We start from the raw sequence: 90981 nt of genomic DNA, 5'->3' as shown, positions 1-90981 counted from the left end.
GAAAGAGCTAAACCAGCGTCCCCGGCAGACCCTCGACTTCCAGACCCCTGCCGAGGTACTCAACCAAGCCGTTGCATCGATCGGTTGAGATCGCCGGACGTCTCGTAGAAAAGCCCCGCCCGGCTGCCGGTTCGCGCCCGTAGGGCAATAGGTACATTTGCCCCGGAGGGGCACTCCCTTTCGAACGACGAGGACCTGTCTGAGCAGCGAGGGTGGGCACCAAGGGCTCTTTCCAGAGACGTCAGAGCGCTAGACGCGATGGCGAAGCCGAGCCCCCGTGAAGCCGAAGGCGAGCCCGATCGTCAGTGGCACACAGCCGACTGGCCGTTCGCCACGGAGCGGCTGGCGGCGGCGATCTGGTCGGCGAGTTGAGCGAGGGCGCGCTGGTGCGCATCGACCAGTGAGTCGTAGCTGCCGCCGGCCGGTTCCACCACGCGCGACGCACAGTTCGCCGACTGGTCGTCGGTACGCACCGACCACGCCGCCTCCAGCGTCGCGCTCCCGCCCAGTTCCGAATCGAAGCGACGCACATCCACCTGCACCCGCACCACCTTCGCATCCTTCGCCCGGGGCAGCCCATGGATATCGTGGGTGCCCAGGCGGCTGGAAAGATCCGCCGCCAGCGCGCTGCGGATCTCATCGCCCAGCGGCGACGCCCAGCGCTCGCCATCGAGCACGCTCACCGACGAACTGCCGGAGCGCAGCACCATCGAAGGCTGGTCCACCTGCGGGGGCACGCCCACCGCCTGCACATCGATCGCGAACGGCGCCACTGTCGCCGACGCCGCCGCGGCCGGCGGCACCAGGGTGTGGAAATGCACCGGCGCCGAGGAGCACGCGGCGAGGGCCACGACGAGCAGGGCCGAAGCGGCGTTGCGGGTGTACTTCATCATGGCTGACCTTCCTTGCCCTGCTTCGGGGACGACGGCGTGGTGGCCGGCGGCGGTGCGTCGGCACCGCGGCCGCGCAGCAGCGCCTCCGGGTGGCGACCCAGGTAATCGGTGAATGCACGCACGGAACGCACCGTGCGCTGCAGTTCTTCCAGCGTATTGCCGATGTTCTGCTGCAACGGCGAGTTCTCGCTCAGCGCATCGTTGGCGGTACCCACCGTGCGGTTCACGCCCTGCAGCGTCTTCTTCGCTTCCGGCAGCAGGTCGGTGTTCACCGTATGCAGCGTGCCGTGCAGTTCCTTCAGGCTGCCGTCGATGTTCTTGCCGATCGAATCGAACGGGATCTTCGAGATCTTGTCCACGATGGACGACAGCTGCTCCTGCAGGTGATCGAAATCACCCGGCACGGTCGGCACCTCGAGCGGCTTGCCATCCGGGTTGAAGTCGACCTTCTTCGCCTTCGGATCCACGTCCATCGCGATGTACAGCTGGCCGGTTAGCAGGTTGCCGGTGCGCGCCTGCGCACGCAGGCCATGGTCCACCAGGCCCTTCATGATCCGCGGGAACAGGGTTTCCGGGTCGCCGCCGAGCACCTGCGCCAGCTTCTCGTGCGCCTTGCCCAGGCGCTGCGGATAGACGAGCACGCCCACGACCACCGGGAAGCTGTGCTTCTCCGGGTCGTAATCCAGGTTCACCGACACGACCTTGCCGACCTTGACGCCGAGCAGCTCCACGGGCGCATCGACGTTGAGGCCGCGCAGCGAGTGCTCGAAGCGCATGCGGATGTAACGCGGCTTGCCATCCGGCGGCGCCAGCGCGGTGGCCTGGTCGCCGAACAGCGTGTATTCGCTCATCTCGGGCGCGGGGGTCTCATCGCGGGGGCCCAGCGGATCGGAGAAGGCGACGCCGCCGGCGACGACCGTGGCGAGCGACTGGGTGTTGAGCTTCAGGCCGTCGGCACCCAGCGAGACATCCACGCCACTGGCATTCCAGAAGCGCGAGTCCTTGGTGACGAAGCGGTCGTTCGGCCCGTCCACGAACAGCTGGAGCGACACGCCCTTCCCGTCCTTGTCGAGCTCGTACGAGACGATGCGGCCGACCTGGATGCGGCGGAAGTACACCGGCGAACCGATGTCGAGCGAGCCGAGGTCGGCGGTATGCAGCTGGAAGCGGCGGCCCGGCGCGCCATGCGTCACGGCCGGCGGGGTTTCCAGGCCGGTGAAATCGCTCTGGTCCTCATCGGACGTGCCGGTATCGGCGCCGATGAATGCGCCCGACAGCAACGTATCGAAGCCGGAGACACCGCCGGCGCCGATGCGCGGACGCACCACCCAGTAGCGGGTGCCCTTGGTCGCGAACTCGGAGGCGTTCTTCTCCAGGTCGATCACCACCCGCACATGGGTGCGATCCTTGGACAGGCGCATGGTGGTCACCTTGCCGATCACCACGTTCTTGTACTTGACCTGGGTCTTGCCGGTCTCGATGCCCTCGCCCGTGAGGAAGGTCACCGTGATCTGCGGCCCGGCCGAGATGTAGTGGTTGACCAGCAGCGAGATGCCCACCAGGGCGGCGATGATCGGCACCAGCCAGATCAGCGAGACGCCCATCTTCGAACGGCGCACCTCCGGTTGGGGCAGGTCATCGCCTTCCGGCCGGTTTTCTTCCTGGATGTCGCTCATCGTGCCTTCCTTTTGTCCCAGATCAGGCGGGGATCGAAACTCATCGCCGCCAGCATCGTCAGCACCACGACGATGCCGAAATAAATCACCCCCGGCAGCGGCTCCACGCGCGAGAGCACCTTGAAGTGCACCAGCGCGGAAAGGATCGCCACCACGAACACATCCAGCATGGACCAGTAGCCCACCAGCTCCACGAAGCGGTACAGCTTGGCGCGCTGCCGCGGCCCGTAGTCGCTGGCCCGCTGCACCGAGAGCAGCAGGTAGCCCATGATGCAGAACTTCAGCACGGGCACCACGATGGATGCCGTGAAGACGATGATGGCCAGGTCGGGCGACCCGTTGCGCCATAGCTCGAACACGCCGCTGAGGATCGTGTTGTCGTCCTTCGAAAACAGGCTCTGTGTCCGCATGATCGGGAACAGGTTGGCCGGGATGTAGAAGATGGCGGCCGCGATCAGGAACGCCCAGGCGCGCGCGATGCTGCCCACTTTCCGCGCATGCAGCGGGTTATGGCAGCGCGGGCAGCGGGCGTGCGGGTTACTGGTGTAGGCGGTGACCAGGCGGCACACGTGGCAGCCCATCATCCCCAGCTCCTGGGCGCGTGGCAGTTCGCTCACCGGCGCACCTCGCGGGTCATGTCCCAAAGGTTGCGCGGGTCGTGGCTGGCGAACACGGTGATGAGCACGGTAAGGAAGCCGAAGGCCCAGACGCCGATGCCGGGGATCACGTCGAAATACGTATGCGCCTTCACCACCGCCACCAGCACGCCGAGCATGAACACCTCGATCATGCTCCATGGCTTGATCTTCACCAGCGTGGACATGGCCAGGCCGAAACCGGGCGCCCGCTCGCCGTGCCGGGCGTACATCAGCACCCAGCCGAACAGCGTGATCTGCACCAGGGGGAAGAAGAACAGGGTCAGCGCGGTGAGCGCGGCGACGATCTGCGCCCCGTCGTTCCACATGGCGATGGCCGCGCCCCACAGGGTCGTGTCGGCCATCATGCCGGAGAAGCCGAGGGTCACGATGGGCGAGACGTTTGCGATGACGAAGACGATGAACGCCGTGAGCACCAACGCGAACTGCGCATCGATGCCCAGCCACTGGTGGCGCTCGAGGACCGCCCCGCAATTGGCGCACTGGGCCACCTCGCCCCGGGCAAGGTGGCGCCGCCTGTAAACGGTGTCACAGTGCTCGCAGATGATGAGGTCAGGGGCTTTTCGCATGCACGCCGGCGGTGGAAGGCCGGTATGGCCCATGGCGCTATGATCGCAAATCCGGGTAAACGGCGCATGACGAAGGCCAGGGAGGCTGCAAAACGGCCATCCCGGCTTGATATGCTGCCGAACTTCCCCGATCTAGGGGGGATCTTCCCTTGTCCCAGGAGCCTTTCGTGAGCAGCGCCCAGACCCCTAGTGCCCATGTCTTCGACGCGACCACGGCAGGATTCGAGCAGGATGTCATCCAGGCCTCACTGCAGACCCCGATCCTGGTGGACCTGTGGGCCGAGTGGTGCGGCCCCTGCAAGACGCTCGGCCCGATGCTGGAAAAGCTGGCCGCCGAGTACAACGGGGCGTTCCGCCTGGCCAAGATCGACGTGGATGCCGAGCAGCAGCTCGCGGCCATGTTCGGCGTGCGCAGCATCCCCACCGTCATCCTGATCAAGGATGGCCAGATGGCCGACGGCTTCGCCGGCGCCCTGCCCGAAGGGCAGCTGCGCGAGTTCCTGACCCGCAACGGCATCCAGCCGGGCGATGGCTCGGCGAATGACGCCGAGGCGATCGAAGCGGAACCCGAAAGCCCCGAGGAGGCCATCAACCGTCTCCAGCAGGCGATCGCCGCCGCGCCGGACCAGGCTGAGCTGAAGCTGGACCTCGCGCTGGCCCTGCTGCGCGCCGGCCAGGTCGAACCGGCCCAGGCCGAACTGGATGCCCTGCCCGCCAACCTCGCCACCGACGCCCGTGCGGTGCGCCTGCGCAGCCAGCTCGACCTGGCCCGCGCCCTGGCCGGTGCACCTTCGCTGGCCGATCTGCGCCAGCGCGTCGCCGCCAATGGCGATGACTGGGAGGCCCGCGACCTGCTGGGTGTGCGCCTGCTGATCGAAGGCGACGCCCCGGCCGGCCTCGACCAGTTCCTCGACATCCTCAAGCGCCAGCGCGACTGGAACGACGGCCAGGCGAAGAAGCGCCTGCTTGCCGCGTTCGCCACGCTGGATGATGCGGAAGTCGTGGGTACCTACCGGCGCAAGATGGCCTCGTTGGTCTTCTGAGGCCGCAAAGCCGCGTTTCGTAGTTTTACGGGGTGGTGCCCGGCGTAGTTTCGGTTACGCCGCACCGCCCCGCTTTGCATGCTGGCATCCCGTCCTCCCGGGGTGCCCCCATGCCCAGGCCAACACGCTTCCTGTTCGCATCGACGTTTTCCGTCGCCTCCGGCCTCGCTCTCGCGCAGTCGGCCGACGACATGAACAAGGCCAACAACCCGCTCGCCCCGACGATCGGCGTCAATCTCCAGGACCAGTACGTCGGGAGCTACTACGGCCTCGACGACGTCGATTCGAATGCCTTTCTCCTGCGCGGCACGCTGCCGCACAAGGCCTTTGGCCTGCCGCAGATCTTTCGCTACACGCTGCCCTTCGCCACCTCGCCCAACATCGCGCCAGACGGCCGCACCACGAACGTCGGTGACCTCAACGTCTTCGATGTCGCCGTGTTCAAGGCCGGCGGCGTGGAGATCGGCATCGGGCCGCAGCTCACCGTGCCGAGCGCGGGCAGCGACCGCACCGGCACGGGCAAGTGGCAGGCCGGCGTTGCGACACTCGTGATCTCGCCAAAGCCATGGGGCCTCATCGGAGGCCTGGTCACCTGGCAGCGCTCGTTCGCCGGTTCCGGCCACCGCACCACGCAGGACAACCTGCAGGCCCAGCCGCTCGTGATCTACAACCTGCCGCGGGGCTGGTACCTGCGCACCACGGCCACGTGGGCGTGGGATCTCGAGGGCGGCACGCACTATGTCCCCGTCGGCTTCGGCACCGGCAAGGTCTGGCGTAGCAAGGGCGGCGTCACCTACAACCTGTTTGCGGAGCCGCAGTTCACCGTGGCGAGGCATGGTGACGGCGTGCCGCAGTTCCAGCTTTTCTTCGGCCTGAACATGCAGTTCCCCATGGCGCGGTAGGTAGTTTTGCGGAAAGCGGTTACGCACATCTGCGCTTCCGGCTGCGCCACCGCGGGCCGGATGCTGCATGCGACATTCGCCGTGGAGAGCTCCCGTGGAAACTCGCCGGTTCGGAGCCCTGCTCCGCCACGCCGCCGCGCTGCTGCTCACGCTGGCTGCCGCATCGCTCGCGGCCCAGGGGGCGCCGCCCACGGGGAAGACGTTCACGAAGGAACAGATCGACCAGTTCATGGCGCCCGTGGCGCTGTATCCCGATGCCCTGCTTTCGCAGATCCTCATGGCCGCGACGTATCCGGCCGACGTCGCTGACGCCGCCACGTGGTCGAAGCAAAACCCGAAGGCGACGGGTGATGCAGCGGTGAAGCAGGTCGCATCCATGCCGTGGGACCCCAGCGTGCAATCGCTCGTGGCGTTCCCGCAGGTCCTCGTGCAGATGGGTGCCCATCCGGATTGGGTGCGCAACATCGGCGATGCGTTCCTCGCCGAGCCCGACGAGGTGATGGCATCCGTGCAGCGCCTGCGCGCGCAAGCGCAGAAGGCAGGCAACCTCAAGTCCAACACGCAGCAGAAAGTCGTGGTGCAACAGGCCGCGCCGCAGACCACGGTGATCCAGATCGAGCCCGCGGATCCGCAGGTGGTCTACGTCCCGAGCTACAACCCGACCGTCGCTTACGGCACGTGGGCCTACCCCGCCTACCCGCCGCCTTACTGGCCGCCACCGCCGGGCTACCAGTACCCGGTCGCCACGGGACTCGCCGCGGGGCTTGCCTTCGGTACCGGCGTGGCCATCGCCAATTCCCTGTGGGGCGGCTTCGACTGGGGCCACAACGACGTCAACATCAACGTCAACCGGTACAACAACATCAACGTCAACAACCGCATCAGCGGCAACGGCAACATCAACTGGAACCACGATCCGGCCAACCGCCGTGGCACGCCTTATCGCGATCCCACGACGCAGGCACGCTTCAACCAGGGCCTGGGCGGCGCGCAGCAACGCCAGGCATTCCGCGGCCAGGATCCAGCGCGCGAGGCAAGCCGGCAGCAGGCGCTGCAGAGTTTCAACCGCTCCACCGGCGGTGGCGCCTCACCCTCGCTGGAACGCGGCAACGCCGGGAACCGCGGAGCGAATGCGGGCAACTTCCAGGAGCGGGCGGGGTCACGCGGCGGCAACCTCGCCAACCGACCGGGCGCCAACGGCGGCGGCGTGCAGCGCCAGCCCATCGGCAACGATGCGCGCGCCAACGCTTTCTCCGGCGTGCGCTCCCCGGGCGACGCCGGCGCAGCCCGGCAGCGCGGCGAATCGAGCCTGCGCGACATGGGCGGTGCGCGCCCGAACATGGGCGCCGCGCACCCCGTCAACCGTCCGGTGCCGGCGCGTGCCGGCGGATTCCACCGTCGCTAGGAGCATGCGATGACCTTCCCGACCGCCAGGCGCCTCGTGCGCACGCTCCTCGCCGCCTCCCTGCTGGCCAGCTTCACCGCATGGCCGGCTGCCGGCATCTATCCCAGCGCGGAAGCCGCGGCGGACGCGCTCGTCGCCGCGCTGAAAGTCCATGACGATGGCGCCCTCGGCAAGGTGCTTGGCCCCGACTGGCGAACCTATATACCGACCGAGGGCGTGCAGCGCGACGACGTCGATGCATTCGTCGATGATTACGCTGCCAGCCACCGCATCGTCACCGACGGAAGCGGCACCCACCTCACCGTCGGACGTGCGGGCTGGCAGTTACCCATTCCGCTCGTGAAGGATGCGCACGGCTGGCGCTTCGATGTGGCCGCGGGCCATGACGAAATCATCGCGCGCCAGATCGGCCACAACGAGATGGATGTGGTGCAGGTGCTGCTGGCGTACTACGACGCGCAACGCGAATACGCAGCCAGCGTGCACGACAAGGACACGGCCCCGCACTACGCGGCGAAGCTGCGCAGCACGCCGGGCCAGCACGACGGCCTGTACTGGGCACCCCAGCAGGGCGAACCAGAGAGCCCGCTGGGCCCGCGCCTCGCGGCGGACAAGGTCCACGGCGATACCTACTTCGGCTACCACTACCGGATCCTGACCGCACAGGGGCCTTCGGCACCTGGCGGCGCCTATACGTACATGGCGGGCGGTGTCATGGCCAATGGCTTCGCGCTTATCGCGTGGCCGGCGCGCTACGGCGAGAGCGGCGTGATGACGTTCGAGGTCAGCCACGACGGCCTCGTCTTCCAGAAAGACCTGGGCAAGGACACCCCCACCGCGGTCACCCACATCGAGCGTTTCGACCCGGACTCGAGCTGGACTGAAGTCCCGGTTTCCCCGTGAACCCGAGAAGGAGCACACCCATGACCCTGCGTCCGCTTGCCCTGACCGTGCTGCTCGCTACGCTGTGCGCGCCGGCTCCCAGCGATGCCGCGACACCGTTCGACTGCACCATGCGCTTCGATCTTTCCTCCTGGGCCGTGCTGTACAAGCACTCGTCGGGCAACGGGACGGTGACCTGCAACGACGGTTCGACGTTGAAGGTGAAACTCACGGCGAATGGGGGTGGCCTGGCCCTGAGCAAGTCCGCGATCAAGGGCGGCAAGGCCGACTTCTCCGGCTTGCGCCGCATCGACGATGTGCTTGGCACGTACGTCGCCGCGGATGCCGATACAGGCATCGTGAAGCACGGCGATGCGCAGGTACTCACCAAGGGCGAGGTAAACATGAGCCTTGCCGGTGCCGGCAAGGGCATGGGCCTGGGCGTGACGGTCGGCGGCTTCACGATCGCCCGTGAGCCGTAAGGGCGGGCGCGCCATGCATGCCCGGCCGCTCGACTACTCCTTCGAGATCACCACCATCCGCCACGTCGGCGATAACGATGCCACCTGCTTCACCGCCGATGCGGTGGTCCGCGATGCGGCAGGCACCGAGGTCGCCCGCCTGCCCGGCAAGCGCATGCATAGCTACGTCGAAGCGGCGGAAGACGATGCCGTGGACGCCGCGCGCCAGGCGATCCGCCGGCTGCGCAAGGGCGGTACAGCAGCGACATGAATCCCACCAGGAGCGCGCGTCCCAGCGCGCTCCTGCCATGCCGGGCGTCAATCGGCCCGCGTGGTCTCGCTCAGCATCTTCAGCGCATCATCAATCGTGAAACTGTTCGGGTGCTGCACGGGCGGGAAATCCTTAAAGGTGGCGGCCCATGCATCCATGATGCGCCACGCCCCGAAGATGATGTACGCGTGGTAGCAGAACCATTCCCAGTACGAGTTGGAGGTGATCTCCGCGAACTCGTAAGGGTCCGTCCGCAGGTTGTAGAGCTTGGGCAGCCGGAGGCGGACGAATGGTTCGCCCCATACCGCCATGGTGCCCTTGCAGCGCTGCTCCATGAACGAGATTTTCCAGTTGTCGAAGCGCAGGCCCAGGATGTCGCCGTCGTCGCTGAGGTACACGAAGATCTTGCGCGGGCTGAGCGACTCCGCGTCGGTCAGGTGTTTCAGCAGGCTGCCGCCATCGATGTGGTTGCGATAGGTACGGCCGAGCGCCTTGTAGCCTTTTTTAAGCTCCTCCACCGCATCGGGCGCACCCGCCATCTCGGCGAAGGTCGGTAGCCAGTCATGGTGTTGCACGATTTCGTTGGACACCCTGCCCGCCTTCACGTGTCCCGGCCAGCGGACCACGAGGGGAACACGGAAGGCACCCTCCCAGTTGGTGTTCTTCTCACTCCGGAACGGGGTGGTGCCGGCATCGGGCCAGCTGTTCCGGTGGGGACCGTTGTCGGTCGAGTACATCACGAAGGTATCGTCTGCGATGCCGAGCTTGTCCAGGTAATCGAGGACCTCGCCGACGTTGCGGTCGTGGTCGATCATGGTGTCGTGGTACGGCGACTGCCAGCGGCCCGCCTGGCCCATGCTCTCCGGCTTGGTATGCGTGAACAGGTGCATGTGGGTGAAGTTGAGCCACACGAAGAACGGCGTATCGTCGTCCACCTGGCGCTTGATGAAGTCCTTGGTCGCCGCGACGAATTCGTCATCGCAGGTCTCCATGCGCTTGCGGTTGAGCGGCCCGGTATCCTTGATCTTCTGCTTGCCCACGCGCCCGAAGCGGGCATCCGTCGTGGCGTCGTCCTTGTCGGTCGCCCAGCTATGCAGTACGCCACGCGGCTTCACTGCCTTGACGAAGGTCGGGAAATCCTTCTCGGGCCAGTAGTCGTACATCTCCGGCTCTTCCTCGGCGTTCAGGTGGTAAAGGTTGCCGAAGAACTCGTCGAAGCCGTGGTTGGTGGGCAGGTGTTCGTTGCGGTCCCCAAGGTGGTTCTTCCCGAACTGCCCCGTCGCGTAGCCCTGGTTCTTGAGCACCGCCGCGATGGTGATGAGCTTTTCGGACATGCCGACCGGCGCGGCCGGGACGCCCACCTTCGACAGTCCGGTGCGGTAGACGCTTTGCCCGGTGATGAACGACGAGCGCCCGGCCGTGCACGACTGCTCACCGTACGAATCGGTGAACAGCATGCCCTCGTTCGCCAGCCGATCGATGTTGGGCGTCTGGTAACCCATCAGGCCCCGCGTGTAACAACTCAGGTTCGAAATCCCGATGTCGTCGCCCCAGATCACCAGGATGTTGGGTCGCTTGCCCGCCCTGGCTGCTTTATCCGGCGCGGGTTTCTTTGCCTTCTTGTCAGTTGCCATGTCATCTCCAGGCGCATCGCGCGCGTCGTCAGGGAGTCGGTGGACGCGCGTTCACCGACGGATCGAACACGGATTTCCAGTCGCCACGCATGCTGGCGACGCGGAAGTGATAACGGCTGGCCGCAGCGAGCGATTCGCCGCCTTTCTCGGCATACGCGAACTCGCGGACGGCATCGTCGTGGTTCACGAGCAGCGCGAACGAGGGGCCGCCACGATCCATGGCATAGCGCATCATCGAGACGTCACCGAAGCCGCCCACGTTGCCCCCGACGAACACCGGGCGTCGGCCGATGGCCCGCCATATCGCCGGCGGCTTGCCCTCGCGATCGACCACCTGCTCGACCTTGCCGGTGTAAGCGAGGACCACGCGGCCGCCACGTTCCTCGACGTGCGTGGCGAGGGAGCTGCCGATCACCCTGTCCGGCGGGATGCCGAAAGCATCCCAGGCGATAGCGCGTGTATAGGCGATCGGGGAACCGCTGCAGATCCAGGTCTTGAAGCCGTTCGCCTCGAGGTAGCGCAGCAGCTCCAGCATGGGCCGGTACGCAAGGCGCACGTAGGGAACGCCAAAGCGCGGGTTCTGTGCCGTGCGCGCCTCGCGTGCCATGCCCGCGGCCACCTCGTCGGTATCGCGACCGTCGATCGCCGCGGCCGTGACCTGCGCAAGGCCTGCTTCACCCTGCGCCTGCAGTGCCGCGATATCCCCCTTGAGGAACGCCGCGACACCCGGCTCCTGCGCAAGGGAGGGCCGCTTCCCCACCGCGGCCTTCACATCCCCGGCAAGCGGAAGCACCGCCCCGGGCAAAGGCTTCTCGGGCATCAGCGTGCCGTCCATGTCGAACACCGCAAGCCGGTCGGATGGGGCCACGTACCGGTCGCCGCCTTCGGTGGCGGCGTCTGAGACGAACGCCACGATCGCCGCTTTGGTCGGCCCCTCGTTCCACGATGGCAGCGGATCGCTCGCCGGCCCGACGTGCGCGCGCCCCGCACTGGCCAGCATCACCAGCGCGACGAAGGCTGCGATCGTATGCCGCGGTTCCCAACGATACGTGAGCACGTCCCGATCCTTCAGCGAAGGCGCATGAGACGATCTTGTGCAGTGGATGCCGCGCGCCCAAGCGTAGTCCCGCGCACGCCCGGCTAGGTAAATCTACGACGTGAACCCAGGAGGCACCGCTACCTAGGTAGATCTACCCAGCGCGCGTGGCGGCATTTGCGCTGTGCCATCCGCGCTGCTCCCACGAGGATGGGGTTCCGGAGGTGCCCATGAGCAGTGAACGTTTACAGAAATACACCTACGTGCCTGCCGCACTCGAGGGCGGGCGACCGGATACGGCGGTGGAACTCTCCGCACGCCGTACGGGCATGTCGTTCCAGCGTACGCGCATGAGCACGGACCGCACGCTGATGTCGGTCATGCGTACCTCGATCTCGCTGATCAGCTTCGGCTTCACGATCGCGCAGTTCTTCGAGCGGTTGCGCAGCACGAAGATGCTCCCGGAAGGCAGCGGTGCGCCCCGGCAGTTCGGCGTCGCCCTGGTGATGCTGGGGGTGGTGATGCTGATCCTTGGGATCATCTACCACCTGCATTACATGCGCACGTTGCGCAACGAGCGGCAGGCGATGACGCACGAGGGCCTGATCCATGGGGAGACACCCTATCCGGTATCGCTCACCCTGCTGGTCTCGGTGATCCTGCTGGCGATAGGCATCCTTGCCATCGTCAGCCTCGTCGGGCACGTGGGGCCGTTCGGCTAGCGCAGGACCCCATCGGCCTTGAGCTTCGGGATCAACGTCTTCGCGAGGGCTTCCGTCGCCTTCGGGATGTCGCTGTTTGCCACGCTGCGCGTCGTGACCGTCCAGACCAGGCGATCGCTTCGCGCATCCCACACGCTGGTTTCCAGGGTGACCAGCGTGGTCTCGGTAACCTCGGGCGTCGAGGCCCATGCGCCGCCATACCAGCCGTAGAAGCCGCCCACGTACGGACCCGGGCTCACGTTGATCCGGTCTTCGACGCGCTGCACGCGCGTCGCGAGCACCGCCTGGCTCCCCGTGGACTTCACCAGCTCGCCCAGCTGCGCCTGGCCGCCCTGCCCCGGCGGGATGCTGCTGTAGCTGGGCGTCGCGCGAATGCCAGCGGCGCCCAGTTCACGCGAGAAGGTGTCCTCGAACAGGCGGCGCATGGTGTCGCTGCGTGCCACGCCGATCACAAGCACGGATGATGCAGGCTGGCCGTGCCAGGTCGGGTCCTTCCATTCGTTGGTGACATCGACGGTGGCGCAGGCGGCCAGCAGGGTGATGCACGTGAGTGCGAAAGCGTGGCGTTTCATCAGCGTTCTCCTAAGTAGTCGTGGGGTCAGGGCCGGCTTCCATGGTCACGGATGAGGCCCATCCGGATGGCCTCGCGCACGAGGGCGACGCCGCTATGCACGTGGAAGAGATCGAGCAGGGCCTGGCGGTGGCTCTCCACCGTGCGCACGGAAATGCCAAGCTCCAGGGCGATCTCGGTGGCACGCAGGCCCCGCGCCATGCGCTCGAGGACTTCGCGCTGGCGGCGCGTAAGCCGGTGCATCGGTGGTGGCGCGTTCACCAGCGCGGCCATCAGGCCGGGGCTCACGTAACGGCGGCCCTCCACCACATCGCGCAACGCATCCAGCAGCTCGCCGCGGGGGGAATGCTTCAGCACGTATGCCCAGGCACCCGCCTGCATCGCTTCCTGTACCACCAGCGGTTCATCGTGCCCGGAGAGCACGATGAAGCGGATGTCGTCGCGACGCGCGGCAAGGCGGCGAAGCGGATCCAGCCCGGGCATGTCGGGCAGGTCGATGTCGCCGACGACGAGCATGCCCGCCTCTGCCCGTTCAAACAGGACGGCGGCGGAATGCACTAGCGTGGTCGAACGCACGCACGGTGCCAGCAAGGCAGCGACGCCTTCCGCGACGACACGGTGGTGGTCGACCACCACCACATCGACGGGTAAGACCGCGTCGTCCGCCGCGTGCATGGCCCGCTACAACGCGAACGAGACGTTGAGCACGAGCGGCTCACCCTTCAGCCGGTTCGATACATGGAACTCCTTCACCCAGCGCAGCGTGAAGTCGATGCTGCTGTCCTTGCTGAAGGTCTTCTTGAAATCGATCGCCGGACCCGCACCCAGCGCATGGCCCTTGAAGCCGCCGAGCCGATCCGCGGTGGCGCCCTTGTCGTCCGAGATCTGCTGGATCCAGCCCACCACCGCGCCGAAGCCCCAGCCGCCCGGCGTCCGTTTCATCGCCAGCAGGTCAAGATGGAACACCGGGGCGTTCCTGTAATCGGTCGCATCATTCCGCGTGTAGAAATCCACACCGGCAAGGCCGCTGAACTCGAACGAGCCGCGGTCGAAGAGGTGGGTGTAACCCACCGCAGGCGTGAAGGTCCAGTTGTTGAGGCCCAGGTTGGCCAGGCGCCCCTTCTCATAGCGCGCGGTAGGCGCATACACGTACACGCCCATCGACCAGTGCTCCACCTCGCTCACGTGGTAGCTCGCGATCACCGGCGCGAAATAGAGATCGAACAGGCCGGATGCCTGGTCACTAAGCTCACCCCTGCGCTGTCCGAACGTGATCGCGGCGCTCACGTCCGGCCGGATGTACGGCACGGTGAACATGCTCGCGAAGTTCCAGCGGCCTTTCCCCGTATCCCAGATGTACGCGAACGTGCCCGCGAACAGGTCAACGTTGGCTCGCACGTCCAACGCGGCAAGGCCGCCGATGGGCACTTCGCGGCTGCCGCCGATGTCGCCGGAGTAGTTGATGAAGCTCACGGATACGTGCATCCCCGGGTCGGGTGGCACGATGGCCGCGTACGGCGTGATCTGGGCGCCCGTGATCGAGCGCCCCATCGCGCCTTCGGTCGCCATGCCGGCGGTGGGGAGGCAGGCGGCTAGCAGGGTGCAGGCGAGGCGACGTTTCATGCTGGCATCCGCTGTGCTGAGGGGCCCTGCCTAGAGTGCGTGCGGCACGGCGGCGGCTTAAGCGAAAGACCACTCACGCGGGGTAGGTAAATCTACCGGCTACAACCCGGGCCGCAGCAACGAACCGAAGGTGAGGTAGACGGCGGTGTGCCCCCCGGCCGCATGCCCCACGCCGAGGAACACCGGACCGAGCGGCGACTGTACGCCGGCGAAGATGCTGCCTGCGTAGATCAACGAATCCAGCCGCACGTCGTTCTTGTTGCGCCAGGTATTGCCGGCTTCCAGGCTCATGCCGATGAAGACCGGCGTGGAGAACAGCGCGTCGAGGTTGCCGGTGCGTCGGTACAGGACCGCGCGACCCAGCGCGGATTGCGTGCCATACAACGAGCGTTCCCCGTAGCCGGACAGGTTGAGGAAGCCGCCCAGGAAGGTCTGCGATTCAAAGAAGTTCGTATTGTCGAGCGCACTGGATGCGCGCATGCCAAGCAACAGGTGATAGCGGCCCGTGCTCAGCCCCCAGTCCGGGACCCAGTCGGCGACCAGCCTTGCGACGTCGCCACTGACCTTGCCGCCGAGGAAGGTGCGGAAGCGGAGGTAGTCGAAGTTCACGTGGCTTCCCCGCGTGGGGAACTGGGCGTTATCGAGGCTATCCCAGTCAAGGCCCAGGCCGAGCGATGCGAATTCCGAGGTGCCATTCGGGAAGGTCGACGGCGACCCGACGCGCAGGTCGCCCGAGTCCCTGCCGCGCACCAGCGAGGTCGAAATGCGCCAGTACGATGCGGGCGTCCAGCCGATCTCGACGCCCGCGTTCCGCCGCCGGATCCGGTACTCGGCGAGTTCCTGCTCCCCCTTGCCATCGAAGACCGGCACATCCTCGTTGCGCACCACCACCGCGGGCATGACATACACCGTCGAGCCCTCGCCGAACGGCTGGTAGAACTCCGAGCGGATGCCGCCGATGCGGCCGCTCCATAGCGTATTGCGCCATTCCCCGCCGCTCTGGTTGAGGTTGGTGGCGGTGACCTCGGCGGAGATCAGGTACTCGCTGCGGCCGTTGAAATCGTCGTCCAGCTGGAAACCCATTTTCCCGTAGACCGGTCCCCAGCTCTTGTCGACAGGGGTCAGGCGGATACCGCGATCGCCATCCCGTTCCACCAGGTGATAGTCCACCTGCTGGTAGCTGCCCTGCCCATAAATCGTGCCGATCCGCGCTTCCACGTCCTTCGCATCGAAGGGCTTGCCCACCTCCGGCTGCAGCTGGCGGCCCGCGAAGGCCGCCGTATGCGTTTGCCTTGCGTCGACATCGATGAAGGCGACCAGCTTCGGATCGAAATCGCGCTGCCGGTGGCCGGCGACCCAGGCCTGCCACGCCTCCGGTGTCGCTGTAAGCGCGCGCAGGCGTGGCACCGCGGCTTCCGCCGCTGCGCGGCCGATGGCAATGGCTTCGTTGGCGCGGTTGAACTCGCCCGCACCCAGCTTGCCGAGCGCGGGCTTGATCAGGATGTCCTGGTCGGAAAGCGCCTTGAGCTGCCGGTCGGTCTTCTCCGCCATCAGCGCGCTGACCATCTGGTTTAGCAGGGCCACGGGATTGCTGAGCTGTGCTTCGTCGGCGAGCGGCGAGCCCACGTCGACCACGATCAGCCGGTCCGCGCCCATCTCGCGCACGACATCGATCGGCACGTTATCCATCAAGCCGCCATCGACCAGCAGCTTGCCATCCACGTTGGTGGGTGCGAAAGCGCCGGGCACCGACATGCTGGAGCGGATGGCCAATGGCAGGTCGCCGCTCGCGAACACCACGGGCTTGCCTACGACAATATCCGTGGCCACGGCGCGGAACGGGACAGGGAGTTGGTTGAAGTCATGCACGTCCCAGGTGGACACGAGCAGCCGACGCAACAGCAGCAAGAGTTTCTGGCCTTGCACCACGCCGGCCGGCGTGACGATGTGACCGTTCCTGTAGCCCACCTCGAAGTTGAGCAGGTAGCGATAGTCGGCATCCTTTCTCCGCATGGGCTCTTCCGCGCGGTCGGGATCATCGGAAAAGAGATCCTTCCAGTCGAGTGCCCCGATCACGTTCGCCATTTCGTCGGCGGTGTAGCCCGATGCGTAGAGTCCACCGACGATCGAGCCCATGCTGGTGCCCGCCACTTTGCAGATGGGTATGTGCTCGCGCTCCAGCACCTGGATGACGCCGATGTGCGCGGCGCCGCGCGCGCCGCCACCGCCCAGCACCAGGCCGACGCATGGCGATGGTTGCGTGGGTGCGGCGTTGGCCATCACGGACGTGAAGGCGATCAGCGCTACGACAGCTTTCCAGCCCTTGCGCATGCGCGTGGCCTCTCCACCGGTCTTCACCGGAGTGTCCGCCGACTCATCGCCCGGCGGCAGCGAAGAACGGACCACGCGAACTACGCATATTTACTTAGAGAAAACTGAGAGATAGAGCGGTATTGTCCGTATTCGTCCAGGGTGCGAAACCCGTAAGATCGAGCACGCAGCGCAGGGGCGCGAGCCAGACATCCACCGATGGTTGCACGCCATGCCGGCGTGCCGGGAGCAGCGGTGATCGGAGCTCAGCCAACAAGGGACCACCGGACCGCGACCTGGTGTGCAGCGACCTGCGCCGGGGTGGTCGCCGCGCAACTGGTGTCCAGCAGTTTGTGGAACCACCAGAACGGCTCCCACGTCATCTGGTTCCCTGGCGCCGTCCTGCTCGGCGTTTTACTGGCCAACCCACGCAGGACATGGTTCGCCCTGCTCGCATGTGGGTATGCAGGCCTCGTCGGCATCCTCGTGGCATTGGGTCTCCCCGTCGCCGACATCGCACTGCTCGCGTTACCGACGGTGCTGCTCGTGCCGTGCGCGGCCTGGTGTATCCGGCGCATGCCTCGCCGTGCACATGCGTTGCAGGACTTCCGCGTGCTCGTGGTGTTCGTCCTGTTCGGCGTCATCGCGCTTCCACTGGTCTCCGTCGCGATCACGGCCGCGGCCAGCCTCGCGACGAGCCTGCGTGGCGAACTGCTGACGTGGTGGCTCAATCTCGCGATGGCGAACGCCCTGGGCCACGCCCTGTTCCTTCCCGCGTGGAGCAGCCTGCGCGCCCGCGACTCCGCGCTGCGCAACGCCGGTGGGGTCGACGCCGGCTTCGTCATCCTCATGGTGCTGGCGCTCGTGATGCTCACGATCGTCTGGTACGCCTATGGCGACCGCCCTGAATTCCGTCCGCTGCTTTGCCTGGCCCCGACGCCCATCGCGATCGCCGCGGTGCTTACGGCGCAGATGACCGGCAGTTCGGTGACGATGTTCGTTATCGCGGTGATCGCCGCACACCTCACGTCGAAAGGCTATGGGCCGTTCACGGCGGCCACCGCCCAGGACACCACGCTCGCCCTGCAGGTGTGGACCCTGCTTGCCGCCATCTCCGCGCTGGTCGTCGCCGTGGTCGTGGAGCAACGCGCCGCAGGCCGGCGCCAGCTGGTGGCGGCACACGGCGAGCTGCGCGAGCTTGCCGGCCGCCTCATCGCCACGCAGGAGCAGGAGCGTGGCCGGCTCGCACGTGATCTCCACGACGACATCAACCAGCGGCTGGCTGCGGCGTCCATCGATCTTTCGACGCTGCGCAAGCGCCTTTCAGCCGAGTTCCGCGACGATGTCGCCGGGCTGCAGGACCGTATCGTCGCGCTCTCCGACGACGTGCGCCAGTTGTCACACCAGCTGCATCCGAGCTGCCTCCAGCATGCCGGGCTGCGTAGCGCGCTGGAGAGCCTGTGCCGGCACCCGCAAGGGCATGCGTGGCCGCGCGTCCGGTTGGTCGCCGGGCGCGAGATCGATGCGTTATGCCCCGAAGTGGCGCTCTGCTTTTACCGCGTCGCCCAGGAGGCCCTGGCCAACGCGGTCCGCCACGCCGGGGCGCGGGAGGTCACGCTCAACGCCGAGTTCGAGGACGGCGTGGCGACGTTGAGCATCATCGATGACGGCAAGGGCATCGACCTGCCCGCGTGCCCCGCCGCGCGCTGCGGCATTGGCATCGGCATTACCAGCATGCATGAACGGGCGAAGCTGCTGGGGGGCAGCTTCACCATCCGTAGTAGCCCAGGCAAGGGAGTGGATGTATGTATCCGGATACCGACGACACCGACGTGATGTGCGCCACGCGTCCCCGCGTGGTTTTCGCCGACGACCACCGCATGGTCGCGGAAGGCATCACCCGCCTGCTTGATGGGCGCTTCGAACTGGCCGCACTGGCCCAGGATGGCCACGCCCTGCTCGCACTGGTGCGCAGGCACGCGCCGGACCTCGTGCTGTCCGACATCAACATGCCGGGCTGCAATGGCCTGGACGTGTTGAAGATCCTGCGTGCGGAGGGCAACCGCGTACCCTTTGTCTTCCTCACCATGCATGCGGAGCCCGCCCTTGCCGCCACGGCCATGCGCTCCGGCGCCAACGGCTATGTGCTCAAGCTCTCCGCTGGCGAGGAGTTGCTTGTCGCGCTGGAGCATGTGCTGGAGGGAAGGAGCTACGTCACGCCATCGCTGGGCGCGCGGTATCTGCGAGGACATCTCGGCGACCTGCACGAGCTGACGCCGAAGCAGCGCGAAGTGCTGCGCCTGGTCGGAACCGGCTTGCGCTCGAAGCAGATCGCCGCGCAGCTGGGCCTGTCGGTGCGCACCGTCGAAGCGCACAAGTACACGATCATGCAGATCCTCGACGTCCATAGCACGCTCGAGCTCGTCCGCCGGTCGGAGGAACTCGGCCTGTTCTTCTGATGCCGATATGGAAGCGGGAGGCGAACGTAGATATACGCACGCCCCGTCACGTGCCTTTACGCTGTTGCACCACCCGCCCCAGCGCGAGAGTTCCTCCATGGACGCCTCGTTGCCCACCGCACGCCGGCCGTCGCTGGTACTGGCCGAAGACCATCCGCAGATGGCGCGGGAGATCGCGCGCCTGCTCAACGCGGATTTCGACGTCGTGGCGGCGGTCACGGACGGCGAGTCCCTGGTCACCTACGCCGTGCGCCTGCGCCCCGACATCGTGGTCACCGATATCGGCATGCCCGGCATGGACGGCATCGACGCCGCCGAGCGGCTGGCGCGCGCGCTGCCCGGCCTGCCCGTGGTGTTCGTCAGCATCCACGACGATCCGGAGATCATCCGCCGCGCGCTCACCGTAGGTCGCGGCTACGTCGTGAAAACCGCGGCCGGCGACGAACTTGTCGATGCGGTGCACGCCGCGCTCCGCGGCGAAGCGTTCATCTCGCCCCATCCCAGCCGGTAGAACTACGGCCCGCAGGCCAGTAAATGCCCCGAAGCCCCGGCGCGGCCGGCAGGCGACGATGCCCGTGCAGAAGCCCACCCCAACCCCAGCCACTCGGCCCGAGAACCCGCGATGCAACCGGAAGACACGGTGCTGGCATGGATCCGCTACGCCGCCCTCGGCATCGAAGCCCTGGCGACCCTGCTGATCCTCGTCGCGATCATAGGCGCTACCGCCAGGTACCTCATCGGCGTGGCCACGGCCCTGCGTGAGCAACCGGTGCATTACCTGCGCTACAAGCGCAGCCTCGGCCGGGCGCTCCTGCTTTGCCTCGAGATCCTCGTCGCTGCAGACATCGTCCGCACGATCGCGCTCGATACCACGCTGGCCAGCGTCATCGCGCTCGGCCTGCTCGTGGTCATCCGTACGTTCCTGAGCTGGTCGCTCGTCCTTGAAGTCGAGGGCCGCTGGCCCTGGCGCGCGGAACGACCCGCCGACAACGCCGCCCCGCCCCCTGGCTGAGACGCACCCGATGGCCTGCATCGATCCCCCTGTTGCCACGCATTCCGGCATGGTTCGCCTGGCCGGCGGCGTATTCCGCATGGGTTGCGAACACTTCTACCCCGAGGAAAAGCCCGTGCACCGCGTGCGCGTGGACGCCTTCTGGATCGACCGGGCGCCGGTCACGAATGCCGAATTCGCGCGATTCGTCGCGGCGACTGGCCACGTGACAGCCGCCGAGCTCGCCCCGCGCGCAGAGGATTACCCGGGTGCATTGCCCGGGATGCTGCGGCCCGGCTCGCTGGTTTTCATCCAGCCCGATCGGCCCGTACCCATGGAAATCGGCTATTGGTGGAACTTCGTCTTCGGTGCGGACTGGCGCCACCCCACGGGGCCCGGGAGCGATCTCGAAGGCCTCGACCAGCACCCCGTCGTCCACGTGGCGGCCGCGGATGCCGAGGCGTACGCGACGTGGGCCGGCAAGCGCCTGCCGACCGAAGCCGAGTGGGAATACGCCGCGCGCGGCGGCCTGGATGGTGCGGATTACGCGTGGGGCGAATTCCTTGCACCCATGGGACACCATCTCGCGAACTACTGGCAGGGCCGCTTTCCCTACGAGAACACGCTCGAGGACGGCTTCGCGCGGACATCACCCGTGGGGCATTTCGCGGCCAACGGCTATGGCCTCGTCGACATGATCGGCAATACCTGGGAATGGACCTCCGACTGGTACCGCGCGGCACATACCGCCGACGCGGTGAAAACCTGCTGCGTGCCGGGCAACCCGCGCGGCGGCGATCGCGACGCCAGCGCGGACATCCACGACCTGGCCCGCGTGCCTCGCCGCGTGCTCAAGGGCGGCTCGCACCTGTGCGCGCGGAACTACTGCCAGCGCTACCGCCCCGCCGCACGTTATCCCCACCCCGTCGATACCTCGACCAGCCACATCGGCTTCCGCTGCGTGATGTCAGACCCCGCCTGAGCAAGGCTAGACAACGCGCGCCACCCCCGCCTCCTGCAACACCCCCACCATGATCTGCAACGCCAACGCCACCTGCAGTATCCCCAGCACGGCCCCAAGCACCTGCAACGGCAACGGCGTCACCCAGCGCATGATCGCGTGCGCAAACAGCATCGTAAGCAGGTTCAGCACCATCACCAGGATGACCATCGCGAGGATGCCCACCGTCCGCGATCCGTCGGCACTCACCGCCATCAGCGTGATCACGGTGGCCACGCCATAGGGCGTGACCACGACCGGGAAGACCAGGCGCATCAGCGGCGTGGCGGCGACGGGCGCAGGCGACGCCGCCAGCGGCTCGGCGTACTGCGCCAGCACCATCCGCAGCGCCACCAGGAAAAACACGATGGCGCCGGCGAACTCCATTACCCCGGGCGTGATCGCCCAGTTATGCATCAACCGCGCGCCCACGAATCCACCGACAAGGACGGCAAGGGTTGCGATCCCCGCCACCTTCCACGGGATGCCCCTCCGCTCCGCCTCGGGGATGGCATGGGTGATCGCCACGTAGGGGCCGAGCACTTTCAAGGGCCCAAGCATGATGAAGAAGAACAGGAAGACCTTCGCCAGGCCGAGCGTGTAGGTGTGTTCGACAGGCATGGCAGGCTCCGCTTCGGCTGCATACACCGGGAGCATGGCCGGCCGACAGGAGCGGGACCACCGAAGGAAGGAGCAGGAGCGGGGCAGTACTTATGCTTAGACGGCTGGCATGGCCTCACTGGCTTCCGGGTACGGGCACCTGACAGAATTGGGTATCCAAGGTACCGTACCAGCCAGGTCAGAAACGAGCGCTCGACTATGCCGGATCGGGTGCACTGGACATCGTCACGCTGAAAGGGATTTGAAGAACGCTATGGCGATTGAAATACCGAGCGTCATTGCGGAGTGCGACGAGTACCAGTCGCTTGACGCCGAGGAACGGGGAGCACTTCTTCAACGAATGAGGGACGCCGCGCAATTGGGTGAATCTCTCTTCGAGGGAAGCAGAAGCGGCGGATACCCTGATTTCTTCCAGTTTGTGGAAGACCTCGAACTCGACGTCAGCCACATGCAGGAATATGGTTCCCGCCCCGGTAGCGCGCTAACCCGGTGGCAGGTTCATTATTCGTGGACTTTCTATGCATCTCCGCAGCAGATGCGAAGCACCCTTCCTTCGCTCGTCCTTGATCTCATCGATGCAAACGAGCCGCCGAGCTCCGCTCCATTTCCCGCTACAGAACAGTGGTTGAAGGATCTGGGACGGGGATTGACGCTCTCAGTAAGCGGAATTGCGAACGCTCAGGAATACCCGTCCGCTGTCGCAAACATGATCGCGGTCGACATCCTGCTAGGCCGCGTCCTTTCCGCGTGCTACAGGCTTCGATTAAACCCACTCGTTCCCCGATGAAAAGCGCAGTGGGCGCCTCCGCGGATGTACGGCTCCGGATCACGAGCTGTGGGAGCGCGCTTGCGCGCGATGGGGTCTGCGACTAGCACCCATCGCGTGCAAGCACGCTCCCACATGTCAGGATAGCGGCGGGAAGGCGGTGATACGCAGCTTGGCGCCGGCGTACGGGACGAGCTTCAAGGTCGTTTCGGACTCGTTGGTTGCTGCGACCTTTTCCGGCACGGGGTCGGCTGCGCCCTCTTCCGCTTTCCATGCGACCGGCCGGCCACGAACGGTCAGCGTCACCGCGGGCGATGCGCCGGCGAACGGGCGCGCACCGATCGGATGTTCTTCCGCTTTCGCCTCCAGCCCCACGCCGTAGTTCCACGGCGTGGTCGGATACACCTGCCAGTCGTTGGTGAGGCCACGCGGGCGCCACTTCACCCACGCCTCGCCGATGGGCAGCGAGAACACGAGCGGACCTCGCAGGAAGGTCACGGCGTTGTTGTAGCCACGTTCGGTGACGACTTCGGCGGGGAATGACAATGCGATGCGATCGCCGGGGTTCCAGGTGCGTTCGATCGTGTGGAAGCCGGCTTCGGCTTTCACGGCGACCGCCGCGCCATTCACCGTCAGCACCGGCTTCCTGCACCAGGCCGGGATACGCACGCGCAACGGGAAGGCCACCGCGTGCGCGGGCTTAACCGTGATGGCGATATCGCCGCGGAACGGGTAGTCGGTGACCTGCTCGATCGCGACCGGCACGTCGCGCACCACGGTCGAGACGTTGCACGGCGCGTACACCGTGGCGGCCAGGCCGCGATCGCTCGTCGCCATCCACAGCGAAGCGGTGAGCTTGGGCCAGCCCTGGTGGAAGTTGGCCGTGCAGCAGCCGAAGTGCGGATCGAGGCCAAAGATGTTGGCTTCCGGCCCGTTCGTGGTCCACGGCCGGCGGTGCAGGCTCACCTCTACCTGGTTCGGCTGCTGGTCGTACTGGTGCGCCCACATGTCGTCGGTGAACGTGCCTGGCAATGCGTTGTAAGCGATACGTTCGATGCGATCGCCGAGCGCCGCATCGCCCGTGATGGCGAGCGACATTTCCAGCGAGTACATCGCCTCGACCACCGTGCAGAGTTCGACGCCCTGCGACGGGCTGCGCCCGGCCAGGTGCTCGTCGCAGGAGAACATGCCGTTTGGCAGGCCGTGGTACGTATCGAGCATGTCGAGCTGGTGATGGATCGCCGCGCGATCATCGGCGTTGCGCGATACCAGCGACCACACGGGCGACGCCTTGAGTGCCTGGCCGTTGTTCACGCCGTGCACCTGCAGGCCGTCGTCGACCATGAACACGTCGCCGCCGTTGCGCATCTTCGCTTCCAGCGCTTTGACGTCCACCTTCTCCTTGAACGAGAAGTTGGCGAACATGCCCTGCCAGTCGTAACCCTGCTTCTTCAACAGGTGCGCCAGCTCGATCAGCTTCGGATCCTGGGTGCGCGTATACAGCCACAGCACCACCGCCACCTCGTCCTGCCAGCGCATGCGGCCCCAGTCGCGCAGCGGGCGCTCGGGCATGGCCTGGAGCTGGTAATGGAAATAGTTGGTCATGAACGGGACGACCCGCGCATCGCCGGTGAGCTCCTGGTACTGCGCGAGCACCTTCAGCATCACCATGCGCGGCCACCAGTCGTCGTTGCTGCGCGGCCCGAACATACCGTCGGGCTGCGCGCTGCCGAGTGTCCAGTCGATGAAACGCTGCGCCTTGGCTTTCAGCGGCGCCGAATCCAGCTGCCATGCAAGCGGAAGCAGGCCGTCGAGGAAATACGGGCCACGCTCCCACGATTCACCCTTGCCACCGAGCCAGCCGCTCTCGGGGCCGAGGTCGGGCCAGGTCTCGTCGACATGGCCACCGAGGCCATCGGCCTGGATCTGCAGCTGGCGAAGGAGCCAGCCGGAAGGGGTGATGGAGCCCGCGGGCAAGAGCTGCAATGGCTGGGGTGCCAGCGGCGCGGGCGGGAACAGGGGTGCGGCGGGGGCCGCCTTGCCTGCGCCCGAGGCGGCTGACCCGGCGGCGGCGCCAGTAGCGGCAGCGGCACCAGCGGCCGCCAGCGGCACGAAGCCCGCGAGCGTGCCCATGGCGGAAGCGCGCAGGAATGCGCGGCGGCTCGTAACGGTGTCACCCATCGATCGACGTCCCCGTGGTGGTCCGGTCATCGATACTGGCAGGCTACGCGGCCTGCGTCACCCCTTGGGCTTCTTCTTCCTCACATACAGCTGCTTGCGTACGGTGGCGATGAGCTCGCCGGAGGCCGTGCGGATATCGGTATCGAACCAGCGCAGGTGCTTCTGGCCATCCGCGCATTCCGCGCGGATCTCGTCGAGCATGGCCTCCTCCACGCGGAATTCCGCATAGACGTCTTCACGGCCAGGCGCGACGAAGCGGATCTCTCCGGCCTGGTCCCATACGATGTAGTCGTTGCCGAGGCTCTTCAGCACCATGATCATCCAGAACGGATCGGTCATGGAAAACAGGTTGCCGCCGAACTGGGTGCGCACGTAATTGCGGTTGTACCAGGCGAGGTTGAGCTTCACCTTCGCATAGCGGTAATCGTCGAACCGCACGACGCGGATGCCGGCGAACAGGAAGGGCGGCCAGGCGTTGAGGATGCGCCGGAGGGTGGGTGCTTTCATGCCGCCATCGTAACGGTGGGCCGCAAGGTGACCTAGACCCCCGTTTCAAACACCCGTGACCTCTGGCCTATACGAGACCGGGCCGCGAGGTTCCACCATCGGGCCTTCATCCGCCGCCTGGAACCGTCCCATGCGCCACACCCTCCGCCGTGCCTCGCTTGCCACCGCCATCGCGCTGGCCACCACCGCTCCCGCCGCCTTCGCACAGGACCTCCCCGCCCCCGTCGACCAGCCCTACAAGGGCAACCTCGCGGTCACGGTGGACCTGACCGACCAGGCCCGGCACCTGCTGCACGTGCGCGAGAGCATCCCGGTCTCGCCGGGGCACACGATCCTCTACTACCCGAAGTGGATCCCGGGCGAGCACAGCCCTAGCGGCCCGCTTTCGAATGTCGCCGGCCTGATCATTACCGCGAACGGCAAGAAGATCCCGTGGCGTCGCGACCTGAAGGAGATGTTCGCGTTCCACGTGGATGTTCCGGAGGGCGTGGACAAGCTCGACCTGAGCTTCGATTACCTCGATTCGGCGACGCCGCACTACATCCCGCTCGAGTTCAACGAAGTGTCGTTCTACCCGGCGGGCTACTACACCAGCCGCATCATGATCGAACCGACGGTGAAGCTGCCGGCGGGCTGGAAGTTCGCCACCGCGCTGGAGACGGCATCGCAAGCCGGCGATACGGTGACCTTCAAGCCGGTGAGCTACGAGAACTTCGTGGATTCACCGCTGATCGCCGGCCAGTACTTCACCCGCGTCGATCTTGCCCCGAACCAGTCGGTGCCGGTGCACCTCGATATCGTCGGCGAGACGGCCGAGAGCGTGAAGATCAGCGACAAGCAGATCGCCCCGCAGCGCAACCTCGTGGTCCAGGCCAACAAGCTGTTCGGTGCGCACCATTACAGCCATTACGACTTCCTGCTGGTGGTCTCCGACCACACCGGCCACTTCGGCCTTGAGCACCACCAGTCGAGCGACGATCGCCTGTTCGCCAACTTCCTCACGGACCCGAAGGTGCACGCCGCCGCCGGCACGTTGCTGCCGCACGAATACATCCACTCGTGGAACGGCAAGTTCCGCCGCCCCGCCGACCTGTGGACGCCGACGTTCACCGAGCCGATGCAGGATGACCTGCTCTGGGTCTATGAAGGCCTGACCGACTACTTCGCGGGCGTGCTCACCGCGCGCTCGGGCATCTGGACCACCGACCAGTGGCGCGACAACCTGGCCTCGATCGCCGCCGACATGGGCGCGCGCACGGGCCGCCAGTGGCGCTCCCTGCAGGACACGGCCGATGGCATCCCGCTTTCCTCGCGTGGTTCCAGTGGCTGGGTGAACCTGCGCCGCAGCTCGGATTACTACCCGGAAGGCCAGATGCTCTGGCTCGATGTGGACACGAAGATCCGCGACCTCTCCGGCGGCAAGCACACGCTGGATGAGTTCGCGAAGGCGTTCTACGGCATGGATAGCGGCAGCTATGTGCCGAAGACCTATACGTTCGAGGACGTGGTGAAGACGCTGAACGACGTGCAGCCGTACGACTGGGCGAAGTTCCTGCGCGAACGCCTGGACTACACCGGCGACACCATGCCCGAGAAGGGTATCGAGGGTGGCGGCTGGAAGCTCGCGTTCGACGACAAGCCGACCGATTTCCAGAAGACCGGGGAAACGCTGCGGAAGACCATCAACCTGGCGTATTCGCTGGGCGTGACGGTATCCGACAAGGGCGAGATCCGCGACTCGCAGTGGGAAGGCGCCGCGGCGAAGGCCGGGCTCATCCCGGGCGTGACGATCGTCGCCGTGAACGGCAAGGACTTCTCGGCGCAGGTGCTGAAGGATGCGGTGGCCGATGCGAAGAACACCACGACGCCGATCGAGTTCCTGGTGAAGAACGTCGACGACTACCAGACGGTGAAGGTCGACTACCACGGCGGCCTGAAGTACCCGCACCTGGTGCGTGGCGAGGGCAAGGACCTGATCGGGGCGATTGCTACGCCGAAGAAATAAGAACATCGCGCGCAAGCACGCTCCCACAAAGGCATCGCAACCTTGTGGGAGCGCGCTCGCAAGGGCATTGCAACCTTGTGGGAGCGCGCTTGCGCGCGATAGCTCTTAGTGCTCCCGCGCAGTCTCGAACAGGAACCACGCGCGGCGCTCGGCCTGGTCGATCCAGTTCTCGATCAGGCTGGCCGTGGCGACATCGCCGTATTCATCGCACACGCCATGCGTTTCGCGGAGAAACGCGATGTAGCGCATGTTGTCTTCGCGCAGTTCCGCCAGCATGTCCTGCGGGGTCACGAAATCCGCATCGTTGTCGGCGAGGCGCTGCAGGCGGCTGATATGGCCGATGGAATGCAGCGTGGTGCCGCCGATCTTGCGGACGCGCTCGGCGATGTCGTCGGTGATCGCGAAAACCTCGCTGGCCTGCTCATCGAGCAACAGGTGCAGGTCGCGGAAGCGCGGGCCGGACATGTGCCAGTGGAAGTTCTTGGTCTTCAGGTACAGCGCGAAGGTGTCCGCCAGCAACGCGTTGAGCTCGGCCGAGATGTCGCGGGTCGCATCGGCACCGAGACCGGTGGGGGTATTCAGGTCGGCCTTGCGGCGGGTCTTGGCGGCTTCGGTGTTTTTCATCACAAGCGCTCCTCGGGATAGGCTCCCGAGGATGCGCCAGCGCGCATGACAAAAGCTTGCATGTTCGCGCCGATGGCCGTGCGCTAGAGCGGCAGGGTCACCACGACACGGAGGCCATGGCCGCCAGCGCGATCCAGCAGCTCCACGGAGGCACCGTGGAGTTCCGCGGCGCGTTGCACGATGGAAAGGCCGAGGCCGTAGCCATCGCCGTGGGAATCGACCCCACGCTGGAATCGCCCGAACATGCCGGCGCGGCGCTCGGCCGGAATGCCCGGGCCGTCATCCACCACTTCGAGCACCGCATGGGCATCGCGCCGCTCGATGGATAGCGCGACGTGGCCACCCGAGGGGACGTGGCGGAACGCGTTATCCAGCAGGTTGCGCAGCAACACGCCCAGCGCAACCGGATAGCCCTCGATGATCACATCCCCATCGGGACGGTCGATCTCGAGCTCCACGTTGCCACGGGCGATGACCGGCGCCAGTTCCTCCACGACATCGAGCGCCAGCGACGCCAGGTCTACCCGGGCGCGCGGCCCGGAAGCCGCACCGGCCTCCAGCCGCGCCAGCGCCAGCAACTGCTCGGTGCGCCGGGCGAGTGAGACCAGGCAGTCACGCGCCGCGTTGAGGGCAGCCTGCGCCTCATCGGGCCGCGCCGAAGCGAGGGCGTTCTCCAGGTTGATCATGGTCGAGGCCAGCGGCGTACGCAGCTCGTGGGCCACGTCGGCACTGAAGCGGCGCTCGCGTTCCAGTGCGCTCTCGAGGCGGAGGATCTGGTCGTTCAGCGCCGCCATCACCGGCTTCAGTTCTTCCGGCGCATCGCCGCTCAGGTGCACCGGCGCCCGGCTACCGGGCTCGCGATGCGCAAGGGCGCCTGCCAGATCCTCGAGGGGACCGAGGCCACGCCGGACCGCCCACCCCACCAGCACGGCCAGCAGCGGCAGGCCGAGCAGCGTGGGCAGGCCGTGCTCGATCCAGAGCGCATGGGTGATCTCGTGCCGGCTGTCATAGCGCTCACCCGCGCGGATGGTGATGCCCTGCTCTTCCATGATCAGCGTGAACACGCGCCACGTATAACGGCCCTGGGTCACGTCTTCGTAGCGGCCATCCGGCACGTGCAGGCGCGGTACCGAGGCCAGGTTCTCCGTGGCCATGAGCAGGGTTCCGTCGCGGTCGAACACCTGGAAGCCCACCTCGGATTCATAGGTGCGCCCCTGCACGGTGAGTTCGGCCGGGTGGTTCGTGGAGCTCGGCACGAGCAGGCGCGCCGTGCGTTGCTCGCGCAGCTGTTCCACGCCGATGCGGTTTACCAGCACTTCCAGCGTGCGCGCGGCCTGGGCGAGACGGCCGTCGGAAAGCTCGTCCACCTCTTCCAGCGTGCGTTGTGCGCTCAGGATGCCGAGCGGCAGCAGCACCGCGGCCAGCACGCCGATGATGAGGAGCAACAGGCGCGAGCGGAGGCTGAGTGGCCTCACACCGGCTCCCGCGGCACCATGTAACCGAACCCGCGCACCGTCTGGATGGCTTCAGGGCTGAGCTTGCGACGAAGGCCGTGCACGAGCACCTCAAGCGCGCTGGTGCTCACTGCGTTCTCCGGGCCGTACAGCGTGCTCTCCAGCGTTTCGCGGCGGACGATGCGGCCGGCACGCTCCATCAGGGTCTGCAGCAGCGCGAATTCACGGCGGGTGAGGTCCACCTTGTTCCCACGCCACGCCACGTCGAAGGTGCCCAGGTCCATGCTGAGCGCCCCTGCCTCCAGGCGGTTGACCGCTTCGCCCCGCGCGCGGCGCGAGAGCGAACGGATGCGCGCCGCCAGTTCATCCAGGTGGAAGGGCTTGACCAGGTAATCGTCCGCGCCGGCGTCCAGCACCTGGATGCGGCCATCGAGCTGGTCACGGGCCGACATCACGATGACCGGCGTGGTGACGCGCTGGCGGCGGGCTTCCTGCAACACCTCAAGACCATCCCGCCCCGGCAGGCCGAGGTCGAGCAGCACCAGGTCAGCCTCGTGCTCACGCAGCGCCACCAGCGCCTCGTCCCCATCGCGCAGCCACGTGATGGTATGGGCGAGCCGCTCCAGTGCCCTGCGGATGGCATCGCCGAGCTGGGCGTCGTCTTCGATAAGGAGGATGTGCAAGCGAGCCGGGCCGATGGAGAGTCAGGGTGGATTATCGGGAGGCCCAGCTTAGCCCGTCCTTACGCCGGGCCGCTCCCTGTGAACCGCGCGATCTCGTCCAGCCGTGCCTGGGCCAGGTGCACGGTGCGGCCTTCGGGCCGCTCCACGAGCCGCGAGACGGCCACGTACGCGCCGAGGCAGACGCAGGCGACCAGCAGGTTCAGGGCTACGAACCAGGGGCGGGCCGTCACGAGATCGACGCCCAGCAGCCCGAATGCCCAGACGATCATGGGCACCCACATGAAACAGCCCACTACGCCGAACCAGCGGCCCTCGCGAATCCGCCAGGCGCGCAGGGCTGCCACGCGCTGCTGTAGCGCCAGCACCGGCTGCGCCGCGGAGGCCCGGGCCACGAGCACGAGATTGCGTGCGGCGGCAAGGATCATGGCGATGCCGTAACCGTGCAGTAGCAGGCCGGCCGCGAGCAGTCCCGGCGCGTCGCGGTGATCGACCCAGAACGAACCCGCTCCCCACGCGACCAAGGCGCCGAACACGATCTGGATGGCCTGCCCCCAGGCCAGCGGCCGCAGCTCGGCGCGCACGCCTGCCGCCGCGCTGCGCGAGGTGACGGCCACCTCAAGCGCCGCCACGCGACGATCCAGTTCCGCCCAGCCAGCCTTCAGCTCATCGAGTTCCATGCCTTGCCTCCTCGTCAGGTGCCGCGGCGGTCATCTGCCGGCGCAGGCGTTGCTTCAGGCGCGCGATGCGCGTGCCCACATTGGTTTCGGAGAGCCCAAGCACGCCGGCGATCTCCGCGTAAGGCAGCTCCTCCAGGTACAGCAGCGCCAGTGCCCGCTCCAGCGGTTCCAGCGCCTCGATCGCGCGGGTGAGCTGGGCCAGCCGCTCGTCCGGCTCGGCGATCGGCGTGCCACCGGCCAGCCCGTCGAGTGCCTCGGGCCCCACCATCGCGGGCTTTTCGCGCTCGCGCCGGGCATGTGACAGCCCGACATTCAGCGCCACCCGGTACAGCCAGGTGGGGAACGGCCGCGCCTCGTCGTAACTGCCGAACGATCGCCACACCTGCAGCGCGATGTCCTGCGCCAGATCGCTGCGATCCTCGGCGTGACGCGCGTAGACGGCCGCCACCTTGAACACGATGCGGCGGTGTTCGTGCAGCAGCGCGTCACAACGACGCCGGCGTTCCTCGTGGGCCATGCTCCCTCCTCTTTCCCCCATGATTCGCCGCGCGCGAAAAAAAATCACACAATGGCCGGATTCGCCACACCGGAAGTCCCCATGCGCGCCACCCGTCCGTCTGTCGCCCTGCTCGCCGTTGCCCTGCTCGCCGCCGCCCCGTTCGCTGCCCAGGCGAACGATGCCTGGACCACCCCGGCCGAGGCGGCCGGCTTCCGCACCACGCCTTCCTACGCGGACACGCTGGCCTACCTCAACAAGGTGGCGGCTGCCTCGCACGGCCAGGTCAGCGTGCAGACGTTCGGCACCACGCCGGAAGGCCGGCCCATGACGGTGGTGGTCGCGGCTAAGGATGGCGACATGACGCCAGAGAAGGCCCGGGCCGCCGGCAAGCCGGTCGTGTTGCTCCAGGCGGGCATCCACCCAGGCGAGATCGAGGGCAAGGACGCCGGCCTGATGCTGCTGCGGGATTTTGCCGTCACCGGCAAGCTGGCCCACCTGCTCGACCATGCCGTGCTCGTCTTCATCCCGGTGTACAGCGTGGATGGCCACGAGAACTCCGGCCCGTACTTCCGCATCAACCAGAACGGCCCGGAAAAGATGGGTTTCCGCGGGCAGTCGCAGTACCTCAACCTCAACCGCGACTACGTGAAGGCCGATGCGCCGGAAACGCGCGCGTGGCTGGGCCTGTGGAACCAGTGGTCGCCCGACCTGCTGATCGATATCCACACCACCGACGGCGCGGACTACCAGTACGACCTGACGTACTACACCGAAGACGCGCACAAGCTACCACCTTCGATTGCCGCCTGGCAGAAGACGACGATCGAAGGCGAATCCATCCCCGCCTACGAAAAGATGGGCCACCTCGCTTCGCCCTACCTTGAGTTCAAGGATGGCCGCGATCCGACGAAGGGCATTGAGAATTTCGGTTCGGGTCCGCGTTTCTCCACGGGTTACGCGGCGATCCGCAACCGCGCCGGCCTGTTGATCGAGACGCACATGCTGAAGCCGTACAAGGTGCGCGTGCAGGGCACCTATGACGTGGTGCGCGCGGTGCTGGGCGATATCAACAAAAATCCTTCCGCATTGCTGAAGGCGTCGAAGGATGCCGACACCTGGGCCGCCGCCCTGTCAGCTTCGTCGAACGCTGCGGTGGCCATCACCTTCAAGGCCGATCCCACGCCAAAGCCCTTCACGCTGAAGGGCTATGCGTTCACCCAGACGAAGAGCGACATCTCCGGCGATACCTGGATCCAGTACGACCCGACGAAGAAGAAGACCTACGCAATCCAGAGCTGGCTCGACCTGCAGCCCGATGCGAGCGCCCCGCTGCCTGCCGCCTGGGCGATCCCGCCGCAGTGGACCGTGGTGATCGACCGGCTGAAGGCACACCACATCCCGTATACGACGCTCACGCAGGCGGCGACGGTGCAGGCAACGCGGGACATGTTGACCGAACCGAAGTGGGCCGAAAAACCGTTCGAAGGCCACCACCTCCTGCGCAGCGTGATCATCACGCCCACGACCGTGACCGCGTCCTTGCCTGCCGGCACCGTCATCGTCCGCGGCGACGACGCCGACGCCGTGCTCGCGGCGAACCTGCTGGACGCGCACGCACCCGATGCGCTGCTGACCTGGGGTTACCTCGATGCGATCTTCGAGCCGAAGGAATACGGCGAACCGCGGGTCATGGAGGCGCTGGCCCGGAAGATGATCGCGGAGAATCCGGCGCTCAAGGCCGAGTTCGACGCGAAGGTGGCGGCGGACAAGGCCTTTGCCGATAGCCCGCGCGCCCGCCTGTCGTTCTTCTTCGAGAAGAGCCCGTGGTACACGGCGCAGAAGGTGGGTGCGTACCCGGTGGTTCGACTGGACAACGCCGCGCTCCAGCAACTGCACTAACCACCGATCCGTGGGAGCGCGCTTGCGCGCGATGGATGCTCGCGGCACGGCCCATCGCGCGCAAGCGCGCTCCCACAACGGCCGGTTTGCTCAGGCCACCACTTCGAACGGCCGCATCATTTCATTGGCCTCGTGCTCGGCGAGGTGGCAGTGCCATGCATAGCGGCCTTCGAAGCCGTCGAACGTGGCCACGATGCGCGTGACCATGCCCGGGTACACCTGCACCACGTCCTTCCAGCCCTGTTCGTGCGCCGGCGGTTTTTGCGCGGGGCCGACGTAGCGGATGGTTTTCTTTTCGAGGTACTCGTCGACGTCGTATGGGCGGCGGTCGAGGATCTGGAAGCGCACCAGGTGCAGGTGGATCGGGTGGGTATCCTCGGTGAGGTTCACCAGGTTCCACATCTCGGTACTGCCGAGCTTCACCGTCTCGGTCACCGGCTCGTGCCAGCGCTTGCCATTGAGCAGCATGAGCATCGGCGTGGCGACGCAGTCGCTGTACTCGTCCATCGTCATGTCGCGCGTCTTCGAGGCGCTCGTCTCCGTGAAACGGGTGATCTCACGCAACGCATCGGGCACGCGGCTGTCGTCCTTCGCTTCGCCCTGGCCCACGGCGAAGCGCATCAGCGGCACGGCATCGTTCATCAGGTCGGCGGTGCCCCCGCGCAGCGATGCGAAGTCCACGACGATATCGGCGCGTTCGCCCGGGGCAAGGAAGATCGCCTTCATCGTCGCCGGTGCGGCGAGCAGGCCCTGGTCGGAGCCGATGACCTGGAACGGCCGGCCATCCTTGAAACGCAGGTGGTAGAAGCGGCCGTTCGCGGCGTTCAGCACGCGCAGGCGGTAGCGCCGCGCCTGCACGTCGGCACGCGGCAGGATGGCGCCGTTCACCAGCGTCAGGTTGCCGAACACTTCAGGCACCCATGGCGCTTTCGCGTCGCCGGAATCGGGGTAGTAAAGGCGCCCGTCCTCGCGCAGCCAGCGATCGGCGATGACCAGCGGCAGTTCGAACTCGCCCGACGGCAGCCCGAGCGAGAGCTCATGCTCGTCGCGCAGCAGGTACAGGCCCATGAGCCCGGCGTACATGTTCAACCGGTTAATGCCCATGGCATGGTCGTGGTACCACAGCGTGGCCGCGTCCTGCACGTTCGGGTAATGGTGGCGGCGCGACTTGCCCGGGACGTACCAGTCCTCCGGGTAGCCATCGTCCTTGCGCGGCACCTTGGCACCGTGGAGGTGCGTGATGGCGCGCACGATGGGCTTGTCTTCTTCGGCGCCGCAGATGTTGTGGTCCACGGGCAGGAAATGCTTCGTCGGCAGCCCGTTCGCCCAGGTGATATCGATCGCCTGGCCCGTGCGCGCCTCGATGGTCGGCCCCGGGTAGCTGCCGTTGTACGTCCACAGTTCGGTGGGCGGCAGGTCGCGGTGTAGCTTGTGGCTGCTGGCGGCCATGCGCACGGTCACCGGCTTGCCCGGCTCGGGGCGAAGCACCGGCGGGATCGGTAGCGCATCGACGAACGGCGTGAGCTTGTTCGGATCGACGAGGCCCGGCATGCGGGTGGTGTCGCCCATGGCATGCATGCAGAGGTTGTTGCCGACCTGCCCGGCGGGGGCGGCCTGCATGTGCTTCATGTCATGCGCGAAAAGCCGCGACGGGATCCATCCCGCCGCGGCCATGCAACCCACCGTCTTCAGGAAACGACGGCGATCACCCATGCGGATTACCGAACGGCCAGTGCGGCGCGTTCTTCGGCTGTCCGGTGTTCTCGTCCAGGATGAGCTGGCGATCGAACAGGCGCGGGAAGAAGAAATCGAACATGGAGTCGATGCGGCCGGCCGTCGCGTCGGTGGAACCGCCGCCGATGCGCTTGCCTTCGAGCCAGTTGTCTTCGATGAAGCGGGTGATCGAACTCTGGTCGGTCACGCCGTGGTCCACGAAGTTATCGCGTGCCCAGGGCGAAACGACGAGCAGCGGCAGGCGCGGGCCAAAGCCGCAGCGGCCCATCGCCGGCGTCTTGCCGTCGATACCCGGAAGCACGGTGCGGCCCTTGCACGTACCGTCACCGTCAAGCGCGTCGGTGGTACCGGTCGAGGCATGCACGTGCGGCGGATCCTGGTGGTCGTACCAGCCGTCGGAGTCGTCGTACGCTATGACCACCGCGATGTCGTTCCACTCGCCGCTCTGCTGCAGCGCGTTGATCACCTTCACGACGAAGGCCTGCTCGTCGATCGGATCGGAGTAGCCCGCGTGGCCATCCTGGTAGGACGAGGCCTTCAGGAAGCTCACCGCCGGCAGGTTGCCCGCATCCAGCGCATCGTAGAAATCCTCGATGTCGTACTGGTGGTTGGCCTGGTCGGTCTTGCCGATCATGCCCACCGAGGTCGGGCGCGCATGCGTCGGGTTGGCCGTGCTCGGGTAGTACTGGAACGGCTCGTGGTGCGGGCTGTAATCGTTGGAGGTGGCGTTGGTCACCTTCGACAGCGTGCGGCGCGCGCAGCCGGTGCTGCCATCCGGGTTGGTGCGGCTCACGTCAAAGCCACCCTGGAACCAGCCCCAGGTCACGTTGCGGTCGTTCAGCAGGTCGCCGATGTTCTTGCCACCCATCGTCACCTGGTTCGCCGTCGGCGAAGCGCACACGTCGCCGATCGGGTCCGGGTCACCGATCATCGTAAGGCCGCCGTGGCCGTCATCGGTTTCGGCGCCCGTGCCGTTCAGCGTATCGATCACGCCGGCGGTCTGGCCCGAGATGAGGTTGATGGCGCCCGGCGTCGAGGGGCCGAACACCGTGCCGTAGCTGTTGTCGCTCATCGCGAAATGCTGGGCATAGTTCCAGAAGGCCGTGACGGTGTTGCCGTCGTAGTAGCCCATGACCTGGCCCTGGCCCTCTTCCTGCGCATCACCGCCCGGCAAGGCTTCGCCATGGCCGGTGTACTTCGGGAACAGATCCATCTTGCCGCCGTGGAAGGCGCGCTGCTCGGACGTGTAGCCGTGGTCCTGGTCGGCCGTGGCCGCCTGGGCGCGGGTGAGGCGGAACGGGTTGATCGCCGCGTCGCCGTTATCGGCGTTCTTCGCGTTCGGGTTTTTGGTGAGCAGGCGGCGGTCGTAGCCGTTCACGTTCGGCGTGAACGGGCGTGCATAGAACGACGGCTCGCCGCGGTCGTTGGCTGCGACCGGGTAGGTGCCGAAGTAGTGATCGAAGGAGACGTTCTCCTGGAAGATCACCACGACGTGCTTGATGGGGGTGGCAGTGCGGGGGCCGTTGCCGTGCCCGCCGTGGCCCCAGCCGAAGCCGAGGGCACTGGTGGCCGTTTCCGCCGGGGCGGTCTGCTGGGCAACCACCAGGGTCGCGGCCGAAAGGGAAAGCACGCAGGCGATGCCCGCGGCCAGGATCTTGCGCATGACAGATGCTCCTCGGTGGTGGCTATGGCTGCGCCGGGTGCTGTGGGCCGCATCCCCTGTCATGCGGTAACGAGGAGCGTAGGAACCTGTTGTGACACCGAAGGGACAAACGGCGCAGGAAATTGCGAAATTTCGTAGATCGTGCAGTGCATCACGACCCGCCCCAAACCATGACTTCCGTCACGGTCCCCCCTGAGCGGGGCCCGCAGCGGCTATCCTCGGGCGGGGGCGGCGCCGGGGAGTGCCGACTTGATGACCATTCCACAGAGGGATATCCATGACCAAGCAGTATCTGAAGCCGCTCGCACTGGCATTGAGCGTTGCGCTCGTCGGCACCGCGTGCAGCAAGCACGAGGACGCAGCCGCACCGGCCGCCAACTCGCCTGCCCCTGCCAGCACCGCGCCGGCCGCGGCCGCCGCCCCCGCGAAGCCCAGCTTCGACGTGGCTGAGCTCGATTCCGGCATCAACGCCTGCGACGACTTCAACGGCTTCGTCAACAGCAAGTGGGTCGCCGCGAACCCGATTCCCGACGACCGCACCCGTTGGGGCGCCTTCGACCAGCTGGCTGAGAACAGCCTCAACACCCAGCACGACATCGTCGATGCCGCCGACAAGGGCGCCGATAATGCCAAGGCGGGCTCGATCGAGCAGAAGATCGGCCTGATCTACCGCTCGGGCATGAACGAAGACGCGATCGAGAAGGCCGGCATCGACCCGCTCAAGCCGGAACTGGCGAAGATCGATGCGCTGAAAACCCCGCAGGACATCGCCGACTTCCTCGACACCAGCTTCAACGACGGCAACGGCTACGTGTTCGGCTTCGGCTCGGGCGCGGATTTCCAAAACGCCAAGGTCCAGATCGGCTACGCGCAGCAGGATGGCCTGGGCCTACCGACCAAGGATTACTACACCGATCCGAAGCAGGCCGATAACCGCAAGGCCTACGTCGACTACATCACCAAGACCCTGACCCTCGCGGGCGTGCCGGAAGGCGACGCGAAGACCCAGGCCGACGACATCATGAAGTTCGAAACCCAGCTGGCCGCGGCCTCGCTGGCGCCGGTCGAACTGCGCGCGCCGGAAAACCAGTACCACTTCGTCTCGGTGAAGGAAGCGGACAAGATCACCCCGCACTTCAACTGGGAGAAGTTCTTCGCCGCCCAGGGCGTGACGATCGACAAGGGCTTCTCGCTCTCGCAGCCCAAGTTCTTCGCACAGTTCGACAAGATGCTGGCCAGCACCCCGGTCACCACGTGGCAGGCCTACCTGCGCTTCCACGCGATCGACAGCGCCTCGCCGTACCTGTCGAAGAATTTCCAGGACAACAAGTTCGACTTCTACGGCAAGACCCTCGCCGGCCAGCCGCAGCAGAAGCCGCGCTGGAAGCGCGTGCTCGGCACGGTGAACTCGTCGATGGGCGAAGCCCTGGGCCAGCTGTACGTCGCCAAGGTGTTCAAGCCGGAAGCGAAGCAGCGCGCCAACGAGCTGGTCGACAACGTGCGCAACGCCCTCAAGGCGCGTATCGAGAAGCTCGACTGGATGAGCGATGCGACCAAGGAAAAGGCGATCGCCAAGTGGAACACCTTCCTGCCGAAGATCGGTTACCCGGACAAGTGGCGTGACTGGTCGGGCCTGGACGTCTCGGGCACCAACTACTTCGGCAATGTCGAAGCCGCCAGCAAGTTCAACTACCACTACGACATCGCGAAGATCGGCAAGCCGACCGACCGCCTCGACTGGGGCATGACCCCGCAGACGGTGAACGCGTACTACAACCCGACGGACAACACGATCAACTTCCCGGCCGCGATCCTGCAGCCGCCGTTCTTCGATGCCAACGGTGACGACGCGATCAACTACGGCGGTATCGGCGCGGTGATCGGCCACGAAGCCAGCCATGGCTTCGATGACGAAGGCAGCCAGTTCGACGGCGACGGCAACAACAAGAACTGGTGGTCGAAGGAAGACCGCACCAAGTTCGACGAGCGCACCGGCAAGCTGGTGGCGCAGTTCGACGAGTACGCGCCGATCAAGGCGGAGCCGGACCTGCACGTCAACGGCAAGCTGACCCTGGGCGAGAACATCGCCGACCTGGGTGGCCTGAACGTGGCGTACGACGCCCTGCAGGAAGCGCTGAAGAAGAACCCGAAGGAAGCCGGCGAGAAGATCGACGGTTACACCCAGGACCAGCGCTTCTTCCTGAACTGGGCGCGCGTGTGGCGTGGCAGCGTCCGCGACAAGCAGGCGAAGCTGTACCTCAACGTCGACCCGCACGCTCCGGCATCGCTGCGCGCCATCGGCGCTCCGTCGAACATGGAGTCGTTCGCCACGGCGTTCCAGTGCAAGCCGGGCGCGAAGATGATCCGCGAAGGCGACAAGCAGGTGAAGATCTGGTAACTCGCGTTACCTGATCATTCCTGTGACGAAAGGCGCCGCACGATTGTGCGGCGCTTTTTTTATGCCTCGACTGCCGCTCGCCTGTAGGGTTTTTCCGTAGTCGCTGCCAGACCATCCCTACACGGGATGACGGCATTCGCTGCTCGGCGTGTACGTCGCAGAGCCGATAACCTGACTTCGTCGGCGCTCATCCACGCCGGCATTTCCCACCAACGAAAGGAGTCGTGCCATGGGTTCTTATATGTGCTACTGCCACCACCTGCCGGAAGACGAAACCCTCGAGGGTCTCGACGCATCCACTACCGTGCAGCTCAGCAACGTCGAACTCGCCGAGCTCGACGACGAGTGACCCCCGACGGGGCCCCACGGGGGGCCCCGTTTTTCATTGGACGAAAACGATGATTCCCTTCGAACGCGAGTTCCCCCTCGCGCAGGCGCGGCTGCGCGTCGAAAGCGAGCTAGCCCACCTGGGCCTCACGTGGTGCGCCGAGCAACACGGCGCCTCGCTGAACACCACGATCGTTGAACTCCAGGACCCCGCGCGCGTTACGCGTTACACCGGTACCGGCAAGGGACGGAGCGACTTCTCGCTCACGGGCGCCCTGTATGAGGCCTGCGAACACTACCTGAGCCTTTACCACGCCTGCTCGCTCGACCACGCGTTGATCCCCGCGGCGCAGGTACCCGCGGGGATGGGTGCGCCCGTCGATGCCTTCCTGGCCGCCCAGTCCGGCAAGCACCTCGCGTGCCGGGTCTACACCGGCTACCTGGATGGCGCGTGCAAGGCGTATCCGCTGGCCCTTTCGCGCCCCACCTACCTCGATGCGCCCGATGGCGACGACACCTTCGACTACACCGGGCTGGCCCGCTATGCGAGCAACAGCGGCACCGCGATCGGCGCGACGTTCGCCGAAGCCGCCCTGCACGCGCTGAACGAGTGCATCGAACGCGACGATGTATCGCGCTTCCTGCGTCGCCATTTTCACGACGACACCGACGAGCCGTTGCGCGTGCTCGATGCACGCGGCAGCGGATCGGTGCTGCGCCGCGACTGGACCGAAGCGGAGGCCGAGATCGGCGCCAGCATCACCCTGCTCGATATCTCCACGCATGCCGCCGCACATACCTACCTGGCCTTCGGTGCGCGGCCGGGGCGGCCACAGCATCTGTACGGCGCCGGCGCCTCCGGCGATGCCGTGCATGCCGCGTCGCGTGCGCTGGCGGAGCTTGTGCAGGTGCATGCCGTGGCCGACCATGTGCCGGCCGTCGGGAACGACCTTGCCCGCGAGGAGCGGCGCCTGCGGCCGTGGAAGCGGTTGCACCGTAGCTGCATCGCCGATCTTCCGGCGCTATGTGGAAGGCGCCGGCTCGAAAGGGTCACCCTGCCCAGGCCAGCGCGCTCGCTTGCGGTAGCCCGGGAACTGGAACGCGGCATGGTTGCGCTCGCCGCCGAGGGTTACCGGCCCCTGGTCCACGTGCTGTACAGCCGGCCGGAAACACTCACGCTCTGCCAGGTGCTCGTGCCTGGGTTCGATCGTTATTACCTGGTCTCACGCGGCGGCATCGTCGTGCCGGGCTTCGAACGGGGAGCACCGCATGGGCATGCCTGATGCGCGCGACTGGCTTGCATCGGAACGGGCAGTCCTTGACCAGATCGCCCTCGCGCGCGCGCAGGCAGGACACCCCTGGCTGCTGCGCGAGACCTGTCCATCGGCGCGCCAGCAATATTTCATCCTGCAATGCGGCGGCCAGCGCTGGGTAGGCCGGCGTTTTCGCGGCCGCGCCAGCGGCGCACCCTCCCATGCGATCCGCTCGGAGGATCTCCTGGGCGACCCGTTCCGCTTTGGGTTTGGCGGTAACGAGACACACCTCGACGTGACCTTACGCGATGGCCGGCAGGCCGCCGCGTTCCTGGCGATGGCCGCAGCCGACGCATCGGCGGAGCTGATCTTCCCGTTCCCGGCGCTGGACGCCCACGGCCGCGAATGGGTATGCCCGCCGCAGTACTGGCAGGTGGCTTCGCGCCATGCAACGAGGTTCGCGGAAGACGAACACCACCTTCGCGAGCTGTGCGCGCGCACGCTGACGAACGCCCTGCCCCCGGGTGCGCTTGTCCACGACCCCGCCTGTTCCACCGGCGATTTCGTCGCAGCCATGGCGCGCGCTTGCCCCGGCCTGCGTTTCACGGGGAGCGACCTGTGCCCCGCCATGGTCGACACCGCCCGGCGCCACCACGGACACGTCGTCCCCGATTTCGCCTGCGCCGACGCGGCCGCGCTCCCTGCGGGCAGCGTCGACGGGCTGCTGCTCCGCTTCCTCAATGTCGAAGTGGTCACGCGCAAGCAGGCGCTCACGCTTTTCAGGCGGCTCGCAACCACCATCCGCCCGGGCGGCGTCGCCGTGCTGTTTGGTCATAGCGGCGTACTCGTACCCGTACACGCCGAGGCGGCCCGGCTCGGCTGGCAGGTTCTCACCTGTACGGCACCCACCGCTGACGGGCGTGGCCTGTTCCAGTGGTACGTGCTGCGGGCGAGCGCGTGGCGGACGCAACCGGATCTGGCTTAGATGACACTTACAAGGTAATTGCAACTCGTTCTCATTATCTTTACGATGTGCAATCTGTAGGTGTCGCACCCTGCGTTTTCTAGGGACACAACCCAACTTCCCCACCGCTGGCCCCCGGCCGGCGCGGGTCGGCTTGTGCCTGCGGCAGCCCAGCTCTCTCAAAAAAAGCCCCGCAAAGGAAAGTCCATGGCCCACATCAAGAGCCGCAAGCATGCCGTTCCGGCCGCGCGCACCGTCGGTGCCGCCGCCCTCCTCGTCTTCGCCCATGGCGCCATCGCCGCCGACGCGCCGCCCCAGCAGGCCAAGGTAAACGACGCCCAGGCCCTCCCCGGCATGCAGGTCGATGCGGACCGTTCCTCCGACTACCGCACGGATAAGGTCTCCTCGCCCAAGTTCACCCAGTCGCTGCTCGATACGACGCAGACGATCCAGGTCATCGGCAAGGAACTGATCCAGCAGCAGGGCGCCACCACGCTGACCGAGGCGCTGCGCAACAGCCCGGGCGTCGGCACCTTCTACGTCGGCGAAAACGGCGCCACCAACACCGGCGACGCCATCTACATGCGCGGCTTCGATACCTCGGGCAGCATCTTCGTCGATGGCGTGCGCGATCTCGGCACCGTGTCGCGCGACGTGTTCAACATCGAACAGGTCGAAGTGACCAAGGGTCCGGATGGTACCGAGTACGGCCGCACCGCGCCGACCGGCGCCGTGAACCTCGTCAGCAAGCAGCCGGTGCTCGGCAACGGCGTCAGCGGCAGCGTGCAGGGCGGCAGCGGTTCGCGCGAGCGCGCCACCGCCGACCTCAACCGGCAGATGGGCGATACCGGTGCGTTCCGCCTGAACGTGATGAAGCAGAACAGCGGCGTCGCGGGCCGTGACCAGGTCGAGCAGAACCGCTGGGGCGTCGCGCCCTCGCTCGCTTTTGGCCTCGGCACGCCGACCCGCGTGTACCTCGACTACCTGCACGTGAAGCAGCGCAACACGCCGGATGGCGGTATCCCCACCATCGGCCTGCCGGGTTACGCCTCGCCGGATAACCGCGCCTTCCTCGGCACCGCGCCGAAGGTCGATACGGATAACTTCTACGGCACGAACCAGGACCACGACCGCAACACGCAGGACCTGTTCACGATCCTCGTCGAGCACGACTTCAACGACCAGGTCGCCCTGCACAACACCACGCGCTGGGGCCGTACGCAGCAGGATTACCTGCTCACCTCGTTCCTGGCCAGCGGCGCGAACATCATCACGCCGAACCCGAACGATCCGTCGACCTGGACGCTCGCGCGCAGCACGCCGACGTTCAAGCACCAGTCCAATCGCATCGCGACCAACCAGACCAACGTCACGGTGTCGATCGATTCGGGTGCGGTGAAGCAGGACATCAGCGCCGGTGTCGAGCTGACGCAGGAAAAGGCCCGCGCCATCGGCATGGGCGCGCTGGGTGGCAGCACGTGGCCGGCGGCGAACCTGTACAAGCCGTACTCCGACGTGGGTGGCCTCCGCTACGGTGAAACCGGCGCACGCAGCGATGGCAAGACCAACACCGCGGCCGCCTACATCTTCGATACCGTGAAGTTCGGCGAGTCCTGGCAGGTGAACGCCGGCGTCCGCTTCGATCATTACAAGACCGACTTCAGCAGCCTCGTCGCCTGCGGCGGCCGCGGCGCACCGGTGTGCGGCCGCCTGCCCACCGGCAGCATCGTGCCGGGCGTGGATGCATCGAAGAGCGATAACCTGAAGAACTACAAGCTCGGCATCCTGTACAAGCCGGCCGCGAATGGCAGCATCTACGCCAACTTCGCCCAGTCGCAGGAGCCGCCGGGCGGCAATACGCTGACGCTCTCATCGGCCACCAACAGCGCCGACAACCCGAACTTCGATCCGCAGAAGGCGAAGACCGCCGAAGTCGGCACGAAGTGGGACCTGCTCGGCGAGAAGCTGCTGCTTACCGCCGCCCTGTACCGCACCACCGTCACCAACGAGCTGGTGCAGGATCCGACCGACCTGCTCTATTACCAGATCGGCAAGAAGCGCGTGAGCGGCGTCGAGATCTCGGCGGTGGGCAAGTTCACCGACGACTGGGCCGTGAGCGCGGGCTTCACCACCATGAATGCGAAGGTGGAGACGGGCACCAACGTGTCGCAGGATGGCAGCTCCGACCTCGCGTACAACCCCAAGCGGGCCTTCACCGCATGGACGACGTACCACTTCCCGTTCAACCTCACGATCGGCGGCGGCGCGCGTTACAGCGGCGAAATGAAGCGCGGTACCGATGGTGCCATCGGCACGCCGGACCACACCGAGAGCTACTGGGTGTTCGATGCGATGGCCAGCTACCCGGTCAGCCGCAATTTCGACGTCCAGCTCAACGTCTACAACCTGTTCGACAAGAACTACGTCGCGGCGATCAACAAGAGCGGTTACCGCTATAGTCCGGGTACCCCGCGTTCGGCCATGCTGAGCGCCAACTTCCGCTTCTGATCGCCCCGAGGGTCATCCATCATGCTCCTGCACATTCCCGACGTGCTCACCTCGGATGAGGTCGCTGGGATGCGAAAGCAGATGGACGGTGCCGAGTGGACCGATGGCAGGGAAACCGTCGGTCCACAGGGCGCCAGGGTCAAGCGGAACCTCCAGCTTCCGCAGGCGTCGCCGGTGCGCAAGGCACTCGGCGACCAGGTGGTGGCGGCACTGGGCCGCCACCCCCTCTACCACGCAGCGGTGTTGCCGTTGCGCACGCTCTCGCCGCGCTTCAACCGTTACGAAGGCGGTGGCGAATACGGGTTCCATATCGATGGTGCGGTGATGCAGGTCGACGGCGACGCGCATGTGCGCAGCGACGTGTCGTGCACTCTGTTCCTTTCCGACCCGGATGAATACGACGGTGGCGAGCTGATCGTCAGCGACTTGTACGGCGAGCACGAAGTGAAGCTGGCGGCCGGTGATGCCGTGGTCTATCCCTCATCCAGCCTGCACCGGGTCACGCCGGTGACCCGCGGGGCACGTATCGCCTCGTTTTTCTGGGTGCAGAGCCTGGTGCGCGACGACAGCGCGCGCCGGCTTTTGCTGGAAATGGATACGGCGATCCGCAAGCTCACCGCCGATGGCGCCGACCAGGGCTCGATCCTGCAATTGACCGGCGTCTATCACAATCTGTTGCGGCGCTGGGCGGAAACCTGATCCATCGGCCTGTTTTTTGCACAGGCTTAACGAAAAGGTAGGCATGCAGGCCCCGGGGCGGGATAATCATCCACCCCCAAGGCCGTACCCCCACAAAGCATGTTCGAACTTGGTCAACGCTGGATCTCCACCGCCGAACCTGAACTCGGCCTCGGCACCATCCTCCGCATCGAAGGGCGCGGCGTGCAGGTGCTGTTCGCCAAGGCGGGCGTCCTGCGCCCCTACGCCATCGACAGCGCCCCACTGGTGCGCGCCGAATTCCGCGCTGGCCAGCGCGTATCCGGCAAAGGCATCGCCTTCCTGGTCGAGCGCGTGGAAACCCGCGAAGGCCTGCTGGTATACCGCGGCGAAGGCCGTGAACTGGAAGAAGGCCAGCTCGATGATGAGCAGGCCATGTCCCAGGCCGACGACCGCCTGATCGGCGGACGTACCGATACCAACGACAAGTTCGACCTGCGCGCCGAAGGCCTGCGCCGCCGTGCGGAAGCGCGCCGCGCTGCCTCGTGGGGCCTGGAATCGGCCCGCATCGGCCTGGTGCCGCACCAGTTGCGCGTGGCCGGCATTGCCGCCGCACGCCGTCCGCCACGCGTGCTGCTCGCCGATGAAGTGGGCCTTGGCAAGACCATCGAAGCCGGCATGATCCTCGCCCGCCAGCTCGCCGCCGGCCGCGCCGAGCGCGTTTTGCTGTTGCTGCCCGAAACGCTGGTCTACCAGTGGTTCGTCGAACTGCTGCGCCGCTTCAACCTCTCGTTCTCTATCTTTGACGAGGAGCGCTGCGAGGCGATCGAACAGGGCAACGACGGCCGCAACCCGTTCGAGGACGAGCAGCTCGTCATCGCCGATTTCGCCTTCCTGGAAAGCGCCCCGAAGCGCGCCGCCCAGCTGGCCGAAGCCGGTTGGGACCTGATCGTCGTCGACGAGGCCCACCACCTCGAGTGGACGCCCGAGGGCGCCAGCCCGCGTTACCGCCTGGTCGAGGAACTCGCCGTGGCCACGCCGGGCGTGATCCTGCTCACCGCGACGCCCGAGCAGCTTGGCCGCGCGGGCCACTTCGCCCGCCTGCGCCTGCTTGACCCGCAGCGTTACAGCGACCTCGATGCGTACCTGGCCGAATCGGCCAATCTCGCGCCGCTCTCGGAGCTGGCCAACACGCTGGCCGATGGCAAACCGCTGGACGATGCGCAGCGTGCGCTGGTCGCCGAGCGCTTCAAGGGCGATCGCGAGATGTCCGCCCTGCTCGACCGGCCGAATGGCAGCGCCGCCGTGCTCGCCGCGCTGATCGACCGCCACGGCACCGGCCGCGCAATGTTCCGCAACCGCCGCGCCGGCATCGGCGGCTTCCCGCACCGCGTGCCTGAGGTGATCGAGATCGATCCCGCCACGCTGTTGCCGGGCAAACGGGAAACCCTGCTCGCTGAATTCCGTTCCGACATCCAGCAGCCGCCCGCGCCACTGGAATTCGATTACGCCGATGATCCGCGCATCACCGAGCTGGTCGGCCTGCTCGATGCCCACCCGAACGACAAGTTCCTCCTGCTCTGCCGTAGCCAGGGCAAGGTCATGGCGATCGAAGACGCCCTGCGCACGCGCAGCGGCGTTGGCGTGGCGCGTTTCCACGAAGGCCTTGGCATCGTCCAGCGCGACCGCAACGCCGCGTTCTTCGCGCAGCCCGATGGCGCGCGGCTGCTGATCTGTTCCGAGATCGGCTCCGAAGGCCGCAACTTCCAGTTCGCCCACCGGTTGGTCATGTGGGATCTGCCGCTGGATCCGGACCTGCTCGAGCAGCGCATCGGCCGCCTCGACCGCATCGGCCAGAAGCACGACATCGTGATCCACGTGCCGGTGGTGTCGGACAGCGCCCAGCACATCCTGGCGCGCTGGTATGACGAAGGCCTGGACGCGTTCCGCACCAGCCCTGCCGACGGCCGCGAGCTGCTCCGCCGCTTCGGCAGCCTGCTCTCGACGCTGGCCGACGAACATGCGCGCGAAGACGATAACCGCGACCAGGAACTGGACGCGCTGATCGCTGAAACCCGCGGTGCGCACGAAGAGCTGTCCGCACTGATCCATGCCGGCCGCGACCACCTGCTCGAACTGGCGGCCAGCCGCGATCCGCATGCCGACGACCTCGCCGGCAGCTTCGCGCGCGACGACCACGATCCGTCACGCGATGCCTTCATCCAGCGCCTGTTCGAGATGTATGGCGTGCATGCGGAAGAGCTGGCGAAGGACATCACCCTGCTCGATCCGCAGTACCTCTCGACCGATGGCCTGCCGGGCTTCGCCGAAGGCCCGCTCTCGGTGACGTTCTCGCGCGATACCGCGCTGGCCCGCGAAGACCTGCCGCTGCTCCGCCTCGATCACCCGATGGTGCTGGCGGCCGTGGACCTGCTGGTATCGGGCGAGACCGGCAACGCGGCGTTCCTGGTCGATGACAACCTGCCGGTACGCACCGCCCTGCTCCAGTCCGTCTATGTGCTGGAAGTGGTCGCCGACCGCCAGCTCGACGCCGGCCGCTTCCTGCCGACGATGCCGCTGATGATCACGGTGGACACCAAGCTCACCGAGCGGCCGAATTTCCGCCCGAGCGATGTCGCCCTGCGCCGCGCCGCCGACCGGAATATCGACGTGGCCCGCTATCGCAAGTTCCTGTCGAAGCTGGTGCCGCCGATGCTCGAGCATGCGAAGGACCTGGCAGAAGGCCGCGCCGAGGTGCTGAAGATCGAGGCCGTGGAGATGGCGAAGGCCGAACTCGATGCCGAGTTCAGCCGCCTGCTCGCCCTGCGCCAGGTGAACCCGTCGATTACCGAAGCCGAGATCCAGGCCGTGGCCGCCGAGCGCGGCGCCCTGCTCGATGCCCTGCCCGAAGCGCGCCTGCGCCTCGACGCGGTGCGCTTCGTGGTGAGCCCGGACTTCCTCGCCCTACGCTGAGTGAACTTAGTACTGCGGGCGTGGTGGCGGCCGTACGCCCCACGCCCAGAGCAGTGCCAGGCCAGCGACAAGGCCGCCCAGATGGGCGAAATGGGCCACGCCTGACAGCGTACCGGTGACGCCGAAGATCAGCTCGGCGGCACCGTACAGCGTGACGAAAAGCCAGGCAGGGATCCCCACCGGGATCGGGATGAGCATGAGCTTTTCGCGCGGGAACAGCATTGCGAACGCGGCGAGCAGCCCGAAGATCGCGCCTGACGCACCTACGGTGGGATACATCTTGTCGGGCTCGAAGAAGTACAGCACCGCCAGCTGCGCGACACCCGCCGCCAACAGGCAGGTGAAGTAGTAGATGAGGAAGCGGCGCGCTCCCATCACCCGCTCCAGCAACCCGCCGAACATGTACAGCGCGTACATGTTCAGCACGATGTGCATGACCCCGCCGTGCAGGAAGGCGTAGGTCACCAGCTGCCAGGGCCGGAAGCCGAGCCCCGCGATATCCCCGCCCCCGAGGTTCACCGCGATGTAGTGGCCGAGCGGCCACAACCCCAGCCAGCGGGTCACCGCGATCGTGTTGTCGTCATCGAGCAGCAGCTGCAGACCGAACAGCACCACGTTGGCGATGAGCAGGTTTCGGGTGACCGGGGGCAAGCGTGGTGTCATGGGGAATCCGGGGTCCAGCGAGGATCAGGCCAGCGGCGTCGGCTGCAGGATTTCGATCCAGTATTCGTCCGGATCGCGGATAAACGCAATGTGGCTCATCCGGCCGTCGGCAAGGCGCTTCTGGAAGGGGACTTTCAGCGCATCGAAGCGGGCGCACGCCACGTTGACGTCCGGTACGCTCACGCAGAGGTGACCGAAACCACGCGGCTCGGTGTTGCCGTTGTGGTACGGCGTCTTCGCTTCCTTCTCCGTGCCGTGGTTGTGCGTGAGTTCCAGCACGCCCGGCTGGCTCAGCACCCAGCGCTTGCGCGCATCGTCGTCATCGGGGATCACCGAGGTATCGCCGACGAGCACCAGGTACACGATGGTGAACTTCGCTTCGTCGAACACATGCTGGTACACCGGCGTGAAGCCAAGCACGCGCGTGTAGAAGTCCAGCGACACTTCGAGATCACGCACGCGGATCATGGTGTGGTTGAACACGTAGCGGCGGGTGGCGATATCCGGTGACGCGGTGACACCCGGCAGCTTGGTCAGGTCGGAAAGGGACATGGGGAGGAGGACTCTTGGGGAACAGGCTCCAAGGGTGGCTGCGGTGCCCGCGCAATTCAAGCTTGGCAGGGCACCGCTACATAAAATAGGCAAATACCTACACGGTTTTGCGGGCGCCGCCTTCACGGATGGAAAGAAGCAACAGCACCACGGCGAGTGCGCCGTAGGCACCGACGAATTGCCACACCAGCGTGCGCGATGCCGTATCAAGCAGCCACGGCAGGTAAACGGCACCGATGGGCTGTACCGAGTGAATCACACCGAAAGCCGTAAGCACGGCACCCAATGCGACGATGGCCGCCGCCTTGCGGACGTGCCCGTCGATCATCGCGACGACGAAACTGGCCCAGACCATCGACGTGATGATGAAGCCGTTGCCGAGGATGATGATCACCGCGAGTTCCGAGATGCCGTGGCTGGCGTCGGCATACAACGCACCGAACCGTGCCGGATCGACGATCGAAGGATCGCCAAGCTTGATCGCGAGCATGCGTGCAATGGCCGGGAAGAAGCTGAAAACAACGGCCGCGGCATAGCGCAGCGGGACGGCTTCAAACGCCTGCACGGTGATGCCGATCGCGACGAAGACAAGAATCGGCGCCAGCACCGCAACAGGCAACAGTTCCACCAGGTTCGAGAGGTAGCCGAAGATGCCGCCGAGGCCGATGACCAGGCCGGTGACCAACGTATAGCCCGTCCGTGCCCCCATGGCCTTGTAGGCGGGCTGCCCGATGTAGGGCGTGGTCTGCGCCACGCCACCACAGACACCGGCCACGAGCGTGGCAAGCGCCTCGACCAGCAGGATGTCCCGTGTCGAATAGTCATCGCCTGCGGCGCGGGCGCTCTCGGTCACGTTGATGCCACCGACCACCATGAGCAGGCCGAACGGCAGGATCAAAGCGAGGTACGGCACGGTGGCCGGCAGGCCGGCGATGAAGCCCAGCGAAGGCCAGGGGAAGCCAAGGCGCCATTCCCACGCGGCCGGTGCGTGGTAGCCCGTGCCGAGCAGGCCGAGCGGCCCCAGGCCGTAGTACAGCGCCACGGCGACCGCACCAGCGGCCAGGACACCCGGCGTACCGAACGGCAGGCGCCGCTTCGCGACCAGCGCGTAGAGCACGATGCCGAGGCCGGCGAAACCGACCACTGGGACACGCATGATCTCGACCAGCGGGAGGAAGCCCATGAGCACCAGCGCGATACCGGCGATGGAACCCAGTAAGCCGGCGCGTGGCACCGAGCGCTGCACCCACGCCCCGAAGAACGACAGGACGAACTTCAGCACGCCCATGACCACGAGCGAGGCCATGCCCAGTCGCCAGGTGGCCTCGCCGGCCGCGACGGGATCCATGCCCGAGGCCTTGTAGCCTGCGAACGCGGGACCCAGGACCAGTAGGGCCATGGCGATGCTGGTGGGCGCATCGAGGCCGAGCGGCATGGCCGTCACATCCGCCCTGCCCGTCTTCGCGGCAAGGCGGCGCGCCATCCAGGTGTATGCCAGGTTGCCCAGCAGCACGCCCAGTGCCGTCCCCGGGAACATGCGCCGGTAGACGATATCCGCCGGCATCCCGAAGATGCCGATCAGCGCGGTGGCAAGGAAAGCCAGGATCGACAGGTTGTCGACGACGAGGCCAAGGACGCCGTTGAGGTCACCACCGCCGAAGGCGCGGCGACGGGCCGGGTTGCCAGGCGCGGCCATCAGAACGACACGTCCGCGGGCTGGGTCACGCGCAGCACCGACTGGTCACCGGTCTTGGCCTTCCACGCGGTGCGGATGGCCTCGACGTCCGCCCGGTGGGCGGGCGTATCCGGGTAGAGCAGGAGTAGCAGCTTCGAACGGAGCCGCTCTGGCTGCGCCTGGCCCTTGCCTTGCCACTGGCCATAGACGTCGACGACGGAGAGGCCATCGGGGAAGCGCGTGGTCACCTCGCGATCCAGGAAGGTGCGCCAGCCCGCTTCGTCCACGCCGCTGCTGGTGCCTTCGAGGCCCAGCCCGAAATAGAGCTCCGTACGGACCCAGCCCGCCGTGCTGGCCGGGTGGGCCGTATCGCCCGCCAGGGTCGCGGAAACCGGGGCGGTCGGCGGCGCATGCGACGGCGAGGCAACGCAGCCCGCGAGGAGTAGCGATGCAGAGAAGAGAAGGCCTGCGGTGATCTTCATGCGGATTCCGGCGGATGGTTCGTTATGGACGTCCATACGGCCAGACGTCTTTCCTATTGACACAGCGTACACTGCGGTGCAACAAATGTCGCACATTCCGCACTTTCCTGCGGCGCCAGGGCATCCATGACACGCCTCCCTCCCACGCAGCATGCCATGCCGGGCCGCGTCGCGGCTTGCGGGCGATGTTGCCCGGGCACGCTGGACTGATACAGCCCCTTCGCGGCTCCGACGCCTTTCTCCTACGACCGCCGCACGGCGGAAGCTCCCGTGCGCGTCAATCCAGGATCCATCATGCGCCACTCCCGCCTCCCGATCGCCATCGCCGTCGTCCTCGCCACGGCGGCGACCGCGCCCCGCGCCCAGCAAGCCGACAAACCGGCCACGACGACGCTCGATCAGGTCATCGTGACAGGCACCCACGTACGTGACCGCACCGTGCTCGACTCACCCGTGCCCATCGATGTGCTGACCCCGGAAGACCTGCGCTCCGCCGGAGCGGTCAATGGCGAACTGGGCCAGGCGCTCGCCACCCTGCTGCCGTCGTTCAATTTCCCCCGCCAATCGAACTCGGGCGGCTCCGACCATGTCCGCGCCGCCCAGCTGCGTGGCATGAGCCCCGACCAGGTGCTTGTCCTGGTCAACGGCAAGCGCTTCCACACGTCGGCGCTGGTCAATACCGATACGAAGATCGGCCGCGGCACGACGCCCGTGGACTTCAACGCGATCCCCATCTCCGCGATCAAGCGCATCGAGGTGCTGCGCGACGGTGCGGGCGCGCAATATGGCTCGGATGCCATCGCCGGCGTGGTCAACATCATCCTTGACGATGCTCCGGAAGGTGGCGAGGTAGACGCTACCTATGGCGCCTATCACACGCACTTCCGGCCAGGCGATCGGCACATCACCGATGGACAGAGCGGCTACGTCAGCGCGAAGGCCGGCACGAAACTGGGTGCCGATGGTTTCCTCCGCGCGGGTATCGAAGGTAACAACCGCGAGCCGACGAACCGTGCCGGGCGCGATGAGATCCCTTCCTGGGAAAACCCCTCCCCCGCCAATCTCGCCCTGCAGGGCAAGCGGAACTACGCCGCAGGCGATCCCCGCAATGAAAACTACAGCGGCTGGTTCAACGGTGAGCTGGGGCTGGGGGATGGCGTGCGCGGCTATGCGTTCGGGACCTACACCCGCCGGCGCACGGTAGGCGACAACTACTTCCGGTACCCGGACAGCGACGCCAACGTGCCCTCGATCTACCCGGATGGCTATCGCCCCGAATCCCTCGGCTACAACACCGACGTGAACCTCACCGCGGGTGCGCGCACCCGGGCGGGCGAGTGGGACATCGATAGCAGCCTGACCTGGGGCCGCAACACCTTCGATTACGATCTGCGCGATTCGGTGAATGTATCGCTGGGTGAGGCCAGCCCAACCCATTTCGATGTCGGCAAGTACGAGAACTCGCAGGGCACCGCAAACCTCGACCTCTCGCGCACCGTCGGCCTGGGCACCCAGCTGTTTACCCTGGCGACTGGCGCCGAGTTCCGCCACGAAGGCTTTCGGACCTTCGCCGGCGACCCGGCGTCCTATGCCGTGGGTCCCGTCGTCGGCGCGCCGACGGGAGCGCAGGCCGGCGGCGGCCTGACCCCACAGGACACGGCGGATCTTCATCGAAACGTCGCGGCGGCCTACGTCGACTTCGCCGGCGACGTCACCGAGCGCTTCTTCGCCGACGCCGCGGCGCGCTACGAGCACTACAACGATTTCGGCGGCGCGTGGACCGGCAAGCTCAGCGGCCGCTACGCATTCAACGACGCCATCGCCCTGCGCGGCGCCGTGTCGAACAACCTGCGCGCACCGTCACTCAGCCAGATCGGGTTCGAGTCCACGTCTACCGGCTACGGCGCCAATGGCGAACTCGTGCAAGGACGGGTGCTTTCCGTCAACAACCCGATCGCCCGCGGCCTCGGCGCCACGGACCTCAAGGCGGAAAAGTCGCGCAACCTCAGCCTTGGCCTCACGGCGCGCATCGGGGAACGATTCGATGCCTCGCTCGACATCTACCGGATCGACGTCGATCACCGCGTGACCCTCTCGGAAACCATTGCACCGGATGGCCTGGAAGACCTCATCGCCGCGCGCTTCGGGGTACAAGGCGTGCAAAGCGTCGCCTTCTTCACCAACGCGGTGGACACGCGCACGCGCGGCGCGGAACTCGTCACCAACTATCGCCAGCCCGCGTATGGCGGCAACCTCACGCTGACCGCGACGTACAGCTACAACCGCACGTCGATCCGGAAGGTGCGCGACACGCCCGCCGCATTGGCTGAACTCGGCGCGGATGCGGTGCTGTTCGGCGTCGAGGAGCGCAACACCCTGACCGACGCCGCACCACGCCAGCGCGGGTCGTTCACCGCGCGCTGGGATCACCCGAGCTGGTCGTTGCTGGGTCGGCTGACGCGGCAAGGTGCGACCACGCGCGTGTTCGACTTCGGCGACGGCTTCGTCCCGCGGCAGACCTATGGCGCGCGCTGGCAGCTGGACGCCGAGGCCGAGTGGCATGCCACGGATCGCTTCTCGCTCGCCCTTGGCGGACAGAACATCACCGACCAGTACCCGAAGCGCTCGATCCCGGACATCGCCTACGCGGGCAACTTCCCGTACGACGTCATTTCGCCGATCGGTACGAATGGCGCGTATTGGTATGCGCGGGCGCGTTATGCGTGGTGAAATCTTGCCGCCATCGCGCGCAAGCGCGCTCCCACAAGGGGGACCTTGATCCCAGGCACAAAAAAAGAGCCCGGCTTTCGCCGGGCTCCTTTTTGCTGCTACCGATAGGGAAGCTGCTTGTCCAGGTATTACTGCTGGACCTGCAGTTCCGTGCGACGGTTGCGAGCGCGGCCTTCGGCCGTGTCGTTCGTGTCGATCGGGTTGTTCTCGCCGTGGCCGATCGGGCCTTCCAGGCGGTCGGCACCGATGCCGTGCGAGGTCAGGTAATCGAACACGATCTTGGCGCGACGCTCGGAGAGCGACTGGTTGTACGCATCCTTACCGACGCTATCCGTGTAACCGGCAACCGTGACCTTGACCTGCGGGTAACGCTGCAGGGTGTCGACAGCCTGGTCGAGGACGCCCAGCGACTCGCTGGTCGGCTCCTGCAGGGTCGGGCCGATGTTCGTCTCGCCCTTCTTCGGACGGTCGAACTTGAAGTTGACGCCGCGCAGGTCGATGACGACCTTCTGCGGGCAACCGTCCGGACCGACGATGGTGCCAGCCGGGGTGGCCGGGCACTTGTCGTCGCAATCGTTCACACCGTCGCCATCGCTGTCGAGGGTGGAGCAATCCGGGGCAGCCGGGGGCGGAGCAGCAGCCGGGGCCGGAGCGGCCGGCGGCTCGCCGAAGCGCGAAACGATCGAGAAGCCGAGGAACCAGTCGCCGTAGCCGTTCTCGCTGTCGTTGGTCTTGTCGTCCCAATCGTAGCGGTAGCCGGCTTCAACGCGGAAATCCGAGCTGTCGGTGATGGTCTTGGACACGCCAACGCCGAGTTCGGCGGCCGGCGACCAGCCGTTGTCCGACGGGTTGTGGTGGTACGAACCCATCACACCGGCCAGCAGGTACGGACGCCAGCTGTCCCACGCACCAGCGTAGAAGCGGGCGGCAACGCCGTAGCTGTTGTTCGACCAGTGACCGGTACCGTCGTTGTCGCGCTTGGTGCGGTCAGCGAAGATGTCGATCGACGCGTTGCTGGAGATGAACTTGCCGACGCCGAGGCCGTAGTAAACCTGGCGGCTGTTGGTGTTGCGGTCGGTGTCGTTGTAGTAACCGCCAACCGTCGGGGCGATGTACCAGCGGCCGTCATAGCCGTTACCCGCGTCAGCGGATTCCTGCGCATGGACGGCACCCACGCCGCCCAGGGCCAAGCCGATCAGCAAAAACAAGCCCTTACGTTTCATCGGTGTCTCCTCATTATTGGTATTCGCGTCCGCGCTCCACCCCAGACGGAAATCGCGCGTCAGAAAAACTCTTTGTCGAATCCGGGGACTTTGGCGTCCCTCGCTTTTGTTACCCCTTCAACGGGCGGCGGCAGTTTAGCAAAAATCCAACAATTGAGCGCATGCCGCCGCCAGCCGTTCATACTTGAGTCACGGCCATTATCAAGCCGTGAAGAGCGTCATGAACTCGTGAATGGGCATGGCATCGAGCTTTTCCGGCACGAAAGTGATGCTCAGAACCTTCTCAACGCGGTCCGCCGGCATCTCTGCGCGGAGGGCGGCCTCGAATTTCTTGAGCAAAACCGGAATACCTTCGGCCCGGCGATTACGGTGGCCAATCGGGAAATCGATCGAGATTTTTTGCGTGCTGGTGCCGTCCTTGAAGAAAACCTGCACCGAATTACCGATGTAACGCTTTTCAGGGTCGAAATAATCCTTGGTGAACTGCGGATTCTCGACCACGGTCATTTTGTCTCGCAGCGCGTCGATACGCGGATCGGCAGCCACGCTGTCGTTGTAATCGTCGGCGGTGAGGCGGCCGAAGATGAGCGGGACGGCCACCATGTACTGGATGCAGTGGTCACGGTCGGCGTAGTTCGCCAGGGGGCCAGTCTTGTCGATGATGCGGACGCCGGCTTCCTGGGTCTGGATCTCCACGCGCTCGACTTCGTCCAGGCGGTGGCCGACCTCGGCGTGCAGCTTCATGGCGCACTCCACGGCCGTCTGGGCGTGGAACTCGGCCGGGAAGCTGATCTTGAAGAGCACGTTCTCCATGACGTAGCTGCCGAACGGACGCTCGAACTCGAACGCGTTGCCCTTGAAGGCCACGTCGTAATAGCCCCAGGTCTTGGCCGACAGGGCCGACGGGTAGCCGACCACGTTGCGGTAGACCGCATTGATGGCGTGGGTGACGGCGCGGCGGCAGGCGTCGCCGGCGGCCCAGCTCTTGCGCGGGCCGGTGTTCGGGGCGTGGCGGTAGGTACGCAGGGCGCCGTTGTCGATCCAGCTGTGCGAGACGGCCGTGGTGATCTGCTCCTTGCCGCCGCCCAGCATGGCCGTGGTGACCGCCGTGGAGGCCAGGCGGACCAGGATCACGTGGTCCTGCCCGACGCGGTTGTAGCTGTTCTTGAGGGCGTAGCAGCCCTGGATCTCGTGGGCCTTGATGGCGTAGCCCAGCACGTCGCGGACGGTCAGGGCCTTGCCGCCCTCCTTCACCGCCTTGCGCGAGAGGTAATCGGCGACCGACAGGATGGCACCGAGGTTATCCGACGGGTGGCCCCACTCGGCCGCCAGCCAGGTGTCGTTGAAGTCGAGGTAGCGGACCTGGGTGCCGATGGCGAACGCGGCCTGGACCGGGTCGAGGACATGCGAGGTGAACGGCACGCGCACGCCGTCTTCCATGGTGGCGCCCGGCACGATGGGGCCGAGGTGCTTCACGCAGTCCGGGAACTTCATGGCCAGGGCCGAGCAGGCCAGCGAGTCGAGCAGCATGTAGCGCGCGGTGTCGTAGGCCTCCTTCGACTCGATCGTGTAATCGGCGACGTAGTTGGCGATGTCCACCATCGGCTGGTCCGGGTCGGGACGCGTGGCGGAACGGATATCGTGTGCGCTCATGGGCTTCACTCGCGAAGGTGTGGGTGGGAAAGCCGCACATTTTAGCCGGTCACCCCCCGGGGGTGTCTTGCCGCGCCGCAACCGAACCGGGAGAATGGCGCCCACTACAACCCAAAGGGGAGTAGTTCCGCGGGGCATCCGGCCCCGTGCGCGATGATCGTCAGTACGGACGCCACAGCGTCCCGGGCATCGCGGCGGCACCACGCCGGGAACGAGACTTTTGCGGTGGAGACGGGCGCGCGTACCCGTCGCCGCCGCATTGGTCCGACCACAGCGCGCGAAGGTGGCCCCATGGATTTCCTCACTCCCGAATTCTTCTCCGGCCTCGCGGCCATCATCCTGCTGGACCTGGTCCTGGCGGGCGATAACGCGATCGTCATTGCCCTCGCCGCCCGCAACCTCCCCCGCGACCTGCAGAAGAAGGCCGTGTTCTGGGGGACGTTCGGCGCCGTCGCCATCCGCATCCTGCTGACCTTCGCGGTGATCTGGCTGCTCAAGCTGCCGGGGCTCATGCTGGCGGGCGGCCTGCTGCTGATCCCCATCGCGTGGAAGCTCCTTAAGCACGAGGACCACGACCCCGACATCGCGCCAGCCAAGGGCTTCTGGGCCGCCATCCGCACCATCGTCGTCGCCGACGCGCTGATGGGCCTGGACAACGTCCTGGCGATTGCCGGCGCGGCCAAGGGCCACATGGGCCTGGTCGTGCTCGGGCTGGCCATCAGCGTGCCGCTGGTCGTGTGGGGCTCCACGCTCATCCTGCGCCTCATCGAGCGCTTCCCCATCGTGATCTACGTGGGCGCGGCGGCGATCGCCTGGACGGCCGCCCGCATGATCGCCCACGACCAGCTGCTCGCCCCGTGGTTCGATGCGCGCCCGTGGGCGCCTTGGACGCTGGATGCGCTGCTCGTCGCCGGCATCGTGGGCCTGGGCTGGCTGGCCCAGCGCAAGCGGCCGGAAGCTGCATAAGTCAGTCTGTGGGAGCCCGCTTGCGCGCGATGGGGCTTGCCGCTGGCCCCATCGCGCGCAAGCGCGCTCCCACAAGGCCCCACCAAAAAAAGGCCGCCCTTGGGCGGCCTTGGATTCCCCCCGGCAAGGCACCGGGCACAATGCCCGGTGCCAACCGGCTGGTCAGAACCGGAAGCGCACGTAGGCGGCCGGTCCGTTGAGCTTCATATCCAGGTCCAGATCGTAGCGGCTCTTGTCCTGGTGCAGCTTGATCCGGGTGTAGGCGTATTCGGCACCGAAACCCACGTTCTGCCACGGGAACCACTCCAGGCCGATGGCCGTGTCGTAGATGTGGCCATTGAGCCTGCCGCCGTTCTTCTTCACGCCCGACGCGTTGACGTACATGCGCCACTGGTCGTTGAACGCGTGGCGCCAGCCGAGCTGGAGGTTGGGCGCCCACGCATCGATATCGGTGGACGAACTGGCCGACTGGGTCTGGCCCAGTGCGGTCACCGATGCATCGATGCTGCCACGGACCTTGTAGTACGCCGCACCCAGGCCAACGCCGAACACGTCATCGCCCGTGCCGAACCACCACTTGTAAGCCGCACTGCCGAAGCTGAACTTCAGGTCACCCTTGGCAAACGCCGATGCGGTGATGGGCTGGCCGAGCACATTGACCGACTCGTTGAACGTCTTCGAATGCGAGCGATCGACCTCGTACCAGTCGAACGCGAAGCCCTGGTGTTCGCCGATCAGGAAGTCCAGGCGTACGCGCGGCACCGTCTTGTGCTTCTTGAAGTCGAGGTCGTCCTCAAGATTGACATCGCCATTGCTGTTGAGGAGGCGGGTCTGGCCGCCGAGCGTGGTGTCGTTGGATGTGTAGTAACCGCCGACCCATACGCTGACATTGTCGAGCGCGGGGGACTGGGATTTCTTCTGGCTATCCTGCGCATGCGCGGCAGCGCCGAAGAATGCGAGCGAAGCAAGGGCAAGACCCGAGGCGACCTTGCCGAAGTGGTTGTGGCGAATGCGCATGTAAAAAATCCCTGCAATTTTTAGAAAGTGATCGAACCCCCGGCCGAAAGCTTAACGATCCGTTATGTATGCACCGCGTGCATAGGTCACGGGAACGCGCACACACGTGCCTCGCGTTCATGCGCGAGCCAGTGAATGCATCGTGAAAAGAGCATCGCCGACAGGGCCGCACCCACCAGTCAAAAAGGCCAGGATGCGAGGATCCTGGCCTTCCGTGCTCTCCCCTGGTGGGAGCGACCCTGTCGGCGATGCTCTGCCTACAAGGTGATCGGTACGCGCACCGTCACCGTGGTGTCAGGCGTATCGCGTGTCACACCAACGCCTAGCGTGATGTTCAGCGTTTCCTTTTCGTTGAAGCGGTACGAGCCGCCGATGAGCAGCGAGCCGAGTGTGGCGCGCGCGGAGCCCGGCAACGGATGGCCGTCCTGCTGTGTACGGCCGACGAATGCCTGGTCGTAGCCAATGCTGATCGATGCCTTTTCATTGAGCGACAGGCCCATGCCCACGCTGATGTCCGCGATGTCACCTGCCTTGATATCCCCAAGGAATTGCTTGCCGGCGCCGAGCACATTGCGGCTGACATCCTTGCGCTCGAAGTTGTGCAGGTAGCTGAAGTTGCCGAAGAACACGACTGGATCGGACGGATACAACCAGGTGAGACCCAGTTGTGCTGAGTAGAAGCCGGTGCCGGTCGGATTCTTCAGCGGCAGGCCAGTGCCGGTGTAGTTGGCCACGCAACGCGTGACGCAATCGCTCGTGACCTCGAAGGGGTCCTCGCCAGTGCGCGATTTCGCGCGGAACCAGCCGATGTAATACGGCTTGTCGGCGCCACCGTCATTCAATTGGTAGCGGAGCGTCGCCTCGACATCGCCGATGCCCTTGCCACTGGTGGTGAACAACCGATCCTGCGCCGTGCCCGTGAAGATCTCGCGGCTGATGGTATCGGTGTGCGAATCCACGTACGGAACGCGCACTTCGAGTTCCATGCGGTTGGTCAGGCCGTAGCGGAACGCGACCGCGCCCGTCTGCGTGGTCTGCTTCACCTGGCGCACATCCACCAGGCCGATAAGAATGGCCGGGATGACCGTGTAACCCACCAGCGCGACGCGATCGCTCGAGGAGTAACCGTACTGGTACGACGGCTCAAGGATAAGCTTGCCGCGCGGCGTCAGCACACCCGGCTGGTCGAAGATCGGCGCGACCTCGGGCGGGCGCTCATCCTGTTCCGGTCGCTTGCCGACCGGTTGGGTGGTTGCCACGGGCTGGGCAACCGGCGCCGCTGGGGCGCCCGGAGCTGGCGTGCCGGGCGGTACCTGCTCTTGCGGCGCCGGGGCGCTCTGCGCACCTGCGACGCCGGGCGCACCTGTGGCGCGCGCCTCTTCCAGCGCTGTCATGCCCACCGCCTTGCGCAGGTCGTTGTACGCGACCTCCTGCGAGGCGAGCTCGCGCTTCATCTGCTCGAGCTCGGCGAGCTGTTCCGCCATGCGGCTGCGCATCGCATCGATCTTGCGGCCCTGCGCTTCGATCTTCTCGCGCAAGGCCGGGTCGACCGTCGTTGCGGATTCCTGCGCCAGGCACGCGCCGATCCACATGGGTAGTACGGCGAGCGACAACGCGCCCACACATGTCTTTGCCTGCATCACCCTGCCATTGCGATACATGCGTTAGTTCCCCCGGAACTGGATCACTGCATCCTTGATCGATTCGTCGATACGTATGTTCTGCAACATATGCGACGTGTTGACGGAAGCGTCGATCGTCGTGGTGGCCGTGATGGCCTGGTTATCCAGGGAGTTCTGCACCACCAGCCCGTTGGCTGCGCCCGATGGAAGGGTCACCGTCCCGAGGGTGGAGGGCAGCCCGATCGCCTGGGTGCTCTGTGCTGCGTTGGTCGAAGCGTTGTCGGTTGCCGCGGCGGTGCCCGCCGGCTGCGAGGTGGTGGTGACCCCGCCAATGCCATTGGTGACCACCGTCGTCCCCAGCACGTTGCGTAGTGCGGCGGCCTGGTCGGCTGTCATCTGGGCGATGTTCGGGATGTTGACCGATTGCCGGACGACCTCCGCGCCATTGATCAGGACGGTGCGCTCGAGGCCCAGCGATGCACGGAGCCCGCCCGCATCGAACCCGCCGCGGATGACGTCCAGCTGGTGATCGGGCAATGCATAGTTCACGGGGAAGTCGGCCGCGTGGACTCCCCCGCATGCACCAAGGGTAATCGCCGCTGCGATGAGGAATCGTTGGGTGTTCATATATCCCCCGGTCCGCGTTTCGGCATCACGATGGGTCCGAGGCCATTGCGCTCTATGCCTTCGGAAATCGGTGCCGCGGGCGCGACGGCCCAGTCGCGCGGACTGTTGAAGATGGCGCGGTCGCGTTCGTTATGGATCACGAAAACGATGTGGTTTTTCCACATGTCATCGAAGCGCCGCCTGGACATGGATCGGGTGCCGCGGGCGGGGTCGCCGATCAGAACCCGGTCGTTCTTGTAGCCCTTAACGACCACGAAGTGGTGATAGCCGCGCTCGTCGATCAGCACGATGGCCGGCACGCCTTCTTCGTCGAGCTTCTCGAGCGGCACCTGGAATCCATCCGCCTCGAAACCGCGCGATGCGAGGAACCGCTTGATGTCGAGAAGCGAAAAGCCCTCGCGGTTGATCTTTCGCCGGTCACCATTCGCGTACATCATGTCGAACGCCGACTGCTCGTCGATCGGGTACGCGTACTGGTAGGTGAGCAACGTAGCCACCGCGGCGGAGCCACAGCTGAAGTCGTACTTCTGCCGTATGGTATTGCGGAAGCGCGCTTCTTTCAGGCTCGTTATCTTCACCGGGTACGACGTGCCCGGGCTTGTCTGCACCTCCGCCTTGTTCGCCATGGCGGACGGAGCCGCCAGGGCCAGTGACAACGCAAGGGCGCAGGCAAGCTTCATCAGTTCATCTTCACTATGACAGCCGTGCTGCTCTGGATGAGGACGTTGTTACCGGAGTTCTGGATCGCGGTGTTGAGGCCAGCGGCGGTACCGAACGCACCACCATCGATACTGTTCGCGCCATTCCCGATACTGACGTTCGTATTGTTGTCGACGGTGCCGTTCGTCGTCTGGTTAACGATGTTGTTGGTGTGCGTATCGGTACCGCCCGTCATGTCACCCAGTTGCTCCACCGGGGTGGCGGTGCCGAATGATGGCGGTGGCTGATCTCCCGGCGGCGATGCATGTACGGCACCGGCGGCGAACGCGAGGGCGAGCAACGCCAGCGCGAGCGTGGAAGTGTGGGGTCGGAACATCGGCATGGGTCTGCTCCTGAGGCTGGGGATCCCCTTCGGGTACCACGGGGCGCCGCCAGGACGCCCCGTGGTTCCGTCGCTACCTTTCGCTCGCCGGTTACGGCGTGGCGGCCGGCATGTTGATGCTGGCCTGCACGCTGACGCCCTGCTGGATGAACCCGTTCGCACCGGAGTTCTGGCCGATCAGGGTCACGCCCGCGGCGTTGGCGGCCGCGCTGTCCATGCTGTTCGTCATGGCATAGGAGCCTGCATTGACGTTGTTGGTGCCGCCCATGCCGCCCGCGCCACCAGCACCGGCGGTGTTGCTGCCACCGCCGCCGCTGCCGCCTGCGCCGCCCGCGCCGCCGGTGCCCGATGTCGCCGTGGCGTCGCCGCCATTGCCACCGGTCGCCGCGCCACCCGTCGTCGTCGGGGACGAGACGCCCGCGGTCGTATCGCCACCAGCGCTCGCGGATGAGCCACCGGTGCTCGACGTTGAGCCGCCCGTGGACGTATCAGCGCCACGGCCGTTCGCACGCGAACTGGCGTTGCCACGTCCGGCGTTCCCGCCATCGCCATTGGTGTTGCCGCCTTCGGCGTAGCTCTCGCCTTCGGCATCGCCGGCCCAGCTGCCGGCGTCACCGCCGACCGCGCCGTGAGCCGATGCGCGTCCGGCCTTACCGCCGTCGCCACCCGATGCGCCGCGACCATTGGCGCCCCAGGCGTCGCCGCCCGATCCGCCACGTGCGCCGTTCGCGTTGCCGGTGTTCGCGGCGATATTGCCGAAGTTGTACGTGGAGTTATCGGTGACCGCACCGTTCAACGTGGTCGTTGCTACCGCGTTGGTGGTGTTGAACGAGTTCGTGTTGGTGGTGGTATTGGTGCTGGTGTTGGTTGAGTTGTCATTGGCACTATCGACCCAGGTCTTTGCGGTCGAATGACGCTGTGCCGTAGAGCCTGCAGCTCCGGTCTGGGTGTCATCGGCCATGGCCGGCAGTGCAAATCCGATAGCGAGGCAGATCGCCGAAGCGATGAGGGTCTTACGCATGGGAGAGTCTCCTGTGAGCGAGCGACGTGAACCCCTGTTTTTTTCCCGGGATATCCGGACGTCCTGCCAACGTGCCGGGTCACAGGAGGGAGCAAATAGCGTGCCTTCCGTCGCGCCTGCCGCGAGACCGCGCCGCAGCGGGGTTTGCGCGGTTTTCGCAAACTGAATGGATCGAGGCCGTTGTAAACGGCCTGATACAGCCCGTAACGCCCGTGCGGCGGCCAGTCTTGCCCCTGTCGCGACAGCCTTTGCTGCGCGTGCCCTTGCCCTGCGGGCCCGCAACGCGGATGATTCGAACGATCGTTTGAACCGGAGCCGCCGCCCGTGTCCTACCCGCACCTCCTCGCCCCGCTCGACCTGGGCTTTACGACCCTGCGCAACCGCGTGCTCATGGGTTCGATGCATACCGGGCTGGAGGACAAGGCCGCCGACTTCGACAAGCTGGCCGCCTATTTCGGTGAACGCGCCGCCGGCGGCGTCGGCCTGATCGTCACAGGGGGCATGGCGCCCAACCTGCGCGGCTGGCTGAAGCCGATGTCCGGCACCATGTCGATGCCGTGGCACGTGGCGCGGCACCGCAAGGTGACGCAGGCGGTCCACGCGGAAGGCGGCAAGATCTGCATGCAGATCCTCCATGCCGGCCGCTACAGCTACCACCCGTTCTCCGTGGCGCCCTCCGCGATCAAGTCGCCGATCACGCCCTTCAGCCCCCGCGCCCTGAGCGCTGGCGGGGTCGAACGCACCATCAACGCCTTCGTCCGCAGCGCGAAGCTCGCGCGCGACGCCGGCTACGACGGCGTGGAGGTGATGGGTTCCGAGGGTTACCTGATCAACCAGTTCCTCACCACGCGCACCAACGCGCGGACGGACCGCTGGGGCGGCAGCGCCGAGAACCGCATGCGCTTCCCCGTCGAGATCGTGCGCCGCATGCGCGAGGCCGTCGGTCCGGACTTCATCATCATCTACCGGCTCTCGATGCTCGACCTGGTAGACAACGCCCAGCCGTGGGACGACATCGTGACCCTCGGCCGGAAGATCGAGGCGGCCGGCGCGACGATCATCAACACCGGCATCGGCTGGCACGAGGCGCGCGTCCCGACCATCGTGACCAGCGTCCCGCGCGGCGCGTTCACGTGGGTCACGAAGCGGATGAAGGGCAACCTCGGCATCCCGCTGGTGACGACCAACCGGATCAACATGCCGGACATCGCTGAACGCATCCTCGCGCAGGGCGACGCGGACATGGTCTCCATGGCCCGCCCGCTGCTCGCCGACCCGCAGTGGGTGAACAAGGCGAAGGCGAACCAGGCCGGATCGATCAACACCTGCATCGCGTGCAACCAGGCCTGCCTGGATCACGTGTTCAAGAACCGGGTCGCTTCGTGCCTGGTGAATCCGCGTGCGTGCCACGAGACCGAGCTGAAGATCCTCCTCACCGCGGCGAAGAAACGTGTCGCCGTGGTCGGTGCCGGCCCGGCCGGGCTTGCCGCGGCCACGACCCTGGCCGAACGCGGCCACGCGGTGACCCTGTTCGATCGCGCTGGCGAGATCGGCGGCCAGTTCAACATGGCGAAGCGGATCCCCGGCAAGGAAGAATTCCACGAGGCGCTGCGTTACTTCGCGCACCGCCTCGATGCGACGGGCGTGGAACAGCGCCTCGGTACCGAAGCCTCGATCGATACGCTTGCCACCGGCGGCTTCGATACGGTGCTGCTCGCCACCGGCGTCGTGCCGCGCGCGCTTGCCATCGAGGGTTCGGCGCATCCGAAGGTGCTGTCGTACATCGATGTGCTGCAAGGTAATCGCCCGGTCGGTTCAAAGGTCGCGATCATCGGCGCCGGTGGCATCGGCTTCGACGTCGCCGAGTTCCTCACCGAAGCCGCGCCCTCCCCGACCACGGATGTCGCGCGCTGGTCGAAGGAATGGGGCGTTGACATGACGATGGCGACACCGGGCGGCCTGATGAAGGCTTCCCCGGAGGCGCCGGAACGTCAGGTCTGGCTGCTGCAGCGCTCCGAAGGCCGCCCCGGTGGCCGCCTGAACAAGACCTCGGGTTGGGTGCATCGCGCGACGCTGAAGAACAAGAAGGTGCAGATGTTCGGTGGCGTGTCGTACGAGCGCATCGACGATGAAGGACTGCATGTGACGATGGACGGGCAGAAGCATGTGCTGCCGGTGGATAACGTCATCGTCTGCGCGGGCCAGGAGCCGAACCGCGAACTGCACGAGGGGCTGGTGGCGCGTGGTGTCGATGTGCGGTTGATTGGCGGCGCGGATGTGGCTGCCGAACTGGACGCGAAGCGCGCGATTGATAAGGCTACGCGGCTGGCGGCTGCGCTTTGAGCGCGTGACCGAAGCGATTCGCTCCGTCGCGCCTCGCTAATCGGTTCATTCGCTCGACGCGAATGCATGTGCTGAGCGGCTTGCGCCGCCTTAGGCTGGATGGTTGCTGGGGTCGGGAGCGGTCAGGCCCTGGCGGCCGCCAGGCGCGGACCTGCGGACCGGGCCGTGGCTCCCTTGTCGCGAAAATCGATACGCCACGCAGCCCTCCGCTCATGTCGGCCGCCAGGGCCTGACCGCTCCCGAGTCGACACATTCCGTTTCGTGCGGCACAAGCCGGCACATCGAAGCGCAGCCCCCTGTAGGAGCGCGCTTGCGCGCGACATCTTTCGCCCCACCGCTACAGGCCCTGTTGCCATGAGGCGAACGGCGTCGCGCGCAGGGCGCGCTCCTACAGGCGAGCGGCTGCACTTAGCGCGCTCTCCCATCGTGAACCTCGTCGCTTGATGCGCGGGTGGGCAGGCCCTTGGTGCCGACATGAGCGGAGGGCCGCATGGCGTAGCGGTTTTCGCGAAAGCGGCGCTACGGCCCGGTCCGAAGGTCCGCGCCTGGCGGCCCCAAGGGCCTGCCCACCCGCAGCTTCCTCAACACACAAGAGCGAGGCGGCGTAAGCCGCTCAACACATGCATTCGCGCCAGCGAATGAACCGCTTAGGTAGGCGGCCGGGTCGCGAACCCTTCGCGCGCAAGCGCGCTCCCACAACGTCCGTGGCAACAAAAAAGGCCGCGATTGCTCGCGGCCTTTTTGTTACTGCGCCATCCCGATCAGCGCTTTTCGATCGGGGTGTAGGTCTGGTCTTCCGGACCCGTGTAGTTCGCGCTCGGGCGGATGATCTTGCCATCCTGGCGCTGCTCGATCACGTGTGCGCTCCAGCCGGAGGTACGCGCGATCACGAACAGCGGCGTGAACATCGCCGTCGGCACGCCCATCATGTGGTACGCCGATGCCGAGTACCAATCCAGGTTCGGGAACATCTTCTTCAGGTCCCACATCAGCTTCTCGATCTTCTCGGAGACCTCGAACAGGCGCGGGTTGCCGCCATCCGTGCACAGCTTGCGCGCGATCTCCTTGATGATCTCGTTGCGCGGATCGGACACCGTGTACACCGGATGGCCGAAGCCGATGATGATCTCCTTGCGCTCGACGCGGGCGCGGATGTCCGCCTCCGCCTCGGCCGCATCGCGGTAGCGCGCGATGATCTCCATCGCCACTTCGTTCGCGCCGCCATGCTTCGGGCCGCGCAGCGCGCCGATCGCACCGGTGATGCACGAGTACATGTCCGAGCCGGTGCCGGCGATGACGCGCGCCGTGAACGTGCTGGCGTTGAACTCATGTTCGGCATACAGGACGAGCGAACGATCCAGCGCGTGCGCGTGCAGGTCGCTGGGCTTGCGGCCGTGCAGCAGGTGCAGGAAGTGTGCCGCGATCGAGTCGTCTTCCGTCTCGGTCTCGATGCGCTTGCCGTTGTGGCTGAAGTGGTACCAGTACAGCAGGATCGAACCGAAGCACGCCATCAGGCGGTCGGCGATGTCGCGCGCGCCGGTGACGTTGTGGTCGTCCTTCTCCGGCAGCACGGTGCCGAGCACCGAGGCGCCGGTGCGCATCACGTCCATCGGGTGCGTGGCGGCGGGCAGCAGCTCGAGCGCGCCCTTCACCGGGGCTGGCAGGCCGCGCAGGCGCTTGAGCTTGGCACGGTAGGCGTTGAGCTCCATCCAGTTCGGCAGCACGCCGTGGACGAGCAGGTAGGCGACTTCCTCGAACGAGCCCTTCGCGGCCAGGTCGTGGATGTCGTAGCCGCGGTAATGCAGGTCGTTGCCGCTGCGGCCGACCGTGCACAGCGCGGTGTTGCCCGCGGTGACGCCCGACAGGGCAACGGACTTCTTCGGCTTCGGGCCCGTGGTGGTTGCGGTGTCGCTCATGCGTGACTCTCCTTAACCCTTCTGCGAGAACAATGCGTCGAGGCGACGCTCGTATTCGTGGTAGCCGATGCGGTCGTAGAGCTCTTCGCGCGTCTGCATCGTATCGATGACGTTGCGCTGGTGACCGTCGCGGCGGATGGCGGTGTAGACGTTCTCGGCGGCCTTGTTCATGGCGCGGAACGCGGAAAGCGGATACAGGACGATGCCGACGCCGACGCTGCCGAGCTCTTCGGTGCTGAACAGTGGGGTCTGGCCGAACTCGGTGATGTTGGCGAGCACCGGCACCTTCAGCGCATCGGTGAAGCGCTTGTAGGTCGGCAGGTCATAGGCGGCTTCCGCGAAGATCGCGTCGGCACCGGCCTCGGCGCAGGCGATGGCGCGCTCGATGGCGGCATCGACACCGTCGACGGCGATGGCGTCGGTGCGGGCGATCAGGAAGAAGTCCGGGTCGGTCTTCGCATCGGCCGCGGCCTTGACGCGGTCGACCATCTCGCTCGCCGTGACGATTTCCTTGCCCGGGCGATGGCCGCAGCGCTTCGCGCCGACCTGGTCTTCGATATGGCAGGCGGCTGCGCCGAACTTGATGAGGCTCTTGACCGTGCGGGCGATGTTGAACGCGCTCGGGCCGAAGCCGGTGTCGATATCGACCATCAGCGGCAAGTCGCACACGTCGGTGATGCGGCGGACGTCGGTCAGCACATCGTCGAGGGTGTTGATGCCCAGGTCCGGCAGGCCCAGGGAGCCCGCGGCCACGCCGCCGCCCGAGAGGTAGATGGCGCGGAAGCCGGCGCGCTTGGCCAGCAGGGCGTGGTTGGCGTTGATCGCGCCGATGACCTGCAGGGGCTTTTCAGCCGCGAGGGCGGCCCGGAAGCGGCTGCCGGCCGAGGGGGGCAAGGGCATGGAAAGTCTCCGCGTAAAGACCGGCATTTTAGCGCGGGGCGCGTGTAAAGGATTGTTGCGGTGCGGGGTGTGGGCCGGGCCTGGTGGCCCGGATCGCGCGCAAGCGCGCTCCCACAAGAGCACGGCGGTGCGGGGTGTGGGCCGCCCGGCCCTGTGGGAGCGCGCTTGCGCGCGATTACCCCAGCCGGTGGCCGCAGTCCGGCCCGCGGGCGATGGCCTTGCGAATCTCTTCCAGCGCGTTGGGATCATCCAGGGTCGAAAGATCCCCGGGATCGGTCCCCTGCATCAGCGCCTGCAACGACCGGCGCAACAGCTTCCCCGAGCGCGTCTTCGGCAGCGCGCTCACGACATAGACGCAGCCAGGCCTGGCGAGGGCACCCAGCAGTTCGACCACGCGACGCTCCATCGCGTGCGCGACATCCGCGGGGTCATCCGTGACGCCCTGCTTCAACGTGGCGAACACGGCGGGCAGCTGCCCCTTGAGCTCATCCGCGACGCCGACGACCGCCACCTCGGCGACCGCCCCCAGGGTCGCGACCGATTCCTCGATCTCGCGCGTCCCCAGCCGGTGCCCGGCGACATTGATCACATCATCGGTGCGGCCGAGAATGAAGGTGTAACCATCCGCATCACGCACGGCCCAGTCCAGCGAGCTGTACAGCAACTCCCTGAAGTGGCCGAAGTAGCTCCGCTTGTAACGCTCATCGTCGCGCCAGATGGTGGTGAGGCAACCCGGCGGCAGCGGCGGCTCGATCACGAGCACGCCCTTCTCCCCCGCGGGCTTGTCCTCGCCCGTGGCATCGTCGATCACCCGCATGCGATAGCCGAACGTGGGGAAACCGGGGGAGCCCGGCTTCACCGGCTTCATATCGAGGCCGGGCATGAGCGACAGCGCCGGCCAGCCGGTCTCGGTCTGCCAGTAGTTGTCGATCACCGGTTTGCCCGTGCCGCCGCTGAGCCAGTCGTAGGTCGGCTGGTCGAGCGGCTCGCCCGCAAGGAAAATCCACTTCAACGCGGACAGGTCGTACTTCTTCAGCCAGCCCGCATCCTGCTTTTTCAGCATGCGGATACCCGTCGGCGACGAGAACAGCGTGCGCACGCCATATTGCTCGCACAGCTTCCACCAGATGCCCGGGTCGGGATTCACCGGCGTGCCTTCGTAAAGGATCGCCGTGCAGCCACCAAGCAGCGGCCCGTAGACGTTGTACGAGTGGCCCACGGCCCAACCCACGTCCGACGTGCACAGGATGGTCTGGCCCGGCTGCAGGTCGAAAATCGCGGTCATCGACAGTGCCAGCGCGACTGCGTAGCCGCCGACATCACGTTGCACGCCCTTGGGCTTGCCGGTGGTGCCCGACGTGTACAGCAGGTAGCTCGGTTCGTTGGATTCGAGCCAGGTGACCGGCACCACCTCGTCGAGATGCGCTTCGCGATGCGCCGCGTAGTCGATGTCGCGCCCAGGCACCCACTGCATGCCCTTATCCAATCCACGATCCACGACAAGTACGTGCGCCGGTGGCGACACCGCCTCACGCAGCGCGGCGTCGACCAGTGGTTTGTACGGAATGACCTTGCCGCCGCGCATGCCCGCATCGGCGCAGATGAGCAGCTTCGGCTCGGCATCATCGATGCGTAGCGCGAGGTTGTGCGCGGCAAACCCGCCGAAAACGACGGAGTGGATGGCGCCGACCCGCGCGCACGCCAGCATCGCGAACACGGCTTCGGCGATATTGGGCAGGTAGATGACGACGCGATCGCCGCGGCCGACACCGAGTGCCTGGAGTATCGCGGCAAACGCGTTGACCTCGCGGTAGAGCTCGGCGTACGTGATCTCACGCGTAATGCCCGTTTCCGTCGAGACCGCGATGATCGCGGCCTGGTCGGCGCGCGCATCCAGGTGACGGTCGATAGCGTTGTGGCAGAGGTTGGTCATGCCACCGACGAACCAGCGGCGGAATGGCGGGTTGGACTGGTCGAGGATGTACTGCGGCGGCACCTGCCAGTCGATCAGGTGCGCCTGCGCGCCCCAGAACCCCTCGGGGTCGTCGACCGACTGCTGCCAGCTTTCCTCGTAGCCCATGGGCATGCCTCCTGTGGAGGCCTTCGAGGGTAGCCGAGCCGGGGATCGGGTGCCTTGCTACGTTGGTCGAGGGTCGCTATCGCGCGCAAGCGCGCTCCCACGAGGAGCCTGGAATACTGCATGTGGGAGTGAGCTTGCGAACGAGGCTCTTCCGCGGAACCGTCGCTCGCAAGCTCACTCCCACAGTTAGGTCGGTGGGCTGCTACTTCTTGCCCTGGCCGGGGCGGGCTACTTCGTACATCTCCCAGGAGATCTTCTTCAGCAGGGCCTGGCGGTCGTCGCCTTCGGTGTAGAGATCGAAGTGGGTCTTGCCGGGCAGGAAGCGGATGTCGTTCTTCGCGTGGAGGCCGTCGAGGGTGTCCTTGAGCAGCTTGGCCGAGCCTTCGAGATAGAACGTATCCGCGGTGCCGACGATGAGGTGGATCTTGCCGTCGAGGTCCGGCTTCAGCGCCGGCCACTGCGTGCGCAGGCGCTGGGCGATGTCGAAGTGATCGCGCCAGTAGGCGACGACATTGGCGTCGACGGCGCCCGTATCGCGGTTGAACATCGGCATCGGCCGGCCGTCCTGGCCGCGCGGCGAGAACACCCACTCGAACGACGCAAGCTGGCCGCCATAGGCTCCGAGCACGCGCTCGAGGCGGGCGAAGGTCTCGAACGTGGCGATGACCTTGCCGTCATCGCGAACCAGCGGGATCGCGCTGCCATCGGCATGCTTGTACGCATTGGCGTTGTTCGCGTACAGGTCGATGCCGGTGAAATCGTGGAAGTCGCTCGGGTCGGGCGAGGTGGACCACGTGCCGCCAAAGATCTTCGGATAGCGCGTCTGCAGCCACAGCGTCGCCCAGCCGCCCGACGAATGCCCGTTGAGGAAGCGCCCGCTGGTCTTGCCATCCATGCGGTAGCGCGTCTCAAGCCACGGGATGTATTCGGTGGTGAGCGCCTGGCCCCACGGCCCGTTGTTCACGGAATCGGCGAACTCGTGCGTGCCGGTCGGGCCAGATTCGTCGAGGAACACCCAGATCATCGCCGGCATCTGGTTCTTCGCCATCGCATCCCACACGTTGGCGATGGAGCCGGCATAGCGATCGAACCCACCGCCGAAGCCGTGGGTCACGTACACCACCGGATACTTCGCGGTGCCCTGCTCGTAGCCCGGTGGGGTCACCACCCAGGCGCGGATGGAAAGCGGGCGGCCGGCGAACGCCGTGAGCGCCTTGCTTTCGAGGACTTCCGCATGGGCATGCTTGCGCGCCTCGGGCAGCGCATCGCGCGTGGCCGGCGGTGCGGAAGGCGGCAGCTGCCAGGGGTCACGCTCGGGTACGGTCTTGCTCAGCTTGAGCACGGGAATGCTCCCACCCGCCGTGATCTTCACCGGGGTGACTTCGCTGATGAGGTCGCCCGCGCGACGGCCGCCGTAGTTGTAGTCATGGCCGACATCGAGCACGGCCTGGAACAGGTAATCGCCCGGCGGCAGGCTGGAGAAGCCCGAGGGGAACGCCTCGCCATCCGCGTCGAGGTCAACCGATTGACCCGGTGCGATCCAGCTGACATCGCGACCCGCGACGGCGACCGCCTGGGGCTGGAACGGATTGGTGTCGATCTCGGCGACCTTGCCACCCTTCCCTGCGCTTTTGGCCTTGTCGGCGGGCTCGGCGAACACCAGCAGGCGTCCCGAACTGCCCTTGTCGGTCGCGCCATCCAGCGAAACGCGGATGATTCGATGGGCCAGGGGCGCGCTATCGGCGTGCGCGGCGGCACCGCAGGCAAGGAGCGCAACGGCAAGGGCCGCGCGGGCGGGCGTGTGCTTCATCAGGATCTCCCTTCGTCCGGCCGCGGCGCGGCAACGCGTTCGATCCTGCCATGGCACCGGGGGGTGGGGAAATGCCGGATGGCATGGCCGCGAAAGGCTGGCGTGGCACCATGCTCCCCTGCTCAGCCAACCGGAGAATCCCGAACGATGGATGCCGAATGGATCAGCCGCCACGCCCTGAGCCTGTGGGGCGTGCTGCTCGTCGTGGCCCTGTTGGGCGCGGATGCCGCGTGGCGCCGCGCCGTGCGCCGCCGCGAGGGGCAGGATCCCGCCGCGCTGCGTCTGTTGCGCCCCACCACCGCCTTCGCGGTGGTAGTCGCGACGCTGGTGGTGGCCTCGGTCATCGCGGTCGAGGTCCGCGAGCAGGCCGGCCTGACGGTGTTCGATGCGCAGCTGGCCACCGACCTGAGGGCGAACATGCCACGTCCCCTGCTCCACGCCATCGCGTGGCTTACCCAGCTGGGCAATCCCATCGCGCTCGCGATCATCACGGCGCTGATGACTCTCGCCTTGCTCGTCCGCCGGCACCTGAGGCTTGCGGGCATCTGGCTGCTCGCCCTAGCGGGTACCGCCCTGATCAACTCCGGCCTGAAGGCCTGGTTCCAGCGCGAACGCCCGCTGCATGACCATGGCTTCGTCGTCGAGCACAGCTACAGCTTCCCCAGCGGCCACGCCTCGGGCTCCATGGTGTTCTACGGCATGCTCGCGTACCTGTTGCTCGTGCTTTGCCCGCCGCGCTTCCACCGGGGCATCGTGGTTGCCGCAGTCACGGTCATCACCCTCGTCGGTATCAGCCGCATCCTGCTCCAGGTGCACTACTTCAGCGACGTGCTCGCGGGCTATTGCACGGGCCTTGCCTGGCTGACGCTTTGCGTGGGCAGCGCTGAGTATTTTCGTATGCGAGAGGGCCGCGCGGCGGTCCAGTGATTTCATGCGGCCAACACGCCGCCGATGGTCTCGTTGGCGCATGGCCAACGACCTGCCCCTCTCCATCGTCATGAATGCCGGCTCCGGCCACGGGGACACCGAGGCCGCGCGCGACACGATCCGCACGACCCTGGAGGCGGCCGGGCGCCCGCACCGGTTCTTCCTGATCGATGAGTCGCATCCGATCCTCGAGGTCGTCGCCGAGGCGGCCGCCCACGCGAAGCAGGAGGGCGGCGCGCTGGTGGCTTCCGGTGGAGACGGCACGATCAACTGCGTGGCGGGTGCCGCATGGCGCGAACAGCTGCCGATGGGCGTGCTGCCGCAGGGGACGTTCAACTTCTTCGGGCGGACCCACAACATATCCGCGGACGCGCGCGAGGCCACCGAGGGCCTGCTACGCGGCACGCTGCGAAACGTGCAGGTCGGCATGGTGAATGACCGCCTGTTCCTGGTGAACGGCAGCCTGGGCCTGTATCCGCAGGTGCTCGAGGATCGCGAAGCGTGGAAGCAACGCTTCGGCCGGCACCGGCTCGTGGCGTTGTGGTCGGGCCTGGCGACGATGATGCGCGGCTACCGGCCGCTGCGTATCGAGGTCAGCGATGGCACGCGCACGCGCCAGCTCAGGACGCCCACGTTGTTCGTCGGGAACAACGCGCTGCAGCTCGAAATCATCGGCCTGCCCGAAGCAAGCGATGTGTTCCGCAACGATGGCACGCTGGCCGGGCTCGTGTTGAAGCCGATCGGCCGGCTGACCATGCTCGGGCTGATCCTGCGCGGCGCCCTGGGCAGGCTCGGCGATGCGGAGAACGCGGTGAGCTTTCCGTTCCGCGAGATCACGGTGCGGCCGAAGCACCACCGCCAGCGATTCAAAGTCGCCGTGGACGGCGAAATCGCATGGATGGATCCGCCCATCGTCTTCCGCGCGGCACCACGGCCGCTCGTGCTGATCACCGACGGCGAGCGCCAGCCCGGGGAGGACCCGGGTTGAGCCTTTTCATGCAGATTTCCGATCCGCATTTCGGCACGGAGCGGCCCGAGGTCGTGGAGGCCCTGCGCCGGCTGATCACGACGATGGCACCCGAGCTGGTCATCCTTTCCGGCGACGTGACCCAGCGCGCGCGTTCGGAACAGTTCGCCGCCGCACGCCGTTTCGTCGATAGCTATGCGCGCCCCACCCTGGTGATCCCGGGGAACCATGACGTGCCCCTGTTCAATGTGTTGGCCCGGGTATTCGATCCGTTCGGTGGCTACCGCAAAGCGTTCGGGAAGGATCTCGAACCGGTCCACGCCAGCGCCGATGCACTGGTGATCGGCGTGAACACCGTGCGCGCCCGTCGACACAAGGACGGCGAGGTGTCCGATGCGCAGATCGCCCGGGTCAGCGCGCGACTGCGTGCGGCGGATGACGCGCAGTTGCGCATCGTCGTCACGCACCAGCCGGTGCACGTCATCCGTGAGAAGGACAAGGCGAACCTGCTGATCAACCACGAGGCCGCGATCCACGCATGGGCCGCGGCGGGTGCCGACCTCGTGCTCGGCGGCCACATCCACCTGCCTTACGTACGGCCGTTGAATACGGAGCAGCGCGCACTGGCGAGCGAGCTATGGTCGGTGCAGGCAGGCACCGCCACCTCGACGCGCATCCGCGAAGGCATCAGCAATTCGGTGCACGTGATCCGCCACGATCCCGCATCGGATCGCTCGGTATGCCTGGTCGAACAATGGGACTTCGACGAAGGCCGGCAGGATTTCAAGGCCGGGCCGATGACGACGATTCCGCTGGAGCGCTATTCGCGCTGACCCGCCGATCGGCACCGTGCCTGTGGGAGCGCGCTTGCGCGCGATAGGGCTTGCGGCAGGACCATCGCGCGCAAGCGCGCTCCCACAAGAGGCTCCTACACATACTGCATCTTGCGGGCCATGCCGCCGTCGACGGTGATGTTCTCGCCGGTGATGAAGCCGGCCTGCGAGGAAAGCAGGAACACCGCGAGCGCGCCGATGTCCGGCGGAATGCCCGCGCGGCCCACCGCGTGCTGCGCATGGTCGGCCGTCGATAGCTTCGGCTTCTTCCGCGCCGAAGGTTTCTTCCAGTCGTCCACCACGATCCACCCCGGGTTGATCGCATTCACCCGCACCGGCCCGGCGCTGATCGCCAGCGCGTGGGTAAACGCGAGCATGCCGCCCTTGCTTGCCGCATACGCCTCGCTGTGCGGCTCGGACTGATGGGCGCGGGTCGAGGCGATGTTGACGATGGCGCCGTTGGCCTTTTTCAACGCGGGCAACGCGTGCTTGCAGCACAGGAACACGCCGCCGAGGTTCGTCTCCAGACGATGTTTCCAGTCCGCCCAGTCCATGTCCTCGATGGGCTTGTTGTGCGGATCGGCGATGCCGGCATTGTTCACCAGCCCATCGATGCGGCTGTAGCGGCGCAGTGCGCCCTCGACGAAGCGCTTGACGCTCGCCTCCTTCGCGACATCCAGCACGAAGAACGCGGCGCGATCGCCTGCCTGCCATTCGTCGAGGCAGGCCTTGCCCGCTTCGGCATCGAGATCGCCGATGACGACCGTGCCGCCGGCTTCCAGCACGGCCTGGGCGATGCCCTTGCCGACGCCCTGCGCGCCACCGGTGACCAGCACGACCCTGCCGGGCCATTCGCCCGTGGCGGCCTGGGGGACAGGCGATGCGTGTTTCGGTGTCACCATGGTGCGCTCCGGCAGTAAGGGCGGTGTGCACTCTATACCGTGCGCGCCATGCAGGTTACGTGGAGCGGTAGTAGTCCACGCTGCGATAGCTCCGCGCGTACAGGCCGAAGGCCAGGGCGGCCAGGCCAGCGAACGCCGCGAAGAAGAACATCTGGAATGCGGTGGCGCCGATGCCGGTATGGGCAATGCCAGCGAGCACCGCATCGTTGCGCACGCCCGCGTTCGCCAGCAGGACCCAGAGGTTGCCCACGGTGACGCTGAGCGTCCAGAAGCTCATCAGCGTTCCCTTCATCGCTGGCGGTGCCTGGCTGTAGGCGAATTCCAGGCCGGTCGCGGATACCAGCACCTCGCCCATCGTCAGGAAGACATACGGCAGGATCTGCCACGCGATGTGCACGGGGTTGCCGCCATCGAGCGCCAGCTGCAGCATGCCCACCACCACCCATGCGACCGCCGAGAGCGCGATACCCGCGGTCATCCGGCGCAGCGCCGTGGGCTCGATGCCGCGGCGGCGCAGCAGCGGGTAAAGCACCAGGTTGTTCAACGGGATCAACAGCAGGACCAGTGCGGGGTTCACCGCCTGCATCTGCGCGGGATGCAGCCACGCGGGGGCCTGCATGGCAGTAGCCTGGAGTACCCAGGTCGAAGCCTTCTGGTCGAACAGCGACCAGAACGGCGTGACCAGGGCGAACACCACGAGCACGCGCAGGACGACACCGACGCCTTCGATCGCTTCCGCGGGATGCAGGCCGCGTACGCGCTCCAGCTGGAGACGCGTACCAACCACCATGCCCGCGAGCAGCAGCACGAGCGCGACGCACAGCGTGGCGACGATGCCGAGCGTCGGCATGAGCGCCAGCGCACCGAGCGCGAGCACCAGCGATGCGACCGCCACGACGAGCCCCGGCCTGCCCTGCCCCGGCGCATGCGCCAGCAGCGCACTCTTCACGATCGGCCCGAAGCCGTGCGGATCGTGCCGCGTGGGCGGCACCATGACGTAATGCCTGCGCCCCATCCAGAAGACGATGGTGGCGATGAACATCAGCGCGCCTGGCAGGCCGAACGCCACCTTGGCGCCGTACTCGCGCAGGAAAAATGGCATGAGCAACGAGGCCAGGAACGAGCCCACGTTGATGATCCAGTAGAACGCATCGAACACGACCTTCGCGAGTTGCCGGTTGCTCTCGTCGAACTGGTCGCCGACGAAGGCGGCCACGCATGGCTTGATGCCTCCCGCGCCGAGCGCGATGAGGGCGAGGCCGGTGTAGAAGCCCGGCACGCTGTGCTCGAACAGGGCGAGGCAGAGGTGGCCCACGCAATACACCAGGCTCAGCCAGAGCACGGTGCGGTATTTGCCGAGGAAGCGGTCCGCCAGCCAGCCACCCAGCAGGGGGAAGAAATAGACGCCGATCACGAAGGCGTGGAACACGTCCTTCGCCTCCGCCGCCCGCGCTTCGGCGGGCAGGTAAGTCAGCAGGGACATGACCAGGAACGGGGTCAGGATGTTGCGCATCCCGTAGAAGCTGAAACGCTCGCAGCCCTCGTTGCCGATGATGAAGGGGATCTGGCGGGGTAGCCGGGCGCTCGGGGTGGCGTCGATTTCTAGGGCACTCATGGACTTACCGGGTGGCATGCAACAAAGGGCACGATCCTAAACGAAACGCTGAGGCCGGCCGCGCTACGCTTGGGGCCTGTCCACCCCCGGAGCCCCCATGCAACCCATCCCCGCTGGACTCATTGGCTACGGCACGGCAGGCGCTTTCTTCCATGCGCCACTGATCGCGGCGGCCGAAGGGCTGCGCCTGGCGGCGATCGGCAGCCGCCGCGTCGAGGAGATCTCGCGCGACTTCCCGGAGGCACGGGCGTACGAAAATCCTCAAGACCTGATCGGCGACCCGGCTATCGAGCTGGTCGTCATCGCCTCGCCGAACGATACCCACGCCGCCCTCGCCCGTGCGGCGCTGGAGGCCGGCAAGCACGTCGTGGTCGACAAGCCATTCACGCTGAATGCGGCCGAGGCGGAGGCCCTGATCGCCCTGGCGGCGGACCGGCGCCGGCTCATCTCCGTGTTCCAGAACCGCCGCTGGGATAACGACTTCCTGACCGTACGCCGCCTCATCGAGGATGGCCGGCTGGGCGAGGTCGTGTATTTCGAAGCCCATTTCGATCGCTTCCGTCCTGAGATCAAGCAAGGCTGGCGCGAGACCGAGGTGCCAGGATCGGGCCTGTTGTATGACCTGGGCGCGCACCTGATCGACCAGGCGCTCGTGTTGTTTGGCGTGCCACGCGCGGTCACCGCCGATGTCATGAAGCAGCGCGCCGCGGCGAAGGTCGACGATTACTTCCACGTGGTGCTCGACTACGGCCACCGCCGCGCGGTGCTGCACGCCTCCGTGCTCGTGCGCGATCCCGGCCCGCGGTATCTCGTGCATGGCGACGGCGGCAGCTTCGTGAAGTACGGCATCGATGGCCAGGAAGCGGCGCTGCGCGAAGGCAAGCGCCCGGGTGGCGCGGGCTGGGGCGAGGATGACCCGGCGATGTTCGGCCGCTTCACCGATGCCGACGGCAGCGCCACCACGATCGACACCCTGCCCGGGCGTTACACCGAGTATTACGAGGGCGTGGCAACGGCGATCCGTGGCGAAGGCGACCTGCCGGTGCTTGCGCAGGAAGCGCGCGACGTTATCCGTGTGATTGAAGCCGCGCAGATTTCAGCACGCGAGCGGCGGACGGTGCCGCTCTAGGAAGCGGAGACGCGGGGATCAATGATCCCCGGTAGCCACCGCCCGGCTACGATCGGAAACCCACCCGGACCACGACGGCGCATACAGCCGCGACCCGCACAGCCCGGCGTATTCCATCGCCAGCAGGTTGTGGCACGCGGTGACGCCCGAGCCGCACATGTGCACGACCTCCTCGGCGGCATGCGGCCCGATGATCGCTTCGAACGCCTTGCGCAGCTCCTCGGGGCGACGGAAGAAACCTTTCTCGTCGAGGTTGTCGGCGAACGGGCGGTTACGCGCGCCCGGCACATGCCCAGCGACCGGATCGAGCGGCTCGACATCGCCGCGATAGCGCGGCGCGGCACGGGCGTCGAGCAGTACAAACCGACCATTCGCCAGCCCGGCGGTCAGCTCTTCGGCCGACACGGTGCCTGCTTCATCGAAACAGGCCTCGACGCTGGTGGGCTCGCGCACGGGAACCCGGTTGTCGACGGGCAGCTTCGCTGCCAGCCATGCGGGCCAGCCGCCATCGAGCACGGCGACGTTGTCGAGGCCCGCCAGACGCGCCAGCCACCAGAAACGGGCCGCGGCGAGCGAACCGCCCGCGCTGTCATAAGCGATCACCTGGATATCGGGCCGCCAGCCGATGCGCGAGAGGAAGGCCTCGAAGGCGGCGCGCTCCGGCAACGGATGGCGACCGCGGCCATTCGCCGGCGTCTGCATATCGGCAAGGTCGCGGTCGAGATCCGCGCGTACCGCACCAGCGATGTGCGACTCGGTGTAGTTGCGCTCGCCCATCGTCCGGTCGGCAAGATCCACGCGGCAATCCACGAAGAGCACTTCATCGGCCGGCAGGTTCGCGGCGGCTGCCGCGTCGATCAGGGTGCGCGAAATCAGCATGGCTGGTGGCCCATCCGCTTCAACAGGTTGAACAACATGGACGCCGTGGCGCCCCAGATGCGATAGCCCGCGTGCAGGAACTCGACCATCTCGCGGTTATGCCCGCGGAAATCCATGCGGTAGCGACGCAGGTTCGCCGGATCGGTAAAGAACGCGAACGGCACTTCGAACACTTCGGCCACTTCACCCGGATCCGGCTTGAGCGGCGCATCGGCAGCGATCCGCGCCACCACCGGGGTGACGCTGAAGCCGCTGATGGTTTCCATGGCTTCGAGGTAACCGAGCGGCGTGACGTAGCGTTCGTCGAGGCCGATTTCTTCGCGGCTCTCGCGCAGGGCGGTCGCGACGACGTCGGCGTCGTCAGCCTCCACGCGGCCGCCGGGGAAAGCCACCTGCCCCGCGTGCTGCTGCAAGGTGTCGGTGCGCAGGGTGAACAGCACGTTCTGCTCGCGGTCGTCGCGGATGCCGATCAGCACCGCAGCGCGCCGGCGTGGCGTGTCGCCGATGAGGCGGACCATGTCATCGTGGTTCCAGCCGTGCGGACCGGGGGGCGCCTCAAGGGGCAGCAACGCACCGTGCAGCCGGGCCAGCAACTCGTCCATCAGCCAGCCTGCCGGTGTGGGAGCACTTCGTCCATGATCCAGAGCTTTTCCTGGTCACTGAGCGTGCGCCATGCAGCGATCTCGCCACCGGTGCGCAGGCAACCCATGCACAGGCCGCGCGCATCGAGCCGGCACACACCGGTACAGGGCGTCAGGGGAAGGCTGGCGGTGGGCGGCGGCGGGAGGGTGGCCATGTCACCGGCCATTCTAGCGCGGCCGGCTTACTGGCGGATGTCCACCAGTTCGATCTCGAACACCAGCGCCTCGTTGGGGCCGATGCGCGGCAGCTCGCCCCGCTCGCCATAGGCCAGCTGCGGCGGGATCACCACTTTCCACTTGTCGCCCACGTGCATGCGCGGGATCACGTCCTGCCAGCCGGGGATCACGCGGTTGACCGTGAAGGTGACGGGCTTGCCATGCGCATACGAGCTGTCGAACTCGGTGCCATCGATCAGCGCGCCACGGTAGTTCACGACCACGGTGCTGGTGACCTGGGCCTGCGGGCCGTGCCCGCGCGCCAGCACGTTGTACTGGATCCCCGACGGCAGCGTGACCACGCCGGGCTTCGAGCGGTTCTTCGCCAGGAAATCCGCACTGCGCTGGGCGTTGGCCGTGGCGACGCGACGGAACTCCACGACGGAATCGCGCTGGACCTTCGCATCGAAGTTGACCAGTTGCTGCTGCATCACATCGATGGGCACGCCTGGCGCACGCTTTGCGTAACCATCCTGCAGGGCCTTCACCAGGATGCCGATATCCACGTCGGGCTGGGCGCTGTTCGCGAACTGCGTGCCGATCTGGTAGCCGATGGCGTACGAGAGCTTGGTCTTGTCGATGGCCGGCGCACCCGGGGCCGGCGCCGGGGGCGCGGACTGGGCGATGGCCGTGCCGCAGCACAACCCCATGGCGATGACTAACAGACGCGAGGGTGACATCCCGTTCTCCGTGGACCCGGATTCCCGGGCACGCGTGGAGGATAGTCCATCGACGCCGGCCCGTGCCCGTATGAGCTAAGACGCCGTTCGGGGGCCAAGAGTTCCCCTGTTACCATCCGTGGTCTTTCCCCCACGCCGGAATCACCATGACCTTCCGCACCCTGAGCACCGCCGACCGCGGCGCTGTCCGCACGATCACCGTCAACCGCCCCGACAAGCTCAACGCGCTCAACCGCGAGACCATCGGCGAGCTGACCCTGGCGTTCAACCAGGCCCGCCAGGATGATGCCGTGCGCGTGGTGGTGTTGGCGGGCGCGGGTGAGAAGGCCTTCGTGGCCGGTGCGGACATCGCCGAGATGACCTCGCTGACGCCGGTGAAGGCGCAGGAGTTCTCGCATGCCGGCCAGGCCCTGATGCGCGGCATCGAGCGCCTCGGCAAGCCGGTGGTGGCGAAGATCCAGGGTTATGCGCTGGGCGGCGGCATGGAACTGGCCATGGCCTGCCACCTGCGCGTCGCCAGCGAGAAGGCGAAGTTCGGCCAGCCTGAGATCGGCCTCGGTCTCATCCCCGGTTTCGGCGGCACGCAGCGCCTGACCCGTCTCACGGGCCGCGGCGTCGCGCTCGAACTCTGCCTGCTCGGCCAGCAGATCGATGCCGCCCGAGCCGAACGACTGGGCATCGTCACGCGCGTCGTGCCTGCCGATGAACTGGATGCCAGCGTCGACGCCATGGCCGACCAGCTCGCCGCCGCGGCACCGCTGGCGCTCAGGGGCATCCTGGAAACGATCATCGAAGGCGGCGAATGCGCGCTCGACCAGGGGCTGGCGTTTGAAACGCAGGGCTTTGCCATCGCGTTTTCGACGGAGGATATGCGTGAGGGTACGGCGGCGTTCCTTGAGCGCAGGAAGCCAGCGTTCCACGGGAAGTAACCGCGTAGCGGTGGCATCGCGCGCAAGCGCGCTCCCACAAGAGCCTGCGCAGGGTCATCTCCTGCTGTCACCGGTGGCCGCTTGCGCGGCATCGCGCGCAAGCGCGCTCCCACAAGAGCCTGCGCAGGTTTTTTGTGGGAGCGCGCTTGCGCGCGATCAGCCTGCCGCAGACTGCATCACGGGTGCCCGCGGTAATTCTTCTCGCCCGCTGTGATTCGCACATCCAGGCGGTTTTCCGGCGGGGCCAGCGGGCACGTTGCGTAGGGCGTGAACGCGCAGGGCGGGTTGCGGGCTTCGTTGAAATCGAGCACCAGCTTGCCGTCCTTCGCCAGCGGCGTATCCAGGAAGCGCGCGGCGCCGTACGTTTCCTTGCCGCTCGTCCGGTCACCGAACACGAAGAACAGCGAGTCCGGTTCTTCCTGGATCGGATACAGCTCAAAGGTCTGGCCGTCCCGCGTGAACACCGCCTTGCCGGGCACCTTTTCCTTGTCGATGGTGCCGAGCACCGAACCGATCTCCAGTTCGTGCGGCGGATCGAACGGCACCCAGTCGGCGACGACGCGCCACGACGGATCGATCGGAAAATAGTCCAGGCCGAGGAAGTGCGTGCGGGTCTCGGCGTTCTCGTCCTTCACGCGCAGCGCCTTGCGCCCATCGCGCGCGATCACGAAGAACTGCGCTGAGCCGAAGCGCACTTCGGTGGGCTTGTGCCCGGGCGCATCGTCCACGAGCGTAGCGCGCTCGACCTCGCGGCCATCGACCAGCGCGCCGCTGTTTTTCGCCAGTTCGATCGTCGCCGTACCGCTGTCATCCAGGGTGATCGTGCCCAGGTGCGCAGGACCCGCCTTGAGGACGATGTCGTTATCGGCGGCACTGCCAATGCGGTTCGCCCCAGGCTGCAACCACTCGAGACCGATGAGGCTGAGCCAGCCATCCGGCGCGGTGAGCGTGGCGAGGCGTTCGGCGCGGGCCTTCTCGACCGAGGCCTTGAGGTCGTCGGCGGCGAAGGCGTGGCCGCTGACCACGGCGACGGCGGAAGCGAGGGCGAGCGTGCGGATCATGGTTAACCTCATGGACGTTGTCTCCTTGTGGGAGCGCGCGTGGGCGCGATCGCGCGCAAGCGCGCTCCCACAGGGGTGGCGGCTTATCGGCCGCGCAGGAAGAGTTTGTCGAGTTCGGCGAGCGAGAGTTGCACCCAGGTCGGGCGGCCGTGGTTGCACTGGCCGCTGCGTTCGGTGGCTTCCATCTCACGCAGCAAGGCGTTCATTTCCGGCAAGCCCAGCCGGCGGCCGGCGCGCACGGAACCGTGGCAGGCCATCGTCGAGAGCAGCTCGTTTTCGAGTTCCTCAAGGCGGCGCGAGCTACCGTGCGCGGCGAGTTCGGCGAGCACATCACGGGTGAGCTGCGCGACATCCGCACCTTCCAGCAGGGAGGGAATACGCCGCACCACCACACCGGACGGCCCGCTGCGCGACAGCTCGAGGCCCCAGTCGGCCAGGGCTTCGGCGTGCTCCTCCGCAGCGGCGGCTTCCTTCGCGCTCACGGCGATCGACAGCGGCACCAGCATCATCTGCGAACGCAGGTTCGCGGTGACACGGCCGTTCTTGAGCTTCTCGTAGGTGATGCGTTCGTGCGCGGCATGCATGTCGACCAGGACGAGGCCGTGCGCATTCTCCGCAAGCACGTAGATGTTTTTCAGCTGCGCGATGGCATAGCCCAGCGGCGGGATGTCATCGCCCTGCTCCGGGTCCTGCGCCAGCGTTGGCGACCACGCGGCGGACGGGCGCGGCGCGAAACTCGCGGGCGCGCTATTCGCACTGCCCATCAGCGTGGCGTAACCGGCGAGCGGCTCCTCGCGCACGCCCAGGTTCAGGCGCGACTGGCTGGCGGACTGCGGCCATGCGGGCATCGATGCCGCGGATGGCATGGGCTGCGACGCGCGGCTCTCATAGCCACCGCTGGCAAACGCGGCAACAGGCGCCGGCGCCTCCTGCGGCGCGGCGCCGGCACGGGTCTGGGCGAGCGCTTCGTGCAGCGTGCGGAACAGGAAATCGTGGATCAGGCGCTGCTCGCGGAAACGCACCTCGCTCTTCGCCGGGTGCACGTTGACATCGACGCCGGCGGGGTCAACGTCGAGGAACAACACGAAGACCGGATGGCGGCCGTGGAACAACACATCGGCATACGCCTGGCGCACCGCGTGGGCGACGATGCGATCGCGCACCAGCCGGCCGTTGACGTAGAAATACTGCTGGTCCGCGGCCGAACGCGATGCGGTCGGCAGGCCGACCCAACCGGCGAGACGCATGCCGGCGGCCTCGTGTTCGACGCGCAAGGCCTGGCCCGGGAAGTCCGGCCCCAGCACTTCGGCCACGCGCGCGAGCGCCGCGTGTTCATCGCGCGCCGGCTTGAGCATGCGCACGGGTTTGCCGTTGTGGCTGAGGCGGATCTCGACGCCTTCGCGCGCCAGCGCCAGCGACTTCAGCAGATCGTCGATGTGCGCGAATTCCGTGCGCTCCGCGCGGAGGAACTTGCGCCGTGCGGGCACGATGTAGAACAGGTCGCGCACTTCGATCGTCGTGCCAGGCGGATGCTGCGCGGGCCGTGCATCGGTGTATTTGCCGCCATCCACTTCGATCCGCCACGCCGCATCCTGGCCGGCATGGCGCGACGTCAGCGAGAACCGCGCGACCGACGACACGGACGCCAGCGCTTCGCCGCGGAAACCCATGCTGGCGACGCGCTCCAGGTCGTCGAAGCTGGCGATCTTGCTGGTGGCATGCGAGGCCACCGCGAGGGACAGTTCATCGCGCGGAATGCCGCCGCCATCGTCGCGCACGCGGATCAGCCGCACGCCACCCTGCTCGATATCCACCTCGATGCGGCGGGCGCCGGCATCGATGCTGTTTTCGACGAGTTCCTTCACCACCGAGGCGGGACGCTCGATGACTTCACCCGCCGCGATCTGGTTGATCAGCTCGGGCGGAAGGGGACGGATGGGCATGGGACTGGCCTGACTGCACTTTCAGGCCAAGAGGATATCAGCCGGAAGGGATGACCATCACGGTGCCGACCCGCACGGTGTTGTCGTTCATCTTGTTGGCCATTTTCAGCGCGCCCACGGAAATACCGTACTGCTGGGCGATGCCGGTAAGGGTTTCGCCACGGCCCACGCGGTGCAGGTCGCGGATGTTGTCGTCGGCGCGACCGCTGGATCCCTTCTTCGCGGGCGGATCGGCCTTTGCGATGGTCTTCGGCGTCTTCACCGGCGCAGCCGGCGCTTTCGCGCTGGCCTTGCTTGCCGGCTTCGTGTCGGCGCTGTCATCGCCACCATCGACCGGCTCAACCGGCGCAGGCGCCGAGGCGACGTAGGTGCCGTTGCGGCGCGCGGCCTGGGCGGCGAACCACGTACCCGGCGGGGGCATGGATTCGAAGTAGTTACGCACGCCGCCGAGCACCGCGTTGGCCAGTTCCTCGCGGTGGCCCTGGTCGCGCAGGCGCCGCTCTTCCGAGGGATTGGTGATGAAGGCGGTTTCGACAAGGATCGACGGCACGTCCGGCGAGCGCAGCACCACGAAGTTGGCGCGCTCCACGTAGCCGCGATGGGTCGGGCCCAGGTGGCCGAGCGCCTTCAGCACGTTACCGGCGATCTGTTCGGAGGCCTGCATGGCATAGCCCTGCTGCAGGTCGAGTAGGACGGCGGCGAGCGAATCGTCCTTGTCGTCCAGCGACACGCCGCCGACCAGGTCGGCGCGGTTTTCGCGGTCGGCCAGCCAGCGCGCGGCTTCCGAGGTCTTGCCGCGCGGGGAAAGCACCCACACGGACGAGCCCTTGGCGTCGCTGTTCTTGAACGCATCCGCGTGGATCGAGACGAACATATCCGCGTTGTGCTCGCGGGCGATCTGGTAGCGCCGCTTCAGCGGGATGAAGTAATCGCCATTGCGGGTGAGCACGGCCTGCATGCCGGGCTGGCGGTTGATCTGGTCGGCGAGCTCACGGGCCACCATGAGGGTGACATCCTTCTCGCGCAGGCCGGTGGCGCCCTTCGCGCCCGGGTCTTCACCGCCGTGGCCGGCATCGATGGCGACCACGACCTTGCGCGCGCCAGCCATGGGCGGCGTGCCGGCGGGCACGGTCTTGCCGCGGCCCTTCGGGCTCGCCGTGGCGATCGGGGCATCGGCCGGTGCGTAGGCCACGGCCTTCGCCACGGAGGGCGTGTCGTCGTCAGACGGGGTGTTGTCGCCAGGGTCGGACTGGCCGCCGGGGTACAGGTCCAGCACCAGCCGGTAGCCGTAGTCGCCGGCCGGCTTCAGCAGGAAGCTCTTGGGCTTGGCCTTCGGGTCCACCATGGCGGTCATGCGGGCGGCGGCGCCCTGCTTGCCCGTGCTCATGGACTTGAACAGGCCCTGCCCGCCCGGCGCGGAAAAATCCGACGCGACGGAGGTGCCGGCAATATCCAGCACCACGCTGCCCGGGGTATCGCCCTGGGACATCTTGTAGGTGGCCGGACCGGAAAGATCGAAGACGACGCGCGTGTACTCGGGGCCAGCCCAGACGCGCGCGGCCTTCACGTCAGCCGCCTGCGAGGCGGCAGGCGCCAGCGTCGCGACGGCGGTCACGCACGCAAGAAGCCCTAGTTTGCTAGTGATTCCCCTCATATGGCCCGGATTGAACTCCATGCGCCCGCGGATTGCAAGATTTTTTCCCTTGCTAATCCATAACCTGCGAACACTTCGTCAACGTCCATACAGGAATGCGCGGCAACCGGTGAGATTTCTCGTGGGATCTTGCGGCTCACAGGCACTACAGGGCGGCGACGATTCTCTGGCCCATCGCTGTATGGGGATGGAAGGTCACGGCGCGGCCGGTGCCTTCGTGGCGGAAGCTGAGTTCGAGGTCCACCGGCGGCAGCGCGCCTGCCCCGCGTTCGGGCCATTCCACCAGCACGATGGCGCCCGGCTCGGCCAGGCTGTCGAGGCCGAGCCATTCCAGCTCGCCCGGATCGGCAATGCGGTACAGGTCTAGGTGGAACGCGCGGCGCTCGCCGAGCTCGTAGCCCTCGACGAGGCTGTAGGTCGGGCTCTTGACCCGTTCGCCCACGCCCAGCGCCTGCAGGAACGCGCGGGCGAAGGTGGTCTTGCCGGCGCCGAGGTCGCCGTGGAGGAAGGCCACGAGGCCATCCGGCAGGGCCTTGGCCAGTTGCTGGCCCAGGGCGATCGTCGCGGCCTCATCAGGCAGGATCAGTTCCATCAGGCCTCCAGGCCGTTGACGAGCCGGCGCAGCGGCTCGAGCAGGTCGCCGGCGAGCAGGCCACGCTCGCCATGGCGCGCGGCGACATCGGCGGCCCGCGCATGCAGCCCGACGCCCAGGCAGGCCGCTTCGAACGGCGAGCAGCCCTGGCCGAGCAGGCCCGCGATGATGCCGGTGAGGGTATCGCCCATGCCACCGCTGGCCATGCCGGGGTTGCCCCAGGGGCACACCGCCACGTCGCCCTCGGGCGAAGCGATGAGGCTGCCGTTGCCCTTCAGCACCACGACGGCTTCGTAACGGCGGGCCAGGGTGCGAACCGCGCTGAAGCGGTCGGCCTGCACTTCGGCGGTGCTCGTGCCGAGCAGGCGCGCCGCCTCGCCCGGATGGGGCGTCAGCACGATGCGCGCGGGAAGCACCCGCGGCTCGGCATGCAGGAGGTTCAGGCCATCGGCGTCGAGCACGGTGGGCTTGCCCGCGTCGAGCGCGGTGGTCCACAGGGCATGGCCCCACGCCGCCTGCCCGAGGCCAGGGCCCAGGGCCACGACCGAGGCCTTGTCGAGCATCGGCTGGAGCGTCTGCGGGCCATCCACCGCGTGCGCCATGAGTTCGGGCCGGGCGGCATTCATCGCCAGGACGTTCTGCTCACGGGTCGCCACGCTGACGAGGCCCGCGCCGGTACGCGCCGCGGCTTCCGCCGCCATGCGTACGGCGCCGCCGGTGCCGTGGTCGCCGCCGATCGCCAGCACATGGCCGTTGCTGCCCTTGTGTGAATCGCGCGGCCGCGCAGGCAGCCCCTTTGGGGTCAGCAGGGTGGCGTCGGCCGGCTCGAGGATCGATGCCGGCAAGCCCAGCGGGTGCAGCACGACTTCCCCGGCGAGCTCAGAAAGGTGGGTATGCATGCCGCGCTTGTGGACGATGAAGGTGGCCGTCGCTGCAGCGCGCACGGCGACGCCCGGGCAGGCGCCCGTATCGGCCGACAACCCGGACGGGATATCCAGCGCGAACACGGGGACATCCGCCGCGTTGATCGCCTCGATGGCGCGCTTCGCTTCGCCCTCCGGGGCCCGATTGAGACCGGTGCCGTAGATGGCATCGACCAGCACATCGGGCACCGCCAGCGACTCGTCGTCGTCGGCGACCGTGAGCGTGCCGCCCGCTTCAAGGAAAGCCTGGCGCGCCTCGAAGGCATCGCCGCCGTCTTTCGGCTCGCCCAATGCCACGAGGTCGACCTGCAGACCCGCTACCAGGGCGTCGCGGCCGACCAGGTATCCATCGCCGCCGTTATTGCCGCTGCCGCAGACGATCCGCAGCCGACGGGCCTCTGGCCAGCGCCGACGGAGTTGGGCGAACGCGGCCGCCGCGGCGCGCGACATCAGCTCGAAGCCCGGGATGCCCAGCTCATCGATCGCGCGGCGGTCGATCGCGCGGGCCTGCGCGGAGGTGAACAGGGCGGTATCGCGGTGTGGGGCGCTCATCCTGAGGATTATAGGTGGGCCAAGTAGAATGGATGCATGCCCGTTTCCACCGACATCGACTACCCGGCCCTCGCCAGCGACATCAAGCGCTGGGCGCGCGAGCTCGGCTTTGCAGACGCGGGGATCGCGGGCACCGAGCTCGGCCACGATGAGGCCTACCTGGAGCGCTGGCTGGACGACGGCCACCACGGCGAAATGGACTACATGGCCCGTCACGGCACCCGGCGCAGCCGGCCCGCGGAGCTGGAGCCCGGCACCTTGCGCGTCATCTCGGTGCGCATGGATTACATCCCGCCCGGTACCGCGAATGCCTGGGATGTCATCAACGATGGCGAGAAGGCGTACATCGCCCGCTACGCACTCGGCCGCGACTACCACAAGGTCATGCGCAATCGCCTGCAGAAGCTGGCGTCGCGCATCACCGAACGCATCGGCGAGTTTTCCTACCGCGCCTATGTCGACTCCGCGCCCGTCCTCGAAAAAGCCCTCGCCCGCAACGCAGGCCTCGGCTGGATCGGCAAGCACACGGTGGTCATCAACAAGCGCGCCGGGTCGTACTTTTTCCTCGGCGAGCTCTACACCGACCTGCCGCTGCCCGTGGATGAGCCCGCGACGGCGCACTGCGGCAGCTGCCGCAAATGCATCGACATCTGCCCGACCCAGGCGATCGTCGCACCGTACCGGCTCGATGCGCGCCGCTGCATTTCGTATCTCACGATCGAACTGAAGGGCAGCATCCCGGAGGAGTTCCGCGCGCCGATGGGCAACCGCGTGTTTGGCTGCGATGACTGCCAGCTGATCTGTCCGTGGAACAAGTTCGCGCAGGATGCGACCGAGCCTGACTTTGCGCCGCGGCATAGCCTGGATGGGCCCAAACTCGTTGAGCTGTTCGCGTGGAGCGAAGCGGAATTCCTCGCACGCACCGAGGGCATGGCGATTCGCCGGACCGGGTATGAGGGCTGGCTACGCAACCTGGCGGTGGGCCTGGGGAATGCGCCCACCACGGATGAGGTGGTGGACGCCCTGCGCGCGCGAGCCGATAACGACTCGGCGGTGGTGCGTGAGCACGTGGCATGGGCGCTGGCCCGCCACGGCCACTGACGCAAGTTCGAGAGTCGCCGCCGCTCGTCAGGGGCCAGGCATCGAATGCGACTGGGGCGCCACTGGTTGCTGTTGCACGGCCTGTTGCTGCGACGCGGCCTGCTGTTGGGCCGTGTGCTGGTGGTTAGCCTGCTGCGCGCGCTCCGCGACGGCTTGCCATGCGGCGCTGCTTTGCTCGATCGGCATGTTGACGGCCTGTTGCGTGGACGCCTCCGCGATGCGCTTGTGCGGCGAATCCAGCGGGCCTTCCACGGCATACGCTTTCGACGCATCCGCGTTGAGCACGACGTGATCGACGGACTTCAGGCCCTGCTCGCGTGCCGCCACGGTCAACGCGCCCGCAAGGTTGTCGCTCTGCCGGTCGGGCGCCCTGCCATGCTGCGCATCGAGCCGATGCACGGCGCCCTGCGTTTGCCTGAACAGCGCATGGTCCGGGTGGTCCGCGTGATCCAGCGTGACCGGTGCCGAACCCGGCGTCATGGGCTGATAGACGTGCGAGGTGGCCGAATCGCGGAAGTTACGTTGCGTCGGCGGCTGCGTGCTGGTGTCGAGATAAGGCATGGCATTTTTGTTCGCGCCAAGGTCAATACCGTTCTGCGCCATGACATCCGGGTTCAGGTGGAGTCCCTTCAGGTCGAGGGCCATGGGCGCCTGCCCATTCCCGTAATGGCGCTCGTACTGCACGGCCACGCCCGTCGCCCAGGCGCCGTAGTAATTCGCGTACGACGAATTACCGTTATGCCCCAGGGTCGATGACCGGTCGAAGTAGTTCTTGCCCATGCCTTCGATATTGGCCGGCGTGGACGGCATGCTGAGATCGGCGTTCACCGTGAGGTTCGAACGCATGCTGTAGGTCGCGGGCAACTGGCTGCGATCGACATGGATGAAATCATCCATGCGCCCCGGGTTGCGCTTGTAGATGTCTTCGAGCGTGGGCGCGGGCGCGTGGTTCTTCTGTGCCTCGAGCCGCGCGGCGCTGACCGTCGCGTTCCATCCGGAGATCTCGGCGCCAGCCTCGTCGCGGCGGCTTGCGGCGATCACATCGCCCACCGGCTTCGTGTAATCGTGCGGCGTCGTCTTCGATTGCGCGACGGCTTGCAGGTCGTGGGTGAACTGCGTATTCGCCTTCGCGATGTCCGCTGCATTGAAGCCGTGCTGCAGCTCATGGCCGAGCACGAACGTGGCTTCCGATGCATCGTACTTACCGCCCGCCGGGGTCGAGAGACTGGTGAGCGGCAAACGCATTTCATGTGCACCGGCGTTGTATTCGCCGCCGGCATGCGGATTGTTCAGGGCGACGATGCGCTGCAAATGGCCCGCATCGACCGCACGGTTCACTTCATCGACCAGCGCAGGCGAGGCGTTGATCGTATCGGTGAGGTTCTTCAGCTGGTCGGGGGTGACTCCAGGCTCTTTCCCGAACGCCTGGAGGACTGCTTCGGCTTTCGCGTTGAGTGGCATGGGCCCGCCCCCTTTCAGCGCACCAGGACCATGTGCACGCAGGCGCCCGCGGCGTCCGCGCCTTCGGCGACCAGGGGATAGACCTCGACATGCTGTCCCGGCCGATCGAACGCATCGTAGGTCCAGCGGCCGTGCTCGCCGTGTGCGCTCTGGCGTT

79 protein-coding genes (1 of these 79 running past the window's edge) are annotated in these 90981 nt (G+C 66.6%); 30 read left to right on the top strand and 49 right to left on the bottom strand.

Annotated elements, in window-relative coordinates:
- Positions 1-302 precede the first annotated feature (302 nt).
- From ACZ6YI_RS07915 to ACZ6YI_RS07900, 4 genes are read right to left on the bottom strand one after another with little or no spacing between them, the layout of a single operon-like run.
- On the bottom strand, positions 303-893 hold the full coding sequence (locus tag ACZ6YI_RS07915) for a PqiC family protein (RefSeq protein WP_465778137.1): 591 nt from the start codon (positions 891-893) through the stop codon (positions 303-305).
- Positions 890-2569, bottom strand: coding sequence for a PqiB family protein (locus ACZ6YI_RS07910; RefSeq protein ID WP_465778136.1), 1680 nt, complete (start codon positions 2567-2569; stop codon positions 890-892). Before ACZ6YI_RS07910 ends, ACZ6YI_RS07915 begins: the two co-directional genes overlap by 4 nt.
- The gene (locus ACZ6YI_RS07905) at positions 2566-3186 is read right to left on the bottom strand and encodes a paraquat-inducible protein A (RefSeq protein WP_440328563.1); all 621 of its coding nucleotides are present in this window, start codon (positions 3184-3186) and stop codon (positions 2566-2568) included. The genes ACZ6YI_RS07910 and ACZ6YI_RS07905 overlap by 4 nt, the downstream gene beginning before the upstream one ends.
- A complete protein-coding gene (locus ACZ6YI_RS07900) occupies positions 3183-3794 on the bottom strand; it encodes a paraquat-inducible protein A (RefSeq protein WP_465778135.1) in 612 nt (203 codons plus the stop codon). Before ACZ6YI_RS07900 ends, ACZ6YI_RS07905 begins: the two co-directional genes overlap by 4 nt.
- 167 nt (positions 3795-3961) lie before the next feature.
- Between ACZ6YI_RS07900 and trxA the strand changes: the two genes are divergently transcribed.
- The 6 genes from trxA (at position 3962) to ACZ6YI_RS07870 (ending at position 8758) form a co-directional block, all read left to right on the top strand.
- The gene (gene trxA / locus ACZ6YI_RS07895; protein WP_465778134.1) at positions 3962-4837 is read left to right on the top strand and encodes a thioredoxin; all 876 of its coding nucleotides are present in this window, start codon (positions 3962-3964) and stop codon (positions 4835-4837) included.
- A 110-nt stretch (positions 4838-4947) separates the two neighbouring features.
- Positions 4948-5739: a hypothetical protein gene (locus ACZ6YI_RS07890; RefSeq protein ID WP_465778133.1), complete on the top strand. Its 792-nt coding sequence runs from the start codon at positions 4948-4950 to the stop codon at positions 5737-5739.
- A gap of 94 nt (positions 5740-5833) precedes the next feature.
- Positions 5834-7144, top strand: coding sequence for a DUF3300 domain-containing protein (locus ACZ6YI_RS07885; RefSeq protein WP_465778132.1), 1311 nt, complete (start codon positions 5834-5836; stop codon positions 7142-7144).
- 9 nt (positions 7145-7153) lie between these two features.
- On the top strand, positions 7154-8047 hold the full coding sequence (locus ACZ6YI_RS07880) for a DUF2950 domain-containing protein (protein ID WP_465778131.1): 894 nt from the start codon (positions 7154-7156) through the stop codon (positions 8045-8047).
- 20 nt (positions 8048-8067) lie between these two features.
- Positions 8068-8508, top strand: a complete 441-nt coding sequence (locus ACZ6YI_RS07875; protein ID WP_465778130.1) for a hypothetical protein — start codon at positions 8068-8070, stop codon at positions 8506-8508.
- On the top strand, positions 8498-8758 hold the full coding sequence (locus ACZ6YI_RS07870) for a hypothetical protein (RefSeq protein ID WP_465778129.1): 261 nt from the start codon (positions 8498-8500) through the stop codon (positions 8756-8758). The genes ACZ6YI_RS07875 and ACZ6YI_RS07870 overlap by 11 nt, the downstream gene beginning before the upstream one ends.
- Positions 8759-8805: 47 nt before the next feature.
- On the opposite strand, the gene ACZ6YI_RS07865 is transcribed toward ACZ6YI_RS07870, so the two are convergent.
- Both ACZ6YI_RS07865 and ACZ6YI_RS07860 read right to left on the bottom strand, forming a co-directional pair.
- The gene (locus ACZ6YI_RS07865; protein WP_465778128.1) at positions 8806-10392 is read right to left on the bottom strand and encodes an arylsulfatase; all 1587 of its coding nucleotides are present in this window, start codon (positions 10390-10392) and stop codon (positions 8806-8808) included.
- A 28-nt stretch (positions 10393-10420) separates the two neighbouring features.
- The gene (locus ACZ6YI_RS07860; RefSeq protein WP_465778127.1) at positions 10421-11449 is read right to left on the bottom strand and encodes an HAD family hydrolase; all 1029 of its coding nucleotides are present in this window, start codon (positions 11447-11449) and stop codon (positions 10421-10423) included.
- 209 nt (positions 11450-11658) lie between these two features.
- Between ACZ6YI_RS07860 and ACZ6YI_RS07855 the strand changes: the two genes are divergently transcribed.
- The gene (locus ACZ6YI_RS07855) at positions 11659-12150 is read left to right on the top strand and encodes a YidH family protein (RefSeq protein WP_465778126.1); all 492 of its coding nucleotides are present in this window, start codon (positions 11659-11661) and stop codon (positions 12148-12150) included.
- On the opposite strand, the gene ACZ6YI_RS07850 is transcribed toward ACZ6YI_RS07855, so the two are convergent.
- The 4 genes from ACZ6YI_RS07850 to ACZ6YI_RS07835 all read right to left on the bottom strand — a co-directional run bounded on the left by ACZ6YI_RS07850 (position 12147) and on the right by ACZ6YI_RS07835 (position 16750).
- Positions 12147-12722, bottom strand: coding sequence for a DUF4136 domain-containing protein (locus ACZ6YI_RS07850; protein ID WP_465778125.1), 576 nt, complete (start codon positions 12720-12722; stop codon positions 12147-12149). The genes ACZ6YI_RS07855 and ACZ6YI_RS07850 overlap by 4 nt on opposite strands.
- Positions 12723-12748: 26 nt before the next feature.
- Entirely contained in the window at positions 12749-13396 is a 648-nt protein-coding gene (locus tag ACZ6YI_RS07845; protein WP_465778124.1) for a response regulator, read from the bottom strand.
- A 6-nt stretch (positions 13397-13402) separates the two neighbouring features.
- Positions 13403-14344, bottom strand: coding sequence for a SphA family protein (locus ACZ6YI_RS07840; RefSeq protein WP_465778123.1), 942 nt, complete (start codon positions 14342-14344; stop codon positions 13403-13405).
- A gap of 99 nt (positions 14345-14443) precedes the next feature.
- The gene (locus ACZ6YI_RS07835; RefSeq protein WP_465778122.1) at positions 14444-16750 is read right to left on the bottom strand and encodes a patatin-like phospholipase family protein; all 2307 of its coding nucleotides are present in this window, start codon (positions 16748-16750) and stop codon (positions 14444-14446) included.
- 123 nt (positions 16751-16873) lie between these two features.
- On the opposite strand from ACZ6YI_RS07835, the gene ACZ6YI_RS07830 reads away from it, so the two are divergent.
- The 5 genes from ACZ6YI_RS07830 (at position 16874) to ACZ6YI_RS07810 (ending at position 21086) form a co-directional block, all read left to right on the top strand.
- Entirely contained in the window at positions 16874-18490 is a 1617-nt protein-coding gene (locus ACZ6YI_RS07830) for a sensor histidine kinase (RefSeq protein ID WP_465778121.1), read from the top strand.
- Positions 18460-19113, top strand: a complete 654-nt coding sequence (locus tag ACZ6YI_RS07825) for a response regulator (RefSeq protein WP_465778120.1) — start codon at positions 18460-18462, stop codon at positions 19111-19113. Before ACZ6YI_RS07830 ends, ACZ6YI_RS07825 begins: the two co-directional genes overlap by 31 nt.
- A gap of 97 nt (positions 19114-19210) precedes the next feature.
- Positions 19211-19624, top strand: coding sequence for a response regulator (locus tag ACZ6YI_RS07820; protein ID WP_465778119.1), 414 nt, complete (start codon positions 19211-19213; stop codon positions 19622-19624).
- A 111-nt stretch (positions 19625-19735) separates the two neighbouring features.
- Complete coding sequence (locus tag ACZ6YI_RS07815) at positions 19736-20125, top strand: DUF1622 domain-containing protein (RefSeq protein WP_465778118.1); 390 nt, start codon at positions 19736-19738, stop codon at positions 20123-20125.
- 49 nt (positions 20126-20174) lie between these two features.
- The gene (locus tag ACZ6YI_RS07810; protein ID WP_465778117.1) at positions 20175-21086 is read left to right on the top strand and encodes a formylglycine-generating enzyme family protein; all 912 of its coding nucleotides are present in this window, start codon (positions 20175-20177) and stop codon (positions 21084-21086) included.
- A 6-nt stretch (positions 21087-21092) separates the two neighbouring features.
- Here ACZ6YI_RS07810 and ACZ6YI_RS07805 read toward each other — a convergent pair whose 3' ends face one another.
- Entirely contained in the window at positions 21093-21725 is a 633-nt protein-coding gene (locus ACZ6YI_RS07805) for a MarC family protein (RefSeq protein ID WP_465778116.1), read from the bottom strand.
- A gap of 241 nt (positions 21726-21966) precedes the next feature.
- On the opposite strand from ACZ6YI_RS07805, the gene ACZ6YI_RS07800 reads away from it, so the two are divergent.
- Positions 21967-22512, top strand: coding sequence for a hypothetical protein (locus ACZ6YI_RS07800; RefSeq protein ID WP_465778115.1), 546 nt, complete (start codon positions 21967-21969; stop codon positions 22510-22512).
- 117 nt (positions 22513-22629) lie between these two features.
- Here the strand turns inward: ACZ6YI_RS07800 and ACZ6YI_RS07795 are convergent, their stop codons facing one another.
- Both ACZ6YI_RS07795 and ACZ6YI_RS07790 read right to left on the bottom strand, forming a co-directional pair.
- Complete coding sequence (locus ACZ6YI_RS07795; protein WP_465778114.1) at positions 22630-24672, bottom strand: glycoside hydrolase family protein; 2043 nt, start codon at positions 24670-24672, stop codon at positions 22630-22632.
- 57 nt (positions 24673-24729) lie between these two features.
- Complete coding sequence (locus ACZ6YI_RS07790) at positions 24730-25179, bottom strand: DUF4442 domain-containing protein (protein ID WP_465778113.1); 450 nt, start codon at positions 25177-25179, stop codon at positions 24730-24732.
- 130 nt (positions 25180-25309) lie between these two features.
- Between ACZ6YI_RS07790 and ACZ6YI_RS07785 the strand changes: the two genes are divergently transcribed.
- A complete protein-coding gene (locus tag ACZ6YI_RS07785) occupies positions 25310-27184 on the top strand; it encodes a M61 family metallopeptidase (RefSeq protein WP_465778112.1) in 1875 nt (624 codons plus the stop codon).
- A gap of 105 nt (positions 27185-27289) precedes the next feature.
- Here ACZ6YI_RS07785 and ACZ6YI_RS07780 read toward each other — a convergent pair whose 3' ends face one another.
- From ACZ6YI_RS07780 to ACZ6YI_RS07760, 5 genes are all read right to left on the bottom strand, one after another.
- Positions 27290-27808, bottom strand: a complete 519-nt coding sequence (locus ACZ6YI_RS07780; RefSeq protein WP_440328553.1) for a Dps family protein — start codon at positions 27806-27808, stop codon at positions 27290-27292.
- 83 nt (positions 27809-27891) lie between these two features.
- Positions 27892-29283: a sensor histidine kinase gene (locus ACZ6YI_RS07775; protein ID WP_465778111.1), complete on the bottom strand. Its 1392-nt coding sequence runs from the start codon at positions 29281-29283 to the stop codon at positions 27892-27894.
- Positions 29280-29945: a response regulator gene (locus ACZ6YI_RS07770; RefSeq protein ID WP_465778110.1), complete on the bottom strand. Its 666-nt coding sequence runs from the start codon at positions 29943-29945 to the stop codon at positions 29280-29282. The genes ACZ6YI_RS07775 and ACZ6YI_RS07770 overlap by 4 nt, the downstream gene beginning before the upstream one ends.
- 59 nt (positions 29946-30004) lie before the next feature.
- On the bottom strand, positions 30005-30622 hold the full coding sequence (locus ACZ6YI_RS07765) for a hypothetical protein (RefSeq protein WP_465778109.1): 618 nt from the start codon (positions 30620-30622) through the stop codon (positions 30005-30007).
- Positions 30609-31139, bottom strand: coding sequence for an RNA polymerase sigma factor (locus tag ACZ6YI_RS07760; protein WP_465778108.1), 531 nt, complete (start codon positions 31137-31139; stop codon positions 30609-30611). Before ACZ6YI_RS07760 ends, ACZ6YI_RS07765 begins: the two co-directional genes overlap by 14 nt.
- Positions 31140-31220: 81 nt before the next feature.
- Between ACZ6YI_RS07760 and ACZ6YI_RS07755 the strand changes: the two genes are divergently transcribed.
- Entirely contained in the window at positions 31221-33020 is a 1800-nt protein-coding gene (locus tag ACZ6YI_RS07755) for a M14 family metallopeptidase (RefSeq protein WP_465778107.1), read from the top strand.
- Between the two features lie 90 nt (positions 33021-33110).
- On the opposite strand, the gene ACZ6YI_RS07750 is transcribed toward ACZ6YI_RS07755, so the two are convergent.
- Together ACZ6YI_RS07750 and ACZ6YI_RS07745 are read right to left on the bottom strand one after the other, a co-directional pair.
- Entirely contained in the window at positions 33111-34733 is a 1623-nt protein-coding gene (locus tag ACZ6YI_RS07750; RefSeq protein WP_465778106.1) for a multicopper oxidase family protein, read from the bottom strand.
- Positions 34726-36417, bottom strand: a complete 1692-nt coding sequence (locus ACZ6YI_RS07745; RefSeq protein ID WP_465778105.1) for a phospholipase C — start codon at positions 36415-36417, stop codon at positions 34726-34728. Before ACZ6YI_RS07745 ends, ACZ6YI_RS07750 begins: the two co-directional genes overlap by 8 nt.
- Before the next feature lie 277 nt (positions 36418-36694).
- Between ACZ6YI_RS07745 and ACZ6YI_RS07740 the strand changes: the two genes are divergently transcribed.
- The 6 genes from ACZ6YI_RS07740 to rapA all read left to right on the top strand — a co-directional run bounded on the left by ACZ6YI_RS07740 (position 36695) and on the right by rapA (position 47497).
- A complete protein-coding gene (locus tag ACZ6YI_RS07740) occupies positions 36695-38815 on the top strand; it encodes a M13 family metallopeptidase (RefSeq protein ID WP_465778104.1) in 2121 nt (706 codons plus the stop codon).
- 398 nt (positions 38816-39213) lie between these two features.
- The gene (locus tag ACZ6YI_RS07735; RefSeq protein WP_465778103.1) at positions 39214-40425 is read left to right on the top strand and encodes a YcaO-like family protein; all 1212 of its coding nucleotides are present in this window, start codon (positions 39214-39216) and stop codon (positions 40423-40425) included.
- Positions 40412-41380, top strand: coding sequence for a class I SAM-dependent methyltransferase (locus tag ACZ6YI_RS07730; RefSeq protein WP_465778102.1), 969 nt, complete (start codon positions 40412-40414; stop codon positions 41378-41380). The genes ACZ6YI_RS07735 and ACZ6YI_RS07730 overlap by 14 nt, the downstream gene beginning before the upstream one ends.
- Before the next feature lie 186 nt (positions 41381-41566).
- Positions 41567-43867 carry a catecholate siderophore receptor Fiu gene (locus ACZ6YI_RS07725; RefSeq protein ID WP_465778101.1) on the top strand — a complete coding sequence of 767 codons (2301 nt, stop codon included), beginning with the start codon at positions 41567-41569 and terminating at the stop codon, positions 43865-43867.
- A gap of 21 nt (positions 43868-43888) precedes the next feature.
- Positions 43889-44566, top strand: coding sequence for a Fe2+-dependent dioxygenase (locus ACZ6YI_RS07720; RefSeq protein WP_465778100.1), 678 nt, complete (start codon positions 43889-43891; stop codon positions 44564-44566).
- 99 nt (positions 44567-44665) lie between these two features.
- Positions 44666-47497, top strand: coding sequence for an RNA polymerase-associated protein RapA (rapA, locus tag ACZ6YI_RS07715; protein ID WP_465778099.1), 2832 nt, complete (start codon positions 44666-44668; stop codon positions 47495-47497).
- A gap of 6 nt (positions 47498-47503) precedes the next feature.
- On the opposite strand, the gene ACZ6YI_RS07710 is transcribed toward rapA, so the two are convergent.
- From ACZ6YI_RS07710 to ACZ6YI_RS07695, 4 genes are all read right to left on the bottom strand, one after another.
- Positions 47504-48160 carry a rhomboid family intramembrane serine protease gene (locus ACZ6YI_RS07710; protein ID WP_440328532.1) on the bottom strand — a complete coding sequence of 219 codons (657 nt, stop codon included), beginning with the start codon at positions 48158-48160 and terminating at the stop codon, positions 47504-47506.
- A gap of 24 nt (positions 48161-48184) precedes the next feature.
- Positions 48185-48712: a lactoylglutathione lyase gene (gene gloA, locus ACZ6YI_RS07705; protein ID WP_465778098.1), complete on the bottom strand. Its 528-nt coding sequence runs from the start codon at positions 48710-48712 to the stop codon at positions 48185-48187.
- 97 nt (positions 48713-48809) lie between these two features.
- The gene (locus ACZ6YI_RS07700) at positions 48810-50408 is read right to left on the bottom strand and encodes a hypothetical protein (RefSeq protein WP_465778097.1); all 1599 of its coding nucleotides are present in this window, start codon (positions 50406-50408) and stop codon (positions 48810-48812) included.
- On the bottom strand, positions 50408-50869 hold the full coding sequence (locus ACZ6YI_RS07695) for a DUF3574 domain-containing protein (protein WP_465778096.1): 462 nt from the start codon (positions 50867-50869) through the stop codon (positions 50408-50410). The genes ACZ6YI_RS07700 and ACZ6YI_RS07695 overlap by 1 nt, the downstream gene beginning before the upstream one ends.
- A 294-nt stretch (positions 50870-51163) precedes the next feature.
- Between ACZ6YI_RS07695 and ACZ6YI_RS07690 the strand changes: the two genes are divergently transcribed.
- Entirely contained in the window at positions 51164-53599 is a 2436-nt protein-coding gene (locus tag ACZ6YI_RS07690) for a TonB-dependent receptor plug domain-containing protein (protein WP_465778095.1), read from the top strand.
- Positions 53600-53727: 128 nt separating this feature from the next.
- Here the strand turns inward: ACZ6YI_RS07690 and ACZ6YI_RS07685 are convergent, their stop codons facing one another.
- Positions 53728-54822: an OmpA family protein gene (locus tag ACZ6YI_RS07685; protein WP_465778094.1), complete on the bottom strand. Its 1095-nt coding sequence runs from the start codon at positions 54820-54822 to the stop codon at positions 53728-53730.
- Between the two features lie 201 nt (positions 54823-55023).
- A complete protein-coding gene (locus ACZ6YI_RS07680) occupies positions 55024-56475 on the bottom strand; it encodes a bifunctional 2-methylcitrate dehydratase/aconitate hydratase (RefSeq protein WP_465778093.1) in 1452 nt (483 codons plus the stop codon).
- Positions 56476-56766: 291 nt separating this feature from the next.
- Here ACZ6YI_RS07680 and ACZ6YI_RS07675 point away from each other — a divergent pair, with 291 nt between their 5' ends.
- Positions 56767-57441 (top strand): TerC family protein, encoded by a 675-nt coding sequence (locus ACZ6YI_RS07675; RefSeq protein ID WP_465778092.1) that lies wholly within the window; start codon positions 56767-56769, stop codon positions 57439-57441.
- 162 nt (positions 57442-57603) lie between these two features.
- Here ACZ6YI_RS07675 and ACZ6YI_RS07670 read toward each other — a convergent pair whose 3' ends face one another.
- The 6 genes from ACZ6YI_RS07670 to ACZ6YI_RS07645 form a co-directional block, all read right to left on the bottom strand.
- Positions 57604-58458, bottom strand: coding sequence for an outer membrane protein (locus tag ACZ6YI_RS07670; RefSeq protein ID WP_465778091.1), 855 nt, complete (start codon positions 58456-58458; stop codon positions 57604-57606).
- A 257-nt stretch (positions 58459-58715) separates the two neighbouring features.
- The gene (locus ACZ6YI_RS07665; RefSeq protein ID WP_465778090.1) at positions 58716-60119 is read right to left on the bottom strand and encodes a coiled-coil domain-containing protein; all 1404 of its coding nucleotides are present in this window, start codon (positions 60117-60119) and stop codon (positions 58716-58718) included.
- Positions 60120-60122: 3 nt separating this feature from the next.
- On the bottom strand, positions 60123-60707 hold the full coding sequence (locus ACZ6YI_RS07660) for a hypothetical protein (RefSeq protein WP_465778089.1): 585 nt from the start codon (positions 60705-60707) through the stop codon (positions 60123-60125).
- Positions 60704-61387: a C39 family peptidase gene (locus ACZ6YI_RS07655; protein ID WP_465778088.1), complete on the bottom strand. Its 684-nt coding sequence runs from the start codon at positions 61385-61387 to the stop codon at positions 60704-60706. The genes ACZ6YI_RS07660 and ACZ6YI_RS07655 overlap by 4 nt, the downstream gene beginning before the upstream one ends.
- Positions 61387-61749 (bottom strand): hypothetical protein, encoded by a 363-nt coding sequence (locus tag ACZ6YI_RS07650; protein WP_465778087.1) that lies wholly within the window; start codon positions 61747-61749, stop codon positions 61387-61389. The genes ACZ6YI_RS07655 and ACZ6YI_RS07650 overlap by 1 nt, the downstream gene beginning before the upstream one ends.
- A gap of 91 nt (positions 61750-61840) precedes the next feature.
- The gene (locus ACZ6YI_RS07645; RefSeq protein ID WP_465778086.1) at positions 61841-62770 is read right to left on the bottom strand and encodes a hypothetical protein; all 930 of its coding nucleotides are present in this window, start codon (positions 62768-62770) and stop codon (positions 61841-61843) included.
- 324 nt (positions 62771-63094) lie between these two features.
- On the opposite strand from ACZ6YI_RS07645, the gene ACZ6YI_RS07640 reads away from it, so the two are divergent.
- Positions 63095-65113, top strand: a complete 2019-nt coding sequence (locus ACZ6YI_RS07640) for an oxidoreductase (RefSeq protein WP_465778085.1) — start codon at positions 63095-63097, stop codon at positions 65111-65113.
- Between the two features lie 761 nt (positions 65114-65874).
- Here ACZ6YI_RS07640 and prpC read toward each other — a convergent pair.
- From prpC to ACZ6YI_RS07620, 4 genes are all read right to left on the bottom strand, one after another.
- Entirely contained in the window at positions 65875-67029 is a 1155-nt protein-coding gene (gene prpC, locus ACZ6YI_RS07635) for a bifunctional 2-methylcitrate synthase/citrate synthase (RefSeq protein ID WP_440328825.1), read from the bottom strand.
- Between the two features lie 12 nt (positions 67030-67041).
- A complete protein-coding gene (prpB, locus tag ACZ6YI_RS07630) occupies positions 67042-67929 on the bottom strand; it encodes a methylisocitrate lyase (protein ID WP_440328827.1) in 888 nt (295 codons plus the stop codon).
- Positions 67930-68104: 175 nt separating this feature from the next.
- Positions 68105-70009 carry a propionate--CoA ligase gene (gene prpE / locus ACZ6YI_RS07625; protein ID WP_465778084.1) on the bottom strand — a complete coding sequence of 635 codons (1905 nt, stop codon included), beginning with the start codon at positions 70007-70009 and terminating at the stop codon, positions 68105-68107.
- A gap of 202 nt (positions 70010-70211) precedes the next feature.
- Entirely contained in the window at positions 70212-71819 is a 1608-nt protein-coding gene (locus ACZ6YI_RS07620) for an alpha/beta hydrolase (protein WP_465778083.1), read from the bottom strand.
- Positions 71820-71966: 147 nt separating this feature from the next.
- Here ACZ6YI_RS07620 and ACZ6YI_RS07615 point away from each other — a divergent pair, with 147 nt between their 5' ends.
- The 3 genes from ACZ6YI_RS07615 to ACZ6YI_RS07605 are packed head-to-tail and all read left to right on the top strand — an operon-like array spanning position 71967 to position 74546.
- Positions 71967-72746, top strand: coding sequence for a phosphatase PAP2 family protein (locus ACZ6YI_RS07615; protein ID WP_465778082.1), 780 nt, complete (start codon positions 71967-71969; stop codon positions 72744-72746).
- A 40-nt stretch (positions 72747-72786) separates the two neighbouring features.
- Complete coding sequence (locus ACZ6YI_RS07610; protein WP_465778081.1) at positions 72787-73734, top strand: diacylglycerol/lipid kinase family protein; 948 nt, start codon at positions 72787-72789, stop codon at positions 73732-73734.
- An 8-nt stretch (positions 73735-73742) separates the two neighbouring features.
- Positions 73743-74546 (top strand): metallophosphoesterase family protein, encoded by an 804-nt coding sequence (locus tag ACZ6YI_RS07605; RefSeq protein ID WP_465778080.1) that lies wholly within the window; start codon positions 73743-73745, stop codon positions 74544-74546.
- Between the two features lie 95 nt (positions 74547-74641).
- On the opposite strand, the gene ACZ6YI_RS07600 is transcribed toward ACZ6YI_RS07605, so the two are convergent.
- Together ACZ6YI_RS07600 and ACZ6YI_RS07595 are read right to left on the bottom strand one after the other, a co-directional pair.
- A complete protein-coding gene (locus tag ACZ6YI_RS07600; RefSeq protein ID WP_465778079.1) occupies positions 74642-75448 on the bottom strand; it encodes an SDR family oxidoreductase in 807 nt (268 codons plus the stop codon).
- 55 nt (positions 75449-75503) lie between these two features.
- On the bottom strand, positions 75504-77063 hold the full coding sequence (locus tag ACZ6YI_RS07595; protein WP_465778078.1) for a POT-type proton-dependent oligopeptide transporter: 1560 nt from the start codon (positions 77061-77063) through the stop codon (positions 75504-75506).
- Positions 77064-77160: 97 nt separating this feature from the next.
- On the opposite strand from ACZ6YI_RS07595, the gene ACZ6YI_RS07590 reads away from it, so the two are divergent.
- Positions 77161-78192: an oxidoreductase gene (locus tag ACZ6YI_RS07590; RefSeq protein WP_465778077.1), complete on the top strand. Its 1032-nt coding sequence runs from the start codon at positions 77161-77163 to the stop codon at positions 78190-78192.
- 18 nt (positions 78193-78210) lie between these two features.
- On the opposite strand, the gene ACZ6YI_RS07585 is transcribed toward ACZ6YI_RS07590, so the two are convergent.
- The 4 genes from ACZ6YI_RS07585 to ACZ6YI_RS07570 are packed head-to-tail and all read right to left on the bottom strand — an operon-like array spanning position 78211 to position 80608.
- Positions 78211-79071, bottom strand: a complete 861-nt coding sequence (locus ACZ6YI_RS07585) for a sulfurtransferase (RefSeq protein WP_465778076.1) — start codon at positions 79069-79071, stop codon at positions 78211-78213.
- A complete protein-coding gene (locus tag ACZ6YI_RS07580) occupies positions 79065-79673 on the bottom strand; it encodes a CoA pyrophosphatase (RefSeq protein ID WP_440327893.1) in 609 nt (202 codons plus the stop codon). The genes ACZ6YI_RS07585 and ACZ6YI_RS07580 overlap by 7 nt, the downstream gene beginning before the upstream one ends.
- Positions 79673-79867: a DUF1289 domain-containing protein gene (locus tag ACZ6YI_RS07575; RefSeq protein ID WP_440327892.1), complete on the bottom strand. Its 195-nt coding sequence runs from the start codon at positions 79865-79867 to the stop codon at positions 79673-79675. The genes ACZ6YI_RS07580 and ACZ6YI_RS07575 overlap by 1 nt, the downstream gene beginning before the upstream one ends.
- A 27-nt stretch (positions 79868-79894) precedes the next feature.
- Positions 79895-80608 (bottom strand): FKBP-type peptidyl-prolyl cis-trans isomerase, encoded by a 714-nt coding sequence (locus ACZ6YI_RS07570; RefSeq protein WP_465778075.1) that lies wholly within the window; start codon positions 80606-80608, stop codon positions 79895-79897.
- Between the two features lie 146 nt (positions 80609-80754).
- Between ACZ6YI_RS07570 and ACZ6YI_RS07565 the strand changes: the two genes are divergently transcribed.
- The gene (locus ACZ6YI_RS07565) at positions 80755-81537 is read left to right on the top strand and encodes an enoyl-CoA hydratase/isomerase family protein (protein WP_465778074.1); all 783 of its coding nucleotides are present in this window, start codon (positions 80755-80757) and stop codon (positions 81535-81537) included.
- Between the two features lie 176 nt (positions 81538-81713).
- Here the strand turns inward: ACZ6YI_RS07565 and ACZ6YI_RS07560 are convergent, their stop codons facing one another.
- The 5 genes from ACZ6YI_RS07560 to ACZ6YI_RS07540 all read right to left on the bottom strand — a co-directional run bounded on the left by ACZ6YI_RS07560 (position 81714) and on the right by ACZ6YI_RS07540 (position 88262).
- Positions 81714-82610 carry a DUF1684 domain-containing protein gene (locus ACZ6YI_RS07560; protein ID WP_465778073.1) on the bottom strand — a complete coding sequence of 299 codons (897 nt, stop codon included), beginning with the start codon at positions 82608-82610 and terminating at the stop codon, positions 81714-81716.
- Between the two features lie 71 nt (positions 82611-82681).
- Positions 82682-84541, bottom strand: coding sequence for a DNA mismatch repair endonuclease MutL (gene mutL, locus ACZ6YI_RS07555; RefSeq protein WP_465778072.1), 1860 nt, complete (start codon positions 84539-84541; stop codon positions 82682-82684).
- A gap of 37 nt (positions 84542-84578) precedes the next feature.
- Positions 84579-86156 (bottom strand): N-acetylmuramoyl-L-alanine amidase, encoded by a 1578-nt coding sequence (locus ACZ6YI_RS07550; protein ID WP_465778071.1) that lies wholly within the window; start codon positions 86154-86156, stop codon positions 84579-84581.
- Positions 86157-86340: 184 nt separating this feature from the next.
- Positions 86341-86787 carry a tRNA (adenosine(37)-N6)-threonylcarbamoyltransferase complex ATPase subunit type 1 TsaE gene (gene tsaE / locus ACZ6YI_RS07545; protein WP_465778070.1) on the bottom strand — a complete coding sequence of 149 codons (447 nt, stop codon included), beginning with the start codon at positions 86785-86787 and terminating at the stop codon, positions 86341-86343.
- Positions 86787-88262 (bottom strand): NAD(P)H-hydrate dehydratase, encoded by a 1476-nt coding sequence (locus tag ACZ6YI_RS07540; protein ID WP_465778069.1) that lies wholly within the window; start codon positions 88260-88262, stop codon positions 86787-86789. The genes tsaE and ACZ6YI_RS07540 overlap by 1 nt, the downstream gene beginning before the upstream one ends.
- A 36-nt stretch (positions 88263-88298) precedes the next feature.
- Here ACZ6YI_RS07540 and queG point away from each other — a divergent pair, with 36 nt between their 5' ends.
- On the top strand, positions 88299-89363 hold the full coding sequence (gene queG, locus ACZ6YI_RS07535) for a tRNA epoxyqueuosine(34) reductase QueG (RefSeq protein ID WP_465778068.1): 1065 nt from the start codon (positions 88299-88301) through the stop codon (positions 89361-89363).
- Between the two features lie 27 nt (positions 89364-89390).
- Here the strand turns inward: queG and ACZ6YI_RS07530 are convergent, their stop codons facing one another.
- On the bottom strand, positions 89391-90824 hold the full coding sequence (locus tag ACZ6YI_RS07530; RefSeq protein ID WP_465778067.1) for an XVIPCD domain-containing protein: 1434 nt from the start codon (positions 90822-90824) through the stop codon (positions 89391-89393).
- 14 nt (positions 90825-90838) lie between these two features.
- Positions 90839-90981 carry the final stretch of a hypothetical protein gene (locus tag ACZ6YI_RS07525; RefSeq protein WP_465778066.1) on the bottom strand. The gene runs 457 nt beyond the window's last position, so 143 of the gene's 600 nt are visible here — the last part of the coding sequence; its start codon lies off the right edge, out of view — the gene reads right to left on this strand; the stop codon is at positions 90839-90841.

It is taken from the genome of Luteibacter sp. NPDC104163 (assembly GCF_055584245.1).
The sequence above is the reverse complement of the archived record's forward strand: the minus strand, read 5'-3'. Positions and strand labels throughout refer to the sequence as shown.

What these genes read in the sequence shown, in the direction of transcription:
- ACZ6YI_RS07915 (WP_465778137.1), bottom strand. Translation starts at nt 893, where the DNA reads ATGATGAAGTACACCCGCAACGCCGCTTCGGCCCTGCTCGTCGTGGCC.
- ACZ6YI_RS07910 (WP_465778136.1), bottom strand. Translation starts at nt 2,569, where the DNA reads ATGAGCGACATCCAGGAAGAAAACCGGCCGGAAGGCGATGACCTGCCC.
- ACZ6YI_RS07900 (WP_465778135.1), bottom strand. Translation starts at nt 3,794, where the DNA reads ATGCGAAAAGCCCCTGACCTCATCATCTGCGAGCACTGTGACACCGTT.
- ACZ6YI_RS07890 (WP_465778133.1), top strand. Translation starts at nt 4,948, where the DNA reads ATGCCCAGGCCAACACGCTTCCTGTTCGCATCGACGTTTTCCGTCGCC.
- ACZ6YI_RS07880 (WP_465778131.1), top strand. Translation starts at nt 7,154, where the DNA reads ATGACCTTCCCGACCGCCAGGCGCCTCGTGCGCACGCTCCTCGCCGCC.
- ACZ6YI_RS07875 (WP_465778130.1), top strand. Translation starts at nt 8,068, where the DNA reads ATGACCCTGCGTCCGCTTGCCCTGACCGTGCTGCTCGCTACGCTGTGC.
- ACZ6YI_RS07865 (WP_465778128.1), bottom strand. Translation starts at nt 10,392, where the DNA reads ATGGCAACTGACAAGAAGGCAAAGAAACCCGCGCCGGATAAAGCAGCC.
- ACZ6YI_RS07855 (WP_465778126.1), top strand. Translation starts at nt 11,659, where the DNA reads ATGAGCAGTGAACGTTTACAGAAATACACCTACGTGCCTGCCGCACTC.
- ACZ6YI_RS07850 (WP_465778125.1), bottom strand. Translation starts at nt 12,722, where the DNA reads ATGAAACGCCACGCTTTCGCACTCACGTGCATCACCCTGCTGGCCGCC.
- ACZ6YI_RS07845 (WP_465778124.1), bottom strand. Translation starts at nt 13,396, where the DNA reads ATGCACGCGGCGGACGACGCGGTCTTACCCGTCGATGTGGTGGTGGTC.
- ACZ6YI_RS07840 (WP_465778123.1), bottom strand. Translation starts at nt 14,344, where the DNA reads ATGAAACGTCGCCTCGCCTGCACCCTGCTAGCCGCCTGCCTCCCCACC.
- ACZ6YI_RS07830 (WP_465778121.1), top strand. Translation starts at nt 16,874, where the DNA reads ATGGTTGCACGCCATGCCGGCGTGCCGGGAGCAGCGGTGATCGGAGCT.
- ACZ6YI_RS07825 (WP_465778120.1), top strand. Translation starts at nt 18,460, where the DNA reads ATGTATCCGGATACCGACGACACCGACGTGATGTGCGCCACGCGTCCC.
- ACZ6YI_RS07820 (WP_465778119.1), top strand. Translation starts at nt 19,211, where the DNA reads ATGGACGCCTCGTTGCCCACCGCACGCCGGCCGTCGCTGGTACTGGCC.
- ACZ6YI_RS07815 (WP_465778118.1), top strand. Translation starts at nt 19,736, where the DNA reads ATGCAACCGGAAGACACGGTGCTGGCATGGATCCGCTACGCCGCCCTC.
- ACZ6YI_RS07810 (WP_465778117.1), top strand. Translation starts at nt 20,175, where the DNA reads ATGGTTCGCCTGGCCGGCGGCGTATTCCGCATGGGTTGCGAACACTTC.
- ACZ6YI_RS07805 (WP_465778116.1), bottom strand. Translation starts at nt 21,725, where the DNA reads ATGCCTGTCGAACACACCTACACGCTCGGCCTGGCGAAGGTCTTCCTG.
- ACZ6YI_RS07795 (WP_465778114.1), bottom strand. Translation starts at nt 24,672, where the DNA reads ATGGGTGACACCGTTACGAGCCGCCGCGCATTCCTGCGCGCTTCCGCC.
- ACZ6YI_RS07790 (WP_465778113.1), bottom strand. Translation starts at nt 25,179, where the DNA reads ATGAAAGCACCCACCCTCCGGCGCATCCTCAACGCCTGGCCGCCCTTC.
- ACZ6YI_RS07785 (WP_465778112.1), top strand. Translation starts at nt 25,310, where the DNA reads ATGCGCCACACCCTCCGCCGTGCCTCGCTTGCCACCGCCATCGCGCTG.
- ACZ6YI_RS07780 (WP_440328553.1), bottom strand. Translation starts at nt 27,808, where the DNA reads ATGAAAAACACCGAAGCCGCCAAGACCCGCCGCAAGGCCGACCTGAAT.
- ACZ6YI_RS07765 (WP_465778109.1), bottom strand. Translation starts at nt 30,622, where the DNA reads ATGGAACTCGATGAGCTGAAGGCTGGCTGGGCGGAACTGGATCGTCGC.
- ACZ6YI_RS07760 (WP_465778108.1), bottom strand. Translation starts at nt 31,139, where the DNA reads ATGGCCCACGAGGAACGCCGGCGTCGTTGTGACGCGCTGCTGCACGAA.
- ACZ6YI_RS07755 (WP_465778107.1), top strand. Translation starts at nt 31,221, where the DNA reads ATGCGCGCCACCCGTCCGTCTGTCGCCCTGCTCGCCGTTGCCCTGCTC.
- ACZ6YI_RS07750 (WP_465778106.1), bottom strand. Translation starts at nt 34,733, where the DNA reads ATGGGTGATCGCCGTCGTTTCCTGAAGACGGTGGGTTGCATGGCCGCG.
- ACZ6YI_RS07745 (WP_465778105.1), bottom strand. Translation starts at nt 36,417, where the DNA reads ATGCGCAAGATCCTGGCCGCGGGCATCGCCTGCGTGCTTTCCCTTTCG.
- ACZ6YI_RS07740 (WP_465778104.1), top strand. Translation starts at nt 36,695, where the DNA reads ATGACCAAGCAGTATCTGAAGCCGCTCGCACTGGCATTGAGCGTTGCG.
- ACZ6YI_RS07735 (WP_465778103.1), top strand. Translation starts at nt 39,214, where the DNA reads ATGATTCCCTTCGAACGCGAGTTCCCCCTCGCGCAGGCGCGGCTGCGC.
- ACZ6YI_RS07730 (WP_465778102.1), top strand. Translation starts at nt 40,412, where the DNA reads ATGGGCATGCCTGATGCGCGCGACTGGCTTGCATCGGAACGGGCAGTC.
- ACZ6YI_RS07725 (WP_465778101.1), top strand. Translation starts at nt 41,567, where the DNA reads ATGGCCCACATCAAGAGCCGCAAGCATGCCGTTCCGGCCGCGCGCACC.
- ACZ6YI_RS07720 (WP_465778100.1), top strand. Translation starts at nt 43,889, where the DNA reads ATGCTCCTGCACATTCCCGACGTGCTCACCTCGGATGAGGTCGCTGGG.
- rapA (WP_465778099.1), top strand. Translation starts at nt 44,666, where the DNA reads ATGTTCGAACTTGGTCAACGCTGGATCTCCACCGCCGAACCTGAACTC.
- ACZ6YI_RS07710 (WP_440328532.1), bottom strand. Translation starts at nt 48,160, where the DNA reads ATGACACCACGCTTGCCCCCGGTCACCCGAAACCTGCTCATCGCCAAC.
- gloA (WP_465778098.1), bottom strand. Translation starts at nt 48,712, where the DNA reads ATGTCCCTTTCCGACCTGACCAAGCTGCCGGGTGTCACCGCGTCACCG.
- ACZ6YI_RS07700 (WP_465778097.1), bottom strand. Translation starts at nt 50,408, where the DNA reads ATGGCCGCGCCTGGCAACCCGGCCCGTCGCCGCGCCTTCGGCGGTGGT.
- ACZ6YI_RS07695 (WP_465778096.1), bottom strand. Translation starts at nt 50,869, where the DNA reads ATGAAGATCACCGCAGGCCTTCTCTTCTCTGCATCGCTACTCCTCGCG.
- ACZ6YI_RS07690 (WP_465778095.1), top strand. Translation starts at nt 51,164, where the DNA reads ATGCGCCACTCCCGCCTCCCGATCGCCATCGCCGTCGTCCTCGCCACG.
- ACZ6YI_RS07685 (WP_465778094.1), bottom strand. Translation starts at nt 54,822, where the DNA reads ATGAAACGTAAGGGCTTGTTTTTGCTGATCGGCTTGGCCCTGGGCGGC.
- ACZ6YI_RS07680 (WP_465778093.1), bottom strand. Translation starts at nt 56,475, where the DNA reads ATGAGCGCACACGATATCCGTTCCGCCACGCGTCCCGACCCGGACCAG.
- ACZ6YI_RS07675 (WP_465778092.1), top strand. Translation starts at nt 56,767, where the DNA reads ATGGATTTCCTCACTCCCGAATTCTTCTCCGGCCTCGCGGCCATCATC.
- ACZ6YI_RS07670 (WP_465778091.1), bottom strand. Translation starts at nt 58,458, where the DNA reads ATGCGCATTCGCCACAACCACTTCGGCAAGGTCGCCTCGGGTCTTGCC.
- ACZ6YI_RS07665 (WP_465778090.1), bottom strand. Translation starts at nt 60,119, where the DNA reads ATGTATCGCAATGGCAGGGTGATGCAGGCAAAGACATGTGTGGGCGCG.
- ACZ6YI_RS07660 (WP_465778089.1), bottom strand. Translation starts at nt 60,707, where the DNA reads ATGAACACCCAACGATTCCTCATCGCAGCGGCGATTACCCTTGGTGCA.
- ACZ6YI_RS07655 (WP_465778088.1), bottom strand. Translation starts at nt 61,387, where the DNA reads ATGAAGCTTGCCTGCGCCCTTGCGTTGTCACTGGCCCTGGCGGCTCCG.
- ACZ6YI_RS07650 (WP_465778087.1), bottom strand. Translation starts at nt 61,749, where the DNA reads ATGCCGATGTTCCGACCCCACACTTCCACGCTCGCGCTGGCGTTGCTC.
- ACZ6YI_RS07645 (WP_465778086.1), bottom strand. Translation starts at nt 62,770, where the DNA reads ATGCGTAAGACCCTCATCGCTTCGGCGATCTGCCTCGCTATCGGATTT.
- prpC (WP_440328825.1), bottom strand. Translation starts at nt 67,029, where the DNA reads ATGAGCGACACCGCAACCACCACGGGCCCGAAGCCGAAGAAGTCCGTT.
- prpB (WP_440328827.1), bottom strand. Translation starts at nt 67,929, where the DNA reads ATGCCCTTGCCCCCCTCGGCCGGCAGCCGCTTCCGGGCCGCCCTCGCG.
- prpE (WP_465778084.1), bottom strand. Translation starts at nt 70,009, where the DNA reads ATGGGCTACGAGGAAAGCTGGCAGCAGTCGGTCGACGACCCCGAGGGG.
- ACZ6YI_RS07620 (WP_465778083.1), bottom strand. Translation starts at nt 71,819, where the DNA reads ATGAAGCACACGCCCGCCCGCGCGGCCCTTGCCGTTGCGCTCCTTGCC.
- ACZ6YI_RS07615 (WP_465778082.1), top strand. Translation starts at nt 71,967, where the DNA reads ATGGATGCCGAATGGATCAGCCGCCACGCCCTGAGCCTGTGGGGCGTG.
- ACZ6YI_RS07610 (WP_465778081.1), top strand. Translation starts at nt 72,787, where the DNA reads ATGGCCAACGACCTGCCCCTCTCCATCGTCATGAATGCCGGCTCCGGC.
- ACZ6YI_RS07605 (WP_465778080.1), top strand. Translation starts at nt 73,743, where the DNA reads ATGCAGATTTCCGATCCGCATTTCGGCACGGAGCGGCCCGAGGTCGTG.
- ACZ6YI_RS07600 (WP_465778079.1), bottom strand. Translation starts at nt 75,448, where the DNA reads ATGGTGACACCGAAACACGCATCGCCTGTCCCCCAGGCCGCCACGGGC.
- ACZ6YI_RS07595 (WP_465778078.1), bottom strand. Translation starts at nt 77,063, where the DNA reads ATGAGTGCCCTAGAAATCGACGCCACCCCGAGCGCCCGGCTACCCCGC.
- ACZ6YI_RS07590 (WP_465778077.1), top strand. Translation starts at nt 77,161, where the DNA reads ATGCAACCCATCCCCGCTGGACTCATTGGCTACGGCACGGCAGGCGCT.
- ACZ6YI_RS07585 (WP_465778076.1), bottom strand. Translation starts at nt 79,071, where the DNA reads ATGCTGATTTCGCGCACCCTGATCGACGCGGCAGCCGCCGCGAACCTG.
- ACZ6YI_RS07580 (WP_440327893.1), bottom strand. Translation starts at nt 79,673, where the DNA reads ATGGACGAGTTGCTGGCCCGGCTGCACGGTGCGTTGCTGCCCCTTGAG.
- ACZ6YI_RS07575 (WP_440327892.1), bottom strand. Translation starts at nt 79,867, where the DNA reads ATGGCCACCCTCCCGCCGCCGCCCACCGCCAGCCTTCCCCTGACGCCC.
- ACZ6YI_RS07570 (WP_465778075.1), bottom strand. Translation starts at nt 80,608, where the DNA reads ATGTCACCCTCGCGTCTGTTAGTCATCGCCATGGGGTTGTGCTGCGGC.
- ACZ6YI_RS07565 (WP_465778074.1), top strand. Translation starts at nt 80,755, where the DNA reads ATGACCTTCCGCACCCTGAGCACCGCCGACCGCGGCGCTGTCCGCACG.
- ACZ6YI_RS07560 (WP_465778073.1), bottom strand. Translation starts at nt 82,610, where the DNA reads ATGAGGTTAACCATGATCCGCACGCTCGCCCTCGCTTCCGCCGTCGCC.
- mutL (WP_465778072.1), bottom strand. Translation starts at nt 84,541, where the DNA reads ATGCCCATCCGTCCCCTTCCGCCCGAGCTGATCAACCAGATCGCGGCG.
- tsaE (WP_465778070.1), bottom strand. Translation starts at nt 86,787, where the DNA reads ATGGAACTGATCCTGCCTGATGAGGCCGCGACGATCGCCCTGGGCCAG.
- ACZ6YI_RS07540 (WP_465778069.1), bottom strand. Translation starts at nt 88,262, where the DNA reads ATGAGCGCCCCACACCGCGATACCGCCCTGTTCACCTCCGCGCAGGCC.
- queG (WP_465778068.1), top strand. Translation starts at nt 88,299, where the DNA reads ATGCCCGTTTCCACCGACATCGACTACCCGGCCCTCGCCAGCGACATC.
- ACZ6YI_RS07530 (WP_465778067.1), bottom strand. Translation starts at nt 90,824, where the DNA reads ATGCCACTCAACGCGAAAGCCGAAGCAGTCCTCCAGGCGTTCGGGAAA.